Source organism: [Zimmermannella] faecalis ATCC 13722, from assembly GCF_000381765.1.
Classification (GTDB): domain Bacteria; phylum Actinomycetota; class Actinomycetes; order Actinomycetales; family Microbacteriaceae; genus Gulosibacter; species Gulosibacter faecalis.
In genome coordinates this window covers 1-114574 of record NZ_KB907076.1, presented here as the reverse complement: position 1 = coordinate 114574, position 114574 = coordinate 1, and the positions used below count along the sequence as shown (strand labels likewise).

Sequence of the window (114574 nt, the reverse complement as noted above, 5' to 3'; positions counted from 1 at the left end):
AGAAGTGCAGCTCGAACTCGGTGACGCCGACCCAGCTCAGCTGCGTGAGCAGCGCCTCGAGCGTCTCGATCGGGTAATGCTTACGGGCGATGTCGAGGTGCACCGCGAAGACCTCGGGCGCATCCGAACTGCTGGACCCCACGCCGAACGCGTAGGCCCCGTTTGGCAGCGAACCCCCGCCCACGAGCTGCTGCAGCAGCGGTCGGGTGGCGCGGAACACCCCGGCCGCGTCGGTGCCAGACACGATGACGCCGTCGGGCGTGGTCTCGAGCACCGCCGCGTCGCCGAGCGTCAGCACGATGTCGTCGGGGCCGGCCTCCTCGACCGCGAGGTTGGAATCCACGAGGTTATCGACGCCGAGGAGCGCCGGCGGCTCACTCGTGAGGCCGAGGGCCGCGAGCTCCTCGGCGAGGCGCGCGGCCTCGCGGTCGAGCGAGGGGTCGGTGAACAGGATGCGCGTGGCCGGGCTGGGCGCCCAGGCCGGCCCGTCGCCGGGCGAGTGCGACGTCGGCGGCGGGAGCATCGTGAGGGCCGCGTCGGCCTGCGCGGGTGCGGCCGATGAACCCGGCGATGATGGCGTGGGGGAGGCGGCCGCCGCGAGCGGTCCCGCTGCCACGAGGCCCGCGACGACCGCGAGCACGATGCCGAGGCGCGATCGACGCCGCCGATTCCCCGTACGGCGCGCGCTGACGAACCTGCGCATACCGGCCACCTCCCCGAGACGATTCGACCGTATCCGACCGTCCCGAACGCCGCTGGAGCTGAGGCAACGCGCGGCGCGCCGAGGCTAGCGTCGGCTGCGCCGCAGCGCCGCGAGCCCGCAGGTCGCGGCGACGAGCGCTGCGACGAGCACGCAGAGCGCCATCGGCAGCGCGGTGCCCTCGCCCCAGAGTCCGACGAGGGGCGAGGCGACCGCGCCGAGGGCAAACTGCCCGGTGCCGAGCAGTGCCGAGCCCGCGCCGCGCGCCGCCGGGCCCGTGCGCGTGAAGGCGAGCGCGCTCGAGTTCGCGCTCGTGAAACCCGTGCCGGCCGTCGTCGCGAACGCGCACAGGATGAACGTGGGGATGCTCAGCGCGCCGGTCGCCGCGAGCACCGCGAACCCGACGCCGCCCGCGACGAGCAGCGCGAGGCCGACCACGAGCATCCGGCCCGCCCCGACCCGCGGCGCGATTCGCGCGTTCGCGAGGTTCGCGAGAATGAGCGCCGAGGCGCCGGCCGCGAACGAGAGCGAGTACTCGAGCTGCGACATGCCGAGCAGGTGCTGGCCGACAAACGGCGACGCCGAGATGTACGCCATCATGCCGGCGAACCCGAAGCCGAACGCGAGCGCAAATCCGCCGAAGACGGGATCGCGCAGCAGGGTCGCGAAGCTGCGGAACGGCGCGAGCAGGTGCCCCGTCGGCCTGGCGGTGGGCGGATGCGACTCGGCCACGAACGTGAGGGCGAGGGCGAGCATCGTGACCGAGATCACGGCGAGCGCCGCGAGCACGCCGCGCCAGCCGAACCAGGTTGCGAGCGCGCCGCCGATCGGGGGAGCGATGAGCGGGCCGAGAGCGGTCACCATCGCGATCATGCTGAGCGCGCGTACCGCGGTGTTGCCGAGAGAGAGGTCGGTCGCAATCGCCCGGGCGATGACGACGCTCGCCGAGCCGGCGAAGCCCTGCACGACGCGCAGCGCGATGAACAGCTCGATGTTCGGCGTGAACACCATCGCGACCGACGACGCGGCGAACACCGCGAGGCCAACGAGCAGCACGGGCCGTCGCCCGAGCCGGTCAGAGAGCGGGCCATTGACGAGTTGGCCGGCCGACATGCCGAAGAGGAACGCCGTGAGCGTGAGCTGCACGGGAGCGGGGCCAGTGCCGAGGGCGGTCGCGATCTCGGTGAACGACGCGAGGTACATGTCGGTCGCGAACGGGCCGACCGCGGCGATGAACCCGAGCACCGTGAGGAGCAGCGGCGTGAGGCGTCTCTCGTGCGGCACGGGCGGCTCCTTGGCGTGAACGAACTGACAGCGGGTGGCGCCTCGATCGCTCGAGGCACCACCCGCAATTCCTAGCAGACGCATCCACCGCGGCGGGAGGTCGTCTCGGTAGGGTGACCGCGTGACTTCACCGGCGAATGGACTGCCCGCGAGCGACGACTGGCGCTCGCGGGCAATCTCGCTCGCCCCGTGGCCGCTGCTGCTCGGCGTCGTGTTCATCGTGTCAACGATGGGCTGGCTGCCGTTCTGGGGACACTCGATTCGCGTCACCACGATGCTCGTGATGTTCACGCTCGTCGGCCTCGGGCTGTGCGGGCGCGGCATTCGACAGATGGTGCACGCCCACCGCTTCGGGCGCGACGCGGAAACGCCGACGGCGCCCGGCCTCGCGAGTGGCGAGGCGGGCGCCGACGGGCTGCGGCCGCGCGGCACCGTCTGGTGGTGGCGTCGGGCGCCGCGCGTGGAGTTGTCGTGGTGGATGGGCGGGCTGCTCATCGTCGTCGGCCTTGGCCTTTGGGTGTTCGGCGAGGCGAACGGGCAGCAGGCGATGGCGTTCTTCGGCACGGCGGGCATGGTCGCGTCGGGGTACTCCGCGGCGTACTCGGCTGCGCGCTACTCGCGGCTGTGCTTCGACCACCGCATCCCCTTTCCCGCACTGTTCTAGCCCGCGTTGTTCTAGCCCGCGCTGTTCTAGGCCGTTGCTTAGCGGCGACGGCCGCGGTGCGGGCGCTCGCCGAAGCCGTAGGACATTTCGTTGCGGCGGCACTCGTGGTGGTAGCGCTCGCCGTGACCGAAGCCGCGCGGGTCGCCGTGGGGACGGCCGTGCGGGCCGCGACCGCGGCCGCGGCGCTCGAATCCACGGCGCAGACGCTCGAACTTTTCGGGCTCCTGCTCGGCCATGCGGTCAATCCACTCTTCGAAGCGCTCGTCGCCCATCCGCTTGCGGGCGCGCTCGCTCCAGCGGTCGAACTCGTCGTTCGGCGCCTCGTCTTCTTCGGGCTGCTGCGACTCGAGCTGTTCGATGACGCGGTCGAGCAGGGCGCCGAGCTGGTCGCGCTCGTCGTCGCTCAGCGTCGAGAACGCATCGGGCCGCTGCGGGGTGAACTGTTCGGTGTTGCGGCCCGCCTCGGTAAGGCGAATCAGCATGACGCGCTTGTCGTCGGGGGAGGGCTCGCGGGTGACGAACTCGGCCCGCTCGAGCTTCGCGAGCGCCTCGTTGAGTGAGGCGACGCGCATCCCGAGGATGAACGCGAGGTCTTTCGTCGGCACGCCGTCTTGCAGCTTCAGGGTCGCGAGGATGCGGCCCTGGCCGCGGGTCGGGTCGGCCGCCGGGCCGTGCGGGCCGGGGTGACCGGGGAATCCGGGGCCACCGGGGTGGCCGCCGCGCGGACGCATGAGTCGGGCGGCGGTGCGGAACTTGCGATACAGGTCGTTGCTTTCCATGGGGTTCTCCTTCTTCGGAATAAGCTACTGGTACCTGTTGGATCGGTACCTGTTGAAAAAGATACAGGCACCTGCTGCAAATTGCAACAGGTGCCTGTAGAAGAGTTTCTTGTGCGAACTACGCGGCGTCGCCCGCCGAGATCGTCGCGGCCTCTTCGGCCGCCGACTCGTGCGGCCGGCCGATCGTGCGTAGGCGCGGCGCTGAGCACGCGAGCACGACGATCGCCACCACGAGCGAGGCGGCGCCGAGCCAGTACGGGGCCTGGGCGCCGAGCGCGCTCGCGATCGGGCCCGAAACGGCCGGCGCGATCGCGCCGCCGAGGAACCGGATGCCCGAATAGGTCGACGAGGCAACCTGGCGAGGCAGGTCGGTCGCCTCCATGACCGTCTCGGTGAGGGCGGTGTTCACGACGCCGAGGAACGCGCCCGACACGACGATGCAGATGATCAGCGTCGTGAGGTTGTTCACCGCCACGGCCATGACGGCGAGCGTGCCGGTGAGCAGTACGAGCATCGCGTAGAGCGTGTTCACGAGCCCGAAGGTGCGCGTGAGCAGCGGCGCGACGACCACCGACGTGATCGCGAGCAACAGACCCCAGCCGAAGAACACGAGACCGAGTTCGTGCGCGCCAAACTCGAGCCCGAGCTTCGCCGCGGCCGCCTCGAGCGGGTACGGCGTGTACGCGAGGATCGTGAAGAACCCAAAGTTATAGAACAGCGCCGTGATGCCGAGCGCACGCAGGGTCGGGTGCTTCAGCGCCTCGAAGCTCGCCGTGACGTGCACCGGCTTCGGCTTCTCGGTGGGCGTGCGCAGCAGCGTGAGGATCGCGACGAGGCCGATCGCCATGAGCGCCGCCGTGCCGAAGAACGGGTCGCGCCACGACCACTCGCCGAGCAGGCCGCCGAGCAGTGGGCCGAGTGCCATGCCGACGCCGAGTGCCGCCTCGTAGAGCATGATCGCGCTCCCGCTCCCGCCCGAGGCGGCCCCGACGATTGCGGCGAGCGCGGTCGAGATGAACAGTGCGTTGCCGAGCCCCCACCCGCCGCGGAAACCGATGATCGCATCCACCGAGCCCGAGGCCCCCGCGAGCGCCGCGAACACGACGATGAGCACGAGGCCGATCACGAGGGTGCGCTTCGTGCCGAGACGGCTCGCGACCCAGCTCGTGAAGAACATCGCGACGGCGGTGATGAGCAGGTAGCTCGTGAACAGCAGCATCGTCTGCGACGCCGACGCGTCGAGCTCGTGGCTGATGGCGGGGAGGATCGGGTCGACGAGCCCGATGCCCATGAACGAGACAGTGCAGGCGAAGGCGATCGCCCAGACGGCGAGGGGTTGCTTCAAGATCGAGTTCTTGGGCGTATCGGTGGAGTGCATCATGCTTTCTGGGTCGGTGGCGTCCTTGCGTCGAGTGGCCGGATGGGTCGTGTCGGCGTGCGGGCTGGTGGTCGGTTGGTCGGTTGGTCGGTTGGTCGGTGGTCGGTTTCGCGCTCGCGGCGGATGCGCGGCTATGAATCGCGCGCGTCGGGCGCGGTGAGGCGCTCGAGGAGCACGCTCGCGCGCAGGAGTGTTTCGCGCTCCTCGGCGTCGAGCTGTTCGAGCTTCGGGAGTACGGCCTCGGCGGCGCGACGTCGGAAGTCGGCGAGCTCCGCCTCGCCCGCGTCGGTGAGGCGCACGAGGCTCGCGCGCGCATCCGTCTCGTCAGGCTCGCGGGCGACGAGCCCCTCTGCTTCGAGCCGGTTCACGGCCGAGGTCATCGAGGGCTGCGTGAGCCGCTCGAGGTGGGCGAGGTCACCGACGCGCGTGGGGCCGAGTAGCTGCAGGTTCGAGAGCACGCGCAAGCTGACCGACGAGCGGGTGACGCCCGCGCGGCGCCGGGCTGCTGAGGCGAAGCGGCTGCCGTAGACGATGAGTCGCGCCGCGATCGCGCTGAGGTCGGGTTCTTGAGTCACGCACCGAGTATATAGAGCATCTATATAGAACGCCAATGTACTGAGGCGCGCCGGGCGCGCGGTGCCGCTACTTCAGCCGGTTGCGGCGAATCGTGCGCCAGACCATCGCGCCGAACGCGACCGCGACGATGATGCCGCCGATCCACCAGACGACGGGCGGTGTCGAGTCGGCGCTCGCGGCGGCCGCGAGGAGCGCATCCGTGATCGAGGTCATGCCTCTATTGTCTCACCGCGCGTTCGTGTTACGCGGGGCGTCGCCGCCGCTCGACGCGCCACTCGCCGGGCGCGACAATAGATTGCGACGCTGCACACCGCAGCGCACCACGACCGCGAAGGGGAGCCGCACATGTGCCGATTGCTCGCCTACGCCGCACCCGTTGAGACATCGGTCTCGGAGGTGATCGGCGAGGCTAACGCCGAGGCCTTCCAGCAGATGACGAGCGTGCACAACGACGGTTGGGGCACCGCCTGGCTCGCGATGGGCCCGGGCGAGGATGCCCCCGAGGTCGAATCGGCGCGGGTTTCGACGCCGGGGCAGTCCGACCCCATGCTCACGGCGGCGCTCACGAGCGTTCCCTCGTACGCGCGGCTCGTGCACCTTCGCCTCGCGACCGACCGCCTCAAGCGCACGAAGGTGAACACGCACCCCTTCGTCGCCGAGGGCATCGCGTTCGCGCACAACGGCTCGATCATTCCGGTCGAGCGGTTCGAGCAGCTGCTCAGTGAGGACGAACTGCGCTCGGTCGAGGGCACGACCGACTCCGAGCTCTACTTCGCCTACGTGCGCAAGCAGATTCACGCGTGCGACGGCGACGTGCAGCGCGGCGTCGTGCAGGCGCTGCAGCGGCTGCGGCAGACGTTTCCCGAGGCGAGCCTCAACGCGGTCGTGCTCACCGACCAGCACCTGTTCGTGATTCACGCGAACTCGACGGCGCACGTCACCGACGCCGACTTCCGCTCGTACGGCATCGACCCGAGCCTGCTGCCCGACGACCACGACGAGAACTACTACAAGCTCGCGATGCTGCAGAAGCCCGACGGCACCACCGTGTTCTCGTCGACCGGCATCAACCTCGCTGGCTGGAGCCGGGTGCCCGACGACACGATCACGAGCATCGACCTCGAGACCCTCGAGCTGTCGCAGCGCAAGATCTTCGGCATCCGCGAGACGGCCTCGCGCCGTGGGCACGCCGCCCTCAACGACGCGACGATCGACGAGCTCGCGAGCCGGCGGCAGCTGCGCGCCGCGGCCGGCATCTAGCGGGTCGCACCAGGGCCTGCGGGCCGCCCGCCACGTAGACTGGCGGGCGTGACTGTGAACCCCGAACTCGTCGGCCGGCGCTTCGCGCTCGCCGAGCCCTACCTCGTGGGGCGCGAGCACGTGCGCGCGTTTGCCGCCGCCGTGTTCGCGACCAACCCCATCCATGTCGACGTCGCGAAGGCGCGCGAGGCGGGCTACGCCGACGTCGTCGCGCCGACGACCTACCCGGCCGTGCTGCAAGACCGCGGGCTGCAGCTGCTGCTCGCCGACCCGGCCGCCGACTTCGAGCTGAAGAACGTCGTGCACGCCGACGAGAGCTTCACGTACGTGCGCCCCATCGTCGCGGGCGACGAGCTCACCGCCGAACTCGAGGTGACGAACGTGCGCGCCGTGCGCGGCAACTCGATGCTGCAGGCGACCACGGTGATCACGGATGCCGAGGGCAGCGAGGTCGTGACGGCCTACGCAACGCTCGTCGTCGGCGGGCAGGAGGACGACCGATGACGACGATCGAAACCGCCGCGAAGGGCGACCAGCTGCTCGAAACGACGCTGCACTTCACGCGCGACTCACTCGTGCGCTACGCCGGAGCCTCGGGCGACTTCAACCCCATCCACTACCGCGACGATGTCGCGACCGAGGTGGGCCTGCCCGGCGTGCTCGCGCACGGCATGCTCACGATGGGCGCCGCGATTCAGCCGGTGATCGAGCTGCTCGGCGACCCGGGGCGGGTCGTCGACTACCAGGTGCGCTTCACGCGCCCCGTGCTCGTCGATGCGGCCGAGGGCGCCGAGGTGCACCTCGTCGCGACCGTCGGCGAGCCCGCGGGCGACGACGGCATCGGCCGCATCGACCTCACCGTGAGCTTCGACGACCGCACCGTGCTCACGAAGGCGCAGGTGCGCGCGCGGTTCACCGCATGACGACGTTCGCCGAACTGACGACGACGCGGGTCTCGCAGGCCGAGGCCGAGCTCCTCGAGCCGGCGACCCGCGCCGAGCTCGTCGAGGCGTACCTCGACCTCGTTGAGACCGACGAGCCGTTCCTCATCATCGCGGGCGGCTCGAACACAATCGTGAGCGACGACGGGTTCGCGGGCCCCGTGCTGCGCGTTTCGACCCTCGGCGTCGAAGAGCGCGAGGACGGCAACACCGTCTACGTCACCGCCGAGGCGGGGGAGTCGTGGAGCGGCCTCGTCGACGCGACCGTCAAGCGAGGCCTCAGCGGCATCGAGGCGCTCGCGGGCATTCCCGGCTCGGTCGGCGCGGCGCCCGTGCAGAACATTGGCGCCTACGGGCAGGAGCTCGCCGACGTGCTCGAGCGCATCGAGATTCTCGACGCCGACACCGGCGAGCAGCGCTGGGTGCCGGCGGCCGACCTCGGCCTCGGCTACCGCACGTCGGCGCTGAAGCGCGAGGAGCTTCGCGCCCTCGTGCTTCGCGTCGAGCTGCGGCTGCGGCGGGTTTCGGGCGACGACGGCGCGCCCGTCGAGTACGCGCAGCTCGCAAAGGCGCTCGACGTCGCGCTCGGCGACCGGGTGCCGGTCGCGCAGCAGCGCGCCGCAGTGCTCGCGCTTCGGGCGTCGAAGGGCATGGTGCTCGACGCCGACGACGTCGACACCCGCTCGAGCGGCTCGTTCTTCATCAACCCCGTCGTGCGCCGCGAGTTTGCGGGCATCCACCTCCCGTCGTCGGCCCCGCGCTTTGATGCCGGCGTCGACGAGGCGGGGAACGAGCTCGTGAAGCTGTCGGCCGCGTGGCTCATCGACCACGCGGGCGTGAAGCGCGGCTTTGCGCTGCCGGGCAGCGGCGCCGCGATCTCGTCGAAGCACACGCTCGCGATTACGAACCACGACGGCGCGAGCGCCGAGCAGATCGCCGAGCTCGCCCGCTACGTGCGGGCTCGCGTGCTCGCCGAGTTCGGCGTCCAACTCATTCCCGAGCCGAACCTGATCGGCCTCGAGCTGTAGTGCATTCCAGTCGCGCGTGCGCAACACTCGAGGGGTATCGACGAGACGGAGACCCACGTGACTGAGCAGCGGCCGCGATTCAGCCCGCCCGAGCCGAAGTACGGGCTCGAGGCGGCGGATGCGCGCCCCGAGCCCGAGCCGGCCGCTCGCCAGGGCGTGTGGTCGCCCCTCACGATCGCCCTCAGCGCGATCTCAGCCGTCGTCGTCATCGGTCTGGTCGTGACGCTCGGCCTCCTCTGGGGCCGCACGACCGAGCCGCTCGCGGGCGAGGCCGCCGCCCCGTACGGCACGCAGGGCACGAGCGGCACGGGCCCGACCGACACCCCGAAGGCGACGCCGACGCCGTACGTCGTGCAGCCCGGAGACACCGTGTCGATCGATCAGGACGCCGTGTTCGAAGACGGCTTCACCCTCACCGAGCCGAAGATCGGCGACTGGGTCGAGAGCGAGATCATCAATCGCCCCGACCAGCTCACGCTCATGTCGCCCGGCTACGACTCGCAGCTGCAGGTGTGGCAGACGTCGGTGTTCGACTCGAGCCAGACCGACAATGACCTCACCCTCGCGCAGCTCAACCGCATCAACGACGAGTGCGCGTACGGCGTGAGCGGTGTCGGGGAGCCCGAATCGTTCTGGCTCGAGGGTGAAGACGGCACGAAGCTCGAGCTCCTCGGCGTGCGCGCCACCAACTGCGAGGGCGGCGAGATCTGGATGCTCCAGCGCGTCATGCCGCTCAGCGGCTTCCGCATCCACATCGTGCTCTGGTCGATCGACCCCATCGACGACAACGACGAGCTGCTCGACAAGCTCGACGAGATCTCGTTCACGACGCCGTAGCGCGCGCATCCCCGCCCGCGTAGCCACCCCGCGCGTATCCGCGCCATGGGTTGTCAAAAAGGCACCATTCACACGAGGTGAACGGTGCCTTTTCGCCAACCCATGCGGGCTGCGCCGGGCGGCTACTTCGTACCGAAGAGCTGCTGGATGCGCTGCACGCCCTCGACGAGCGCGTCGTCGCCGAGCGCGTAGCTGAAGCGCAGGTAGCCCGAGGGGCCGAAGGCCTCGCCGGGAACCGCGGCAACCTCGGCCTTGTCGAGCAGGAAGTCGGCGAGGTCGAGCGAGGTCTCGAGGCGAACGCCGTCGTACTCCTTACCGAGCACGCCCGTGACGTCGGCGTAGACGTAGAACGCACCCTGCGGCGTCGGCACCTCGAAGCCGGTGATCTTCGAGAGCTCGTCGACCATGAGCTTGCGGCGGCGGTCGAACGCGACGCGGAACTCCTCGATCGGCTCGCTCGGGCCAGTGAGGGCGGCGAGCGCGGCGCGCTGCGCGATGTTGTTCACGTTGCTCGTGAGGTGCGACTGCAGGTTCGCGGCGCCCTTGATGACGTCTTCGGGGCCGACCATCCAGCCGACGCGCCAGCCGGTCATCGCGAACGACTTCGCGACGCCGTTGACGAGCACGGTCTGCTCGGCGAGCGCCGGCACGGCCTCGACGATCGAGGTGGCCTTCACGCCGTCGTAGACGAGGTTCTGGTAAATCTCGTCGGCGATGACCCACACGCCGTGCTCGAGCGCCCAGTCGCCGATCGCGCGGGTCTCCTCGGGCGAGTAGACGGCGCCGGTCGGGTTCGAGGGCGACACGAACAGCATCGCCTTCGTGTTCGGGGTGCGGGCGGCCTCGAGCTGCTCGACCGTTACCTTGTAGCCCTGGTCGGCGCCCGCGAACACCTCCACGGTGCTGCCGCCGGCGAACTTGATGACCTCGGGGTAGGTGGTCCAGGCCGGGGTCGGGAGGATCACCTCGTCACCGTCGCCGACGATCGCCTGGAGCGCCTCGAACACGGCCTGCTTGCCGCCGTTCGTGACGAGCACCTGGCTCGCGGGCACGGTGAGGCCCGAGTCGCGCGCCGTCTTCTCGACGATCGCGTCGCGCAGGTCGGGCAGGCCGACGTTCGCGGTGTACTTGTGGTTCTTCGGGTCTTTCACGGCCTCGACGGCGGCGTCGACGACGTGCTGAGGCGTCGCGAAGTCGGGCTCGCCGGCGGCGTAAGAAATGACGGGCCGTCCCTCTGCTTTGAGGGCCTTGGCCTTGTTGTCGACCTTCAGCGTGGCCGAAGGTGCGATGGCGGATACGCGGGAAGAGAGGCGCGATGCAGTCATGGCTCACAGCCTAGATCGTTCCGCCCTAAATTATCGAGATTCATTTTCTGCTGCCGGGTGCGTGTTGCGACGCGCAGGGGAGACGCGGATACGCGGTGGAGGCGGCGCCGGATTTGCCGTAGACTGCTTGGGTTGCCTCGCGCAGTTCGTGCGGCGTGACGTAGGGCGGTAGCTCAATTGGCAGAGCAGCGGTCTCCAAAACCGCAGGTTGCAGGTTCGATTCCTGTCCGCCCTGCAAGGTCGGGTCGTGCGATCGCACGGCCCGTTCTTCGTATCCGGGCAAGTTCCGCGAACCTGGGCCGCATCGACAAGGATGCCGGGGTGGCGTAGGCTAGGCGGGTTGCCAAAAGGCATACTGCAGTGCGCCCAAAAACCGGGCAATGCGCCGCACTTCCGACCTTCGAAAGGGATCCGCGTGGCCACAGGCACGTCTGACGACGAGCGTGACGACGACCTCACGAACGAAACCGAACCCACCGGTGACGAGGTCGACGCTGCGGACGAGACGGCCGCCGAGGTCGACGCCGAAGAGCTGGACGTCGACGAGGCTGACGATTCGGAGGCCGAGGATTCGGACGACGATGACTCGGACGCCGATGACGAGCCGGCCGCTGATGACTCGGAGGCCGAAGACGCCGACGACAAGCCGGCCGCCGCGGCTACCTCGAAGCGCAGCAAGCGCGACCCGAAGCCCGCTAAGGGGTCTGGGCCTGCCAAGGGTTCTGGGTCGGCCAAGGGCTCGGCGGTAAGCAAGTCGGCGAAGGGCGCCACCGAGACGTCCTCGACGAAGTCGGGCAAGGCTGCGAAGGCCGACAAGAAGAAGTCGGGCAAGGACGGCGAGCGCCGTGGCCTCGGCAAGTTCTTCCACGAGGTGCTCATTGAGCTGAAGAAGGTCGTCACCCCGACCCGCCAGGAACTCTGGCGCTACGTCGGCGTCGTGCTCGCCTTCCTCGTGATCATGATGCTCCTCGTCATGCTGTTCGACTGGCTCTTCGGCTTCGCGTCGTCGTGGGTGTTCGGCAACGGCCAGGAGCTGATCCCCTCCGAGTGGTTCCAGGGCGGCGACCCGTCGCAGACCGCGGTGCCGACCGAGTCGGGCGTGCCCGCCGAAACGCCCGCGGCAACCCCGTAGACCCAAAGTCGCGGCGCACCCCGGCCCGCGCATCCATTGCACACCGATTGCACAGACCGAGCGGCCCCGCGGCCGCACCTCGATGAAGTGAGTTGAAACACCGTGGCTGACGAAACCCAGCTCCCCGAGCAGAACGAGACCGAGCTCGAGCCCACCACCGGCGCCGAGCAAGCCGACCTTGAGTCGGCAGAGACCGAGCAGGTTGACGCTGAGTCGGTAGAGACCGAGCAGGCCGAGGCCTCGGCCGACGAGACAGTGACCGACGAGGCTCCCGCCGCCGACGCCCCGGCCGACGCCGAAGAGGCCGAAGAAGAAATCGACCCGTACGCCGAGTTCAAGCTCGAGCTGCGCATGAAGCCCGGCAAGTGGTACGTCATCCACACGTACGCCGGCTTCGAGCGCAAGGTGCGCGACAACCTCACGCAGCGCGTCGAAAACAAGCGCCGCAGCGAGTCGTCGGAGGGTGCCGACGACATCTACGAGGTGCAGGTGCCGATGGAAGACGTCGTCGAGACGAAGAACGGCCAGCGCAAGATGGTCACCCGCGTGCGCATCCCCGGCTACGTGCTCGTGCGCATGCACCTCACCGAAGACAGCTGGTCGCTCGTGCGCCAGACGCCGGGCGTCACCGGCTTCGTCGGCAACGCTCACGACCCCGTGCCGCTGCGCTTCAAGGAGGTCTTCGAGATGCTGAAGAGCATCGTCGAGGTTCCCGACGCGAAGGATGCGAAGGGCGAGTCGAAGAAGTCGGGCGGCGCGGGCTCGCAGCCGAAGATCGAGGTCGAGTTCGAGAACGGCGAGACCATCACGATCAAGGAGGGCTCGTTCGAGGGCCTCACCGGCACGATCAGCGAGATCAACGCGGTCGCCGGCAAGCTCACCGTGCTCGTGTCGCTGTTCGGTCGCGAGACCCCGGTCGAGCTCAACTTCGACCAGGTCACGAAGCTCTAACACCCCACAACGCGAGCGCGGCGCCGGCACCTGTTGCTGGCGCCGCGCTCGCCTGAGTGCGCCCTGGTCAGGGCGTGCGATTTCGAGTAAACTTGCGGGGTTGCGCTCGTCGCAACCGTTACCGGGCGCCGGAAAGGCCGGCGCTGCGGGAGAGGGATGCTCGCAACATCCTCTCGACAGAAAGGAAACCACATGGCCCCCAAGAAGAAGGTCTCGGGTCTGATCAAGCTTCAGATCCAGGCTGGTGCCGCTAACCCCGCCCCGCCCGTTGGCCCGGCGCTCGGTCAGCACGGCGTCAACATCATGGAGTTCTGCAAGGCGTACAACGCGGCGACCGAGCAGCAGCGCGGCAACGTTGTGCCCGTTGAGATCACCGTGTACGAGGACCGCTCGTTCACCTTCGTGCTGAAGACCCCGCCCGCCGCGGAGCTCATCAAGAAGGCTGCCGGTGTGAAGAAGGGTTCGGGTGTGCCCCACACGAACAAGGTCGGCAAGATGACGATGGACCAGGCTCGCGAGATCGCCGAAACCAAGAAGGCTGACCTCAACGCGAACGACATCGAGGCCGGCGCGAAGATCATCGCCGGTACCGCCCGTTCCATGGGCATCGAGGTCACGGGCAACTAGCCCCCTCAGTCGACCCCGCCACTGCGAACGGGGACGGCACTCAGCCGCCGAGTGCGGCCGTACACACTTCCGCGGGAGAGCCAGCCAGCTCGTTCGACCGCACACTCTCAAAGGAGCACAACATGGCAAAGAAGTCCAAGGCGTTCCGCGCCGCGGCAGAGAAGATCGAGGCGGGCAAGGTCTACAGCCTTGGCGAGGCCGCCCAGCTCGCGAAGGACACCGCTTCGGCGAAGTTCGACAGCACGGTTGAGGTCGCGATGCGCCTCGCCGTCGACCCCCGCAAGGCTGACCAGATGGTGCGCGGCACCGTCTCGCTGCCCCACGGCACCGGTAAGACCGCGCGCGTCATCGTGTTCGCGCAGGGCCCGGCCGCCGAGGCCGCGATCGCCGCTGGCGCCGACGAGGTTGGCGCCGACGAGCTCATCGCGAAGGTCGCCGATGGCTGGACCGACTTCGACTCGGCCGTCGCCACCCCCGACATGATGGGCAAGGTCGGTCGCCTCGGTAAGGTGCTTGGTCCCCGTGGCCTCATGCCGAACCCGAAGACCGGCACCGTGACCCCCGACGCCGCGAAGGCCGTCACCGAGATCAAGGGCGGCAAGATCGAGTTCCGCGTCGACAAGCACTCGAACCTGCACTTCATCGCGGGTAAGGCGTCGTTCGACGCCGACAAGATCACCGACAACCTCCAGGCCGCGATCGACGAGGTCGTGCGCCTCAAGCCGGCTTCGGCGAAGGGCCGCTACGTGCAGAAGGCCGTCGTCACGACGACCTTCGGCCCGTCGATCCCCCTCGACGTTTCGGCGTTCTAACCCCGAGAACGCGCCGCGAGGCGCGAACGCGAGACCGCGTATCCCAAGCTTGGTAGTAACCAGCTTGGGATACGCGGTCTCGCGTTTCCGCGCGGCTGGCGCCCGACGCTCAGCAGCCTGTGAAGATGCGGGACTAGCGTCGGAGGCATGGAAGCTATTTACACCGCACTTGCCCACGCCTCCGGTGGCGGCCGCGACGGCGAAGTCCGTTCCGAAGACGACCGCATCAACCTCCCCACCCGCCCGCCAAAGGAAATGGGCGGCAGCGGTGAGGGCACGAACCCCGAGCAGTTGTTCGCCGCGGGCTACTCGGCCTGCTTCCTCGGCGCGTTCCACGCCGCCGGCAAGCAGCTCGGCAAGGACACGAGCGACGCCGGCGTCTCGACGTCAGTGAGCATCGGCAAGCGCGAGCCCACCGGGTTCCAGCTTGCCGTGACCCACGACATCCACGCGCCGAACCTCACGAAGGACGAGGCGGCCGAGGTGGCCCGCGTCGCGCACGAAGACATCTGCCCGTACTCGCACGCGACGCGCGGCAACGTCGAGGTGCAGCTCAACGTCGTCGAGTAGTCGACGCAGCAGCACAGCGCAGATCGCCGCATCGCCCGCTCGGGTGGTGCGGCGATGCTCGTTTGCGCACCAATGCACCCGAATTACTGAAGCGGCGGTCGGTAATGGGTTAGGCTCCCACAAGTGAACAATGACGTTCACGCGAGGCCGAGGCCCCGCATCCTCATGACAATGGAGCCGTGACATGTCGACACCGACATCCGCAGACATCGACGTTCTGCCACAGACCAGCCCGGGCGAACGCCGACGCGTACTCGCCGCGACGATCGTCGGCACCACCGTGGAGTGGTACGACTTCTTCATCTACGCGTTCGCCGCCTCACTGATCTTCAACACCCAGTTCTTCGGGCCCATGGGCGAGGCGCTCGGGCCCGCGGGCCCGACGCTCATCTCGATGGCGTCGATCGGCCTGTCGTTCCTGTTCCGCCCCCTCGGCGCGTTCCTCGCCGGCCACTTCGGCGACAAGTACGGCCGCAAGCCCGTGCTCATCGCGACCCTCATTCTCATGGGTACCGCGACCGCGCTCATCGGTGTGCTGCCGACCGGCGACCTCGCCGCGATCAGTGCGATCGGCCTGCTGCTGCTCCGCGTACTGCAGGGTATTTCGGCCGGTGGCGAGTGGGGCGGCGCCGCCCTGATGGCGGTTGAGACCGCCGCCGAGGGCAACCGCAACCGCGCGGGCGCGTGGCCGCAGCTCGGCGTGCCGTTCGGCATGCTGCTCGCGACCGGCATGCTCACGGTGCTGCAGATGACGCTCGGCCAGGAGGGCTTCGTCAACGGCGGTTGGCGTATCGCGTTCCTGTTCTCGGTCGTGCTGATTCTCGTCGGCTACATCGTTCGCCGCGCGGTCGAAGAGTCGCCCGTGTTCCGCCAGATCTCGAAGCTCGCGAAGAGCCAGTCGGCCCCCATCGCGGTCGTGTTCCGCAAGTACTGGGTGATCGTCATCTTCGCCGCCCTCGTGTTCGCGGGCGACAACGCGGTCGGCTACATGCTCGTCGGTGGCATCGTGCAGAAGTACGCCGCAACCCCGCTCGAGGCGGGCGGCATGGTCGGCATGGATGGTGGCCAGGTGAGCCTGTTCCTCAACCTCGCGGCGATCTCGTGGGCGATCTGGACCTACGTCGGCGCCTGGATCGCCGACAAGTACGGGGCGAAACCCGTGTTCATCGTCGGCTACATCCTCATGATCTTCGCGTCGGCGGCGCTGTTCCCGCTCGTCGTCATGGGCGGCGAGAACCCGATCTTCTTCGTGCTCGGCACGTGCCTGCTCGGTGTTCCGCTCGGATTCTGCTACGGCCCGCTCAGCGCCTGGTACGCGGAGGTGTTCCCCGCATCCGTTCGCTTCTCGGGCGTCTCGATCACGTACGCGATCGGCGCGATCGTCGGTGGTGCGTTCGCCCCGCTCATCGTGCAGGCGACCTTCGAGGCGAACCAGGGCCAGTGGCACTGGGCTGCGGTCTACCTCGCGGGCATGTCGGTCGTCGGCCTCGTCGGCTCGATTCTGCTCAAGGGCCGCCACGGCATCCCGCTCGGCCACGACATGGAGCACTCGGGCCAGTGGGAGACCTGGAAGACGGGCGACCCGATTCCCGAGGGCGTGCGCACGCAGCACTAGCTGGCTCTGCTTGCCTGACCCGGCGTTCGCCTCGCGCGCATCCTGCGACGAACCAACAGGGCGGCCCCACACCGAATTCGGTGCGGGGCCGCCCTCGTGCTGGCGCGGTCGCTACTCGGCCGTGAGATCGAACACGATCTTGCCGCGCGTGTGGCCCTCCTCGAGCTTGCGGTGCGCGGCCTGCGCCTCGGCGAGCGGATACGTCGCGTCGAGGTGCGTCTGCAGGTCGCCCTGGTCGAACAGCTGCGCGATCGTCGCGAGGATGCGCCCCTCGGGTGACAGTTTGAGGGTGGATGCGGTGAGGTCGCGGCCTTCGGCGGCCACCTCGTCATGCATCGTCGGCCACGAGCCGGTCGGCACGTTGATGATCGTGCCGCCGTCGCGCAGCACCTTCAGCGAGCGCGTGCCCGTGTTGTCGTGCACGTTGCCGATGAGGTCGATGACGACGTCGACGGGCTCCTCGATCGAGTCCTCGAACCGCTCGGTGGTGTAGTCAATGACCTGCGTCGCGCCGAGATCGGTGAGCCACTCGTGGTTGCGCGCCGACCCGGTCGTGATTACCTCGGCCCCGTAGAACGCCGCGAGCTGCACCGCGAAGTGGCCGACGCCGCCCGCGCCGCCGTGTACGAGCATCCGCTGCCCCGTGTGCACCCGCGCGGCCTCGACCACCGCGGCCCAGGCCGTGAGCGAGGCGAGCGGCACGCCGCCGGCCTCGAGCATCGTGAGCGACTTCGGCTTGTGCGCGAGCGACATGAACGGCACCGACACGTAGTCGCCGTGCGCGCCCTGGTAGCGCGGCGTGAGCAGCATGCCGTATACCTCATCGCCCGGCTGGAACGGCGCGAGCTCGTACGAGGCGCGCTCGACGACGCCGGCGAACTCGCCGCCCGGAACCCAGGGCATCCGGTCGATCGCGCCCGCCATGCCTTTGCCCGAGCGGGTCTTCGCGTCGATCGGGTTGAGCCCCGCCGCGTGCACCCGCACGAGCGTGTCGCTGTTCAGGGCCTTCGGCATCGGCACCTCGCCGACCTCGAGCACCTCGGGGCCACCGAATTCGTTCACCACTACTGCGCGCATCAGATCAGTCATGCGCCAAGCTTCGCACGCGCGGCGGAACGGCCGCCGAGACGTCACCCGACGCGTCAGGTTTGCGGACTAGGGTCTTGAGGTATCCGCTGCGAAAGGAGCCGCCATGCCCGCCGTTGTTTCGCTGACGCCCGCCCCCGTAATCGATCGCACCTACTTCGTCGAGAGCTTCGACACCGGCAAGGTGAACCGCGCCACCGAGATTCAAGAGTTTCTCTCGGGCAAGGGAATCAACGTGTCGCGCACGCTGCGCGTCGCGGGTGTGCCGACGTCGGCGGTGCTGCCGGTGGGGCGCGAAGACGAGCACTTGCTGTTCCGCACGCCTTACCCGCAGGTGCTGCGCATCCTGCCCGTGCCGGGGCGGATGCGCGTGAACACGGCGATTCTCGAGCCCTCGGGCGAGACGACGAACGTGAACCAGAAGGCCGTGCCGCTGCAGGAGCGCGACTGGGAGGCCGTCGTCGACATGACGCTGCAGGAGGTGCGCTCGCTGCACGCCGACTGGCTCGTTGTGTCGGGCTCGGTGCCGAAGCTCGTCGAGACCGACGAGAAGATCGACCTCACGCGGCTGTTCACCGAGGCGCGGCGCCTCGGCACCCGCATCGCCGTCGACACCTCGGGCTCGTCGCTCGAAACGTGGGCGCTCTCGGGGCTCGTCGACTGCATTAAGCCGAACGCCGATGAGATGGCGACGCTCGTGAAGCGACACCTCGCGACGGTCGGCGACGTGCTCGACGCGACCCGCGAGGTGATCGAGCGCGCGAACCTCGAGGTCGTGCTCGTCTCGATGGGTGGCGACGGTGCGATGGTCGTCACCGCCGATGACGCGTGGTGGGGGCTCGCGAAGGCGCCGCAGGTCGTGAACACGACGGGTGCGGGCGACGCCTCGCTCGCCGGGTTCGTGGGCCACTCGATTCAGGGGCCCGGCCAGCGCGGCGGGCAGGCGAACTTCGGCGAGCTGCCGCAGCTCGCGATTAAGCGCGGCCTCGCGCGCGCCGTCGAGTACGGGGCCATGGCCGTGTCGGTGCCGACGACGATCATCGACTCGCTCGACGGCATGCCGACCGCCGAGATCACGCGGCCCGACCCCGACCGTCCGCTCTCGGAGCCCACGAAGTTCTTCGAGACGCCGTCGGCGTAGGTGGGTCTGGGCTCGCTTTGCGGGCCCCTTGGTCGGCGGATCTGGGCTAGTTCGACCAACTAGCCCGGATTCTGGGGGTTCGACGCAGCCCGCTGCCCCCGACCCCCGAATCGTGGGCTAATTCGTCCAACTCGCCCGCGCATCCGGTGGGTCTGCGTCAGACGGCGGGGCATGGCGCGGATGCGGTCGGCGCGGATGCGGCGGGGCAGCCCGGCCGTGTCGCCGGTCGGTGGCAGGATAGGCGCATGGTTGTTTTTCGTCCCGCTCCCGTCGAGGTCACCTCGGCAGCTCGGGTCGACGACTACTCTCCGCTCGCCCTCGCCGCGACCGACGCGGTGCCGGTCGTGCCGGCCGATGCCGCGACGATCACCCCGCGTGCGCCGTTCGCGGTGCCGCTGACGACTCCGGCGGGGCTGCCGGTGCTGCCGGCGAACGGCACCGTGTGGCGGGCCGGGCTGCTCGACGAACTGCGCAACCCGAAGCCGAAGGGCGCGCTCGCCGAGCGGGTCGTGTGTGCCGATTCCGATCGCGACGAGTGGCTGCGCCAACGCAAGGGGGGCATCACCGCGACCGATGCCGCGCGGCTGGCGACCCCCGCATCCGTTCGCGCCGTCGTGAACGACAAGCTCTACGGCGGCAGCTTCACGGGCAACGCGTACACCGAGTACGGCAAGCAGCGTGAGCCCGAGATTCAGAAGTGGGTGCTCGGCGAGCACGGCATCGGCTCGTGCGGGCTGCTTATTCGTGCTGCCGAGAACCCGCGGCACCTCGCGACGCCCGACGGGCTTGCACAGCGCGACGATGAGGTGCTGCTCGCCGAGATTAAGACGACGAACAAGTCGTGGGCCCGGATTCCGCGCAACTACCTGCGGCAGGTGTACTGGCAGCAGTACGTTGTTGGCGCCGAGCGCACGCTGTTTGTGTGGGAACAGCACCGCAACTTCGTGGTGCAGGATGCGGAGCCGCGGGCCGTCTGGATCGAGCGCGACGACGCCGAGATCGAGCGCCTCGTCGGCCTCGCGAACGAGGTGCTCGAGCGCCTCGCCCTCGCCTAACTCCTATCAGTTCGGTGGTCGAATGTTGCTGTTCTGAGCGCTCAGAACAGCAACATTCGACCACCGAACTGGGGTGGATGAGGGGGATGGGCTAGGGGAGCTGCACCGGCGGGGTGAGGCCGAGCAGTCCCTGCATCGCGCCGATCGGCTCGAGCCACACCTTGCCCGCGAGCGATTTTGCCGGGTCGAGCAGCAGGCCGGCCTTCATGCCGATGAACGTCACGGTGAGGTGAGCGCGCAGCACGGCGTCGGGGTCGGGCACGCTGCCGTCGTCGGGGTCGATGCCCGAGGGGATGTCGACCGCGATCACGAGCGGGTCGGGGCGAAGTTTGGCGAGCGCGCCCTTCACTGCGACGACGACCGAACGCACGGGCTCGCGCAGCGCCGGGTCGCCGCCTGCGGCGCGGCCGCCCTTCGCGATGCCGAGGATTCCGTCGACGACCACGTCGGCGCCGGGGATGCGCGCCGCGACCGAGGCGGGGTCGGCGTCGGCGATGATCTCGGCGCCGGCATTCCGCGCGGCCTCCTCAGCCTCGGAATGCAACGAGCCCGCGACCGCGATTACCTCGGCCCGCACTCCGGCGGCCACGAGATACGAGGCGGCGTAGGCGGCGTCACCGCCGTTGTCACCCGAGCCGGCGAGCAGCACGACCCGGGCGGTGGATGCGTCGGGCAGCACGCTCACGATGTGGTCGCTGAGCGCCTGGGCCGCGCGCTGCATGAGGGCGACGCCGCGTTCGAGCAGGGGACCTTCTGCCTGGCGGATCTGCGCCGCCGAATAACCAACCTTCACCCGCCTATCCTCTCCCGCTTCCCACAGTTGAGTGGCCCCAAAGTGCTGTTTTCAGCGCGCAAAACAGCAACTTCAGACCACTCAACTGGGAGAAGAAGGGGATGCGCGCAGCTGGGAGGGCGGCGTGCCGAAGCGGGCCTTGAAGGCGCGGCTGAAGTGGGCCGAGCTCGCGAAGCCCCACGCGTGCGCGAGCTGCGTGAACGAGACGTCGGTCGGGCCCCTCGTGAGGTCGCGGTGGGCGCCGTCGAGGCGGCGGTTCCACACGCGGGTCATGAGCGTCTCGCCGTCGTCGGCGAACGCACGGTGGATGCTGCTCGGCGACAGGTGCAGCGCCCGCGAGATCGAGGCGACGCTGAGGGTCTGGTCACGCAAATGCTCCTCGAGATGCGCCTCGATCAGTCGGCGTCGCGACGACCCGCCGTCGCGGTCGAGCGGCGTAAGCGCGGCGAGCAGCAGATGTTCGAGCCCCTGCGCCATCGACGCGGTGACCGCCGGGTCGAGGTCGTCGTCGAGATCGCGCAGCGACGCGAGCGCCGAAAGGAACACCCGACCGGCCCCGCCCTCAACCGTGCGGGCCGTGACCGACTCGGGCGCGCGTATCCGCTCGAACAGGGCGCGCGGAAACTGCACGACGACCTGCTCGAAATCGCGAGCAGGGCCGAGCTGCCCCGTCAGATCGAGCTGATACGGCCGCTGCGTGTCGTAGGCGGCGAGCGCGCCGCGCGTGATCTCGGCGCGGCGGCCGTCCTGCGTGACGACGCACCGGCCGCGCGTCTGCACGCCGACGAGCACGCCGTCGTCGCGCCGGGACGAGGCCACTTCGCTGCGGCCGCGGGTGACGAGCTGTGGCGTCGCCCGCACGGTCGACACCTGCAGGCCGCCGAGGGTGCGCACGTCGATTTCGCCCTCGATGGTGTCGCCGGCGGCGCCCGCCGCGCAGCCGAGGTCGACGAAGGTTTCTGAGACAGCCTGATTCCAGAACGCGAGGCGTTCGCGCCGCGGCACCGTTGCCGTCGTGAGTTTCTTGGCCATGCCCGATTCTACGATCGCCCGGCCCCACGCCCGCTGTGCGGTGCGGCACGGATACGCGGGGTGCGACATCGGGGCAAGCCGCCTGACGCGGTGGGGCAAGCATCGCCGCGGCCGCGACCGTAGCGTCGGCCGCACGAGCCCGAAGCAGGCAGGAGTGCGTTGTGCAAAGGAGTGCGACATGACCCAGCAATCATTCAAGGTGGCGGCCGTGCAGGCGGCGCCGGTGTTCCTCGACCTCGAGGCGACGATCGACAAGGCGATCGAGTACATCGCGGATGCGGCAGCCGCGGGCGCGTCGCTCGTCGCGTTCCCGGAGGTGTGGTTCCCGGGGTATCCCTGGTACGCGTGGCTCGACGTGCCGGCGGTGTGGATGCAGAAGTACGCGCAGCGCTACTTCGAGAACTCGCTCGAGTACGGCACGCCGCAGGCCGACCGGCTCTCGCAGGCGGCGCGCGACCACAACATCATGGTGTCGGCGGGCATCAGCGAGCGCAGCGGCGGCAGTCTCTACATCTCGCAGTGGCTGATCGGTGCCGACGGCCGCACCCTTACCCAGCGCCGCAAGCTGAAGCCGACCCACGTCGAGCGGGTGATCTATGGCGAGGGCGACGGTTCCGACCTCGTCGTCGCCGAGACCGAGCTCGGCCGCGTCGGCGGGCTGTGCTGCTGGGAACACTTCCAACCCCTGTCGAAGTACGCGATGTACGCGCAACACGAGCAGGTGCACATCGGCGCGTGGCCGAGCTTCTCGCTGTACGAGGGCGGCGCCTATGCGCTCGGGCCCGAGGTGAATACCTCCGCCTCGCGCACCTACGCGGTCGAGGGGCAGGTGTTTGTCATCGCCCCGTGCGCGACGGTGTCGCAGGTGATGGTCGACGAGATGTGCGAAACCGAGATGCAGCGCGCGCTGCTCAAGGTGGGCGGAGGCTACGCCCGCATCTACGGACCCGACGGGCAGCAGCTCCACGAGAGCCTCGCGCCCGATGTGGAAGGCCTCGTCTACGCCGACCTCGACCTCGGCGCGATCGCGGTCGCGAAGGTCGCGGGCGACCCGGTCGGCCACTACTCGCGCCCCGACGCGACGCGACTCGTCGTGAACCGAACCCCGCGTATCCCCATGACCGACTCGCAGGCACCCCGCTCGCGCGGCACGGTCGACTCGTTCGCCGATGCCCTCGACGAAGAAGCGGCGCTCGCCGAATAGCGGGCGGATGCGTCGGGCCGCGCGAGCTGTCGGGCCGCGCGAGCGGGCCCGTCGATTCGGCCAGTGATGCGGGTTTCTGGGAGCGCTGCGGTCACGCGCGCATCGCTCCCAGAAACCCGCATCACTTCGCGGCGAACGCGAGAGACGCTATTGCGCGCGCGCCTCGCGTGCCGCTACACTTGACGAAGCCTTAGACCGCTGGTGCTTGGCGTGTGCCCATTGAGTGCAACTCACGGGCCGGAGCCAGACGAAGGATCCGAATGGACCACCCGCGCAGGTGAACGAGTACTGCTCCGCGTGCAATCTTGCCGCGTGTTCCGCGCTCCGACATCTGCGTCGGAGCGTTTTTTCGTGTGTTTCGTGCCGGCGGTGGGATCCCGACATCCGTCGAGGTCTCGCGTACAGACGAGAGGAGAACCATGGCGACCAAGGACGCAACCGTCGCCGAGCTCGTGGAGCGATTCCAGGGCTCGAGCGCCGTCGTGCTGACTGAGTACCGCGGTCTCACCGTTGCGCAGCTCAAGGATCTGCGCCGTTCGCTCGGTGAGAACGCAAACTACGCCGTGGCAAAGAACACGCTCGCCAAGATTGCGGCCAACAAGGCCGGTATCGAGGGGCTCGACGACTACTTCACCGGTCCGACCGCTATTGCGTTCGTGACGGGCGAGGTCGTTGACGCCGCGAAGGCACTGCGCAACTTTGCCAAGGACAACCCTCTCCTGGTGATTAAGGGCGGCTACTTCGACGGTAAGCCGCTCAGCCCGGAAGAGGTCAACAAGCTCGCCGACCTCGAGTCCCGCGAAACGCTGCTCGGCAAGCTTGCCGGCGCGTTCAAGGCCTCGCTGTTCGGTGCCGCGTACATGTTCACCGCGCCCGCGTCGAAGGCGGTTCGTACCGTCGACGCACTGCGCGCAAAGCAGGAAGAGACCGCGGAATAGTCCATCCCGGACATCGCGGCAAGATCACAACTAAGGAGAAACCCCATGGCTAAGCTCACCGCTGAAGAGCTCATCGAGCAGTTCAAGGAGCTCACCCTCATCGAGCTCAGCGACTTCGTCAAGCTCTTCGAGGAGACCTTCGACGTCACCGCTGCTGCCCCCGTCGCCGTTGCCGCCGCTGGCGCCCCGGCTGCCGGTGGCGACGCCCCCGCCGAGGAGGAGAAGTCGGAGTTCGACGTCATCCTCGAGGCTGCTGGCGACAAGAAGATCCAGGTCATCAAGGAGGTGCGTGGTCTTACCTCGCTCGGCCTTGGCGACGCGAAGGCGCTCGTCGACGGCGCTCCGAAGCCCGTCCTCGAGGGCGCGAGCAAGGAAGACGCCGAGAAGGCCAAGGAGGCCCTCGAGGCCGCCGGCGCCACCGTCACCCTCAAGTAGTTTCGCGCTGCGTCAGCAGCTCGAAGTGCTTCGCTGACTTCGTGTCAGCAGCCCGACGCGGGCCGAGATTCGTCTCGGCCCGCGTTGGTCGTTTCCGCGCGGTGTGGTTCGCGGGGCAGGGGCGGATGTGCTGGCCAGCAGGGGCGGATGCGCGGCAGCGGACGGGCGGGATGCATGCATATACATCAAGCAAGGTCATCCCGTAGGTGCAGATGGTGACTTTTCTGTTACAAAACCGTTGCATCTGAGTGCTCCCTGTGAAAGTGTGGACGACGTGCAGGGTTGGGGAATCCTGAGAATCTGCGCAACGACACCGCTTATTCAACGAGAAGAGACAACGATGACTGCTTTCACCAAGCGCATTGCTGCCACTGCCGCTGCCGCCGCGCTCACCGCGGGTGGCGTGTTCGCGATCGCGACGCCGGCATTCGCCGCAACCACCACGCCGACCGAGTCGGCTCCCGCCGAGACCACTCCGGCCGAGACCACGGCCGCTGCGGCCTTCGTCGACCCCACCGAGGGTGCGAACCTCGAGTCGGGCATCAAGACCCTCCCGTGGACCGTCGCCGGCCTCACGCCTGGCGCCGCCTACACGGTGCAGATGACCTCGCCCGAGTTTGACGGCGATGTGCCCCCGACCGGCGGCAACGAGTACGTCGTCGAAGAAGACGGCACCGCTGCTGGCGAGATCGAGTGGAGCGACTTCAGCGCATTCGCTGACGGCGACTACACCCTGACGGTCACCGAGGGCGACAACGTCGTGACCGTGAACTTCACGGTTGGCGCTCCCGAAGAGACCGAGACCCCGGAGCCGACCAAGCCCACGGAGAGCCCGGAGCCGACCGAGACGCCTGAGCCCACCGAGACCACGGCTCCGACCGAGACGGCGACCCAGTCGCCCACCCCGAGCGAGACCGAAGAGGTCGAGGCTCCCGCGCTCGTCACCGAGCAGGAGACCTACACCGAGAGCGAGACCCGCGGTGGTGTCGTTTACGGCGGCGCGAACTGGATCCCCGGCCAGGACATCCTGATCACGATCACCGACGCCTCGGGCGCGACCGTGCAGCTCTCGCCCGTCGGCGATCCCGAGCTCGACGTCGTGGTTGACGAGGACGGCCGCTTTGCCAGCTCGGTTGAGTACCAGACCTACGAAGACACCAACGGCAACGGTGAGCGCGACCCGGGCGAGCCCATCGTCGACAGCGGCACCCTCCCCGTCGGTGACTACACCATCACCGCCGTGCAGGGTGACGTGAGCGCGACCGTGACGTTCACCGTCGTGGCCGACGCCTCGGAGAGCATCCCCGCCACCGACGACAACAACGATGACGCTGGCAACGACAACGGCAACAAGGGCAACGACGACGCCCTCGCCGTGACCGGTGCTGACGACGCTGCGCTGCTCGGCTCGCTCGCGGGCGGCCTTGTGCTCGTCGCCGCTGGCGCCACGATGATGGTTGTTCGCCGCCGCCAGGCCTAAGTCCTGACGATGGCGCGACCGCCGGAATATCCGGTGTCGTAGCTTGAGAGTGCGGGCCGGGGGAGTGATCCCTCGGCCCGCATTTTCGTACCTGGAAGCGGTATACCTGCGGACGACCCCGGAGCTCCTTCGGCGGGTGGATATTTGCATGACAGCGCACAGATCACTGTGCAAACCGCCAACTCCGACTAACATCTCAATTAGATAACTTTGCACAACCGAGAATTCGGGAATGGAACAGCATGAACGCCTCGAAGCGCAGGATGCCCGCAGTCGCCGTCACGGCGACCGGCGCGGCGCTCGGCCTGTTCCTATCTGGTGCGCTGCTGTGCGGCCCGGCCTTCGCGACCGTCGACGGTGAGCCGCTCTCGAACGTGGAGCCGTCGATTAGCGAATCCGGCGACGCGGAGCTTGGCGCCGCGGGACCCTGGGTTGGCACGGGCGAGTCTGGCGACGACGCGCAGCTCATCTCCGTGACCGACGACTCGAACAGCGACCTCTCGAACGACCTGCAGAGCTCGACGAACCAGAGCTCGACGACCCCGCCGCAGGGCAACACGCCGACGCCCGAGCCCACGCCCACGGGTGAGCCTGAGCCGACGCCGACCGAGACGCCCGAGCCCACGCCCACCGATGAGCCGGAACCGACTCCGACCGAGGATCCCTCGCCGACGCCCGACCCAGAACCGACCGAAACGCAGCAGCCGGCGCCCGACCCCGACCAGGGGAACGACGACGGCGCCGTGCGCGAGGAGCCGGGCAACGAACTGCCCCTGCCGCAGGAGCCGGATATGCCGACCTCGGCACCCGACGCCAGTGGCGACCAGCCAGGCGAGCAGGTCGTGCCAGTTGAGCCCGGAAAGCGCGATCAGGCGAACGGTAGTGACTCGTCGCAGCCACGTCCCTCGCTCAAGCCGAGCGCGACGCCGCGCCCGACCACCGCATCCGACGATGCTGCGGGGAGTGGTGACGTCTCGTACGCGACCCAGACCGATGAGGTCGCCGCCGACGATCTCGCCGACACTGGCAACCCTGTGAACTTCGTGGTTGTGGGTGCGATCGCCGCAGTGCTGCTTGCCCTCGGCGGCGTGCTGCTTCGGCGTCGCAGCGCCTGATCCCGGTCGCCGCGCAGTCGCGCGAGTCTGTATGATTGACCGATGTGCCTGGCTCGCCCGGCACAGCTGGAGGATTCGCCTAGTGGCCTATGGCGCACGCTTGGAAAGCGTGTTGGGTGCAAGCCCTCGCGGGTTCGAATCCCGCATCCTCCGCTCCGCTATTTCGCGAACTGACGGCAATTTGCAGCATTTCCGCTGGAAATGCTGCAAATTGCCGTCAGTTCGCGGGGGTGGGTGGAGGCGGAGTGCCTACGACTGCGTGACGTCGAGGCTGAACTCGAGCTGGCCATCCGCCTCGACCTCGACGAACCCGAGGCTCGGCGCCTCGACGTCGTAGTCGGCGAAGGTCAGGGGCACGGTGCCGACGATCTGTGCGGTGTCGCCGCTCACGACGACCTCGAGGGTGGCCGTCACCTCTTGCGAGACGCCGTGCATTGTCAGCGTGCCCGTGACCTCAACCGAAACGGTCTCACCGCTCGTCACGTCGTCGGGCAGCTCGGCCGCCTCGGCGAGTTCGAAGGATGCGGTGGGGTACGTGCTCGCCTCCATCGCGTCGTTCGCGAAGTAGTCGTCGCGGTTCGAGTTGTCGGTCGCGATCGACGTGACGTCGACCTCGATGGTGCCCGCCGAGAGGGTCGTGCCGTCGATCGTGAACGACCCCGACACCTCCTCGGTGCGGCCGACGACGGTGACGTCTTCGCCCTGCAGCACCTCGTCGACGCGGTAGCCTGCGTAGCCGCTGTCGACGGTCCACTCTCCTGCGACGTCGTCGGAGCCGGTGCCGGCCTCGGCGGTCTCGGAGATCGATGGCGCCGCGACATCGCTGCTGCCGCCGAACACGGCGCGGTAGATGGTTGGCGCGAGCAGGGCACCGGCGACGGCGATCACCGCGAGGGCGCTCACCACCCAGATGGTGATCTTCGTGCCGCGGCCGATGGGCTTGCGTGTGGCGTCAGCCATGGGGGAACTCCTTCGATGCGGCTCGTGGCCGCAGGGTTGGGGTGGGCTCTTCCCGCTCGAAGGTAGGTGGCTGCCGTCGTGTGCGCCTATGGGAATTCTATGAGCTTCCTATGCGGGCTCGCCCATCGCCGCGGGCCCGTCGTTCACGACGACGAACTTCAGGAATGGCTCGTGAATCGTCCACCGCGTGAGCGTGTTCTTGCGGAACGTGTAGAGATCGCCCGCCGCAAGCTCGAGCGTCTCTCCGGTGTCGAGCAGCTCGATTGTCGCCGAGCCGCGAATGACGTAGCCCGACTCATCGCCGAGCGGAATGTCGTACAGCGGCGACACGGCTGGCTCGACGCGCCAGAACGCGACGACGAGCAGGTTGCCGTTGTAGCTCGTGTCGCGCACGATGCTGATCTCGCCGAACGTCGACGTGCCGGGCTCGCCCTTCGCCTTCGGGTAGTCGAAGCTGACGAACTCGAGGCTGTCAGGGTTCGCGATCGCGGGGAGATACGCGGTGGTGGTGTCGGCCATGGGGTGCTCCTTTGCTGCATGAATCTGTGCAACGATCTGCGCTGATCGTGGCCGGGCGGCGGATGTGCGACCCGGTTGGCAAGCGAGCCTAGGGACGCCTTTGCCGCCGGAATCCGCGATCCGCGCCCGGCAAATCGACGATTCGCGCACTGCGCATCCGCCGTCGTGCGGGGCGAGGCATACTCGGTGCACCGGATACGACGCGCGAGGATGCGCGCGACGACGGCAATGGCGCTGGGCAAGGAGGCTGGGCGATGACCGCAACCCTGGTCGCCGACATCGAGCGGTGGCGCGAAACGATCGCCGAGACCTTCGTCGAGTTCGAGATCGACTCGGCCGGCGACGAGTTTCACGGCGGCGTCGACCGTGTCGAGCTTGGCCGCGGGGTCGCGGTGACGCAGGGCGCCACCGATCGGTCGCACGTCGTGCGCACGCCGGCGCTCGCGCGCGATGGCCGCGACGACGTGCTGTTCCTCATGCAGCGTACGGGGTGCTGCACGGTCGCATCGGGCGGCGGCCGGGGCACACTCACGCCCGGCGGCGCGACGCTGCACCGCGCCGACGTGCCCTATTCGCTCACGTTCACCGAGGCGTCGACGGCGCTCGTGCTCGTGCTCCCTCGCCCCGTGCTGGCGGCCGATCGCATCCTTCCCGAACCGTCGACGGGGCCGATCGCCGCGAACAGCCCTGCGCTGCGGATGCTCACGACGCTCGCCGACGAGGCGAGCCGACAGGGTGCGGCGCTCGACTCCGGGGTGCGGGAGGAGCTCGGCCAGAACGCGGTCGAGCTGCTGCGCTCGGCGACCCGGCCCGTCGAGCGCGAGGTCGCGCAGACGAGCGGCCACACGATCTTCCTTGCGGTTCGCCGCGCCATGCTGCTGCACGCCCGCGACCCCGACTTCACGATCGCCGACGCCGCGGCACTCGCCCACGTCTCGCTGCGATACGCCCAGAAGCTGTTCGAGCGCGAGGGCGTGCGCATGTCGACATTCCTGCGCACGCGGCGCCTGCAGGAGGCGGCCGCGCTACTCGAGTCGGGCACGCAGGCGCGCTCAGTCGAGGCGGTCGCGCACCTCGCCGGGTTCGCCGACGTGAACACCTTCATTCGCGCGTTTGCCCGCGAGTACGGCACGACGCCCGCGAAGTGGCGCCGGGAGCGGCAGGGCTAGTTTTGCCCACTGCAACCGCCTACACGTGATCGTCGCACACGGCGCCGCGGTCAGCGAATCCGTGGGGCTCGAGCTGGAACGTGCAGTGTTCGATGCGCACCTCGAAGTGCTCGCGCACGCAGTCCTGCAGGTCGCGCAGTACGGTCGCCGAGTGCGCCGAGTCGAGGCAGCGGTCGTGCACCTCGAGGTGGGCCGTGAGCACGGGCAGCCCCGTGCCGATCGTCGTGACGTGGAGGTCGTGCACGCGCACGACGTGCGGGTTGCCTTGCAGGTGGTCGCGCAGCGCGTCGAGGTCGAGGCCCGCCGGCACGGCCTCCATGAGGACGCGCACGCTGCGGCGCAGAATCACGACGGCGCGGGGCACGATGAGCGCGGCGATGAGGAGACCCGCGAGCGTGTCGATCGGCGTCCATCCGGTCGTGCGAATAACGATTGCGCTGATGATCACCGCGACCGACCCGAGCGCGTCATTGACGACCTCGAGGAACGCGGCGCGCAGGTTGAGGTTCGCGTTGCGCGAACCGAGCAGCACCGCGATCGAGGCGATGTTGCCCGCGAGTCCGATGATGCCGAACACGAGCAGGCTGTCGCCGGGCACCTCGGGCGGGGCGAAGAATCGGGCGACACCCGTGATGATCGCGTAGACACCGACCGCGAGCAGCACGAGCGCCTGGGCCGCGGCGGCGAGCACCTCGGCGCGGCGCAGCCCCCACGTGTGGGTCGTGGTGGCGGGCCGGCCCATGAGCTGCGCGGCGATGAGCGCGAGCAGCAGGCCGGCGGCGTCGGTGAGCATGTGCGCCGTGTCGACGAGCAGCGCGAGCGAGTTCGTGAGAATCGCGCCGACGAGCTGCGCGAGCAGAATCGTCGCGGTGATGCCGAATGCAATGCGCAGGCGGGTGCGACCGGATGCGGTGCTCGCGTCGGCGGCTGACGCGTGATCGTGCGCGTGGTCGTGCATCCTTCACCTCCCGGTCGAGCTCGTTATATAAGCGTACGTGCATATGTCGGTTTTGGGAATGGCGAAACCGACCCCTGCGGGCCCGTAGGCTGTCGTGGTGAATTCTGTCGTCATCGCCGTGGCCGTCATGCTCGTGCTTTCCCTCGCCCGCGTGCATGTTGTGCTTGCCCTCTTTCTTGGCGCCGTGGTCGGCGGCCTCGTCGGCGGGCTCGGCCTCGACGGCACAATGCTCGCGTTCCAAGACGGCCTCGGCGCGGGCGCGAAGATTGCGCTGAGCTACGCCCTGCTCGGCGCCTTCGCGATGGCGGTTGCGAACTCCGGCCTGCCGCGCCTACTCGCCGACGCGCTCATCCGCCGCCTCGACGGTGAGGGTGCGAACGCCTCGACCCGCACCGTCACGATCACGAAGTACGCGATGCTCGCGGGCGTGCTGTGCATGTCGATCATGAGCCAGAACCTGATTCCGGTGCACATCGCGTTCATCCCGCTGCTCGTGCCGCCCCTGCTCGGGGTCATGAACAGCCTGCGCCTCGACCGCCGCCTCGTCGCGTGCGTGCTCACGTTCGGCCTCGTGACGACCTACATGTACCTGCCGTTCGGCTTCGGCAAGATCTTCCTCGAAGACATCCTGCTCGGCAACATCGAGCAGGCTGGGCTCGACACCTCGGGTATCAACGTCATGGATGCGATGGGCATCCCCGCGCTCGGCATGGTCGCGGGCCTCGTCATTGCCGTGTGCTTCAGCTACCGCCGCCCGCGCGAGTATGCCGACCTGCCGATTCTCGGCGCGAACGTCGAGCAGGAGGAGCACCCGTCGCGGTACCGCGTCGCGGTGTCGATCGTCGCGATCGTCGCTTGCTTCGCGACGCAGCTCACGATGACGGCGCTCGGCTCGCAGGCCGACGCGCTGCTCGTCGGCTCGCTGCTCGGGCTCGCGGTGTTCCTGCTCACGGGCGCCGTGAAGTGGCGCGAGGCCGACGACGTGTTCACGCAGGGCATGCGCATGATGGCGCTCATTGGCTTCATCATGATCACGGCGCAGGGGTTCGCCGCGGTCATGGATGCGACGGGCGACGTCGCACCGATGGTCGAGGTCGTGCAGCAGGCGTTCGGCGACAACCGCGCGGTGGCGGCGTTCGCGATGCTGCTCGTCGGGCTCATCGTGACGATGGGCATTGGATCGTCGTTCTCGACGCTCCCGATCATCACGACGATCTATGTGCCGCTCTGCCTCGCGCTCGGGTTCTCGCCGCTCGCGACCGTGTCGATCATCGGCACGGCCGGCGCGCTCGGCGATGCCGGTTCGCCCGCGTCAGACTCGACGCTCGGGCCGACAGCGGGGCTGAACGCCGACGGGCAGCACGATCACATTCGCGACTCGGTGATCCCGACGTTCCTGCACTACAACCTGCCGCTGCTCGCGTCGGGTTGGATCGGCGCGATGGTGCTGTAGCGGGGATGCCACGCGGGCAATCTTGCTCACGGCGAAATTATGCAAACGCACGCGCTTAAGCGACTACTGTCGGTAATACACGGCGCGAACCGCGCGCAGCAGCCCGTTGTCCAGCGGAGCCGCGCCCGAGTACAGGGAGTGTGGAGTTATGCAGTCATGGCGGTTCTACGGTACGAACAAGCCGCTTGAGCTCGAGGAAGTCGACGAGCCGAAGGCCGGCCCGGGCGAAGTGGTTGTCGACGTGCGTGCGGCGGGCGTCTGCCACTCCGATGTGAGCGCGCTCGACGACGCCAGCTGGCAGCCGCTCTTTCCCCGACTTCCGATGACGCTTGGGCACGAGAACGCCGGCGTCATCAGCGAGGTTGGCGAGGGGATGGAGCACTGGAAGGTCGGCGACCGTGTCGGTCTTGCGCCGGTGATGCCCGATGGCGACGCGATTGGCTATGGCCAGTGGGATGGCGGCTTCGGCCCGAAGATTCGCGCCACCGACGCGAACCTCGTGAAGCTGCCCGACGAGGTCTCGTTCGAGCTCGGCGCGATGGCGACCGATGCGGGGCTGACGTCGTACCACGCGATGGTGACGCGCGGTGGCGCAGCGAAGGGCAAGCGCGTTGGCGTGATCGGCCTCGGCGGGCTCGGCTACATCGGGGCCCGCGTCGCGGTGCTCCTCGGTGCCGAGGTCTATGGCGCCGACGTCAGCGAGGGCGCACGCGGTCTCGCCGACGAGATCGGGCTCGCGGGAGTCGCGGAGTCGATCACCGAATTCGCCGACAAGAACCTCGACGTCATCGTCGACTACGCCGGCTTCGGCACCACCACGGCGGAGGCACTCGACACCCTCGCCGAGCACGGCACGTTCGTGCAGGTCGGGATGGGCCGGAACACCTCGACGATCAACACGTACTCGATCATCCTCAAGCAGCTCAATGTCTACGGGTCGAAGTCGGGCACGAAGGAAGACCTTGAGGCCCTATACGAACTGATGAAGTCGGGGCAGCTGAATCCACCGGTGAACCGCATCACCCCGGCGGAGATTCCGGATGCGCTCGAGCAGCTTCGAGCGGGCGGCGTGGTTGGCCGCTTTGTCGCGTCGTACGACGCGTAGGGAAGCGCACGAAGGGAGGGGCGACGCTGGCGCGTTGCCCCTTCGCGCGTTCCGGCCAACGGAAACGAAAAGACCCCCCGCGCACCCGCCAGAGCCTGGTTACCCTTGCTTCGTTTCCGACCTGGGGGAGTTGGCCTGGGTGGCGCCACGCGGGGAGCCACTCCCAAGTTTACCTGACGCACGCGGCCCCGGTCGAACCGGCGGCGCAAACTTCCGGGCCCCACAAACTTCCGGGCCGCGCGTCGGAGGGCCTCGCTACCATGACACCGTGACCGCGAGCATCTACATCACGTCGTCCGAAGGCTTCTCGGGTAAGCAGGCCGTTGCGCTCGGCCTGCTCGAGACGCTCACGCAGCGTAGCGGCCGGGTGGGGCTCTTCCGCCCAGTCAGTGAGAGTGCCGAGCACGACGACATTCTCGAGCAGTTGCTCAACCGGCTCGACCCGAACCTCGGCCTCACGCCAGAGCTCTGCGTTGGCGTCACGTACGACGAGGTGCACGCCGACTCGGCGAGCGCGCTCGCGACGATCCTCCAGCGCTACGACGCGGTCGCGAGCCGCTGCGACGTCGTCGTCGTACTCGGAAGCGACTTCACCGACGTCGGCAACCCGGCCGAGCTCGACTTCAACGCGCGGGTCGCGGCGAACCTTGGCGCGCCCATCCTGCTCGTGCTCACCGGCCTCAACCCCGCCGACCGCAGCGCGCGCACCCCGGCCGAGCTCGCGCAGGTGGCGGCGAGCACGCTGCCGGTGCTGCGCGACGAGCACGCGCAGCTGCTCGCGGTGGTCGTGAACCGCGTCGGCGACGCCCGCCTCGACGAGGTGCGCGACCTCGTCGGGGCGGCGGTGGCGGATGCGCGCCCCGAGTCGCCGGGCGGCGTGCCGGTGTGGTGCCTGCCCGAGAACAAGCTGCTCAACGCCCCGAGCGTCGCCGAGCTGCGCGACGTGCTCGGTGCCGAGCTCTACTCGGGCGACGAGACGCTCCTCAACCGCGAGGTGCTCGGCATCACGGTGTCGGGCATGTCGATGGAGCACGTGCTCGAGCGCACGTTTGAGTCGGGCGTCGTCGTGGTCGCCTCCGACCGCACCGAGACGATCGTCGCGCTGCTGCTCGCGCAGCAGGCGAAGACGATGCCGTCACTTGCGGCGCTCGTCGTGAACGGGCCGTTCGAGTTCTCGCCCATCGTGGAGTCGCTCATTCGCGGCGTCGACCTGCCGCTGCCGATGCTGCGCACGCAGTTCGGCACGTACGAGACGGCGCAGCGGCTCGTGAACACGCGCGGCCGGTTCCTCGCGTCGATGGAGCGCAAGGTCGACGCCGCGCTCGCCGACTTCGCCGAATACATCGACGCTGAGGCGCTGCTCGCGCTGCTCGACGTGCCCGAACCGACCGTCGTGACGCCGCTGATGTTCGAGCACACGCTGCTCGCGCGCGCCCGCGGCGACCGCCAGCACATCGTGCTGCCCGAGGGCAACGACGACCGCATTCTGCAGGCCGCGTCGACGCTCCTCACGCGCGAGGTCGCCGACCTGACGATCCTCGGCGACGAGGCGGCGATTCAGCAGCGGGCGTCGGCACTCGGCCTCGACCTCTCGGCGGCGCGCATCCTCTCGCCCCAGAACCCCGAGCTGCTCGACCGCTTCGCCGAGGAGTACGCCCGGCTGCGGGCGCACAAGGGCGTCACGATTCTCGAGGCGCGCGACCGCGTGCAAGACGTCTCGTACTTCGGCACGATGATGGTGCACCTCGGCCTAGCCGACGGCATGGTGTCGGGCGCCGCCCACACGACGGCGCACACGATCAAGCCGTCGTTCGAGATCGTGAAGACGAAGCCGAGCGTGTCGATCGTGTCGAGCGTGTTCCTCATGTCGCTCGCCGACCGGGTACTCGTTTACGGCGACTGCGCGGTGAACCCCGACCCGACTGCCGAGCAGCTCGCCGACATCGCGATCTCGTCGGCCGAGACGGCGCGGCAGTTCAACATCGAGCCACGTGTCGCGATGCTCAGCTACTCGACCGGCGACTCGGGCGCGGGCGCCGACGTCGACAAGGTGCGCGAGGCGACCCGACTCGTGCGCGAGCGCGCCCCAGAGCTCCTCGTCGAAGGGCCGCTGCAGTACGACGCGGCGACCGACATGGCGGTCGCGTCAAAGAAGCTGCCCGGCAGCGAGGTCGCCGGCCGCGCGACCGTGTTCATCTTCCCCGACCTCAACACCGGCAATAACACGTACAAGGCGGTGCAGCGCTCCGCCGGAGCGCTCGCGATCGGCCCGGTGCTGCAGGGGCTCAACAAACCCATCAACGACCTCTCGCGCGGCGCGCTCGTGAGTGACATCGTGAACACGGTGGCGATCACGGCGATTCAGGCGCAGGGCGCAACCGACTAACGGCGCCGACGCCGCAACGCAAAGGACGACTATGACCATCGTGCTCGTGGTGAACTCCGGTTCGTCATCGCTCAAGTACCAGCTCATCGACATGGCGACCGAGTCGACGCTCGCGTCGGGCCTCATCGAGCGCATCGGCGAGTCCACAGGAAGCGTGCGGCACGACCGGGCGGATGCCCGCGAGGAGCGCGAGCAGACGGTCGCGAACCACGACGATGCGTTCGCCGCGATGCTCGAAAACTTTGCGACGTTCGGTCCGACGCTCGAGTCGACGCCGCCCGCGGCGGTCGGCCACCGCGTCGTGCAGGGCGCGCGCCGTTTCTTCGACGCGACCGTCATCGACGACGACGTTGAGCGGAACATCGAGGAACTCAGCCCCCTCGCGCCGCTCCACAACCCGGCGAACCTCGCGGGCATCCGGGGCGCGCGGCGCGTGTTCCCCAACATCCCGCACGTCGCGGTGTTCGACACGGCGTTCCACACGACGATGAGCGACGCCGCGAGCACCTACGCGCTCAACCGCGAGGTCGCCGAGGCGAACCGCGTGCGCAAGTACGGCGCGCACGGCACGAGCCACAAGTTCGTGAGCGAGGCCGCCGCCGAGTTCCTCGGGCGCCCCTACGACGAGCTGCGCACCGTCGTGCTCCACATCGGCAACGGCGCCTCGGCCTGCGCGGTCGACGGCGGCCGCTCGATCGACACGTCGATGGGCATGACGCCGCTCGAGGGTCTCGTGATGGGCACCCGCACGGGCGACATCGACCCGGCCGTGCTGTTCCACCTGCACCGCAAGGCCGGGTACACGGTCGACGAGCTCGACGACCTGCTCAATCGCAAGTCGGGGCTGTACGGGCTCACGGGCACGAATGACGTACGCGACGTTACGCAGCGCGCGGCGGCGGGGGATGCTCGGGCGCAGCTCGCGCTCGACGTCTACGTGCACCGGCTGCGGCACTACCTCGGCTCGTACCTCGTGCAGCTCGGCGGCGGCGATGCGATCGTATTTACGGCCGGGGTCGGCGAAAACTCGGTCGAGGTGCGTCGCCGCACGCTCGAGGGGCTCGAGTGGCTCGGCGTTGAGATCGATGCCGAGCGCAACCAGCTGCCGAACGACGGAATCCGCGTGATCTCGACCGACGCATCCCGCGTCACCGTGCTCGTCGTGCCGACGAACGAGGAGATTGAGATCGCCCGGCAGACCCTCGCGACAACGGGCGCCAGCGCCGCCGAGTAGGGGCTGCTCGCGCGAGGCGCGGTTCCTGTGGATGCGCGGGCCCGGGTGTCGGGGCTGCCTCTACGATGGAGGGCATGGTTGCAGCCCTGTATCGCCGCTATCGGCCCGAGACGTTCGCCGAGATGATCGGGCAGCAGCAGGTGACCGACCCGCTCTCGACGGCGATCCGCTCGGGGCGCATCAACCACGCCTACCTCTTCTCTGGCCCGCGCGGCTGCGGCAAGACCTCGTCGGCGCGCATCCTCGCCCGCTGCCTCAACTGTGCGAAGGGACCGACGCCCGAGCCGTGTGGCGAGTGCGAGTCGTGCCTCGAGCTCGGCCGCGACGGCGGGGGCTCGCTCGACGTGCACGAGATCGACGCCGCGAGCCACGGTGGTGTCGACGACGCGCGCGACCTGCGGGAGCGCGCCGTCATGGCGCCGAGCCGCGACCGCTACCGCATCTTCATCATCGACGAGGCGCACATGGTGACGGCGCAGGGCTTCAACGCGCTGCTCAAGGTCGTCGAAGAGCCGCCGGAGCACGTGCTGTTCATCTTTGCGACGACCGAGCCCGAGAAGGTCATCGGCACGATCCGGTCGCGCACGCACCACTACCCGTTCCGGCTCATTCCGCCGGCGCCGATGCTCGAATACCTCGAGCGCATCTGCGACGCCGAGCAGATCTCGGCCGAGGCCGGCGTGCTGCCGCTCGTCGTGCGGGCCGGCGGCGGCTCGGCGCGTGACACGATGTCGCTGCTCGACCAGCTCATCGCCGGCACCGAGGGCGCGACGATGCCGTACCAGCTCGCGACGCAGCTGCTCGGCTTCACGGCGCAGGAGCTGCTCGACGAGACGATCGCGGCGTTTGCCGACGCCGACTCGGCGGCCGCGTACCGGTCGGTCGACGCGGTGATTCAGTCGGGCCAAGACCCGCGCCGGTTCGTCGAAGACCTCCTTGAGCGCGTGCGCGACCTCATCGTCGTGAAGGCGGTTGGGCAGGGTGCCGACTCGGTGTTGCGGGGCACGACCCCGGCCGAGCTCGAGCGGATGCGCGTGGCCGCGCAGCGCTTCCATCCGCGCGCGCTGACCGGCATGGCCGATGCCGTGAACGCGACGCTGAGCGAGATGACCGGCGTCACGGCGCCGCGCGTGCAGCTCGAACTCATGACGGCGCGGATTCTCGTGGCGCAGCGGGCCGCGTTTGCCGACGGTGGTGGCGAAGCGACCCCGGCGGCTGGCGGCCAGGATGCGCCCGCGCAGCAACAGGCGCCGGCGCAGCAGCAGACCGCGCCCGCACCCGCGCGCGAGCAGGCGCCGCAGGCCTCGCAGGAACCTGCCCCCGCCCCGACGCGGGCCGGCCAGCAGCCTGCGCCGAGACCCGAGCAGCAACGTGCCGCCGAGCCGGAGCAGCCCGCCGCACCAAAGCCGTCGGCGGCCGAGGCAGCGAAGGCGGCGTGGGCGACGCCGGGCGTTGCCGCGCAGCCGGAGCCTGCCAAGCCTGAAGTCAAACAGGCCGAGCCGCAGCAGCAGCCTGAGCCTCAGCAGCCAGAACCTCAACAGCCAAAGGCACAACAGCCAGAAACTCAGCGCCCGGCGCAGCAGCCGACGCCGCAGGAGCCCGAGCCGACCGACGTCTCGGCCCTCGACTTCGGGCAGGTGCGGGACGCCTGGCCGAGCGTGCTCGAGGCCGTGAACCGCCTCGGCGGGCGCTCGGTGTGGTCGGTGGTCCGCTCGCTCGAACCGATCGGGTTCTCGAACGGGATGCTCGACCTCTTCTTCCCGAACCGCGGCGTCTTCGACCAGCTGCGACAGGCGCCCGAGGGGCAGACCTCGCCGAGCGACCACCTGAAGTCGGCGCTGCGCGAGGTGTTCGGCGGCGACATGAAGATCGCGCCGAAGATCGGCCGCACGGCACCGCGCGAACAGCAGGCGCCCGCGCAGGAAGCGCCGCCCGCCGACCCCGACGCCGACCGCCACCGAGGTCGTCCAAGCGTCGGCAATCCGAACCAAGCGCGCACAAGGGCAGGCGCCGCAACCGGTGCCCCGACCTGGAACGTCGCGCCGATCCCCGGCGAGCCGCGGGTCGCCGACGACGGGCCCGGTTCGGCGTGGGACGAGTTCGCGGAGGGCCCCGCGCCTGCGCCCGAGGCCGCACCCGCGCCCGCGCCGTCACCCGAGGAGATCGCGGCGAACGAGCAGGCCGTGCGCGAGCGCGAGACCGAGCCGGTCGAGATGCCCGAGGTGACGATCCACGTCGAAACGGCCGACGCAGACCTGCACAACCCGATTGATGCGCAGGGGTCGGTCGACGCGCCTGCCCCCGCTGGCGAGCCGCAGCCGGCCGCTGACGCGGGCACCGCATCCGCCCCGCCCGCGCCAAGCTGGAACGTCGTCGCCGTGCCGGGGTCGGAGCCCGAACCGGAGCCCGAGCCCGCCACCACGCCCGAACCCGAGCCCGAAGTGTCGAACGCACCGCGCCACCCCGCCCTCGAGGCGGGGCAGGAGCGCTACGGTGAGTCGGTGATTCGTGAGCGACTCGGGGCGCGATTCATCGGCGAGGAGCTCCGCGTGATCGCGGCGCCCGCCGGCCCCATCGATGAGGCGCCAGACGATTTCGAGGCGCCGCCAGAGGAGTACTAGGCCATGTACGAGGGAATCGTTCAAGACCTCATCGACGAACTCGGGCGCCTGCCCGGCGTCGGGCCGAAGTCGGCGCAGCGCATCGCGTTCCACATCGTGCAGACGCAGACGTTCGACGTCTCGAAGCTCGCGAAGATTCTGCTCGAGGTGCGCGACAAGGTGAAGTTCTGCAAGTACTGCGGCAACGTCGCCGAGCAGGATGTCTGCCACATTTGCGGCGACGCGACGCGCGACCGCACGCTCATCTGCGTCGTAGAGGAGCCGAAGGACGTCGCCGCGATCGAGCGCACGAACGAGTACGAGGGGCTCTACCACGTGCTCGGCGGCGCGATCTCGCCGATCGACGGCATTGGGCCCGATCAGCTGAACATTCGCGGCCTCATGCCCCGCCTCGAAACCGGCGAGGTCGTCGAGGTGATTATCGCGACCGACCCGAACCTCGAGGGCGACGCAACCGCCTCGTACCTGTCGCGGCTGCTCAAGTCGGTTGGCCTGCGGGTGTCGCGCCTCGCGTCGGGCCTGCCGGTCGGCGGCGACCTCGAGTACGCCGATGAGATCACGCTCGGCCGCGCCTTCGCCGGTCGCCGGGTCATTTCGTAGCGTCACGACAGCGGCGCCGCCGCCCTGTGAGCGGCTAGGCTGAACGACGGTGCGCAGCAACGCGCAGAAGGGATTGCCAGTGAGCCTTATCGTGCAGAAGTATGGCGGGTCGTCGGTTGCCGATGCCGAGAGCATCCGCCGCGTCGCGAAGCGCATCGTCGACACGAAGCGTGCCGGGAACGAGGTCGTCGTGACGGTCTCGGCCATGGGCGACACGACCGACGACCTCATCGAGCTCGCGCACGAGATCTCGCCGATTCCCGACCCGCGCGAGTTCGACATGCTCGTCACGACCGGTGAGCGCATCTCGATGGCGCTGCTCGCGATGGCGATCAAGTCGATGGGCTACGACGCCCGCTCGTACACCGGCAGCCAGGCCGGCATGATCACCGACTCGAAGCACGGCGACGCGCGCATCGTCGACGTCACGCCGGTGCGCGTGCGCGAGGCGCTCGACGAGGGCGCGATCGCGATCGTCGCCGGGTTCCAGGGCTTCAACCGCGACACCCGCGACATCACGACGCTCGGCCGCGGCGGCTCCGACACGACCGCCGTCGCGCTCGCGGCGGCGCTCACCGCCGATCGCTGCGAGATCTACAGCGACGTCGACGGCATCTACACGGCCGACCCCCGCGTCGTGCCGAAGGCGCACAAGCTCGCGGCAATCTCGAGCGAAGAGATGCTCGAACTCGCTGGCAGCGGCGCGAAGGTGCTGCACATCCGCGCCGTCGAGTATGCCCGCCGCCAGGGCGTCACGCTCATCGCCCGCTCGTCGTTCTCGAGCGACCCGGGCACCATCATCTACAACCCCGACAACGCAAAGGAATTCGCTGTGGAAGAAGCCTCGATCGCCGGCGTCTCGCACGACCTGAGCCAGGCGAAGATCACCGTGGTCGGCGTGCCAGACGTGCCCGGTTCGGCCGCCGCGATCTTCAACATCGTCGCGCAGCAGGGCGCGAACATCGACATGATCGTGCAGAACGTGCAGACGCAGAACGACGGCGTCACCGACATCTCGTTCACGCTGCCGAAGACCTCGGCCGAGCAGGTGCTGCGCGCCCTCGAGGCCGCGCACGAGCAGCTCGGCTACGAGTCGCTGCGCTTTGACGACCAGATCGGCAAGGTCTCGCTGGTGGGGTCGGGCATGCGCACGAACATCGGCGTCTCGGCCCGCCTCTTCGAGGCCCTCAACGAGGCCGGCATCAACATCGACATGATCTCGACCTCCGAGATCCGCATCTCGATCATCACGAACGCCGACGTCGTGCCCGAGGCCGCGCGTGTGATTCACACGGCCTTCGGCCTCGACGGCGACTCCGAGGCCGTCGTCTACGCCGGCACCGGCCGCTAGCGCATCCCCACCCCCAGTTCAGTGGTCGAATGTTGCTGTTCTCAGGCCGGCCTCAGAACAGCAACATTCGACCACTGAACTGCGGGGCTAGTGCGGGCTAAGCTGATGGGCATGGTCAAAAAGATGCATGTTGCCGTTGTCGGTGCCACCGGTCAGGTGGGTGGCGTGATGCGCCGCCTGCTCAGCGAGCGGAAGTTCCCGATCGCGTCGATTCGCCTCTTCGCGTCAGCGCGCTCCGCCGGCACGCAGCTCGAGTACGAGGGCGAGCAGATCACGGTCGAAGACGTCGCGACCGCCGACCTCACCGGCATCGACATCGCCCTCTTCTCGGCGGGCGGCAGCACCTCGAAGGCGCAGGCCGAGCGCTTCGCCGCCGCCGGCGCCGTGGTCATCGACAACTCGTCGGCCTGGCGCCTCGATCCCGAGGTTCCCCTCGTCGTCTCCGAGGTCAACCCCGACGACATCGCGAACCGCCCGAAGGGCATCATCGCGAACCCGAACTGCACGACGATGGCCGCCATGCCCGTCATGCGCGCGCTCCACGCCGCCGCGGGCCTCGAACGCATGATCGTCACGACCTTCCAGGCCGTTTCGGGCTCGGGCCTCGCGGGCGCCCGCGAGCTCTCGGGCCAGGCGGTCGCCGCGGTGAACCAGGGTGAGGATGCGCTCCTCGGCCTCGTGCACGACGGCAAGTCGGTCGACCTCCCGCAGCCCGAGAAGTACGTGCATCCCATCGCCTTCAACGTCGTCGCGCAGGCCGGCGACTTCGTCGACGACGGCACGGGCGAGACCGACGAGGAGCAGAAGCTCCGCAACGAGTCGCGCAAGATCCTTCACCTGCCCGACCTTCGCGTCGCCGGCACCTGCGTGCGCGTGCCCGTGTTCACCGGCCACTCACTCTCGATCAACGCCGAGTTCGAGCGCGAGATCACGCCCGAGCGTGCCCGCGAGGTGCTCGCCGACGCCCCGGGCGTCGAGCTGCGCGACGTGCCGAGCCCCCTCGAGGCCGCCGGCGTCGACCCGAGCCTCGTCGGGCGTATCCGCGCCGACCAGTCGGCACCCGAGGGCCGCGGCCTCGCGCTGTTCCTCTCGAACGACAACCTGCGCAAGGGCGCCGCGCTCAACGCGATTCAGATCGCCGAGCTCGTCGCGGCCGAGCTCTCGGCCTAGGCGAAATCCGACCCGAACAGCGGGAGTAAGGTAGCACCGTGACGAATCCGAAGATCTACGACGCTGTCCTTGTTGGCGGCGGTGTCATGTCGGCCACGCTGGCGACGCTGCTCCACGAACTCGAACCCGACTGGTCGATCAAGATCATCGAGCGACTCGATGATGTTGCTCAGGAGTCCTCGGGCCCCTGGAACAACGCGGGAACCGGCCACTCGGCGCTGTGCGAGCTGAACTACACGCCCGAGAAGAACGGCAAGCTCGACATCTCGAAGGCGCTCACGATCAACGAGCAGTTCCAGGTGTCGCGACAGCTCTGGTCGACGCTCGTGCGTCGTGGGGAACTGCCCGAGCCGAAGAACTTCATCAACCCCGTGCCGCACATGACGTTCGTGACCGGCGCCGACAACGTCGAGTTCCTTCGTCGCCGCTGGAACACGCTGAAGGAGCAGCCGCTCTTCTCGACGATGCAGTTCTCGGAAGACCCGGCGCAGATCTTCGAGTGGGCCCCGGCCCTCATGGTCGGCCGCGGCAAGGACGAGAAGGTCGCCGCGACCTACGTCGAGCAGGGCACCGACGTCGACTTCGGCGCTCTCACCCGCAACCTCGTGCAGAACGCGATCAACAACGGCGCCGTCGTGCGCCTCGGCACCGAGGTCGTCGACCTGCGCCAGCGCCCCGACGGCGTGTGGCAGGTCGCGACGAAGGTGCGCAGCGGCGCCGAGAAGGGCCGCAAGAACGTCACGCACGCGCGCTTCGTGTTCGTCGGCGCCGGCGGCGGTGCGCTGCCGCTGCTGCAGAAGTCGGGCATCCCCGAGATCAAGGCGTACGGCGGGTTCCCCATCTCGGGCGAATTCTTCCGCACCGACAACCCCGAGGTCGTCGCGAAGCACCAGGCGAAGGTCTACGCGATGCCGCCCGTCGGCGCCCCGCCAATGTCGGTGCCGCACCTCGACACCCGCGTCGTGAACGGCAAGGCCTCGCTCATGTTCGGCCCGTACGCGGGCTTCAACACGCGCTACCTCAAGCAGGGTTCGCTGCTCGACATGTTCAAGTCGCTGCGCTTCGACAACCTGCCCACCTACGTCGGCATCGGCCTCACCAACTTCGACCTCGTGAGCTACCTCGTCGGTCAGCTCGCCGCGTCGCCCGACAAGAAGTTTGAAGACCTCGCGAACTTCTTCCCCGAGGCGAAGCGCGAAGACTGGCGCCTCATCACGGCGGGCCAGCGCGTGCAGGCGATGAAGAAAGACCCGAGCGGCAAGGGCTACCAGCTCGTTATGGGCACCGACGTCGTGACGAAGGCCGATGGTACCCTCGCGGGCCTGCTCGGCGCCTCGCCCGGCGCATCCATTGCCCCGTCGGCCATGCTCGACCTGCTCAAGCGCTGCTTCCCCGAGCAGTGGCCGGCGTGGACCGAGAAGGTCACCTCGCTCGTGCCGCACTACGGCGTGAAGCTCAACGACGACGCCGAGCTCGCCGAGCGCGTGCAGAACGAGACCGCCGAGGTGCTCGGCATCGCCTCCGTCTCGTAACTCGGTTTCGAAGCTCCAGGTGAAGGCACCATTCGTCGTCGGCATCGCCGGCGGATCCGGAAGCGGCAAGACCGCGCTCGCGCGCTCGCTCGCCGAACGATTCGCCGACGATGCCGCCGTGCTTTTCCACGACAACTACTACCGGCGGCAGGATGCGCTCACCTTCGAGGAGCGCTGTGCGGTGAACTACGACTCCCCAGAGGCGTTCGACAACGCGCTGCTCGTTGAGCACCTCGACACGCTGCTCACCGGCGGCGCGATCGAGTGCCCCGTGTACGACTTCGCGTCGCACAACCGCTCCGACGAGACGATCACGGTGCCGAGTCGGCCGATCATCTTCGTCGAGGGCGTGCTCGTGCTCGCCGACGAGGCGCTGCGCAGCCGCTTCGACCTCAAGCTCTACGTCGATACCGATGCCGACGTGCGCATCCTGCGCCGCCTGAAGCGCGACGTGCTCGAGCGCGGCCGCACGCTCGAGTCGGTCGAGCAGCAGTACCTCGCGACGGTGAAGCCGATGCACGAGCGGTACGTCGAGTCGTCGAAGCTCTGGGCCGATGTGATCGTGCCCGAGGGCGGCCGCAACTCGGTCGCGCTCGAGACGATCGCGGGTGGGCTCGTCGCGAACCTGCGGGGCCTCGCGCACCTGCAGCAGCCGATGGGGGAGCGATAGCCCGTGGCGAAGCTGTACTTTCGCTACGGCGCCATGAACTCCGGCAAGTCGACCGCCCTGCTGCAGACCGCCTTCAACTACGAGGAGCGGGGGCAGGATGCTGTGCTGCTGAAGCCTCGCATCGACACGAAGGGTGCCGACTCGGTCTCGTCGCGCCTCGGCATGGACCGCCGCGTCGACATTCTGCTCGACGCCGACGAGTCGCCCCGTGAGGCACTCGCGAGCCTCATTGCGGAGCGTGGGCCGGTCGCGTGTCTGCTCGTCGACGAGGCGCAGTTTCTCAGCCCGTGGCAGATCGACGAGCTGTTCCGCATCGCCGTGCTCGACGGGATTCCCGTGCTCAGCTACGGCATTCGCACCGACTTTCAGACGGTCGCGTTTCCAGGCGCGCGTCGCCTGCTCGAGATCGCGCACTCGGTCGAGGAGCTGAAGACGATCTGCCGCTGCGGTCGCAAGGCCGTGTTCAATGCGCGACTCGTCGACGGCAAGTTCATCTTTGCCGGCGACCAGGTCGCGATCGACGGCGACGTCGTCACGTACGAGTCACTGTGCGGCCAGTGCTACCTCGAGGAGTCGGGCGGCCGGCTCGGCAGCGACGTCGCCCGCTGAGCGTCGCCTGAGCGCTCTCTGAGCGCTGGCCCATTGACGGCGGTGATGCCCAGGAGGGTGCCCGTACGCTAGTGGGCACGAATCAACGGCGATTCGAGCGTTCCGAAGGGCAACACCATGACGACCAACAACGACGTGCGGCTCGCACGCATGCAGCGACTCGACACCGACCGCGACCGCAGCCTCACCGTGACGAAGCTCGCGTACGCGTCGGCGCCCGAGATTTTCGACGTACTGCGCAACCCGACGCTGCACACCGACTTCGATCCGAAGCAGATGATCGTGAGCGTCGACCCGTCGTCGGCCGACCCGATCACGGCGGTGGGCGACACGTTCACGATGAACATGTTTGCCGAGGCGCGCGGCGGCGACTACCGCATGGTGAACCTCGTCACCGAGTACGAGTCGAACCGCGCGATCGCGTGGAAGCCCGCGATGGAGGGCTACCCGGCGATCGGGTTCCGCTGGACGTGGCGGCTTGAGCCGCGCGACGCCGACTCGACGTTCGTCTCGCTCACGTACGACTGGCTCGACGTGACGCACGAGGGGTTCCTGCGCAAGAACACGTTCCCTGTCTTCCAGCCCGAGAGCTTTGACGCCTCGGTGGATGCGCTCGTCGAGTTTGTCGAAGACGACTGGGGCGACGAGAGCGGCGAGATCTCGACGACCCCGATCCCGACCGTGCCCCGGCCATAGGGCTGCTGGTGGGCCGTTAGCGGGGCAGAGTGAGGATCTCGGCGCCGGCGTCGGTAATCGCCACCGTGTGCTCGCTGTGGGCCGTGAGGCAGCCCGTGGCGCTCCGGAGCGTCCAGCCGTCGGCGTCCGTCACGAGCTCCGCCGTGTCGAGCATCGCCCACGGCTCGATCGCGAGCAGCAGGCCGGGGCGCAGCCGGTAGCCGCGGCCCGCGCGGCCGTCGTTCGCGATGTGCGGGTCTTGGTGCATCGTCGAGCCGACCCCGTGCCCACCGAACTGCAGGTTGACCGGATACCCGCTGCCGCGCAGCACCTCGCCGATCGCGCTCGAGATGTCGCCGATACGTGCCTTCGGCCCCGCGGCCGCGATGCCCGCTGCGAGCGCCCGCTCGGTCGCGTCGATGAGCGCCGCACCCTCGGGAGTCTCGGTGCCGACGAAGAAGCTGATTGCCGCGTCGGCGACCACGCCGCGCAGCGACACCGCGAGGTCGAGCGTCACGAGGTCGCCGTCGCGCAGCGCGTAGTCGAAGGGCTTCCCATGCAGCACGCCGTCGTTCACCGACGTGCAGATGTAGTGCCCGAACGGCCCCTCACCGAACGACGGCTCGTAGTCGACATAGCACGACTCGGCACCCGCCCTCGTCATGAGGTCGCGGGCGAGCGCGTCGATCTCGAGCAGGTTCGTACCCACCGAGGCGAGCTGCTTCCCGGCCTGAAGAATCTCGGCGACCAGGGCGCCCGTGTCGCGGGCGCGGGCGATCTCGGAGGGGGAGAGGACTTCGATCATGGGTGGGTCCTTTGAGGTGGGTGGGAAAGGCGGGCACCCCGCCTGGCATCGCGACGTAGTGCAAAACACCCCCGCCTTCGGCGGGGGTGTTTTGCACTACGTCGGGATGACAGGATTTGAACCTGCGACCTCCTCGTCCCGAACGAGGCGCGCTACCAAGCTGCGCCACATCCCGATGTGCCGAACAGGTCGGCAACTCGACAATACTACCCCACGGCGGGGCGGAGTCCAATCGGCGGTGGCTACTTCGCGACGAGGGTCACGAGCGACGCCTCGGGCGGGCAGAACGTGCGGAACGGTGCGTAGATCGACGTGCCGAGCCCGCGCGAGACATGCAGGGGCACGTTGCGCCCGTCGGCCGTCCAGCTCGAGAGTCCGCCCGCCTGCTCGGTCGGCAGGTCGCAGTTCGAGATGAGCGCCCGGCCACCGGGCAGGCACACCTGGCCGCCGTGCGTGTGGCCCGCGAAGAGCGCCTCGACCCCCGCATCCGCCACGAAGCGGTCGAGGATGCGCTGGTACGGCGCGTGCACGAGCCCGATCGTGAAGTCCCACTCGCCACCGCGGCGGGTGAGCCGCTCCTGGTCGGCGAGCGCCGCATCCGGCCGGTCGACGTTGATGTGCGGGTCGTCGACGCCGATCATCCGCAGCCGCAGGTCGCCGACGCGCACGATCGCCGCCGTGTTCGTGAGGTCGACCCAGCCGAGGTCGTCGAAGAGCAAAGCCCGCAGGCCCGCCTCGTCGAGGTCGCGGGGGCGCTCCACCTGCTTGCGGTCGCGTCGGAAGTACGTGAACGGGTTCTTCAGCACGGGGCCGTAGTAGTCGTTCGAGCCGAACACACTCACCGCAGGAATGCCGCGGAACGGTTCGAGCATCTCGGCGACGCCCGGCAGGCCGTCGCGGTGCCCGAGGTTGTCGCCCGTTGCGACGATGAGGTCGGGCTGCAGCTTCGCGAGGCCGCGCACGAAGCGTTGCTTCTTGCGCTGACCCGGCGCGTAGTGAAAGTCGGCGAGGTGCAGGATGCGCAGCGGCGCAGACCCGGCCGGCAGCAGGGGCAGCTCGTAGCGGCGCAGCGTGAACCGGCGGCGCTCGATGCCAACCGCCCAGGTAACGAAACCGAGGCCGCCGGCGACAAGCGCGGCGGCCCCGATTCCAAGGGTACGAATCCCGCGCATATTACTCCGCGGTGATCTTTACGGTGTCATCGGGCCCGACGACCTCGCCGGCCGATGGCGTCGTGCTCTTCACGGTGCCGTCTTCGGGGCCCGACCACTGGAACGAGTTCCCCTGGTCGCCGAGGCCGGCCTCAGAGAGCGCCTGCGTCGCCTCGTCCTTGTCCATGCCCGTGATGTCGGGCATGGGGATGCCGTCGCTATCGTCGCCACCATCCCCGCTCGACGGGCTGATGGTCACGGTCGAGCCCGCTGGCACGCGGGTGCCGGGCGACGGGTTCGACTTCGCGATGTTGCCCGAGTCCTCTTCGGAGCTCACGGACGAGCCCACTGACACCTCGAAGCCCGCCGATTCGAGCGCCGAGGTTGCGGCGTCGATCGACATGCCGACGACGTCGGGCACCGTGACGTTCTCCTTCTTCACCGTGTCGCCGGTCGGCGCCGGGAACGTCTCGGCGCCGTACTCGGAGATGCCGAGGTTGAGGATCGGCTGCGCGATCTGGTGTCGGGTCCAGCCGTAGCCGAGGGTTCGGAGGTTGGCCCAGCGGCCCTCGTACATCTGCGTGTTGCCGACCCAGACAGCGAGCGAGAAGCCGGTCGTGGCCGCGACCATCCAGGTCTGCGCCGCACCGTCACCGTTGCCGACGGTGCCACCGGTCGTACCGGTCTTACCGATGATCTCGCTCGTGAGGCCCGGGTTCGAGGCGGTACCCGAACCGGCCGACATCACGGTCTTCATGGCGAGTGCCATGGCGTGCGCGACCTCGGGGTCGATCGCCTGCGTGCAGTCGCTCGACGGCGGCTCGAGCTCGGTGCCGTCGCGCAGTGAGAGGGCCTTGATCGGGGTGGGGCTGCAGGTCTCGCCGTCGTTTGCGATGGCGGCGAACGCCGTTGCGAGCGAAATCGGTGCGACGTAGTTACCACCACTGCCGATGATGTCAGAGGGGCGCGTCTCGAGCGGTGTGCCATTCGCGTTGTGCACGCCGAGCGCTTCCGCAATGTCGGCGGTCGTGCACTGGTCGAGCTTCTCGGCCATCGCGAGGAACCCGGTGTTAATCGAGTCCTGTGTCGCCTTGATCGCGTTGATCGAGCCGAACTTGGCACCCGCGTCGTTGCCAGGGGCATACGAGGCGTTGCCGCCGACGCGGTCACACGATTGATAGAACTGGTCGAACGTACGGTCGGCCGCCGAGAACTGTTCGTAGAGCGAGTGGCCAGATTGCAACCAGTTCGCGAGCGTAAACACCTTGTACGTCGACGCGGGTTGGAAGCCAGACGAGCCGCCATAGTTGTAGTCGGTGTTGTAATTCACCGCGGTGGCGCCGGGATTATCGGCGGCCGCCTCGGTCACGTCGTACTCGGTGTTCTGTTGCATCGCGAGCACGTAGCCGGTGCCGGGCTGCACCGCGACGGCCGTGCCACCGAAGTTCACGCCCTCGATCGAGGCGGGCAGGTTCGTGTTCACGACGTCGGTCACCTGCTGCTGCAGGTCAAGGTCGACCGTCGTGTCGATCTGGTAGCCCTTGGTCTTGTAGTTGAAGAGTCGTTCCTCGTAGGTCGCGCCGAAGACCGGGTCGTTGAGAATGACCTTCTCGACGTAGTCGCAGAAGTACTCGGTGTCGTACTTCGCGTTCATGCACCCCTGCTCGCTCGGGGTGATGTTCGGCGTGATCTCCTCGGCCTTCGCCTCGTCGTACTCCGCCTGCGTAATCGCGCCCTCGTCGAGCATCCGGCCGAGCACGTAGTTGCGGCGGTTCGTCGAAGCCTCGAGGTTGTCGGGGTTGTCGATACGGAACGCGTTCGGGTTCTGCACGGTACCGACGAGCGTCGCCGACTCCGAGAGCGTGAGGTCCTTGGCGGGCTTGCCGAAGTAGTACTGAGCGGCCGCCTCGATGCCGTAGATCTGGCCGCCGAACAGGGCGATGTTCAGGTAGCCCTGAAGGATCTCCTCCTTCGAGAACTGCTGCTCGACACCGATCGCGAGCCGCATCTCCTGCAGCTTGCGGCCCATCGAGATCTCGGTCGCATCCTTGTAGGCCGCCGCCTGCTCTTCCGGGTCGAGAATCGCCTCGGCCGCCTGCACGCGCTGGTTCCGCACGTACTGCATCGTGATCGTCGAGGCGCCACCGCCGTCGTCGCCGATGATGCCGACGAGCAGTGCGCGGGTCGCCGAGATAACGTCGACGCCGCCGTGCTCGTAGAAGCGCGGGTCTTCGGTCGAGACCGCCGCCAGCGGCACGTATTCGGAGATGTCGTCGAGCGACACCTCGACGCGGTTCTGCGAGTAGACCTCGGCGAACTTCGTGCGCTCGCCGTTCAGGTCGCCGTAGAGCTCGGTCTTCTGCTGCAGCGGCTGAATCTCAAGGTAGTCGGGCAGCGACTCGAACAGGGTGATCGACGAGTTCGCAGCCACGCCAGCAACGGCAATGAGCGGGGTCACGAGAGCCGCGACCAGCACGCCCGCAATACCGCTCATCCCGAGAAGGCCGAGAATCGTCGCAACGGCGTTGCGTTTCGGCGCAGTGGAGGAGTTGTTAGGCATGCTGACTAGGGTAGTTGGAAACGGGGTATTCCGGGCAGCGCGTCCAGAAACTGAACGCCGTTTTCCGCCGCTGACGAGGGAGATTTCGCATGACCAACTGGGAGTACTTCATCACTCCGCTGCCGCTGCACACGCCCGGCGCAATCCTCAATAACTGGGGCAAGCAGGGGTGGGAACTCGTGCAGATCGTCATGAACGAGCAGGGCGGCGCCGTCGCCTACATGAAGCGCCCCCTCGCCGACGCGGCGAGCGAGTAGGTAGAGCCGGAATAAGGGAATGACCATGAGCAAAGTCGAATCCGCCCTGCGCGAGCTCGGTCTCGAGCTGCCCGCTGTCGCCGCACCCGCCGGTGACTACGTGCCGGCCCTCACCGACCGCGGCACCGTCTACACGTCGGGCCAGCTGCCGTTCGTCGACGGCGCGCTCGCGACGACCGGCCGCGTCGGCGACGGCGTCGACGTCGACACCGCGAAGGAACTCGCGCAGACGGCCGCGCTCAACGCGCTCGCCGCGATCAAGCAACAGCTCGGCGACCTCGACCGCGTCACTCGGGTGCTGCGCGTGACCGTGTTCGTAAACTCGGCCGCCGACTTCACGCAGCAGCCGCAGGTCGCCAACGGCGCCTCCGAACTGCTCGGCAAGGCGTTCGGCGAGCGCGGCCGACACACGCGCTCGGCCGTGGGCGTCGCCGCGCTTCCGCTCGGCTCGCCCGTCGAACTCGAGCTCACGGTGGCCTACGAATAAGTAGGCCACCGCGGCGCGAGCCGTCGCTAGTCTTCGGCGCCGGCCGCGACGTTCTCGGCGATTGAGGCCATGACGCCCGCGTCGGTGAGCGTCGTCGTGTCGCCGACGGTACGGCCCTCGGCGACGTCCTTGAGCAGGCGGCGCATGATCTTGCCCGAGCGCGTCTTCGGCAGTTCGTCGACGACGAACACGGCGCGGGGCCGCGCGATCGCGCCGATGTGGTCGGCGACGAACTTTCGCAGCTCGGCCGGCACATCCGCCTTCGCGATCGCGTCGGCCTGCGAGCGCTTCAGCACCGTGAAGGCGACGGGCGCCTGGCCCTTCACCTCGTCGGCCGCGCCGACGACCGCGGCCTCGGCCACGAACGGATGCTCGACGAGGGTCGATTCGATCTCGGTGGTCGAGAGGCGGTGGCCCGAAACGTTGAGCACGTCGTCGACTCGGCCGAGCAGCCAGAGGTCGCCGTCGAGGTCGACGCCGGCGCCGTCGCCCGCGAAGTAGCGGCCGGGGAACTGCGACCAGTAGGTCTCTTGGAACCGCTCGTCGTCGCCCCAGATGCCGCGGGCCATCGACGGCCACGGCTCGGTGATCGTGAGCAGGCCGAGCTCGCCCGGGTCGACGCGGTTGCCCTGCTCGTCGATCACCTCGACGACGACGCCCGGAACCGGCTTCTGTGCCGCTCCCGCTTTGAGAGCATCCTGCGTCGGGATCGGCGCGATCATGTGCGCGCCGGTCTCGGTCTGCCACCACGTGTCGACGATCGGGGTCGTGCCGCCGCCGATGACCTCACGGAACCACTCCCACGCCTCGGGGTTGATGGGCTCGCCGACCGAGCCGAGCAGGCGCAGCGACGAGAGGTCGTGGCGCTGCGGGATCTCGCGGCCCGTCTTCATGAACCCGCGGATCGCGGTGGGGGCCGTGTAGAAGATCGTCACCCTGTACTGCTCGATGATCTCGAACCAGCGGTCGAGCGTCGGGTAGTCGTTCGTGCCCTCGTACATGACCTGGGTCGCGCCGGCGAGCAGCGGCCCATAGATCAGGTAGCTGTGGCCGGTGACCCAGCCGACGTCGGCGCTGAGCCAGTAGAGGTCGTCGTCGCGAATGTCGAACATTGTCTTAAACGTGTACTGCACCTGCGTGAGGTAGCCGCCGGTCGCGTGCCAGAGCCCCTTCGGTCGGCCGGTCGTGCCCGAGGTGTAGAGGATGAACAGGGGGTGCTCGGCCTCGAAGGCTTCGGCCTCGTGCGTGGTTGGCTGGCCCTCGATCGCCTCGTGCCACCAGAGGTCGCGGCCCTCCTGCATCTCGACCTCGAACTCGGGACGCTTCACGACGAGCACGTGCTCGACCGTGTGGCCCGGCGCCTTGAGCGCCTCGTCGACGGTGGGCTTGAGGGGGAACACGTTGCCCTTGCGGTTCGAGCCGTTCGCGGTGATGACGAGCTTCGCGTCGGCGTCGTCGGCGCGCTGCCGAATCGCGTCGGCCGAGAAGCCCGCGAAGATCACCGAGTGGATCGCGCCGATGCGCGTGCAGGCGAGCATCGCGACCACGGTTTCGGGAATCATCGGCAGGTAGATCGCGACGACGTCGCCCTTGCCGATGCCGAGCGAGGTGAGCATGTTCGCGGCCTGCTGCACGTCGCGGTGGAGGTCGGCGTAGGTGATCGTGCGCTTGTCGCCCGCCTCGCCCTCGAAGTAGATCGCGACGCGGTCGCCGTTGCCCGCCTCGACGTGCCGGTCGAGCGCGTTCACCGACGCGTTGAGCGTGCCGTCTTGGAACCAGCGGGCGCGCGGCGCGTCACTCCAGTCGAGCACCTCGGTGAAGGGCGTCTCCCACTGCAGCTCGCGGGCGCGGTCGGCCCAGAACCCGAGCCGGTCGGCCTCGGCCTGCTCGCGCAGATCGGTTGGAACGTTCGTGCCGGCGACGAACTCGGCGCTCGGCGGGAAGGTCTCGATCGGGTTGACGAGCTTCTCAACTTTGTCATCGTTCGCGGGAGCAGCAACCATGGGAACCTCACTTCGTTGTGACTTTCGCTTTCGTGCGAAGTCTATGCCGCGGCTGTTGCGAACGGGTTGCGGGGTCTTGACGCGAATACTCAGCCGTCGTTCGGGAACGGGCGCGGGTTGCGCCTCGCGCGGCGGCTGTGGATACGCGGAATTCCACAGGCGCGCGGGCCCGGCGAGCGCTCGCCGCGCGCGTCGTCGACGCTGGTCACATGCCGAGCAACCGCATCCATGACCCCGCCGATTCGTTCGCATCCGACGCGTTCGCCGCCGACTCGTTTGGTGCCGAGCCAGAACCGTTTGTTGTGCAGCGCGCCGCGGACCGGCCCGCGCAGGTGAGTCTCGTCGAGCGCCCGGGGCGCGCCGACGACGGCCGGCCGCGGCGCGAGCTCACGCGCGGGCAGGCCGAGGCGTTCGGGCCACTCGCCGGGTACGTCGCCGACGGCGAGGTGACCGACCTGTTCGTGAACGGCATGTCGGGGCTCTGGGTCGACCGGGGCGACGGCGCCGCGCTCGACCGGTCGTGGAGGGCACCCGGCGAGCGCGCCCTGCGCGAGCTCGCGACCCGCATCATCGCGGCCGGCGGCCGCCACCTCGACGAGGCCTCGCCCTGCGTCGACGTGCGCATCGGCGCCGGCATTCGCGTGCACGCCGTGCTGCAACCCGTTTCGACCGTCGGCACGCTGCTGTCGATTCGGGCGCCGCGCGCGACGCGACTCAGCCTCGACGACCTCGTCGCCGCCGGGTTCTTCTACGACGGGGCCGAAGAGATCGTGCGGCACGCGCTCACGAACCGGGCGAACCTGCTCGTGACCGGCGCGGGCGGCTCGGGCAAGACGACCCTGCTCGGGGCGATGCTCGGCGAGGCACCGTCGCACGAGCGGCTCGTCGTGATCGAAGACGTCGCCGAGCTGCGCATCCGACACCCGCACGTCGTGCAGATGGAGGCTCGCCAGGCGAACGTCGAGGGTGCCGGCGAGGTGACGCTCGAACGGCTCGTGCGCGAGGCGCTGCGCATGCGGCCCGACCGGCTCGTGCTCGGCGAGTGCCGCGGCGCCGAGCTGCGCGAGCTGCTCGCGGCACTGAACACCGGCCACGACGGCGGCGCCGGTACCCTGCACGCGAACTCGCTCGGCGACGTGCCGGCTCGGCTCGAGGCCCTCGGTGCGCTCGCGGGCATGTCGCAGGAGGCGGTCGCGCGGCAGGCGGTGTCGGCGCTCGACCTCGTCATGCACATCGAACGCGATCGGGGCGTGCGGCAGCTCGTTGACATGGGCGAGTTCGGGCTCGACGACCGGGGCCGACTGCGCGTCACGAGTGTGCGCACCGGCAAGCGGCTGGAGCGGCAGGGTGGCTGAGCGGCGCCGCACCGGGCGGCAGCACGAGAGTGAGCAGACCGCCGCGGTCGTCGAGCGGCTCGCGACCCTGCTCGGCGGCGGCGTCGTGCCCGACGAGGCGTGGCGCCGGGTCGCGCAGGCCGAGGCACTCGAGGCCGAGGAGGCGCCCGGCTGTCGGAACCGTGAGTCGACGCTCGCTCGGCTTGCCCGTGCCGTCGCCGACGGCGCGCAGGCAGGCGAGGTGCTGCGCCCGCACCCCGACGCGACCTGGCGGGCGCTCGGGGTGACGTGGGCCCTCGCGATTCGCACGGGTGCGCCGCTCGCCGCGTCGCTTCGGCAGCTCGCCGACGGGTTTCGCGACCTCGGGCAGTCGGCCCGCGACGTCGAGGTCGCGCTCGCCGGGCCGACCTCGGCCTCGCGCATCGTGCTCGCCCTGCCGCTCGTCGGACTGCTGCTCGGCGCCGCCCTCGGATTCGACACGCTCGGCGTGCTCACCGGCAGCGCGCTCGGGTTCGGTTGCCTCGCCATCGGCAGCGCACTCATGCTCACGGGCTGGTGGTGGAACCGCCGGCTCATCGCGAAGGCGACGAAGCACCCGACGACGCCCGGGTTCGCGCTCGACCTCGTCGCGATGGTGATGCTCTCGGGGCGCGCCGCCGCACCCTCGATGCGCGCAGTGCGCGACGCGCTACGCGAGTGGCGACTCGACTCGAGCGGGTTCGAGCGCGCCGGGCACATCGTGCGGCTCGCTGCTGACGCTGGCGTCCCGGCCGGTGACCTGCTGCGCAGCGAGGCGACGCTCGAACGCTCGCGGGCGCGCGCCGACGCGGCCCAGTCGGCCGCCCGCCTCGGCGTGCAGCTCATGCTTCCGCTCGGGGCGTGCATTCTCCCGGCGTTCCTCGCCGTCGGTGTCGCGCCCCTCGTCATCGCGGTGCTGCAGCGCACCCTCGGCGGTGCCTGAGCCGCCGCCCCTGTAAGCCGTGCCGTGCATCCACCCCACCCGAGAGGAACGAACCCATGACCGACATCATCGAACCCCACCAGCCCCGCCGGTCACTCTGGCAGCGCCTCGTGCGGAACGAGTTGCTGCGCGACGAAGAGGGCGCTGCGACCGCCGAGTACGCGATCGTCATTATGGCCGCGGTCGCGCTGGCCGGCGTCCTCGTCGCCGTCGTGCAGTCCGACGCCGTGCGGCAGATCATCGAAGACCTCGTGATCAACGCGTTCGGGTAGGTGCGACCATGCGGATGTGGTGGCCGCGTTCGCGGCACCGGCAGCGGATGCGCGCCGACGAGCGCGGGTCGGTCGCGGTCGAGTTCGCGGTCACCATGCCCGCGGTCGTGCTCGTGCTCGCGCTCTGCATCGGGGCCGTGATCGGCTCGGCGGCCTTCGTGCAGGCGCAGGACTCCGCCGGCGAAGTGGCGCGACTCGCGGCCCGGGGCGACGACTACGGTGCCGCGCTCACCGGGCACGGCGACGGCGCGAGCGCCGAAGTCTGGGACGCGGGCGAGTTTCGCTGCGCGCGCGTCACCGTGCCCATTCAGCTGCTCGGCGCCCAGCTCGGCGTGAGCGCCGACGCGACCTCGTGCGCGTTGCGGGACGTCGACGGATGAGCCGGGCAGGGCGGGGCGTGCGCTCCGAGAGAGGGAGCGGCACCGTGCTCGCCGTCGCGATCATCGGCGCGACGGTCTCGCTCGCGGTCGCCCTCTGCCTCGTGCTCGGCGCCTTCGTCGCCCACACCCGCGCGTCGGTCGCGGCCGATGCCGCGGCGCTCGCGGCGGCCGACTCCGCGTCGGGGCGCATCCCCGGCGATGCCTGCGGCCGAGCGGCCGCCATCGCCGCCGAACACCGCGTCACCCTCACCGGCTGCGACGCCGGCCGCACCGAGACCTTCGTCACCGTCACGACCACGTTCGGCGCGTTCACGATCGGGGCCTCGTCGCGGGCCGGGCTGCCCAGCTCATTCCCGTGAGTGAAATCCATGTCGCAGGCTCGGGATAGATTGCAAGTGCATGAGAAATCACACTCATGCGGCCTCGCAGCCGGGCCACTGGGCTGCCTTCCGAGAAAGACACACACCACGATGACCGATGGCGCACCCGGCCCCAGCGACCGCGTTCCGTTATCCAACAACCAGATGCCGCCGCTGCCGCCCTTGCCGCACCAGCCCGCTTCGCCGCAGCTCAACCCCCAGTACGGTCAGCCCGCAGCGGGGCCCGCACTCGACGTGCGCACCAGCACGACTGCTCCGGCGCCGAGCGGCAAGGCGCCCAAGCGCAAGCAGCGTTCCCGCAAGTTGCCGCTCGGCGTGACGATTGGGGCATTGGTCGTCGTGGTCGCCGCCGCGGCGATCTTGCCGCCCGTGCTGAACCAGCAGCACCTGGCCGACTACCGCGAGCAGGTCACCAAGCTCGACCGCGCGATCGCCAACGCAGAATCACTGATCACTGACGTGCCCGAGGGGTACGAAGCGAGCCTCGTCGCCGACATTGAGACCGGCATCGACGACGCGGAGGCGCTGCTCGACAGGGGCGAGCCCCACGCGTTCTCATTCACGGTTTGGGAGCAGGCCGACGAACTCGCCGAGGCGCGAGAGGGCGTGCACGCGCTCTCCGGCGACCTGGGCGAGGCGCTGCAGGCGAAGGAGGACTTCGGCGACTACGTGACACACGCCGAGGACGTGCTCGCCGACGCGCAGGACCTCCTCGACGAGACATCGGGCCAGGTCGACGACGACGCGACGCGCACCCAACTCGCCGACGCGATCGACGACCTCGAATGGGAGCTGGGGCTCGAATCCGATCACGCAGATGCCGACGGCTACGAGGCCGCGTTGGCCAGCCTCGAAACGGTTGTCGGCGACGTCGAGAGCGCGTCGAGCAGCGTCGAATCCAGCAACGACGCTTGGGCCGCGGCCGAAGCTGAGAAGGCGAAGACCGACCCCGCCAACTACGCCGCGATCTCCGACCGCGACTGGCAACTGCTTTCCCGCGACGCCGACAGCCACTCGGGCGAGAAGTATGTGCTGTACGGCTACGTGACGCAGGCCGACATTGCCACGGGCTCCTACAGCATTCGCGCGGACACCTCGGGCGAACAGCTCGGTCGCTGGTACGACTACAACATCAACACGATCGTGTTCGCCGCCGACGACGAACTCCTGTCATCGGTGATCGCCGGTGACACCGTCAAGCTGTTGGTCGAAGTGCAGGGAACCGCGACGTACGACACGGCCATCGGCGGCTCGGCGACCGCGGTCACCGTGTTCGCCTACTCGGTCGAGGTCATCGGGTAGTCGACCGGGGCCCTCAGTCGCCGAGGGCCCAGTGCTCCGCCCACACGATACGCGTCGGCCACACCTCGAAGGCCGGGGGCGGCGACTCCGGCGACGAAATGAGCGTCGCGAGCGCCGCCCCCGACCGCCGCCCGAACTCGTGCGGCTGCGTATCCAGCGCCGAAATCTGCGGCGCGGCCACCTCGCTCAGCGGGTCGCCCGCGCACGAGGCGATCCACGGCACCGCAGAGTCCGAAAAGCCCAGCTGCAGGGCCGACGAGCACACGGCCGCGAGCCGCTGCCCGGCAAAAATCATCGCGTCGGGGGCGTCCGGGCGCTCGAGCTCGGTTCGCGCGAGCGCGACGATGTCCGTATCCGGGCCGTTCACCGGAAACCTGCGCACGTGCGCCGGAACGCCCAGCGTGTCGCACCACCGCGTGAACGCGGCCGTAATGCGATCGCGCCACGACGACGCCAACGAGAGGTCGGGCGCGACGAGCATCGGGCGGCGCGCGCCAGACGAGACCGCCGAGCGCAACAACTGCCCCATGACGTCGTCATAGTCGATCTCGATCGAGAGGTTCGGCTTCGGCCCGGGCACCGGCGCCCCGTCGGCCGCCACCACCGGAACCCCCGCCGCGACCAGCTCCCGCAGGCGCTCCGAATGCTCCTCACAGTCGATGAACACCGCGCCATCGGCCGTCAACACCCCGCCCGACCGCGGGCGATCGGCGGTCGTGAGCAACACATCCAACCCCGCCGCGTCGGCGGCGTCGACCACCCCGAACGCGAAGTCGACATAGAACGAGAGATGCCGGGCATTGCGCGGCAAATGCAGCTCGATCGCCTGCGTCGCGCCGAGCTTCAGGCTGCGTGCGGCCGAATTCTTGCGGTAGCCGCGGGCGGCCGCGTGGTCGAGCACCAACTGCCGCGTCGCGGGCGCCACCCGGCCCGTACCGTTGAGCGCGCTCGACACCGTGCCGACGCTCACCCCGAGCTCCCGCGCGAGCTGAGGAATCGTGACCCTGTCGACCGCCATGCCGTCGATCCTACGGCGATGCTTGCGTCACGGGCGCGCCGCGTGAAAAGATGTCGAAACGTTTCAGCATTGTCGCGGATGCGACAGTGACCAGCACGTCGGAACCCAACGGAGGGACGCCTGCATGACGACCGACATCACCCTGTTTCGCGCGCGAGCCGTGCGCTCCGCAGCCGAGGTGCTCGGCAACACCGTCGCGGTCGAGCGCGGGCGAATCGCCGCGGTCGGTGCCTGGGATGAGCTGCGCGCCGCGCATCCCGACGCCGAGGTGCGAGAGTTCCCCGACGCCACGATCACCGCGGGCCTGATTGACGGCCACGCGCACCCCATCTGGGGCCTCTCGATGGCGCGCGGGGTCGACCTGAGCGGCATCGAGACCCGGGCCGGGGTGATCCAGGCCCTGCGGCAGGGCGCGTCCGAACATCCCGAGGGGGAGTGGCTCTTCGGGTGGGGGCTCGCACCGAACGCGCTCGAGGGCCCGGTCGACAACACGGCCATCCACGAGGCGGTCGGCGCCGACCGGCCCGTCTACCTCATGCTGTTTGACGCGCACTCGGCGCTCCTTTCCGCCGCAGCCCTGCGCGAGGTCGGGGTGACGGCGCCCCACCGAACCGTCGACGGCGGGGGATTCACCGCGAACGCGAACGGCGAGCTGACGGGCCACGCCCTCGAGTTCGCCGCAATGCAGGAAATCGCCGACCGCGTGCCGCAGGAGCCGCTCGCGACCCGGGCCGACCGACTCCACGAGCTCTTCCACGACATGGCGGCCACCGGGCTGACCGCGCTCGTCGTCGCCGACGCACAGGGCGGCGACGCCGTGCCCGAGGTGCTCGACGAACTCGAGCGGCGCGGCGACCTGCCGCTCCGCCTGCGCATCTCGCCCTGGTGCACGCCCGACCTCACCGAGCAGCAGGTGCGTGAACTCGTCGCCGGCCTCGGCAAACGCGGCCGCCGCTGGCGGTTCGAGGGCGTCAAACTGTTCATCGACGGCACGATCGACAACGGCACCGCCTGGCTCCACGAACCCGACACCGAGGGCGAGGGCCGCGCCGGCTTCTGGCACGACCCGAACACGTACGCGGCGCGCATCCGGCTGCTGCACTCGCTCGGCGTGCCGACCCTGACGCACGCGATCGGTGACCGCGGCGTGCGCTTTGTCGCCGACACCCTCGCGGCGCTCCCGAAGACCGGCGTGCAGCACCGCATCGAGCACCTCGAGCTCGCCGACGACGAAACCATCGCGACGCTCGCGGCCAATGACATCGCGGTGTGCGTGCAGCCGACCCATTGCACCCTATTCGTGCATCCCGAGCAGCAAGACAGCTGGTCGCAGCGACTCGGCGAGCCGCGCAACCAGCACGGATTCCGCACCGGCGACTTCGCCGCGGCCGGCATCGTGCAGGCGCTCGCGAGCGACTGGCCGGTCGCGCCCTACGACCCGCGCATCACCTTCGCCGACGCGCAGCTCCGGCATCCGCACGACCACGACACACCGCCAATCGGGCCCGCGCAGGCGCTCACGCCCGAGCAGATCCTCGCGGGCTACACGAGCGCGGGCGGCGCCTCCATCGGCGAAACCGGCAGCAGCCTGCAGCCGGGGGAGCCCGCCGACTTCACCATCTGGGCCGCCGACCCGATCACCGCGTCACCGCACGACGTGGCCGACATCCCCATTCTCGCCACCACGCTCGACGGCGTCGTGGTGGCGCAGCCCGCAGCTTCGAAAGGCACCACGGCATGACCACGAACCAGCCCCAGCTCAAGCGAGCGATGGGTACCCCGACCCTGCTCATGTTCGGCATCGCCTACATGGTGCCGCTCACGATCTTCAGCACCTACGGCGTGGTCAGCGACATCACCGGCGGCCGCCTGCCGCTCGCCTACATCGTCACGACCATCGCGATGCTCTTCACGGCGCTGAGCTACGCGAGCATTGTGCGCCGCCTCCCGACCGCGGGCAGCGCATACGGATACGCGCGCCAGGCGTTCGGCCGCGGCGTGGGCTTCGTCACCGGCTGGGGCCTCATGGTCGACTACATGCTGCTGCCGATGCTGAACTACATGCTCGTCGGGCTCTACGTGAACAGCCAGTTCCCGGGCATCCCGGTGTGGCTCGTCATCGTGCTCGCGATCGTCCTCGTCACGGTGCTCAACGCCATCGGCATCGAGGTCGTGCGCAACATTAACGTGCTGCTCGTCGCGTTCCAGGTGCTGTTCCTCGTCTTCTTCGTCGTGCTCGCGGTCGGCAAGTTCACGCCCGAGGCCGATGCGGCGGCGCCCTTCGCGTTCGCACCCGACTTCTCGGCGGTGGTCGCGGGGTCGGCGATTCTCGCGCTGTCGTTCCTCGGCTTCGACGCCGTCTCGACGCTCGCCGAGGAGGCGAAGGACGCGCGCCGCACGGTGCCCCGCGCGGTGCTGCTCACCGTCGTGGTCGGCGGCGTCATGTTCGTCGTGGTCTCGCTCGTCGGCTACCTCGTGTGGCCCGATCACTCCACCTTCGAGAACCTCGACACCGCGCCGAACGAGCTGTTCGGAGTCGTAGGCGGCTCGGCCCTGCAGGCGTTCTTCCTCGCCGCGTACATCGTCGGCTGCGTCGCGAGCGCGCTGAGCTCGCAGGCCTCGACCTCGCGCGTGCTCTACTCGATGGGGCGTGACCGGATGCTCCCGCAGGCGCTGTTCGGCAAGGTCAACGCGCGCTTCCAGACCCCGAGCAACGCGATTCTCGTCGTCGCGGTCGTCTCGCTACTCGCGCTCGTGTTGCCCCTCGACACGGTGATCTCGGTCGTGAGTTTCGGCGCGCTCGCCGCCTTCTCGATGGTGAACCTCGCCGTGATCAAGTTCTTCCTCATCGACGCGAAGGAGCGCAGCGCCGGCGCGATCGTGCGGTACGGTGTGCTCCCGGTGATCGGCTTCGCGCTCACCATGTGGCTGTGGTTCTCGCTGAGTGCCGAGGCGCTCACGGTCGGCCTCGTCTGGGTGGCGATCGGTGTCATCTACCTCGCGGTGATCTCGAAGGGGTTCCGAAAGATCCCGGAATCGAGCATCGACACGAAGGCGATCATGCGCCTCGACGAGCGGGAGCGGGCCGAGCTGGAGCGTGACGCGAGCTAGGCCGTCGCGACCGCGTGATGCCGCCCGAGCGGCAGCATGAGCGGCCGGTTCGAGGTCGGGTCGATGATCACCTGGCTCTCGAGCCCGAACACCTCGCGCACCGTGTCGACCGTGAGCACCTCCTCGGCCGTGCCGCTCGAGTGCACGCCGCCGTTCGCGATCGCGACGAGCCGGTCGGCGTAACGCGCCGCGAGGTTGAGGTCGTGCAGCACCATCACGACCGTCGTGCCGCGGTCGCGATTCAGGTCGGTGAGCAGGTCGAGCACCTCGACCTGGTGGGCGACGTCGAGGAACGTTGTCGGCTCGTCGAGCAGCAGCAGGTCGGTCTGCTGCGCGAGCGCCATCGCGATCCACACGCGCTGGCGCTGCCCGCCCGACAGCTCGTCGATCGCCCGGTCGGCGAGCTCGAGCGTCTGGGTCGCCTCGAGCGCCGCGGCGACCGCCTCGTCGTCGTCGCGGGTCCACCGCGTGAACATCCGCTGGTGCGGGTTGCGGCCGCGGCTCACGAGGTCCGACACCGTGATGCCCTCGGGCGCGATCGGCGACTGCGGCAGCAAGCCGAGCGTGCGCGCGAGCTCCTTCGCGCCCATCCGGTGAATCTGCTTGCCGTCGAGCACCACTTCGCCCGACTGCGGCGCGAGCAGGCGCGACATCGACCGCAGCAGCGTCGACTTGCCGCACGCGTTCGCGCCCACGATCGCGGTCACCTGCCCGGGCGCGATCTCGAGGCTGAGCGAGTCGATGACGGTGCGCTCGCGGTAGCCGAGCGACAGTTCGCGGGCTGAGAGCTGGTGGGATGCGGTCACAGCGACCCTCCGGTGCGGTTCGAACGAATGATGAGGTACACGAGATACGGGGCGCCGAGCGCACCCGTGATGACGCCGACGGGGAAGCGCGTGTCGAACGCGAACTGCCCGACGAAGTCGGCGACGAGCACGAGCAGCGCGCCGATGAACGCCGCCGGCACGAGCGGTGAGCCGTGCGGCCCGACGATGCGCGCCGCGATCGGCCCCGACAGGAACGCGACGAACGCGATCGGCCCCGCCGCCGCGGTGGCGAAGGCGATGAGGCCGACGGCGCTAACGATGAGCAGGATGCGCGTGCGCTCCGTGCGCACGCCGAGGGCCGCCGCCGTGTCGTCGCCGAGCTGCAGAATCGACAGGTGCCGCGCGGTCGCGAGCAAGAGCGGGCCCGCGATGCAGAGCAAGATGATGACCGGCACGACCTCGCTCCAGCGCACGCCGTTGAGGCTGCCGGTGAGCCAGCGCATCGCCTCCTGCAGTTCCCACTGCGGTGCCTTCTTCAGCACGTACGACGTCACCGAGTCGAGCATCGCCGCGATGCCGATGCCGATGAGAATGAGCCGCGTGCGGTGCACGCTGCCGCGGAACGACAGCGCGTAGATGAGCAGCGCGACCGCGAGCCCGGTCGCGATCGCGAACACCGACACCTGCGCGCCACCGAGGCCGAGGATCACGATCGCGAAGGCCGCCGCGGCGCTCGCGCCCGAGCTGATGCCGATGATGTCGGGGCTCGCGAGGGGGTTGCGCAGCATCGTCTGGAACGTGACGCCGCCGAGGCCGAAGCAGAACCCGGCGACGAGTGCGAGCACGGCGCGGGGGAGCCGCAACCGGCCCACCGTGAACGACGCGCCTGGAACATCCTGCCCGAACACGACGCCGAGCACCTCGCCGGGCGAGTAGATCGTCTTGCCGAACATGAGCGTCGCGACGAACACGGCGACGATGACGATCGCGAGCGCGAGCAGAATCGCGCGGCGACGGCGGCCGCGGCGCAGGCGCAGACCGCGCACGAGGCGCGTCGAGTCGGATGCGCGGGGCTTCGTGGCGGTCGGGGTTGCAGTGCTGATCGTCATAGCTCGCGCACCTTCTGCCGACGAACGATGTAGATGAAGAACGGGGCTCCGACGAGCGCCGTGATGATGCCGACGTCGATCTCTTCGGGGCGGGCGATGATGCGGCCGACGATGTCGGAGACGGTGAGCAGCGCCGCGCCGGTGAGCGCCGAGAACGGGAGCAGCCAGCGGTGGTCGACGCCGACGAGCAGGCGGCAGAGGTGCGGAATCACGAGCCCAACGAAGGCGATGGGGCCGGCGACCGCGGTTGCCGCGCCGCAGAGCAGCACCGCGCCGAGCGAGGCGAGGGCGCGCACGTACGCAACCCGCTCGCCGAGGCCGGCGGCGAGCTCGTCGCCGAGCGCGAGTGAGTTGAGGGCGCGGGCGCAGCCGAAGCAGATGAGCGCGCCGACGGCGAGGAATGGCAGCACGGTCGTGATCGCCTCGATCGTCGCGCCGCCGACGCCGCCGATCTGCCAGGAGCGCACGCTGCCCGCGATGTCACCGCGGGGCAGCACGACGGCGCTGATGAACGACGCCGCGGCGGCGGAGGTCGCGGCGCCCGCGAGCGCGAGCTTCAGCGGGGTCGCGCCGTCGCGGCCGAGCGAACCGACGACGTAGACGAAGACGGCGGTGAGCGCGGCGCCGAGAATCGCGGTCCAGATGAAGCTCGAGAAGCTCCAGAGCCCGAACCAGGCGATGCCCGTGACGACCGCGAGCGAGGCGCCCATGTTGACCCCGAGGATGCCGGGGTCGGCGAGCGGGTTGCGGGTGACGCCCTGCATGACGGCGCCCGAGACGCCGAGCGCCGCGCCGAGTAGCAGCGCGAGCGCGGTGCGCCAGATGCGCTTCGTCACCGCGCCCTGGCCGAGCCCATCCTGGTTGCCAGCGAGGGCGCCCACGATCTCGTCCCAGCTCACGACGCGCGAGCCGATCGAGATCGACGCGAACGCGAGCCCCGCGACCACGACGAGCGCCATCGCGAGCCACACCAGGCGCGACCGAGTCGGGCGCCGCACAATGGCGACGCCCGACTCGGGTGCGGTGACGACCTGCGTCAATTCGCGGCGCCCACGGCGTCGGCGAGTTCGCCAACGTAGTCGTCGAGCACCCACGAGATCGACAGGGGCGTCGGGTTCGCGGCGGTGCCCATCGGGCCCGAGCCGTCGAGGAACACGATGGCGTCGTTCGCGACGGCCGGCATCTGCGAGAGCACCGGATCGGCCTTGAGCGTGTCGACGAGCTCCTGGTCACCGTACGTGACGATGAGCTCGACGTCGTCGAACATGTCGACCTGCTCCGCGCTCACGCTGCCAGAGAATTCGCCCGAGGCGGCGGCCTCTTCAACCGCGGCCGGGGTCGTGAGCCCGAGGTCGTCGAAGAACGCGGCGCGGGTGTCGTTCGCGGTGTAGAAGTTCACGGTGCTGAGGTCGGTCGTGTCGACGTGCGTCATGAACATCGTCGACGTGCCCTCGAGCTCGGGGTACTCGGCGACGCTGTCGGCGATCTGCTGCTCGAGGTCGGCGATGAGGGCGTCGCCCTCGGCGGTCATTCCCATGCCCATCGCGTTGTAGCGGATCACGTCGCGCCACGAGGTGGCCCAGGCGGCCTCGGGATACGCGACGACCGGCGCGATCTCGGTGAGGGTGTCGTAGTCCTCCTGCGTCAGGCCCGAGTAGGCCGCGAGAATCACGTCGGGCTCGGTGTTCGCGACGGCCTCGAAGTCGATGCCGTCGGTCTCGTCGAAGAGCACGGGCGTCTCGGCGCCGAGCTCCTCGAGGCGCTCCGATACCCAGGGGAGCAGGCCGTCGCCGTCGTCGTCGCCGAAGTTCGCGGCCGACATGCCGACCGGCACAACCCCGAGGGCGAGCGGCACCTCGTGGTTGGCCCAGTTCACGGTCGCGACGCGCTCGGGCGCCTCTTCGAGGGTCGTCGTGCCGAACGCGTGCTCGATCTCGAGGGGGAACTGGTCGGAGGCAGCGACGGCCCCCGTCGACGACGAGGCGGCGGGCCCCTCGGAATCGGTGATGGCGGCGCAGGCCGAGAGGCTGACCGCGAGGGCTCCGGCCACAATGGCCGAAAGAGCGCGACGAAGACGCATGGGGAGGGGCTCCAGATCTTTCAGGGGTTAAGTGAGGCTTACCTAAAAGAATTTAGAATGCCCGCTGAATCGACGCAATCGCGCGAAAGAGACGGCCTCTATCGTGAATTGGACACATCGCGCTCAGCGGAACGCCGAGGGCGACAGCCCCGTCGTGCGGCGGAACGCGGCCCCGAACGCGCTCGCCGAGGCGTAGCCGACCCGCTCGGCGACATCGTCGACCCGCAGCCCCGAGCCGATGAGCATGATCGCGCGCTGCATCCGCACCGCGGCCTGCCACTGCGAGAACCCGAGCCCCGTGTCGTCGGCGAACGCACGCGTGATCGTGCGGGTGCTGCGCCCGAGCGTCTCGGCCCATTCGGCAAGCGTGCGCGGATCGCCCGGGTCGGCCATGAGCGCACCGGCGATTGGCTGCAACCGCGCGTCGGTCGGCCGCTGCACGACGAGCGCGCCGGCCGCCGGCTTCAGCACGTCGATCACGAGGTCTTCGGTGAGCGCGCGCGACTCGTCGCCCAGTTCCCGGTCGTCGAGGCGGTCGAGCAGCAGCCGCAGCAGCGGGCTCACCTCGACGCCGACCGGCTCATCGGCGAGCGCCGGGGCGACCCGCACGTCGAACTGTGCTGTGCGATACCAGGTGCCCGCCGGAGCGAAGCCCGAGTGCAGCACGCCTGCGGGCATCCACACCCCGATCGACCGGCCGATCGTCCACACCCGCGCCCCGATCGTCACGGTCGAGGCGCCGCGCTCGTTCCACAGCAGCTCGTGCGTCGGGTGCGAGTGCGCCGGCCACTCGACGTCGCGCTCGACGTGCTCCATCATGCCGTGAATGACGTACGGCACCTCGACGCTCCCGGCCGCGTAGGCGGGCAGGATGCGCGTCTCAGTGTCGCGAAGTCGGGGCATATTTCCTTGCTAGTCGTGTGGTCGAACGCAGCGCGACCATAATAAAAGGGATAGGCGGAAACGCTCCGGCCTCATGGCCCGGGCTGTGTGCCCGCAAATCGCGTACAGGTTGGCTTGCGCTAGTGTGCGCATCGTGGCACGTTGTCCCCAGGCGTGCCGCCTCGCGGCGCAGCCGTACGTATCCACCCCCCGCTACAGAAAGCACATCGTGTCTCACAAGCTCGTTATCGTCGAGTCGCCCACCAAGGTCAAGAGCATCTCGAAGTACCTTGGCGACGACTACACGGTGATGGCCTCCGTCGGCCATATCCGCGACCTCATCGAGCCGAAAAACCTTCCGGCCGAGCAGAAGAAGGGTTCGCTCGGCAAGTTCTCGGTCGACGTCGAGAACGGCTTCGAGCCGTACTACGTCGTCAGCGACGCGAAGAAGAAGACGGTGACCGAGCTGAAGCGGGCCCTCAAGGACTCCGACGAACTCATTCTCGCAACCGATGAAGACCGCGAGGGTGAGGCGATTGCGTGGCACCTGCTCGAGGTGCTGAAGCCGAAGGTGCCGGTCAAGCGCATGGTGTTCCACGAGATCACGCAGGAGGCGATCGAGGCCGCGCGCGACAAGACGCGCGACATCGACGACCACCTCGTGGACGCGCAGGAGACCCGGCGCATCCTCGACCGCCTGTACGGCTATGAAATCTCGCCGGTGCTCTGGCGCAAGGTTGGCCCGGGCCTGAGCGCTGGCCGCGTGCAGTCGGCCGCGACCCGTCTCATCGTCGACCGTGAGCGTGAGCGTCTCGCGTTCGTCGCGGCTAACTACTGGGGCGTGCAGGCCGACCTCTCGGCGACCGGGCAGGCGTTCGGCGTGCGACTCACCCGCATCGACGGCGACCGCGTCGCGACCGGCCGCGACTTCGACGACCACGGCAAGCTGACCGGCGAGGCGACGATCCTCACCGAGCCCACCGCGACGGCACTCGCCGAAGCGCTCGCGGCCGGCGACATCGCCGTGACCGTCGCGAACATCGAGTCGAAGCCGTACACGCGCCGACCCGCCGCCCCGTTCACGACCTCGACGCTGCAGCAGGAGGCCTCCCGCAAGCTCGGGTTCTCGGCCCGCCAGACCATGTCGGTCGCGCAGTCGCTCTACGAAAACGGGCACATCACCTATATGCGTACCGACTCGTCGAACCTCTCGGCGCAGGCGCTCAGCGCCGCCCGCAGCCAGGCGCGCGAGCTCTACGGCGCCGAGACGGTGCCCGAGAAGCCCCGCTTCTACGGCTCGAAGCAGAAAAACGCGCAGGAGGCGCACGAGGCGATCCGCCCCGCCGGCAGCGAGTTCCAGCGCCCGCGCGACCTCACCGGCGTGAGCGACACCGAGCGCAAGCTCTACGACCTCATCTGGAAGCGCACGGTCGCGAGCCAGATGGCGGATGCGAAGGGCCAGACCCAGACGGTGACGTTCGCGGGTGCGGCGCACGAGCTGCCCGACGCGGCCGGAACGCTGACGAAGCTCACCACCGAGTACCAGGTGTCGGGCACCGTCATCACGTTCCGCGGGTTCCTCGCCGCCTACGAGGAGGGCCGCGACGAGCAGCGCAACTCGCAGGACTCGAGCGACGGCGCGGCGAAGCTGCCCGAGCTTTCGAAGGGCGAGTCGGTGAATGTCGACGGCGCCGAGGCGAAGTCGCACGAGACCACGCCGCCGCCGCGCTACACCGAGGCGAGCCTCGTGAAGGTGCTCGACGAGCTCGGCATCGGCCGCCCCTCGACCTACGCGTCGATCATCGCGACGATCCAAGACCGCGGCTACGTGAACCGTCGCGGCAACGCGCTCGTGCCGAGCTGGACCGCGTTCAGCGTCGTGCGCTTGCTCGAAGACCACTTCGGCGACCTCGTCGAGTACGACTTCACGGCGCAGATGGAATCCGACCTCGACGCGATCGCCTCGGGCGAGCAAGACCGCGTCGCCTGGCTCAACGGTTTCTACTTCGGCCACGACGAGCACCAGGGCCTGCGCGGCGTCGTCGACAACCTCGGCGAGATCGACGCGCGCGCGATCAACTCGACGAAGCTCTCCGACACCGCGACCCTGCGCATCGGCCGCTACGGCCCATACATCGAGGTTGAGCAGCCCGACGACGCCGACCCGCGCCGCATCAACGTGCCCGAAGACCTCGCACCCGACGAGCTCACCGCCGAGAAGGTGCAGGAGCTCATCGACGCCCCGGTCGCGGGCGACCGCGTGCTCGGCCAAGACCCCGAGTCGGGCCACGACATTGTCGTGAAGGATGGCCGCTTCGGCCCCTACGTGTCGGAGGTCATCCCCGAGCCCGAGCAGCCCGAGGGCGCGAAGCGCAAGAAGGCGGCCCCGAAGCCGCGCACCGCCTCGCTGTTCAAGTCGATGTCGCCCGACACGGTGACGTTCGAGCAGGCGCTGCAGCTGCTCAGCCTGCCGCGCGTCGTTGGCGTCGACGAGGAGAGCGGCACCGAGATCACCGCGCAGAACGGCCGCTACGGCGCCTACCTGAAGAAGGGCACCGACACCCGGTCGCTGCCCGACGAAGACTCGATCTTCTCGATCGATCTCGCGGGCGCGCAGGAGCTGTTCGCGCAGCCGAAGTACGCGAACCGGCAGTCGAAGACGGTCATTCTCGACTTCGCGGAGCCCGACCCGGTTTCGGGCAAGGTCGTGAAGGTGAAGGACGGCCGCTTCGGCCCCTACGTCACCGACGGCGAGACGAACGTCACGGTGCCGCGCGGGCAGGATGCCGCGACGATCACGTTCGCGCGCGCGGTCGAGATGATCGCCGAGAAGCGCGCGAAGGGCCCGGCGAAGAAGCGCACGTCGACCGCCAAGAAGCCGGCGGCGAAGAAGGCCACCGCGAAGAAGCCTGCGGCCAAGAAGCCTGCCGCGAAGAAGCCCGCGGCGAAGCGCACCACGACGAAGAAGCCCGCCGCGAGTTCCGAGGCGAGCGAGTAGTCGTGCCGCGGGGGCTGTTCATCACCTTCGAGGGCGGGGATGGCGCCGGCAAGTCGTCGCACGCGCGGCAGCTCGTCGAGTGGTTGCGCGCCGAGGGTCGCGAGGTCGTGCAGACCCGCGAGCCCGGCGGCACCGAGCTCGGTCAGCAGCTGCGGGACATCGTGCTGCACGGCCCCGACGACCTCTCCGACCGCGCCGAGGCGCTGATCTTTGCGGCCGACCGAGCCCACCACATCCGTTCGCTCGTGCGGCCCGCGCTCGAGCGGGGCGCGGTCGTCGTGCAAGACCGCTACTACGACTCGTCGGTCGTGTACCAGGGGTTCGGCCGTGGCCTCGGCGCCGACACGATCCGCGACCTCTCGCTCTGGGCGACCGAGGGGCTCGTTCCCGACCTCACGCTGCTGCTCGACCTGCCGCCCGAGGTGGCGAAGCAGCGGATGCGCGCGAGTCGCGCCGGGCTCGACCGGCTCGAGTCGCTCGGCGACGACTTTCACCGCACCGTGCGCGACGAGTTTCTGCAGCTCGCGGCCGCGGAGCCCGAGCGGTTCTGCGTCGTCGACGTCGACCGGCCCGAGCGCGTTGTGCGCGAAGACATTCGCGCCGAGGTGCGGGCCCGGCTCGAACGGCTCGCCGCATGAGCGTGTGGCACGAGGTCGTCGGGCAGCCGCGCGCGGTGGCGACGTTCCAGCGTGCGGTGCAGGGCGCCCGCCGCGGCAGCGAGGATGCGGCGGCCTTCACGAACTCGTGGCTCGTCACGGGCCCCGCGGGGTCGGGTCGCTCGACGATCGCGTACGCGTTCGCGGCGGCGCTGCTGTGCCCATACGACGGGTGCGGCGAGTGCCCGAGCTGCCGACAGGTGAGGGCGCGCAGTCACGCCGACCTCACCCCGGTCGCCACCGAGACCGTCTCGATCGACATCAAGACCGCGCGTGAGCTCGTCACCCGCGCGGCGACCTCGCCGTCGGGCTCCGACTACCGCGTCATCGTCGTCGAGGACGCCGACCGCATGGTCGAGCGCACGTCGAACACGCTGCTCAAGGCGATCGAGGAGCCGGTCGAGAGTACCGTCTGGGTGCTCTGCGCGCCGAGCGAGGCCGACCTGTTGCCGACCATCCGTTCCCGCGTGCGCGTCGTGCCGCTCACGACCCCCGCGGTCGATGACGTCGCGACGCTGCTCGAGCGCCGCCACGGCGTCGACCACGAGACCGCGGTGCGCGCCGCGACCGAGGCGCAGTCGCACGTCGGCATGGCCTCCCGGCTTGTCACCTCGCCGGAGGCGTGGCAGCGCCGCAGCGAGTCGCTCGACGGCGTGCTGCGCCTCGCGACGACGGGGGATGCCGTGCGCAAGGCGCAGCAGTGGCTCGACCTCGCGAAGTCTGACGGCGAGGCGCACTTCGCCGAGCGTGCCGAGCGCGAGAAGAACGAGACCTACCGCAGCCTTGGCCTCGAACCCGGCCAGACCATCCCGCGCAAGCTGCAGAGCATTTTCCGCGAGCTCGAGCGCGAACAAGACCGCCGCGCGAAGCGCGCGACGATCGACGGCGTCGACCGGATTCTCACCGACGTACAGTCACTCTGGCGCGATCTCCTCATGCTGCAGTTGGATGTTCCTGTGCCGCTCGTGAATGAATCTCAGCGCGGTGAACTCGAGGCGGTGCGGAATCGGCGACCGGCGTCATCGACGATCGCTAGCATTGAGGCGATCGCCCTCGTGCGTCGACGGCTCACAGCGAATGTGCCGCCGCAGCTTGCGCTCGAGGAATTGCTGATCGGCTACGCCGTCGGCTAGCGACCACCCGAGCGACTGCCGAGAGGATGCCGATGCGAGGACCAGCGAAGCAACGACGCACGAGACTGCTGCGCATGGGGGCAATCGCGGTGACCGCGTCGCTCGTGCTGAGCGGCTGCACCCTGATTCAGGAGTTGCAGGGCACCGATGAGGAGCTCGAGCAGGGCAATGGCGCCGAGGGCGGCGAGGGCTCGGGCGACATTCCCGACAGCGTCGCGCCCGGTGCCGAGGAGTTCTACGAGCAAGAGGTCGAGTGGGGCGAGTGCCCGCCCGAGTACGCCGCCGAAGACGAGACCGTCGAATGCGCGACCGTCATCGCGCCGCTGAACTGGGCCGACCCGACGCAGGATTCCGACTATCCGGTTGAGCTCGCGCTCGTGCGCCTGCCCGCGACCGGCGAGTCGCAGGGGTCGCTGTTCACGAACCCCGGCGGACCCGGCGGCAGCGGCGTCGACTTTGTCGCGCAGAGCGGCTCGTACATGTTCAGCGAAGACCTGCGCGAGAACTTCGACATCGTTGGCTGGGACCCCCGCGGCGTCGGCTACTCGAGCGCCGTCTACTGCTACGACGACGAGGGCATGGACGACTACCTCTACGGCGTGCCCGACGGGTACTCCGAGATGACCACCGCCGAGCTCCTCGACTACCAGAAGAAGCAGGCGATCGCGTTTGGTGACGCCTGCTACGAGAACACGGGTGAGCTGCTCGAGTACGTCGACACGATCTCGACCGTGCAAGACCTCGACCTGCTGCGCTACGTCATCGACGGCGCCCCGCTCAACTACTTCGGGTTCTCGTACGGCACCGACATCGGCGCGCAGTACATCGACATGTTCCCCGAGCAGGTCGGCCGCGTCGTGCTCGACGGCGCCACCGACCCGACGGTGCCGATGATGGATGTGGTGCTCGACCAGCAAGAGAAGTTCAGCGACTCGATCCTCGCGTACCTCGAAGACTGCCTCACCGGCGACCAGTGCCCGTTCGACAAGCGGGGAGGTGTTGATGGCGCGATCGAGGAGATCCAGGACGTCATGGACGACGCCGACACGAACCTGTCGAAGGGCCCCGACGGCCGCGTCGTGACCTCGGCCCTCATCTACCAGGCGATCGTCGCCGGGATGTACGACGAGTCGAGCTGGCAGTACGTCTCGAACGCGTTCGAGAGCTGGATGACCTCGCGCGACTCGACGATCTTCTTCGCGCTCGCCGACTCGTACAACGGTCGCCTCCCTGACGGCACGTACATGTCGAACCAGACCGAGGCCTTCACCGCGATCAACTGCCTCGATTACCCGGTCGAGACCGACAAGGCGAAGATTCGCGAGTACAACGAGAAGCTGCAGGAGGTCACGCTCTTCTCGGGCGAGGCCTCCGACGAAGAGCTCGAACTCGGCGACGTGACCTGCGAGAACTGGCCGTTCCAGTCGCGCCTCACCGAGCAGGCGCCCGTCGTCGGCGAGGGCGCGGCACCCGTGCTCGTCGTCGCCACCACGAACGACCCCGCGACGCCCCTGAAGTGGGCCGAAGCGGTGGCCGAGCAGCTCGAGTCGGCCTCACTCCTCGTGTACGAGGGCGAGGGCCACATCGCCTACGACGAGGGCGACGAGTGCGTCATCGGCACGGTCGATGACTACCTCATCACCGGCAACCTGCCCGAGGGCGACATCAACTGTTAGCCGGCTAGAACGCCTGCAGCATCGCGCTCTGCGACTCCTCAAGATGTTGGAGTTGCAGGGCGCGAGCTGCTTCGCCGTCGTGTCGAGCGATCGCGTCGAGAATTGACTCGTGTGCTTCGCGCTCGGTCGGTGACGAGATGTGGGCGCTGAGACCGGGCAGCACAAAGTGGAGCCGATTGATCTCGTCAACGAGCGGCCGCAACGTCGAGGCGGCGCGGTGATTGCCGCTCAGCGTCGCAACCTTCACATGGAACTCGGCGGCGAACTCGACCTGCTCGGCGAGGCTGATCCCGGGCTCGTGTTGCTTCGCGATGATCTCTGAGATCTCGGAGATCGCTTCTCGAGCCGGGGCAATTGCGGCGCGCGCCGCGAGCTCCGGCTCAAGGATGATCCGCATGTCCATGACCTCGCGGATATCGGTGAGGTTGAGCGGGCGCACAAGGTAGCCCTTGCGGGGGAGTACCTGGAGCCAGCCCTCGGTGGTGAGCAACCGGAAGGTCTCTCGCACCGGCGTCCGCGAGACCCCGAATTCCTCGGTGAACTGGTTCTCTGCGATCACTTCCCCGGGCGGGATTTGTGCTGTTCGGATTCGGTCTCGAATCGCGACGAGCAACGACTCGGTTCTCGACTGCATGGTCTCTCCGCGGCATCTCCGTCGACGTTCGGCAGTGGGCCGACGGTCAAACTAGGCTCACGCCCCCGTCTACGGCCAGAATTTGGCCGGTTACGTAGCTTAGATCGGTCAGCGCAAGAATCGCCTGCGCAGCATCTTCGACTTCGCCAAGTCGCCCGGCCGGTGCGGTGGTGACGATGCGTTCGCGGGCGGCGGTCCAGGAGTTCGTGAGCGGGGTATCGACGTAGCCCGGGGCAATGGCGTTGACTCGCACGTTTGGTCCGAGCGCAACGGCGAGCAGCTTGGTCATATGAATGACGCCGGCCTTCGAGATTGCATAGGGGATCGAGCTGCCGTCAACCGAGAGCCCGGCAATCGACGCGACGTTGATGACCTGCCCCTTGGTCTCGGCGAGTGCGTCGGCGCAGGCCCGAACGAGGTTCCACGGGCCCTTGAGGTTGGTGCGCATGACCGCGTCCCAGAATTCGTCGTCGACGGCCTGGAGATCCGGGTGGGGGATTGGTTTTGCGATGCCCGCGTTGTTGACGACGAGGTCGAGCCGCCCGAAGTTCTCCAGCGCACGACCACGAAGCCGCGCAGCAACCGTCGGGTCGCCAATGTCGCCGTCGACGTAGGCGGCGCGTTCACCGAGCTGGTCGACGATGTCGTCACCCTGCTGTTGCGTGCGATAGCCGTTGAACACGACGCCGTACCCCCGCTCGTGTAAGCGAAGGGCCGTGGCCCTGCCGATACCGCTGGTTGAGCCGGTAACGATGGCGCTCTTCATGGTGGGCTCCTAATTGGTTTCGTTCGTGTCGGATTCGGCTGCAGCTGCGGGGAGTGACGAGGTCACGAGCGCGGCAAATGCGGCGTCCGGATGCGCGGCGCTGGCCGCGAACCAGCTGGCCTCGATGCTCGGTAGCAGGGCGCTGCGTACGCCCGAGCGCGACACGAGCTCATGCACGTGGTGGAGGTCCTTCTCAAACTTCGTGAGCCCCGCACCGTCTGGCGTGAACGCGTCGGTCATGGAGTCGACGAGCTGCAACTCGAGGCGCCGGGAACTCGCCCAACCGCCCGTCAGCGCCTGGAGCGCGACATCGGCCGCAATGTTCGCGTGTCGCAGGAGCGCTGCCGCCTCCGCCGCCGCGACCGAGTGCGCGGCGACGAGAAACTGGTTGACGAGCTTGAGGGTTTCTCCCGCGCCGACCGAACCGGCGTGAACGACGCTCGCGCAGGTGTGCCGCAGCAGCGCCTCGATCTCGTCGAAGTCCTCTTCGGCGCATCCGACCATCGCCGAGAGCGTGCCCTGCTCGGCTCCCGCAGGGCCGCCCGAGACCGGCGCATCCGCGAACCGAATGCCGAGACGCGCGAGGCTGGCTGCCGTCTCGATGGCGAACTCGGGTGCGAGCGTGGCGTGCTCGATGATGAGACTGCCGGGTTCCAGAAGCGACGCGAGGCCGTCAGGCCCGAAGTAGACCTCCCGCACCGCTTGCTCGTCGAGCAGGCACGACACGACGACGTCGCTGCCACGCAGCCCGGAGCGGTCGGTGGTTGCCGCGAAGCCCTCGGCCTCGAGTCGCTGCCGTTTCGTGGGGTCCCTCACCCAAACCAGGGGTCCATATCCAGCATCGGTGAGGCGTCGAGCCAGAGGGAGTCCCATAACTCCGGCGCCGACCATGCCGATTCGTCGCGGCGTGGGCGCAGTCATTTCGGAGCTCCGTTCGACTCGAGGAACGTGAAGTCGCACCCCTCGTGTGGCTGCGAGACGTACTGCTGGAAGAGCCACCGGTACCCGCGCTCCGCGGGGGCGGGCGACGTCGCAGCCGGGCGGGAGTCGAATTCTTCGGTGGGTACGCGGTGCTCAATGGTTCCCGCGATGGCGTCGACGAAGACGGTGTCACCCGTATTGAGCCGCGACAGGGGTCCGCCGACAGCCGCCTCGGGGCTCACGTGGAGCACGACGGAACCCGTCGACGTGCCGCTCATGCGCGCATCCGAAATTCGGAGGAGGTCGGTGACGCCGCGACGCTGCAGTTGCTCGGGGATGGGGATGTGCCCCACCTCCGGCATACCGGGCGCGCCCCGCACGCCGAGACCGCGGAGCACCAAGATGCTGTTCTCGTCGGCATCGAGCGTCGGATCGTCGATCCGCGCGTGGAGGTCATCGAGCCCGTCAAACACGATCGCCCTGCCGAGAAACTGCGTCGGCATACCCGGGTTGAGCTTCATAACGCAGCCTTCGGGCGCGAGGTTGCCGCGCAGCATCCGAAGCCCGGCCTTCGCCGCGGGCTCGGTCGCGTCGTCGCGAATCGCGGGCCCAGACCTTGCGGGCCGCACGGCCAGCACTTCGCCCCACGTCGAACCGTCGGAGGTCGGCGTCGTCGGATGGATCCTCGTGCCGAGTCGACGCATGACCTCGACCACTCCGCCAGCACGGTCGAGCTCGTCAAGGAGGTGGTCGCCGGTGGGGCGCACGTTCGCGAGCAGCTCGGTCGTGTTGCTCCACTCCCGGAATCGCTCGAAGCCGATGCGGAGCCCGGCGCGGCCGGCGATGCTTTCGAGGTGAATCAGCGCGTTCGTCGACCCGCCGAGCGCGGCGATGACCCGGAACGCATTCTCGAGCGACTCGATCGTGATGCGCGCCGCCGGAAGCCGCTGCGCCTGCACGTGTTCCACGATCTGCTCGCCGGTGAGGCGAGCGATGTCCATCCGTGCCTTGCTCGCCGCCGACGGCAGCGAGGAGCCCGGGGGAGCGAAGCCGAGCACCTCAGCGATGACCGCCATCGTGGTCGCGGTGCCCATGACGTTGCAGGTCCCGACGCCGACGTTCGCGCTCGACTCGAGCTCGGCCCACGACGCGTCGTCGACATCGCCGATGCGGCGGGCCTCGCACACCGGCCAAACGTCATCGACCGTGAACTCGTCATTGTCCTTGTACTTCGATACCGGGCGGTGCCCCGCCGCGAGGATAAGCGCGGGGATGTTCGCGCTCACGGCGCCCATGATCTGGGCCGGGATCGTCTTGTCGCATCCTCCCAGCAGCACGACGCCGTCGAGCGGCGCCGCGTTGATCATCTCCTCGACGTCCATCGACAACAGGTTGCGCAGCACCATGCTGGTCGGGCGGGAGAAGGGCTCCGAGATCGAGATGGTTGGGAACTCGAGTGGCAAGCCCCCGGCCGCCGTGATGCCGGCCTTCACGTGCCTGGCCAGGCCCGAAAGGCCCTGATTGCACGGGTTGAGCTCGCTCGCGGTTGAGGCGATCCCGATCACCGGCGATCGGCGTACCTCCTCAGCGGTGTGTCCAGCACCCCGCAGAAATGCCCGGTGAAGAAGGCCGTCTTGGCCCTGCTCCTGAAAAAGTCGGCCACCGCGGCGATCGATTCCCTCTTGCGACATCAATCTCTCCTCGTTGAGTGCCTGATATCCATGTGATATACAAGCTATATCACAGCTCGAACCGCTACTGACAACGGAGTCACGTATGTCGAACGACACCCTTACGCACGCCACAGCCCCGACTGACCTTCGTCGCGAACGACGCAAGGTCGTTGCGGCCTCGATGATCGGCACCACCATCGAGTGGTACGACTTCTTCATCTACGCGAGTTCTGCCGCGCTCGTGTTCAACATGCTGTTCTTTGAGCCCGCGGGAGAAGAGCTCGGCCTGCTCATCTCGTTCGCCACGATCGGGCTGAGCTTTCTCTTCCGCCCTCTCGGCGCGATGATCTGCGGCCACCTCGGTGACCTCTTCGGCCGCAAGCGCATCCTCGTCGCGACGCTCGTCATGATGGGCATCGCGACCTTCCTCGTCGGGGTGCTGCCGACGTACCACGACATCGGAATCATGGCGCCGATCCTGCTTGCGACCCTGCGCATCCTCCAGGGGCTTTCCGCGGGTGGCGAGTGGGGCGGTGCCGCGCTCATGGCGGTCGAGTATGCGCCGACGGGCAAGCGGGGTGCCTTCGGTGTCGCGCCGCAGGTTGCGACCCCCATCGCCATGCTGCTCGCGAGCGGCGTCATCGCGCTGATGACCATCATCGCGCCGGGTGACGCGTACCTCGAGTGGGGTTGGCGTGTGCCCTTCATGCTGAGCGCACTGCTCGTGGTTGTCGGCCTCTTCGTGCGCCACTCGGTCGAGGAGAGTCCGGTCTTCCGTGAGATGGAGAAGAAGAGCCAGAAGGCCCGCGTTCCGCTGGCCACGCTGTTCCGTCGTCACACGCCGCTCGTGCTCATTGCGGCGCTTACGTTCGCGGGCAATAACGGTGCCGGCTACATGATCGCTGGCGGGTTCATTCAGAATCAGGCCGTTGCGCCGACGAACGGCAACATGAACCTCACCGCGGTACTCATTTCGATGGCAATCTCGTCGGTGTCGTGGGGCGTCTTTACCGTTGTCGGCGGCTTCCTCTCCGACCGAATCGGTCGCCGGGCCACGTATCTCATTGGTTGGACGGTGCTGCTCATCGCGATCTTCCCGATGCTCTGGTCGATCAGTAGTCAGAATGTCGTCACGCTCACCATCGGTGTCTCGTTCTTCGCCGCGGGGCTCGGCCTCAACTACGGGCCGCAGTCGGCCTACTTCGCCGAGCTGTTCCCCGCATCCGTGCGCTACTCGGGCGCCTCGATCTCGTACGCGCTCGGCGCGATTCTCGGCGGCGCGTTTGCCCCGCTGATCGCGACCGCGCTCGTGCAGGCGACCGGCAGCACGACTTCGGTCGGCATCTACCTGGTAGGCCTCGTGCTCGTCGCGACGATTGCCACGCTGCTGCTTCGTGAGCGTCGCGGTATCCCGCTGGGCTCGGCGCACGAGGAGGAGCAGTCGAAGCCGCCGTTCGTGTGGGCGAAGCGCTAGTTGCTGCCGAGTGGCGCGAGACACGAAACGTACGATAAGATTTCGTGTCGCCTGTCGCAGGCGGCAAGCCGCCTTAGCTCAGTCGGTAGAGCGATTCACTCGTAATGAATAGGTCACCAGTTCGATTCTGGTAGGCGGCTCCGAAACAGAAAACGCCCCGGTCACCCTCGCAAACCTGCGAGACGTGACCGGGGCTATTTCTTTCGCTAGCGGGTGGCCGGCTCGAGCTCCGCACGGGCCTCGGCGTCGGTGTCAGCCTCCGCCTCGATCGGCCCGTGGTCGTCGACGCCGAGCGACGCCTCATCGAACGGCAGCTCGCCCGAGAGCACGCGGCGCACGCGGTCGTGGTCGACCTGCTTGGTCCAGGTGCCGATGATGAGGGTCGCGATCGCGTTGCCGCTGAAGTTCGTGATCGCGCGGCCCTCCGACATGAAGCGGTCGATGCCGACGATGACGCTCACACCGCCGACGAGGTCGGGGCGGTATGCCTGCAGGCCCGCCGCGAGGGTCGCGATGCCCGCGCCCGTGACGCCCGCCGCGCCCTTCGACGCGATGATCATGAACACGAGCAGGCCGATCTGCTCGCCGATCGACATCGGCGTGCCCATGCCCGAGGCGATGAACAGCGACGCCATCGTGAGGTAGATCGCGGTGCCGTCGAGGTTGAACGAGTAGCCGGTGGGCACGGTGATGCCGACGACGGGCTTCGCGACGCCGAGGTGCTCCATCTTCGCGATGAGGCGCGGCAGTGCCGACTCCGACGAGCTCGTGCCGACGATGAGCAGGTACTCGCGTCCGAGGTAGCCGATGAGGCGGAACACGTTCACCCGCGTGACCGCGTAGAGCAGCGCCCCGAGCAGCACGACGACGAACAGGAAGCAGGTGATGTAGAACGCCACCATGAGCAGGCCGAGACTGAAGATCGCGCCAATCCCGGTCTTGCCGATCACCGCCGCGATCGCACCGAACGCGCCGATCGGCGCGAGCCAGAGAATCATGCCGAGGATGCGGAACACGAGCACCTGCAGGTGCTGGATCACCGCGAGCACGGGCCTGCCGCGCTTGCCGAGCCCCTGCAGCGCGAAGCCCGTGATGAGGGCGACGAACAGCACCTGCAGCACGCTCTCGCCGGTGAACGGCGCGAAGAAGGTGGTGGGGATGATGTCGAGCAGGAAGTCGGTCGTGCCCTTCGCCTCGCCCTCAACCTCGTACGTCGACGACGCCATGTTCAGCCCGTCGCCCGGGTGAATGATGTTGCCGACAACGAGCCCGATCGCGAGCGCGAACGTCGACATCGTGAGGAAGTAGGCGAGCGCGAGTCCGCCGATCTTGCCGACCGTCGCGGCCTTCGCGATCGAACCGACGCCAATCACGATCGTGCAGAAAATAATCGGCGCGATCATCATCTTGATAAGCGCGACGAACGCCGTGCCGAGCGGCTCAAGGCCGATCGCAAACTCGGGTGCGGCGAGGCCGACAATCGCGCCGAGCACGACCGCGCCGATCACCGACACGTACAACCAGGTGTGCTTATCCCAGCCTCGAATGCCGCGCGGTTTCGTGGCCGCACCGCGGGTGGTGTCTGAAAGAGCCATCATTGCCTCCGTCTGCAACGTCATTGTGTGCTGCGGGTGGGTTCCCCGCCGGGCTCCACTCTCACGCGGGGGATTGTTGCGGCAGGGCTTGTGGTCGTATTGTTCGACGGGATTGCCGGGCGAGAGGGGGTGCGGATGCGCAGGGCCGGTTCGGGCTGGAGCGTCGCGACGCTGACGTTCGCGATCGCCGTCGCGCTCGCGCTCTCATTCGCGGCCGTCACGTCGGTGTACCTCGTGGTCGACGCGCGGGCCGACGCCCGCCACGACGCGGTGACCGCGACGAGCGCGGTGTCGGCGACGCTTGCCGACTGGCCGGTCGTGCGCGAGGCCCTCGCGAGCGACGATGCGACGAGCATCCTGCAGCCCGTCGTCGACCGCGTCTCGAACGACACGCACGTCGACTTCGTGACGATCATGCGGCCCGACGGCACGCGCGTCACGCATCCGCTCGAGGGCAAGGTCGGCGAGGCCTACCTCGGCACGATTCCCACGGTTCCCGAGCCGCTGTCGGAGGAGTATGTCGGCTCACTCGGCGCCTCGGTGCGCACGATCGTGCCGGTGCTCGACGGCGATCGGGTGGTCGGCTGGGTTTCGAGCGGCATCACGATTCGCAGCATCGACGCGGGCCTCGGGCAGCGCCTCGCGGTCGTCGCGGGCGTCGCGGTCGGCATCCTCCTGATCGGGCTCGCGGGCGCGCTCTACGCTCGGCGGTGGATGCGCGAAATTGCGGGCGACCTGCCAGCCTCGACGCTGCGTGACGCCGTGTCGTCGAGCGAGTCGCTGCGCACCCTCACGTCGGCGATGCGGGCCCAGGCGCACGAGCATGGCAACCGCATCCACGCCGCCGTCGGGCTGCTCGAGCTCGGGCGCACCGACGACGCGATCGAGCTGCTCACCGAGACCTCGGCGCGGCAACAGTCGCTCGCCGACGTCGTCGCGCTTGGGAGCCGGTTCGACCCGGCGGTGCAGGCGCTGCTGCTCGGCAAGGCGGCGGATGCGGCCGAGCGCGGCATCGAGTGGTCGCTCGAGATCTCGCCCGAGGCGCCGCGCTCGCGGCTGCGGCCCGTGGACGCCGTCTCGGTGTGCGGCAACCTCATCGACAACGCGCTCGAGGCGGCCGCGGCGGGCCCGGAGTCGCGCTGGGTCGAGGTGTCGATCGAGGCGGGCGAGGGCAATCAGCTCGTCGTCGCCGTGGCCGACAGCGGGCCGGGGCTGCCGCCCGGCCTCGAGGAGCGGGTGTTCGAGGAGGGCGTCTCGACGAAGCCCGCGGGCGCCGCGGGCCGCGGAGTCGGCCTCGCCCTCGTGCGCTCGATCGTGACCGCCGCCGGCGGCAGCGTCGACGTGACTGCGAACCCGACCGTGTTTACCGTGACAATTCCCGGGCGCGACGAGGCGCCCGGCGACCAGGAGGACGGCCAATGATCGAAGTGCTGCTCGTCGACGACGAGCCGCTCACCCTCGAGGCGCACCGCGAGTACGTGGGCCGCGTGCCCGGCTTTCGCGTCGCCGCCGAGGCGAACGGCGCCCGGGCCGCGCTCGACCGGCTCGCGCCACCGCGCGACGGCGCCGAGAGCGGCCCCGGCATCGACCTCGTGCTGCTCGACATGACGATGCCCGACGGCACCGGCCTCGACGTGCTCCGCTACGCCCGGGCGATGCAGACGCCCGTCGACGTCATCGCGCTCACGAGCGTGCGCGACCCCGAGACCGTGCGCCGCGTCATCATGCTCGGGGCCGTGCAGTACCTCGTGAAGCCGTTCACCTTCGCGGCGCTGCGAGAACGGCTCGAGCAGTACCGCGACTTTCGGGAGCGGGCACTCGACGCCTCGGGGGCTGCGACGCAGTCCGAGATCGACGCGATGTTCGGCGCCCTGCGCCCCGCGCCGACGGGCGAGCTCCCGAAGGGGCTCTCGGCGCAGTCGCTCGACGCCGTGCTCGAGGTCATGCGCAGCCAGGGGAGCGTGACGGCGGCCGACGCGGCCGAGCGGGCCGGGATGTCGCGGGTCACGGCCCGCAGGTACCTCGAGTACCTCGCCGAGCAGGGCCGCATCGACCGCGCCGCGAAGTACGGCACGGGCGGGCGGCCGCAGTCGGAGTACCGCTGGCGGACTACTTGACGACGCGGAACGTCGCGGCGGCCGGGTCGACCGCGCCGCGCACGTAGCCCATGGGGGCGGCGGCGACGGCCTGCAGGTAGTCGACGATCTCTTCGGTGATCGTCTCGCCGGGCGTGAGGTTCGGCACGCCGGGAGGATACGCGGCGAGCGAGTCGCTCGAGACGCGCCCGACCGCATCCTTCGCGAGCACAACCTCGCTCGGCGCGAAGAACGCGTCGCGCAGCGAGAGCGCGCGGGGGCCCGGGTCGACGATGCGCGCCTGGATCGCGTCGCTCGGGTTCTCGGGCAGGGCGTCGAGGGCGCGCATCACGCGGTCGACGTCGAGGCGGCGGGCCGCGCCGAGCACGAACACGACGGCGCCGTCGGTCGCGAGCTCGGGCACGACGCGCTGCTCGTAGGCGAGGTGCTCGTACGTGTCGAAGCCGCCGATATTGCCGATGCGAGTGTCGAGCACCACCTTGAACGGGTCGATCGCGACGGTGTCGTCGGCCGCGAGCTGCTGCTCGCGCGCCTCGACGAACCGGCCCTGCTCGGCGATGCGAGTGCGCAGCTCCTCGGCCGACTCGAGGCCGCGGTTGAACGCCGTGCTCGCCTTCGTCGCGAGAAAGCGCCGGGTCTCGTCGAGCGCCGCCATGAGCAGCGCGCTCGACGACGTCGAGGTGACGACGCGGGTCACGCGGTCGACCGCCGAGCCGAGCGCCGCCGCGTGCGGCCCCTGACCGAGCAGCAGCATCGCCGACTGGGTGAGCGAACCCGCGAGCTTGTGGGTGCTCGAAATGACGAGGTCGGCGCCGAGGCGAATCGCGTTCATCGGGAGCTGCTCGTGGAACCCGAAGTGCGAGCCCCACGCCTCGTCGACGATGAGCGGCTTGCCCGCGTCGTGCGCGATGCGGGCGATCTCGGCGATGTCGGCGACCGCACCCGAGTAGCTCGGGCTCACGACGAACACGGCGGCGGCGTCCGGATGCTCGGCAAGCGCCTCCGACACCTGCTGCGGCGTGACGCCGCGCGCGAGGCTGAGGCGAAGATCCATCGAGGGGCGCAGGAACACGGGCTCGACGTTCGCGAGCATCATGCCGTCGATCGTCGACGAGTGGCAGCTGCGCTGCACGATGAGCTTGTCGCCGAGCGTGCCGAGGGCGAGCATCGCCACCTGGTTGCCGGCCGAGGCGCCGTTCGTGAGGAACCAGGCGCGGCTCGCGCCCCACGCATCCGCCGCGAGAGTCAGCGCGCGCTGCATCGTGTCGGGGGCGTCGCCGAGCGGAATCTGCGGGTCGGCGAGCGGGAACTCGGTCATGATCATCGGGAAGTCGAGGCTGACGGCCTTCTCGCCAAACACGCGAACGAGGTGTTCGGCGCCCTCGTGGTCGGCGCCGTGGCCGGGCACGAACAGGCGTTCCATCTGCAACGACGCGAGCACCTGCAGCTGCTCGGAGTAGGGGGCGGCGTATTGCGAGTCGTTGAGGCCAGACATACCCGTCATTCTCTCGCCGGGTGCGGGCGCGGTTGAACGGGGGAAGTTTCACGAACCCTCAATAGCCAATATGGTGAAACGATGTAGCAAGCCCTAGGGTGGGTGCATGCTCGACCTGCGCCAGTTCGCCGTGCTCGACGCGATCGCCCGCACCGGCTCCCTCGCCGCGGCCGCCCGCGACCTCCACTACGGGCAGCCAACGATCAGCCATCACCTGCGCGCCCTCGAGCAGCACCTCGGCACCGAGCTCGTCACCCGCAGCGCGACCGGGGCCGCGCTCACGCCCGCCGGCGAGCTCTTTCTCGACCACGCCCGCGCGGCCACGACGCGCCTCGCCGTCGCCGAGCGCGAGGTCGCCGAACTGCGCGACTTCGGCGGCACGGTGCTGCGCATCGGCACCTTCGAGTCGGCCGGCGCGCGGCTGCTGCCGCAGGTGCTCGCCGAACTCGGCGCCGGCCACACGGTGCAGGTCGAACTCGTCGAGGGCGAGCCCCTCGGCCTGCTCGAACAACTGCTCGACGGGTCACTCCACTGCGCGCTGCTCTACGACCTCGACGGCGACACCTCGGTTACCGACGCCGCGCTGCGCCAGCGCACGCTCGAGCGCGAGCCGTTCCGCATCATGCTCGGCGCCGAGCATCCGCTCGCGGGCAACGAGGTCATCGACCTCGCCGACCTCGCCGATGCCGACTGGATTCGCTCCCGCAGCGTGCTCGAGGCCTCCGAGCGCGCCCTGCTCGCCGCCGCGGGCGCCGCGGGTTTCGTGCCGAACACGCTGCTGCACAGCGAGGACTACTCGCTCGTGCACGCCTTCGTCGCGGCGAACGTCGGCGTCGCCCTCATCGTCGAATCGGCGGTCGACACCCGCTATCGCGTCGTCGCCCGCCCAACCGTGCAAGACCTCGGCGTGCGCCGCGTGCGCTTCGTCGCCACCGCAACCCCGAGCCCGGGGCAGGCCGGCGTGCTCGCGCACCTCGAAGACCTCCTGATCGGGGCGGCTGGCGTGGAGTGAACAACAGGCGTGCGAGAAGGTGGCAGTATTGCGATCAACGCACGATCCGAGGGAGGTTCGCATGACGACGCAGCCGGTGGGCCCGAGCATCGGGGCCCCGTTCTCTGAGGCCGAGTTCGAGGCGCGCCGCGACCGCGTTCGCGAGCGGATGCGCGCCGGCGGCTTCGACGGACTGCTCGTCGCCGACCCGGCGAACCTCTACTACCTCACCGGCTACAACGCGTGGTCGTTCTACACCCCGCAGGTGCTCTGGCTGCCGCTCGAGGGCGAACCGCTGCTCATCATGCGCGAAATGGACGCGAACGGCGCCCACCGCACGGCCACCTCGTTCCCCGCGTCGAGCATCCTCGGCTACCCCGAAACGCTCATCCACCGCCCCGATGCGCACCCGGGCGACTGGATCGCCGCCGCCCTGCTCGAGCGTGCCGGCGCCGAGCCGCGCCGCGTCGGCTACGAGGGCGAGGCGCACTTCTTCACGGTGCGCACGTTCCGGGCGCTGCAGGAGCACCTGCCCGGGTGGCAGCTCGACGACAGCCAGGATCTCGTCGGCTGGGTGCGGCTCGTGAAGTCGCCCGCCGAGATCGAGCTCATGCGCGCCGCCGGCCGCATCGCCTCTTCCGCCATGCAGGCGGGCCTCGACGCCCTCGCGCCGGGCCGCCCGCAGCACGAGATCGCGGCGGCGATTCAGGCGGCGCAGGCGCGCGGCACGGCGGATGCGGCGGGCGACTACCCGGCGATCGTGCCCCTCATGATGGTGGGCGCGGCCGCCGACACCCCGCACCTCACCTGGAGCGACGCGCCGCTGCCCGATGAGACCGGCATCTCGCTCGAACTCACCGGCGCACACCGCCGCTACCACGCGCCCCTCGCCCGCACCGCATATCTCGGCACCCCGAGCGACCGGCTGCGCCACCTCGCCGACGCGACCGTCGCCGCGCTCGACGCCGCGCTCGCAGCGGTGCGCCCCGGCGTCACCGCGCACGAGGTGAGCGAGGAGTTCACTCGCGTGCTTGGCGCCGCGGGCTACGAAAAGGCGTCGCGACTCGGCTACTCGATCGGCATCGGGTACCCGCCCGACTGGGGCGAGCGCACCGTGAGCCTGCGCCGCGGCGAGCCGACCGTGCTCGTCGAAAACATGACCTTCCACGTCATCGCCGGCATGTGGATGACCGGCTACGGCTTCGAGACGAGCGCGTCGATTCGCGTCACCGACAGCGGCCACGAGCTGTTCTGCGACGTGCCCCGCGGCCTCATCGTGAAGAACGGCGGTGCCGCATGACCGCGACCGAACTCACGCCCGACGAGCAGCGGGTGATCGATCGCCTCGACCCCGACGCGATCGCCGAGCTCACCGCCGAACTCGTGCGCGTTGGGGGCGAGAACCCCGGCGGTACCGAAGAGGCGACCGCGACGCGCCTCGCGTTCGCGCTGCGCGCCCTCGGCGCCGAGGTGTCGCTCGACCTCGTCGAGCCGGGCCGCCCGAACCTCATCGCCCGCATGGGCGACCACTCGCTCGGCGACGGCATCCTGTTCCTCGGCCACAGCGACGTCGTGCCCGCGGGGGAGGGGTGGACCCGCGACTCGTACGCCTGCCTGCGCGAGGGCGACGCGCTCTACGGCCGCGGCACGACCGACATGAAGGGCGGGCTCGCCGCCGTCGTCTCGGCGATGGCCGCCGTCAACGCCGAGCAGCCGCACCTGCCGATGACGCTCGTCGTCACGGTCGACGAGGAGCTCGGCGCGAAGGGCGTGCACCACTACGTCGCGAACGAGCCCGTCGGCACGTACCGCGCCTGCATCGTCGCCGAACCCACCAACCTCGTCACGATCACCGCGTGCCGCGGCGCCATGAACCTCCGCGTCGACATCGAGGGCGCGAGCGCCCACGCCGGCAAGCCCGACGAGGGGGCGAACGCGATCGTCGCCGCCACCGACGTCATCGCCGCGATCGAGGCCGACGACGCGCGCCTGCGCGACCGGCCGCATCCCGTGCTCGGCAGCGGCAACTGGTCGGTCGGCACCGTCGAGGGCGGGCACGGCACGTCGATCGTCGCCGACCGCTGCACCCTCACCGTCGACCGCCGGATTCTGCCCGAGGAAGACCCGTTTGCTATCCTCGACAACCTGCTGACGGATGCGCGCGAGCGGATTCGTGCCGGCGCCCGGGCGGGTGCCGAGCGGATTCGCGTGACCGGCGAAGTCGAGATGGTGATGCCGGGGTTCGAAACCGACCCCGAGTCTGACCTCGTCGCGCGAGTTGTCCGGGCGGTGAAAGACGCGGGTGGCGCCGGCGAGACCGGAGTGTGGACCGCCGCCTGCGAGGGCGGATTCGTGCACCGACACCACGGCATCGACGTCCTCGTATTCGGACCAGGCGACCTCACGACGCAGGCGCATCAGCCTGACGAGCACGTGCTCGTCTCCGACCTGCACCTCGCGGCCCGCGCCTACGCGCTGCTCGCGGTGCGTGCGGCCCTCGCGGGCACGCAGGGCATCATGCCGAAGAGCTAGGCCCAGAAGACCCCACCGACCCCCAACCCATCCATCAGCGAAACCGACCGACATGTTTCGAACACGAAAGGACTGCCGAACGAATTCGAGCGCGCTGGACGCGCGCATCCCGGCCCGCACCGACGACGGGCCACGCAGAGAGGAATCCCATGACTGCGACAACACCCCCGCATGACGAACTCCCTCCCATCACCAAAGAGATCGACCTGACGCCGATTCAGAAGAAGCTCGCGCGCAAGTCGGTCGCCGGTTCCGCCCTCGGTAATGCCATCGAGTGGTTCGACTATGGAATCTACGGCTACCTGGTCACCTACATCGCGGCGAACTTCTTCACCTTTGGTGATGACGCCGGCGCCTGGCCGACCATCTTCGCGTTCCTCACCTTCGCGCTGTCGTTCCTGGTGCGGCCCCTCGGCGGCATCATCCTCGGCCCGCTCGGCGACCGCGTCGGCCGCCAGAAGGTGCTCGTGCTCACGATCATCCTGATCTCGGGCGCGACCGCCGCGATCGGCTTCCTGCCGACCTTCGAGGCGGTCGGGTTCCTCGCGCCGATTCTGCTCGTGCTGCTGCGCATGGTGCAGGGCTTCTCGGCCGGTGGCGAGTACGCCGGCGCGGCCGTGTTCATGTCGGAGCACGCGCCCGACAACCGTCGCGGTGCGTACGGTTCGTTCCTCGAGTTCGGCACCCTGCTCGGCGCGAGCGCCGCGGCCGTGCTCTGCACGACCCTCACCGCGATCGTCGGTGAAGACGGCATGCACGACTTCTGGTGGCGCGTACCGTTCATGGTGACGCTGCTGCTCGGTGGCGTCGCGCTCTGGCTGCGGTCGAGCCTGCAGGAGTCGGAGACGTTCAAGCAGGACTCGAAGCACACCGACGAGAACGAGTCGGCCCTCAAGGCGCTCGGCAACCTGCTCACCCGCTACCCCAAGCAGGTGTTCAAGCTGTTCGGCTTCGTGATTCTCATCAACGTCGCGTTCTACATCGTGCTCACCTACATGCCGAGCTACATGTCGCAGACGCTCGAGCAAGACCCGGTGGCCTCGAACTGGACCCTCGTCGCGATTCAGCTCGTGATGATGGCCGTCATCGTGCCGTTCGGCGCGCTGAGCGACAGGATCGGGCGCAAGCCGCTGCTGATCGCGGCGAGCCTCGGGTTCATGGTGCTCTCGGTGCCCGCGGTCATGCTGCTGCAGATCGACGCAATCTGGTCGCACCTGCTCGGCCTCGGCATCCTCGGCATCTGCCTCGTCATGGTGATCTCGACGATCTCGTCGACCCTGCCGGCGCTGTTCCCGACAGCGGTGCGCTACTCGGGCTTCGCGATCGGCTACAACATCTCGACTGCTCTGTTCGGTGGCACCGCCGGTGCCGCGAACACCTGGCTCGTCGAGGTGACCGGCAGCAACCTCGTGCCTGGGTTCTACCTCGCGATCGCCGGCCTCATCGGCCTCATCTCGGTGCTCACGTTCAACGAGACCGCGGGCCGGTCGCTGCGCGGCAACGTGATCCCCGGTGACGACGACGAGAAGCGCATCGCTCGCGGCGAGAAGCTTGTCGGCAAGGTGAACACCCCGAGCTAACCGTGTTGCCGCGCGCCGCTAGGCTGGAAGGCCGGAACGGAGGGTGGCGCGCATGCACGCTGGCAAGCACACGGCGACGAGTCCGCGCACTGCGCGCGGGCTCGTCGCCGTTGTCATTGCGGTGGCGCTGCTTGTGGGCGTTGGGATGGGTGCGGGCGCCGCCCGCGTGGGCCTCGCGACCGGTGCGAGCGACGTCATGGTGGTCGCGTCGGAGGCCCCCGCCCCGCGCCCATCCGTCTCGCCGTCGGCCGCGCCACCGCGCACCTGCTCGATCGACGACTTCGTGACCGCCGACGACGCCCTCGACTTCCACGGCATCGTGCAGCGGGCCGACACCGGCGAGGTGCTGTTCGAGCGCCAACCAGAGGCCGCGACTCCGACCGCGTCGGTCATGAAACTCGTCACCGCCGTGACCGCGCTCACCGCGCTCGGGCCCGACACGCGCCTGCCGACCCGCGTGTATCCGGGCGATGTCGCCGGCAGCGTCGTCATCGTCGGCGGCGGCGACGTCACGCTGAAGTCGGGCGAGCAGAGCTACTACACCGATGCGACCGCCTCGGTCTCGCAGCTTGCCGACGCCGTCGAGGCCGCCGGCGGGGCGAGCCGAGTCGGCGTCGACGACAGTCTCTTCACGGGCGACACCTGGCAGCCGAGCTGGAACGACGCCGACCGGCTCGACGGCTCGACCGCGGCGGTCTCGGCGCTCATGGTCGACGCCGGCCGCTCCAACGCGACCGCCGAGTATTCGACGCGCACGCTGACGCCGACGCAGGACGCCGCCGACGCCTTCGCCGACGCGCTCGGCGCGACGGTCGACGACACGGTCGGCATCGAGCCCGGCAGCGAGCCCATCGCCGAGGTGTGGTCGCCGACCATCCGCGAACTCGTCGACACCATGCTGCTCGACAGCGATAACGTCATCGCCGAATCGCTCGCGCGGCTCGTCGCGATCGAGCAGGGCACCGGCAGCGACTTCGCCGCAATTGACGAGGCGCAGCGCGACGTGTTGGACGGCCTCGGGGTGAGCACCGCGGGCTTCGTCGGCGCCGACGGTTCGGGCCTCTCGCGCGACAACCGCGCGAGCGCCGAAACGATCGTCGACCTGCTTGACCTCATCGCCGCCGACACCGATGGGCTCGGCACGCTGCGCGAGTCGCTCCCCGAGAACATGGTGTCGGGAACGCTCGAGACCCGCATCCCCACCGTGCCCGACGGCGCGATCGAGGCGAAGACCGGCTTCACCGACCAGGTGTACGGCCTCGCCGGGTTCGTCACGCTGCCCGACGGTTCGGAGCTCACGTTCGCGATGTTCGTGACCGTCGACGACCCCGAGGCGGATACGCAGGTCACGTCGCGTGCGAACCGCGACGCGCTCGACGCCACGGCCGCCGCCGTGTACGAGTGCGGGCTCGATCTCGGCAACCGGTAGGTTTGAGGCATGACTCGCGCCTTGCTCATCGTTGACGTGCAGAACGACTTCACCGAGGGCGGTGCACTCGGATGCTCCGGCGGCGGCCAGGTCGCCCGCGACGTGACCGGCTACCTGCGCACGCACCGCGACGCGTATGACGTCGTCGTCGCCTCCCGCGACTGGCACGACGCCGACAACACCAACGGCGGGCACTTCGCCGAGACCCCCGACTTCGTCGACAGCTGGCCGGTGCACTGCGTCGCCGGCACGACCGGCGCCGAGTTTCACCCCGACCTCGACACCTCCCTGCTGAGCGACCAGGTCTTCAAGGGGCAGGGCAAGCCCGACTACTCCGCCTTCCAGGGCGTCGACGAGCAGGATCGTGTGCTCATCGACGTGCTCCGCGACGCCGACGTGCGCGACCTCGACATCGTCGGCATCGCGACCGACCACTGCGTGCGCGCATCCGCCCTTGAAGCCGTGAGCCTCGGCTTCAACGTGCGCGTCTTCAGCGACCTCTGCGCCGGCGTCGCCCCCGAGACCTCAGCCGCCGCCCTCGATGAACTCGAGGCCGCCGGCGCCGAAATCGAATACGTCGGTATCGCTTAGAGCTCCCGACCTCTTCCCTCCCTTCTCGCCAACTGACGGCAATTCGCAGGAAATCGGGCCGAAAGGGTGTGATTTGCCGTCAGCTGGCGGAGGTGGGTGCTGGGTTAAGCGCATTTCTCGGCGGCGAGTGGTGACTCGCGCCCGGTCGCCGCTCCGAGCATCCTGGCTCACCACTCTCGCTGACTGACGGAAATTCGCAAGAAATCGGCGCGAAAAGGCGTGAATTGCCGTCAGGCAGCGGGGTGGATGGGCGGGATGGGATGGGCCGGATGGGCGGGGCGGATGGGCGGATGCGCGGCCGCGGCTACGCGAGGAGCTGGTATTCGGCGAGGCGGCGGTAGAGCGGGGTCGTCTCGAGGAGCTCGGCGTGGGTGCCGCGTCCGACGACTCGGCCCGCCTCGAGCACGACGATCTCGTCGGCGTCGGCCACGGTCGAGAGCCGGTGCGCGATCATGATCATCGACCGCCCCTGCGCAACCGTGTCGAGCGCGTCGCGCATGAGCGCCTCATTCTCGCCGTCAAGCGCCGACGTCGACTCGTCGAGTAGCAGCACGGGCGGGGCCGCGAGCAGCGTGCGCGCGATCGCGAGCCGCTGCTGCTCACCGCCCGACAGACGCACGCCGGCCTCGCCGACCTGCGCATCCAGCCCGGCGGGGGAGCGGTCGACGACGCCGCCGAGGTTCACGCGGCGCAGCACCTCGACGCACTCGTCGTCGGCGGCACCGGGGTTGCCGAGCAGCAGGTTGTCGCGAATCGTGCCGGCGAGGGTCGGCGAGTTCTGCTGCACGTAGCCGAGCTGGCGGCGCAGGTCGCGGCGCTCGATCGAGCGCAGGTCGACCCCGCCGAGTGACACGACGCCCGAGTTGGGGTCGTAGAACCGCTCGATGAGCGCGAGCGACGTCGACTTGCCAGCGCCCGACGGCCCGACGAGGGCGACCTTGTGCCCGCGCGGCACCGTGAACGACACGTCGTCGAGCACGAGCGGCGACGCCACGGGCGCCGACTCGTCGATCTCGAGCAGCTTGTCGGCGTCGCGCTGTGCGGCCCGGCCACGGGCGGTCACGAAGCCGTCGAAGCGATCGGATGCGCTCGCGCGAGCACGCGCGGCCCGCACGACCCGCTCCGGGTAGCGGAACGACACGCGAGCGAACTCGACCGCTGGCGCCTCGGGCGCCGCGTCGACGTTTGCCGGCCCACGCAGGGTCACGACGGCACCGAACTCGCGGTCGCGCGCATCCTCATCGGGCAGGCCGATGATCTCCTCGATGCGGCCGAGCGCGCCGAGCGCCGACGCGACGGCCGAGATCGCGCCGAAGAACTGCGTGAGCGGCGCGATCATCAAGAACAGGAACATGATGAACGAGATGAGCGAGGCGATCGCGAGCTCGCCCGCCGCGACGCGCGCCCCGCCGACGCCGAGCACTAGCACGAGCGAGAGCTGCAGCGCGAGGAACGAAACCGGCACCATGATCGCCGAGATCGCCGCGATGTCGAGGCCGCGCTCGTAGGCGCCCTCGGCATCGGCGAGCACCCGCTGCTCTTCGCGCTCGGTCGCGTTCGACGCGCGCAGCGTGCGCATTGCCGAGATCACGCGCTCGGTTGACGAGCTCAGCTCGCCCACCTTCTCTTGCGCGGCGGCGGATGCGCGCATCACGCGGCTGCCGAGCAGCACGACCACGACGGCCGACACCGCGACGCACGCGAACGTGATGAGGAACAGCACCCAGTCGAGCAGCAGCATCGCGATGATCGCGCCGACGAACGTGAGTACGCCGCCGATCGCCTCGATGAGCCCCTGCGTGAGCACGGCCCGCAGCAGCGTCGTGTCGCTGCCGACGCGCGATACGAGGTCGCCGGTGCGGCGCGCATCGAATTCGGCGATCGGGAGCCGCAGGAGCTTACGGATCAGGTTGCGCCGCGCGCGCAGCACGATCGACTCGCCCGTGCGCTGCAGCAGGAAGTGTTGCAGGCCCGACATGAGCGCCGCGACGATGACGACCGCGACGAGGCACCAGGCGATCCAGCCTTCGAGGTTGCCCGCCTCGACCTGCCCGATCAGCAGCCCCATGAGCACGGGCTGCGCGAGCGAGAAGAGTGCGCCGATGAGCGAGATGCCGATGATGAGCGCGACCATCGGCTTGTCGGCGAACAGGTACGGCCACAGCTGGCCGAGCTTCGCGCGTGGGGCGCTACTCTCGGCGCCGGCGGCGAAGGGGGAGCGGCGCTTGCGCGGTGTTGACTCGTTCACGTGCGCCGCTTCTACGCGTCCTGTTCGTCCTCGGTCGCGCCGAGGTGCAGCAGGTGGCCCATGCGCTCGGCCTTCGTGCGCAGGTAGCCCTCGTTGATCTCGTTGCGGCCGACTTCGAGCGGCACCCGCTCGACGACCTCGATGCCGTGGGCGAGCAGCGCCTCCTGCTTCAGTGGATTGTTCGTGAGCAGTCGCACCTGCGTGATGCCGAGGTCGCGCAGAATCGCGGCCGCCGCGGAATAGTCGCGCGCATCCGCCGGCAGCCCGAGCTCGAGGTTTGCGTCGACCGTGTCGCGCCCCTCCTCCTGCAGCCGGTAGGCGCGAAGCTTGTTCACGAGCCCGATGCCGCGCCCTTCCTGCCCACGCAGGTAGAGCACGACGCCGCCGCGCTCGGCCACGACATCCATTGCCGCGTGCAGCTGCGGGCCGCACTCACACTTCAGCGAGCCGAACGCCTCGCCCGTGAGGCACTCCGAGTGGAGCCGCACGAGCGGCACACCGTCGGCGGCGGCGACGGTGGGATGCCCGATGAGCGCGAGGTGCTCGTCGCCCGTCACGGTGTCGGTGTACGCGCGCACCCCGAACAGGCCGTGTTCGGTCGGGATGTTCGTCTCGACCTCGAACCGAATCTCGTCACTCATCGCCGGGTCACCAGGCGCTCGGCGCCGCGGGCGCGGTAGCCGATGCCCCAGGCCGCAACGCGCCAGATCGCCTCGAGAATGATGTTGCTCGACATCTTCGACGCCCCGTGCACGCGCTCGACGAACGTGATCGGCACCTCGACGACGGGCAGGCCCTTGCGCTCGTACATCCACGCCATCTCGATCTGGAAGCAGTAGCCGGCCGCGCCGATGTTGCTGAGGTCGAAGCCGCGCAGCGTGCTCGCGCGGTAGCCGCGGAACCCGGCCGTGATGTCGTGGATGCGCGACTTCAGCCAGAGCCGGCAGTACATCGCCGCGCCGCGCGAGAGCAGCTGCCTTGAGAGCGGCCAGTTCTCGGTGGCGCCGCCCGGCACCCAGCGCGAACCGATTGCGAGCTCGGCGCCCGCGTCGAGCTGCGCGATGAGCTCGGGCAGCTTCGCGGCGGGGTGCGAACCGTCGGCGTCGAACTCGAACAGGTACTCGTAGCCGTGCTCCTGCCCCCACTCGAAGCCCTGGAGGTAGGCGGTCGCGAGGCCGAGCTTGCCGGTGCGGTGCAGCACGAACACGCGATCGTCGGTGGCGGCCATCCGGTCGGCGATTTCGCCGGTGCCGTCGGGCGAGCCGTCGTCGACGATGAGCAGGTCGATGCGCGGCGACGCGTTGAGCACCCGCTCGGCGATCAGCGTGATGTTCTCGCGCTCGTTGTAAGTGGGAATGACGACGAGTACGTCGCCGCCCGGGTCGGTGCGGGGAGCCATAAGAGTCGGGTGCGTCCTAACGTTGCCCGGCCTAGTAGCCGGTGGGGAATCCGATGCGCTCGTGCACGGCCGCGAGGGTCGCGGCGGCGCGCTCGCGGGCGCGCTCGGCACCGGCCGCGAGCAGGCGGGTGAGCTCGCCACGGTCGTCGAGCAGCTCGGCGGTGCGGGTACGGATAGGCGTAAACGTCGCGTCGACGACCTCGGCGAGGCCCTTCTTCAGGTCGCCGTAGCCGCGGCCGGCGTACTCGGCGGCGACGTCGTCGATTTCGCGGCCCGAGAGCACGGCGAAGATCGTGAGGAGGTTCGAGACGCCGGGCTTCGCGCTGACGTCGTAGCGAATCTCGCCGTCGGCGTCGGTGACGGCCCGCATGATCTTCTTCGTCGTGACCTTCGCCTCGTCGCGGATCGACAGGAGCCCCGCATCCGACGCGGCCGACTTCGACATCTTCGCGGTCGGGTCTTGCAGGTCGTACACCTTCGCCGTTGCGGGCGGGATGAACGCCTCGGGCATCGTGAAGGTCTCACCGAAGCGGGAGTTGAAGCGCTCGGCGAGGTCGCGGGTGAGCTCGATGTGCTGCTTCTGGTCGACGCCGACCGGCACCTGCTGCGTCTGGAAGAGCAGGATGTCGGCGGCCATGAGCACGGGGTACGTGAAGAGCCCAACCGTCGTCTTCTCGGTGCCGAAGCGCTGCGACTTGTCCTTGAACTGGGTCATGCGGCTCGCCTCGCCGAAGCCCGTGATGCAGCCGAGAATCCACGCGAGCTGCGCGTGCTCGGGCACGTCGGACTGCACGTAGAGCGTCGACCGTTCCGGGTCGATGCCGGCGGCGATGTACTGCGCGGCGGTCGACAGCGTGCGCTCGCGCAGCTGCTCGGGGTCGATGCCCGACGTGATCGCGTGCTGGTTCACGACGCAGAAAACGGCGTCGTAGTCCTCCTGCAGCTTCACCCAGTTCGTCAGCGCGCCAACATAGTTGCCGAGGTGCAGCGAATCAGCCGAGGGCTGCATCCCCGAGTAGAGCACGGGCTTCGAGCCTGCGGGTGAGGTCATGTGAGAAGGGTCCTTTCGAGCGAGTGCTCGAGCGAGCTAAATTTCGTAGTCGACGACGACGGGCGCGTGGTCTGACCATCTCTGATCGTAGGCCGCTGCGCGGTCGACCGCGTAATTCTGCACCGTCGCGGCAAGCTTCGGGGTCGCCGCGTGGTAGTCGATGCGCCAGCCCGTGTCGTTGTCGAAGGCCTGGCCTCGGTTCGACCACCACGTGTAGGGGCCGGGCACCTCGCCCGCGAACGTGCGGCCGACATCGACGTAGCCGAGGCCCGCGCCGACCGAGCCGTCGACGCCCGTCACCGACGCGGCGTGCTCGCCAAACATCCGGGAAAGGTAGCCGCGCTCGCGGGGGAGGAACCCCGACTTCTTCACGTTGCCCTTCCAATTCTTGATGTCGAGCTCGGTGTGGCCGATGTTGAAGTCACCCGTGACGACGACGAAGTCGCGCTCGGCCGCGAGCTCGCGCATCCGCTCGGCCTGCGCCTCAAGGAAGCCCCACTTCGCCTCCTGCTTCGGGGTGTCGGCCTCGCCCGAGTGCGTGTAACAGCTCACGACGGTGACGACGTGGTCGCCGTGCTGCACGTCAACCTCGAGCCAGCGGCCCGCCGAGTCGACGGTGTCGTCGCCGAGCTCGCGGCGGACGTCGCGCGGGGCGTTGCGGGTGAGCACAGCGACGCCGGCGCGACCCTTCTGGTTGCTCTCGTCGAGGGTCACGTGCCACTCGGAGTCGATGAGCGGCTGCGCCTGCTCGAGCGATGCGCGTACCTCCTGCATCGTGATGACGTCGGGCGTGCGCGCGGTCACCCACTCGCTCATGCCCTTGCGCACGGCGGCGCGGATTCCGTTCACGTTGACCGAGGCGATGCGAAGCGACATATCGGCAATCCTACCGAGGGGGCGTCTCAGCGCCGCACCCGCACCTGGTCTTCGTCGACGTCTTCGCGCTCGGCAGCGACCTTGATCGGGTCGTAGCCCATGCGCACGGCGCGGATCTCGTTCTCGAGCTCGACCTGGTCGTAGATCACCTGTTCGTAGGCGCGACGCGCCTTGCGGCGGCGCCAGCGGGGGAGCGCCTCCATCTCGGCCTCGAGCCGCAGGCGCTGGGTTGCGAGCCGGTCGCGGCGGGCGTTGAGCTCGGCCTCGTGCGTCACCCGTTCCGCCTCCTCGAGCGTGAGGAAACGCGGGGCCTGGCCCAGGTCATCCATCGTCACCTTCACCCACGCCGCCGTAATCAGCAGCACCATGCAGAGGAAGTTGAAGAAGATGAGCACACCGAGAATCGTCGCGAACGTCGCGATCAGCGGGTTCGAGCTCGCGCCGCCGAGCAGCGCGCTTCCGAGGTAGGTGAGGATGCCGATCGCGATGCCGCCGAGCAGCGAGCCCGACCAGAGGGTCTTCGCCGGAATCCGGATCTGCGACAGCACCCGCAGCATCCCCGCGACCGCCACCGTGTAGACGGCGAGGGTCACGACCATGCCGGCGAGGCGAATGAGGATGCCCGTGACAATGCCGAGGTCGAGGTGGAGCACGTCGCGCAGCAGCCAGGTCGCGGCACCGCTTCCGGCCGCGACGACACCGACGGCGAGGATCAGCATGAGCGCGCCGGCGATCATGAGGCCGAGGTCGGTGAGGCGGGTGATCGCCATGCTGCGCTCGGGCGCGGCGGGCAGGTCGAACATGCCGCGGATCGCGAGGCGCGAGCCGTTGAGGAAGTTCATGGCGGTCCACAGCGACGACAGCAGCGCGATGATACCGGCGATCGTGAACGAGCTGCCGGTCTCGAGGTTCATGAGGTCTTCGGCTTTGACGACGCCCTGCTCGTCGCCGACCGCGATGAGGCCGGGAACCATGTCGGCGAGCGAGTCGATGAGCTGGCCCATGAGCTCTTTGTTGCTGCCGAGCACGAGGCCGATCACCGAGAAGAACACGAGCAGTGCCGCGAACACCGAGAACAGCGCCGAGTAGGCCATGCCGCTCGCGAGCGTGCCGCCGCGCCGCTCCGACCAGTGCTTCAGCGCACGCATCGGGCGGGTGGCCTGGAGCCAGGTCATGAAATCCTTGAGGCGGTCGCCGAACGTGGCGTCGGGCTTCGCCTTCGGATACGGAGGGAAGATGGTTACCCGACCGAGCGACACTTCGTGCGCAGCGTCGGACCTGTGATTTACCGTCGACTTTGCTGGGGTCACACAGCCACCCTACGCGGCCGAATATTACGCTGAACAGATACGCCTGCCCGGGCGTTCGAATCGAACCGAAAGGTATGGACGATGGAGCTCCACGGTTTCGGAGTTGGTACGCGAATCGCGATCGGCAATGCCGTGCGGATGCCCGACCCACTTCCTATCCCCGACGACGTGCCGCTGAAGGGCGATGTCGCCGCTGAGCAGGAGCGCGCGAAGGCCGCGATCAAGCTCACGCAGGCGCAGATCGCCGCGCGGGCTGAGGAGGCCGAGGGCGCGCTCAAGGAGGTGCTCGACGCCCAGTCGATGATGGCTGCCGACCCGTCGATCGAGCAGCTCGTTTCCGACGCCATCGCCGGCGGCAAGACGGCCGATCGGGCCGTGTACGAGTCGTTCCAGCAGTTCGCCGAGACGCTGAAGGCGATGGGCGGCTACATGGCCGAGCGCGCGACTGACCTCGGCGACGTGTCGCAGCGCATCCGCGCCCAGCTCGCCGGCGTGCCCGCGCCCGAGGTGCCGCAGCGCGACGAGCCGTTCATCCTCGTCGCCGTCGACCTCGCCCCCGCCGACACCGGCAAGCTCGACCTCGACAAGGTGCAGGCGTTCGTCACCCGCGACGGCTCACCGAAGGCCCACACCGGCATCATCGCCGCCGAGAAGGGCCTGCCCGCGGTCGTCGCGGCCGCCGGTGCCGACGACATCCCCGAGGGCGCCCTGCTCGTCGTTGACGCGGGCACCGGACAGGTCATCGTCGGCCCGACGAAGTTCCAGCTCGACGAGGCCCGCGCGAAGCAGCGCGAGCAAGATGAGATCGCGGCCGCACCCATCGCCCCCGGCGCGCTCGCCGACGGCGACCCCGTGCAGCTGCTCGCGAACGTCGGCAAGCCCGCCGACTCGCAGCCCGCGGTCGACCTCGGCGCCGAGGGTGTCGGCCTGTTCCGCACCGAGTTCCTCTTTCTCGACCGCACCACCCCGCCCACGAAGGACGAGCAGGTCGAGGTGTACACGTCGCTCATGCGGCCGTTCGCCGGCAAGAAGGTCGTCGCCCGCGTGCTCGACGCCGGTGCCGACAAGCCGCTGAGCTTCCTGAACGACGCGGCCGAGGCGAACCCCGCGCTCGGCATGCGCGGTATCCGCATCCTGCGCGAGCGCGAGAACCTGCTGCGCGACCAGCTCGCCGCCCTCGCCGAGGCGGGCGAGCAGTCGGGCGCCGACCTCTGGGTCATGGCGCCGATGGTCGCCGACGCGGCCGACAGCGAGTACTTCACCGCCGTTGGCCGCGAGTACGGCCTTCGCGTCGTCGGTTCGATGATCGAGGTGCCCTCGGCCGCGCTGCTCGCAGAGCAGGTGCTGCGCACGAGCGACTTCGTGTCAATCGGCACGAACGACCTCACGCAGTACACGCTCGCCGCCGACCGCGTGCTCGGCACCGTCGCGAACTTCCAAGACCCGTGGCACCCCGCCGTGCTGCGCCTCATCGCCGAGACCGGCCGTGCCGGCGAGGCGACCGGCAAGCCCGTCGGCGTCTGCGGCGAGGCCGCGGCCGACCCGCGCCTCGCGGTCGTGCTCGTCGGTCTCGGCGTGAAGAGCCTCTCGATGGCGCCGCCCGCGCTCGCGGGGGTGCGGTACATCCTCCAGAAGTACACGCGCGAGCAGGCCCGCCAGACCGCCGCCCGCGTGCTCGAGGCCGCCTCAGCCGACGAGGCCCGCGACCTCTTCGACGCCTACGCCGCCGAGATCGGGGCGTAGCGAACGAACGCCTGGGGCACCTACGCGACGAACATCGCGACGGTGTCCCAGGCGAGTTTCGTTGCGAGAATCGCGATCGCGACGATGAAGATCTTGCGCACGAAGCCCGAGCCGCGCCGCACGGCCATGCGGGCGCCGACGATCGCGCCCGTGACGTTCGCGAGGCCCATGATGAGGCCGAGCACCCACACGACCTCGCCGTGGAGGCCATAGAGCACGATCGAGGCGATGTTCGTGACGACGTTCGCGAGCTTCGCGTTCACGCTCGCCTCGAGAAATCCGAAGCCGAGCATCGCCACGAGCAGAATCACGAAGAACGAGCCCGTGCCCGGCCCGAGGAGCCCGTCGTAGAACCCGACGAGCACGCCGATGAGCGCCGACCGCCAGCCGAGCGCCCGCGCGTGCTCGTGCTTCGGCGCGTGGCTCAGGCCGAGCTTCGGCTTCGAGAGGATGTACGCGCCGATGCCGAGCACGGCGACGAGCACGACCGGGGTGAGTACCTCGCGGGGGATGAACCGCGAACACCACGCGCCGCCCGTCGAACCGGCATACGCGCCGATGACGAGCGGGAGGAGCACCGCGACCTGCGTGCGCAGCTTCGTGAGGTAGACGAGGCTCGCGCTGAGGGTGCCCATGAAGCTCGCGAGCTTGTTCGTGCCGAGCACGTACGGCGTCGCCAGATTCTGCGGCAGTCCGATCACGAGCGCCGGCAGCTGCACGAGCCCGCCACCGCCGACGACGGCGTCGATCCAGCCCGCCCCGAGCGCCGCGACGACGAGGAACGCGAGGGCCGCCCATCCCACCGGCAGCCAGTGCGCGATCTCGACCCCTGCATCCACCCCGCAACCCTACCGCCGCAGTGCACCCGGAAAATGCGTGAGGGCGCGCATCCAATACGGATGCGCGCCCTCACGAGAGCCTGCGGTTACGGGCGGCCGCGCAGCACGGCCTGCTTCACCTCGGCGATCGCCTTCGTCACCTCGATGCCGCGGGGGCATGCCTCGGTGCAGTTGAAGGTGGTGCGGCAGCGCCACACGCCTTCCTTGTCGTTGAGGATGTCGAGGCGCGTGTCGGCGGCCTCGTCACGCGAGTCGAAGATGAAGCGGTGCGCGTTCACGATTGCGGCGGGGCCGAAGTACTGGCCGTCGGTCCAGAACACGGGGCACGAGGTCGTGCACGCGGCGCAGAGGATGCACTTCGTCGTGTCGTCGAACACGGCGCGGTCTTCGATCGACTGGATGCGCTCCTTCTCGGGCTTGTCGGAGGCCTGCAGGAAGGGCTGCACCTCCTTGAACGCCTCGAAGAACGGGTCCATGTCGACGATGAGGTCGCGCTCGAGCGGCAGGCCCTTGATCGCCTCGACGTACACGGGCTTCGTGATGTCGAGGTCCTTGATCAGGGTCTTGCAGGCGAGGCGGTTGCGACCGTTGATGCGCATCGCGTCAGAGCCGCACACGCCGTGCGCGCACGAACGGCGGAACGCGAGCGAGGTGTCCTGCTCCCACTTGATCTGGTGGAGGGCATCGAGGATGCGGTTGGTCGAGAACATGTCGACCGTGAACGACTGCCAGTACGGCTCGGAGTCGGTCTCGGAGCTGTAGCGCCGAACGACGATCTCAACCTTGAAGGGCTTCTCAGGCTCTTCGACCTGCGGCTCTTGTTCTGCGACCTGCGATTCATCAGCCATTGCGTTGATCTCCCTTCGGTTCCTAGTACTTGCGTTCCTGCGGCACGTAGTGCGTCATGCGCACCGGCTTCTGGCCCAGCGTGATGTGGTCGGCCGGGTCGGCCGACGTGCGGTCACCGGTCAGGTACGCCATCGTGTGGTGCATCCAGTTCTCGTCGTCGCGCTTCGGGTAGTCGTCACGCATGTGTCCGCCGCGCGATTCCTTGCGGTTGAGCGCGGTGTAGGTGACGACCTCGGCGAGGTCGAGCAGGAACCCGAGTTCGATCGCTTCGAGCAGCTCGGTGTTGTAGCGGTAGCCCTTGTCGTGCACGTGCACGTTCCGGTAGCGCTCGCGCAGCTCGTGCACGACGCGGGTCGCCTCGTTGAGCGTCTCTTCGGTGCGGAACACCTGGACGTTCGTGTCCATGGTCTCCTGCAGTTCCTTGCGGATCTCGGCGACCGACTCGGTGTGCTGCTCGGCGTCGGTCGAGCGCAGGTTGGCGACGAGCTGGCGCACGAACGCGTCGGGGTCGGCGGGCAGGTCGACGAAGTCGGCGGTCTTCGCGTACTTCACGGCCGAGCGGCCGGCGCGCTTACCGAACACGTTGATGTCGAGCAGCGAGTTCGTGCCGAGACGGTTCGAGCCGTGCACCGACACGCAGGCGCACTCGCCGGCGGCGTAGAGGCCGGGCACGATGTCCTCGTCGTCGTTCAAGAGCACTTCGGCGTCGTTGTTCGTCGGAATCCCGCCCATCGCGTAGTGCGCGGTGGGATACACGGGCACGGGCTCGGTGACAGGGTCGACGCCAAGGTAGGTGCGCGCGAACTCGGTGATGTCGGGGAGCTTCGTCTCGAGCACCTCGGCACCGAGGTGGGTGCAGTCGAGGTAGACGTAGTCCTTGTGCGGGCCGGCGCCGCGGCCCTCGAGCACTTCCTGCACCATCGACCGGGCGACGATGTCACGCGGCGCGAGGTCCTTAATGGTGGGCGCGTAGCGCTCCATGAAGCGCTCACCCGAGTCGTTGCGGAGGATCGCGCCCTCACCGCGGGCACCCTCGGTGAGGAGGATGCCGAGGCCGGCGAGGCCGGTCGGGTGGAACTGGAAGAACTCCATGTCTTCGAGTGGCAGGCCATTGCGCCAGATGATGCCGACGCCGTCACCCGTGAGGGTGTGCGCGTTCGAGGTGGTCTTGAAGACCTTGCCGAAGCCACCAGTGGCGAACACGAACGACTTGCCCTGGAACACGTGCAGGTCGCCGGTCTTCAGCTCGTACGCGATGACGGCGGCGGGACGCTTCACACCATCGACCTCGACGAACGAGACGTCGAGCGCGTAGTACTCGTTGAAGAAGCGGATGTTGTGCTTGACGCAGTTTTGGTAGAGCGTCTGCAGGATCATGTGGCCGGTGCGGTCAGCGGCGTAGCAGGCGCGGCGAACGGGCGCCTTGCCGTGCTCACGCGTGTGCCCACCGAAGCGGCGCTGGTCGATCTTGCCCTCGGGCGTGCGGTTGAAGGGGAGACCCATGTTCTCGAGGTCGAGCACGGCCTCGATGGCCTCCTTCGCGAGGATCTCGGCCGAGTCCTGGTCGACGAGGTAGTCGCCACCCTTGACGGTGTCGTAGGTGTGCCACTCCCAGTTGTCGTCCTCGACGTTCGCGAGGGCCGCGGCCATACCGCCCTGCGCCGCACCGGTGTGCGAGCGGGTGGGGTAGAGCTTCGTGACGACGTCGATGACGGCGCCCGTCCCGGCCTGCTCGGCGGCCTCGATCGCGGCACGCATGCCAGCGCCACCGGCGCCGACGATTACGACCTCGTTGCGGTGGAAGTGGACGGTGACCCCGTCGACGACCTTCGTGGTGTCCTTCAGCTGTTCAGCAGCCATGGTGTTTACAAAGTTCCTTTGTCTGTCTAGCCGGCGCACACCGACACGGAGTCGGCGCCGTGGATGCAGGGGTTCACGCCGAACGCGACGAGCACGATGATGCCGAGGATGATCTCGACCGCGCACGCGATCCAGAGCGTGGTGATGAGTGCCTTGCGGGGGCCGGGCTTGTAGACGTAGTCGTTGACGATGGTGCGCAGGCCGTTCGTGCCGTGGATCATCGCGAGCACGAGCATGAGGCCGTCCCAGATAAGCCAGAACGAGAACTGGAACTTCTCGGCCACCACGAACTGGTAGTCGATCTGGTGCACGCCGTCACCGGCGATGAGGTTCGAGTAGAGGTGCACGAACACGAGGATGACGAGCAGCACGCCCGAGACGCGCATGAACACCCATCCGGTGCGCTCGAGGTTGCCCGAGCCCTTCTTGCGTTCGGCGAGCGGGGTCCGTGGGTAGTCAATCGCTTCAATAGTCATTGCGTTGCTCCTAGTGACCGAAGACGTGCGAGAGGTGCATGATCGAGAACGGGATCATCACGACGAACCAGAGCACGATGATGCCCCAGAACATGCCGCGCTGGATGCGCGTGCCGCCGGGCAGGAAGTCGATGAGGATGATGCGCAGGCCGTTGAACGCGTGGTAGACGATCGCGCCCACGAGGCCGAGCTCGCCGAGGCCCATGATCGGGTTCTTGTAGGCGCCGATAACGGTGTTGTAGACCGAGGGGCTCACGAGCAGCAGCGCGCTGTCGAGCACGTGCACCAGGAGGAAGAAAAAGATCGCCACACCCGTAATGCGGTGAAGCACCCACGACCACATGCCCTCGTTTCCGCGGTAAAGGCGGCCGCCGAGGGCGCTCTTTTTCGGTGCGGTGGCAGTGGCGGGGGTGCCGGTCGAAGATGATGACACGGAACTACCCTTCTCTTGACTTGGCCGGTGGCGTAGCGCGCCCGGCGCGCGAACCGCCAACGATTTCGTCATACCTGACGACGCGCTGGCGACGGTTCACACGTAGCAAAAGATTACCCCTTTCGGAGCGATCTTTCAGCTAAGGCGGGTATTAGGCAAGCCTAACTAGAGGCTGATAAAGCCCGCCGTCGCCGCGGTTTTCGCGGCGATCGCCTCGTCGTAGTACGCGAGCAGGTCGTCGCAGATGCCCTCCCACGAGCGGCCGAGCACGCGGCGGCGGCCGGCCTCGCCCATCCGTGCCCGCAGGCCGGGGTCGGCGACGAGCCGCTCGACGTACGCGCGCATCGCGTCGTCGCCGCGCTCAGCGGCCGGATCAAAGAGGTAGCCGTCGTCACCGTGCGTCACGAGGTCGATCGGCCCGCCCGCGAGCGGCGCGACGACCGGCAGGCCCGCCGCGTGCGCCTCCTGCAGGGTCTGGCCGAAGGTCTCTTCGGTGCCGGTGTGCACAAAGAGGTCGAAGCTCGCGTAGGCGAGCGAGAGGTCGCGCCCCATGCGGCGGCCGAGATAGGTGACGGGCATGCCGTCGAGCGCGCCGCGCACCGAGGTCTCGCTCGGGCCCTCACCGACGATCGCGAGGTGCACGTTTCGAATTCCGCGCAGCGCGGCGAGCCGCTCGACCTGCTTCTCGGGCGCGAGCCGGCCGACGTAACCGACCACGACATCGTCGGGCCCGGCGAAGGATGCGCGCAGCTCGGCGGCCGCGTCGGTGCGGCGATGGTTCGGGTGAAAGGCCTCGAGGTCGACGCCGCGGCCCCACGGCCGCACGCGCTCGAAGCGATTGCGTTCGAGGTCGCGAATCGAGCTTGTCGATGGCGCGAGCGTGAGGTCGGCCTGCGAATGGATGCTGCGCAGCAGCAGCCACGTCACGTCGCGGATCGCGCCGAGGCGGTTGCGCTCGGTGTAGCCGGCGACGTCGGTCTGGAAGATCGCGACCGTGGGAATGCCGCGGCGGCGGGCCGTTGCGAGCGCGTTCCAGCCGAGCATAAAGGGGGAGGCGGCGTGCACGATGTCGGGGTCGAAGTCGCGCAGGAGCTGATCGACCTGGATGCTCGGTAGCCCCACGGGGAACTCGCGGAGGTTGACGGTCGCGACCTCGTGCACCGCGAATCCCGCGTACTCGCTCGGGGCGCCGGCCTTCGGGCAGATCACGATGGCTTCGTGGCCGCGGCGGCGAAGGTGCTCGAGCACCTTGCGAACGCTGTTCGTCACGCCGTTCAGCGTGGGCAGAAAGCTTTCGGTGACGATCGCAACTCGCATGATGCCCCGAAGCTATCGAGCGGGGGTAGCCGCGGGTTGAATTCGGGGCGAACTCGGCGGCCCGACTCGGTTACCGGTGCATGGCCGCAGGCTGCTTGCACGCCGCGGCCGCTACAGTCTTGCGCATGCCCATTAACCTCGACCACTTCTATGCGGTGATCCCGGCGGGAGGTGTGGGGTCGCGTCTGTGGCCGCTGAGCCGCGCCGACCGCCCGAAGTTCCTGCACGATGTCGCCGGAACCGGCACGACGCTGCTGCGCTCGACCTGGGAGCGGCTCGCGCCCCTCACCGGTGACGAGCGTATCTACGTCGTCACGGGGGAGTCGCACGGTGCCGAGGTGCGCGGCCAGCTGCCGGAGCTGCTCGAATCGAACGTGATTCTCGAGTCGGAGGGGCGCGACTCGAGTGCCGCCGTCGGCCTCGCCGCCGCGATCATCGAGCGCCGACACCCGGGCGCCGTGATCGGGTCGTTCGCCGCAGACCACCTCATCAGCGCCGACGCGCGGTTCCGCCGCTCGGTGACCGAGGCCGTGCGCGCCGCGAACGAGGGCCTCATTGTCACGATCGGCATTCAGCCGATCGAGCCCTCGACCGCGTTCGGCTACATCCGTGCCGGTGAGCCGCTCGAGATTCTCGGGGCGCCCTCGGCACGCCAGGTCGATGCCTTCGTCGAGAAGCCGAGCGCGCCGACCGCGCGCCGCTACGTCGCATCCGGCGAGTACCTCTGGAACGCGGGCATGTTTATCGCCCGGGCGAGCCGACTCCTCGCCGAGCTTGCCGAGAACGCGCCCGAGCTCGCGGCGGGCATCGCCGAAATCGCCGATGCGTGGGATACGCCGCAGCGCGACGAGGTGAAGGCGCGGGTCTGGCCCGAGCTCGAGAAGATCGCGATCGACTACACCGTCGCCGAGCCGGCCGCGAAGAAGGGCGGGCTCGCCGTCATCCCCGGCTTCTTCGGCTGGGATGACGTCGGCGACTTCGCCGCCGTCTCGCGCGTGCACGAGGCCGCGAGCGACTGCGACGAAGACCTGCGCATGATCGGCGACCCGGGCCGCGTCATCGCGCACGAGTCGACGGGCCTCGTCATCTCGGAAACCGACCGGGTGATCGCGATCGCGGGCATCCCCGACGTCGTCGTGGTCGACACGGCGGATGCGCTGCTCATTACGACCCGCAAGCGCGCGCAGCAGGTGAAGCAGGTCGTCGAGCGCATCAAGGAGTCGGAACACCCCGAGGTTCTGTAGCCGGGGCCCGGCTTGTAGGCGAGACACATGCCGAGGCGACGGTCGTAGCCAAATCGTTAGGGCGCGGCACACTACCGCGCCCGGCTGAAAGTAAATTCCACATAGACTCAACTCCAATGTGAACTTTCCGCACAGCTGCGGAGTGACCTGAGGAGAACCAATGGGTATGTCTCGCAAGAAGGTGTTCGGGGCGCTCAGCGTCGCGTCAATCAGCATGCTCGCGCTTGCCGCGTGTGGTGAGCCGCCGGCAGAGACCGGCGCAACGGGTGGCGCTGGTGGCGACAACAGCGACTTCCTCGCCTGCATGGTCTCGGACGAGGGTGGCTTTGACGACCGCTCGTTCAACCAGCTCGCGCACGACGGCCTCGTGCAGGCGGCTGAGGAGCTCGGCGTGGAGACAGCTGAGGCGCAGTCGAGCTCGCCCGACGACTTCCAGCCGAACCTCGACGCCATGGTGCAGAAGGGCTGCGACATCATCGTGCCCGTCGGCTTCATGCTCGCCGACGCGACGCAGGCCGCGGCCGACGCAAACCCCGACACGCACTTCGCGATCGTCGACGTCGACTACCTCGACGCCCCGAACCTGCTGCAGATGAACTACGACACGGCGCAGGCCGCGTTCCTCGCCGGATACGCGTCGGCCGGCCAGAGCGAGTCGGGCAAGGTTGCGACCTTCGGCGGTAGCCAGATTCCTTCGGTGACGATCTTCATGGACGGCTTCGCTGACGGTGTCGAGTACTACAACGAGCAGAAGGACGCCGACGTCGAGGTCATCGGCTGGGATGTCGACAGCCAGAACGGCGAGTTTGTCGGTAACTTCACCGACCAGACGAAGGCGAACCAGATCACCGAGGGCTTCCTCGCGCAGGGCGCCGACGTGATTCTGCCCGTTGGTGGCCCGCTCTACCAGGGCGCCGCTGAGGCGATCCGCGCCGACGGCGACAACGCGGTGCTGCTCGGTGTCGACAGCGACCTTCGCGCGGCCGAGCCCGACTACGCCGACATCATCTTCGTGTCGATCGAGAAGGGCCTCGACGTCACCGTGTTCGAGGCAATCGAGAGCGCCGTGAACGGTGAGTTCGAGGGTGGCGGCGTCTACACCGGCACGCTCGAGAACGGCGGCGTCGGCATCTCGGACTTCGGCGACTTCGAGTCGCAGCTGCCCGAGGGCATGACCGACGAGCTTGAGGAGATCAAGCAGGGCATCATCGACGGCTCGATCGAGGTCGAGTCGCCTTCGTCGCCCAAGGTTTCGGAGTAACCGACTGATTCGAGCCCGGCCCAGCAGCACGCTTGCTTGGCCGGGCTCGATTCACGTCATCCTCGAGGGCCGCTCACCGACCCCGGTAGGCTTCCCGCAGAACGTCCAAGTCCGGTTGGAGACCGACTCGTATGAAACTCGAACTCCGCGGCATCACGAAGCGCTTCGGCGCCTTCACCGCGAACGACAAGATCGACCTCACCGTTGAGGCCGGCGAAATCCACGCCCTGCTCGGCGAGAACGGCGCGGGAAAGTCCACGCTGATGAACGTGCTCTACGGGCTCTACCTTCCCGAAGAGGGCGAAATCCTCCTCGACGGCAAGGTGCAGAACTTCCAGGGCCCGGGCGACGCGATGCGCGCCGGCATCGGCATGGTGCACCAGCACTTCATGCTGATTCCCGTGTTCACGGTCGCCGAGAACCTGATTCTCGGCCACGAGCCGACGAAGGGCGCGGGCATCCTCGACCTCGCGGCGGCGCGCCAGCGCGTCACCGAGATTTCGGAGCGGTTCGGGTTCCACATCGACCCCGACTCGGTCGTCGAAGACCTGTCGGTGGGCCAGCAGCAGCGCGTCGAGATCATCAAGGCGCTGTCGCAGGAGGCGAAGGTGCTCGTGCTTGACGAGCCGACCGCCGTGCTCACGCCGCAGGAGACCGACGAGCTCATGCGCATCATGGATGAGCTGCGAAAAGAGGGCAAGTCGATCGTCTTCATCTCGCACAAGCTTCGCGAGGTGCGCCACGTGAGCGACCGCATCACGGTCATTCGCCGCGGCAAGGTCGTCGGCACCGCCGAACCGACCGCCTCGAACGAGGAGCTCGCGGCGCTCATGGTTGGCCACGACGTGTCGCTCACCGTGAAGAAGGATGCGCCGAAGCTCGGCAAGGCGTCGTTCGCTGTGCGCGACCTCACCGTGTTCGGGGAGAGTGGGCAGCGGTTCGTCGACAACCTCAGCTTCGAGATCAACGAGGGCGAGATCCTCGTGGTCGCGGGCGTGCAGGGCAACGGCCAGACCGAGCTCACCGAGGCGATCATCGGCCTGCAGCCGAAGACGGCCGGGTCGATCGAGCTCAACGGCAAGGAACTTCTCGGGCTCAGCGTGAAGCAGGCGCTCGACAGCGGTGTCGGGTTTGTGCCCGAAGACCGCACCGTCGACGGCATCGTCGGCGACTTCACGATCGCCGAGAACCTCGTGCTCGACATGTTCGACCGCGCCCCGTTCTCGCGCGGCATCGCCCTCGATCTCGCCGCGATTCACGAGAACGCCGAGACGAAGGTCGAGCAGTTCGACGTGCGCACCCCCTCGACCGAGACGGCCGTGGGCCGCCTCTCCGGCGGTAACCAGCAGAAGGTCGTGCTCGCGCGCGAGCTCGGGCGCAAGCTGAAGCTGTTCATCGCCTCGCAGCCCACCCGCGGCCTCGACGTCGGCTCGATCGAGTTCGTGCACGACCAGATTGTTGCGACGCGCGACGCGGGCATCCCCGTGCTCATCGTGTCGACCGAGCTCGACGAGGTCGTGCAGCTCGCCGACAAGATCATGGTGATGTACGACGGCCGCTCGATGGGTATCGTGCCGCCGACCACCTCGCGCGAAACCCTCGGACAGATGATGGCAGGTATCCCGCATGGCGAATGACGCGAAACTCACTCCCGACGTCGACCAGCCGCCCGTCGACAAGTTGCCCACCGACAAGATCCGCACGGGCTCGACGAACGCGCTCGCGGACGAGCCGTGGCGCGGCATTCTTCGCGACGTCTTCGGCGGCAGTATCGTGCGCTCGATCGTCGCGATCGTCATCGCGCTCTTCATCGGTCTGCTCATCGCGATCTTCACGAACCCCGACGTGCAGGGCACCCTCGGCTACGTGTTCGCGGCGCCGCAGGACTTCTTCCGCGCCGCCGGAAACCTCATCGGCGACGCAGTGCAGGCGCTCGTCGGCGGCTCGATCTACAACGAGAAGCGCGGCTTCCTGCCGCTGCTGACGACGCTGCAGTGGGCGACCCCGCTCATCGCCGCCGGTCTCGGCCTCGGCATCGGTTTCCGCGCCGGCCTCTTCAACATTGGTGGTCAGGGTCAGCTGCTCGTCGGCGCGTTCTTCGCCGCCTACGTCGGCTCGAACTGGCAGCTGCCGGTTGGCCTGCACCTGCTGCTCGCGATCATCGTCGCGGTCCTCGGCGCGAGCCTCTGGGCCGGCATCGTCGGTTGGCTGAAGGCACAGACCGGCGCGCACGAGGTGATCCTCACGATCATGTTCAACTGGATCGCGTTCTGGGGCATCACGTTCATGCTCAAGCAGCAGCCGTTCCAGGCCGAGAACGCGCCCGGCTACGCGAAGAGCAAGGCGATCGCCGAGAGCGCCCGCCTGCCCGAGCTCGGGTCGTTCGGCACCGGCATCATCCTCGTCATCATCGCGGCGATCGCGTACTGGTGGATCATGGAGCGCTCGACCATCGGCTTCCAGATTCGCGCGGTGGGCATCAACCCGAACGCGGCGAAGACCGCCGGCATCAACGTGAAGCTCGTGACGATGCTCACGATGGCGCTCTCGGGAGGGTTCATCGGTCTCGCGGCCGCGACCCAGACGCTTGAGGTGCACCCGACCGGCATCGAGCCGTCGGTGGATGCGGGCATCGGCTTCGACGCGATCACGGTCGCGCTGCTCGGTGGCAACAACCCCGTCGGCATCGTGTTCGCGGCGCTCCTGTTCGGCGCGCTCAAGGCCGGTGCGGTCTCGATGGAGGTGTCGGCCGGAATCCCGAAGGACATCATTCCCGTGATTCAGGGCCTCATCGTGCTGTTCGTCGCAGCGCCGCGGTTCCTCGGCTTCCTGCCGAAACCCACGGGTATTCGTCTCGCCGACCGGGTGTCGGCGCGCAAGCAGGCTTCGGAGGCGTAATCATGACGACCGATCAGACCACGCGGGCCGCACAGACGCCCGCCCCCGAGGGCGACGTGCTCGCGCCTCGCAAACTCAAGACGCCCATCCTGCTCGGCGCGTTCGCGCTCGTCTCGCTGTTCGCGTTCGTGTTCACGGTCGTCGGTGAGACGACCCGCATCGACGTGAGCAACCGCGGTGGCTCGATTCAGCTCGACCCCATTTCGGTGCCGACCATGCCCGCGAACCTCGTGCTCACGGTGCTCATGTTTGCGCTCGCCGGTTTCGCGCTGAAGCGCGCGCTCGACCGCAAACCGGTGCCGATGTGGATCACCGCAGTGTTCGCCGCGCTCTGGGTAGTCGCCCTCATCATCTGGGTCGGCGCGGGCGCCAACGTGCCGCTCGCCTGGCTGCTCACCGGTACCCTCGCGCTTTCGACTCCGATCGTGTTCGGTTCGATGGCGGGCCTCGTGTCGGAGCGTTCCGGCGTCGTGAACATCGCGATCGAGGGCCAGTTGCTCTCGGGCGCGTTCGCGTCGGCGCTCGTCTCGAGCCTCACCGGGAGCTGGGTCGCAGGCCTCATCGCCGCGATGGTCGCGGGCGTGCTCATCTCGTGCATCCTCGCCCTGTTCGCGATCACGTACTGGGTGGAGCAGGTCGTTGTCGGTGTCGTGATCAACATGATCGTGCTCGGCCTCACCGACTTCCTTTACTCGGGCCTCATGTCGAGCGACTCGGCGAAGTACAACAGCCCCGACCGCTACCCCGTGTGGTCGATTCCGGGCCTCAGCGAGATTCCCGTGCTCGGGCCGCTGCTGTTCTCGAACACGATCGTCGTGTACGGGCTGTTCCTGCTCGTGCCGCTCATGGTCGTGCTGCTGTTCAACTCGAAGTGGGGCATTCGCACCCGCGCCGTGGGTGAGCATCCGAAGGCTGCCGACACCGTCGGCATCAACGTCAACGCGACCCGCTGGCGCAACGTGCTGCTCTCGGGCGCGATCGCCGGCTTCGGTGGCTCGTACTACACGCTCGGGCTCGTCGGCGCGTTCGGCTCGGAAGTCACGAGTGGTCAGGGATACATCGCCCTCGCGGCGCTGATCTTCGGCCGCTGGCACCCCGTGTATGCGACGCTCGCCGCGATTCTGTTTGGCTTCGCGTCGAACTTCCGCACGCTCGCCTCGCAGGTCGGTGCCGACCTGCCGACCGAGTTGCTCGCCATGGTGCCGTACATCGTCACGGTGCTTGCCGTCGTCGGGTTCGTCGGCCAGTCGCGCGCGCCCGCCGCGAGCGGTAAGCCCTACATCAAGGCCGGGCGGTAGGCGTGAACGATCGGATGCGCGCCGTCGTCGACGTCGACTGGGAGACCCTGCGGGCTGCCGCGCTCGAGGCGCAGGCGCACGCGTATGTGCCGTACTCGGAGTTTCCGGTGGGCGCCGCCGCCCTCGTGGACGACGGGCGGATTGTCACCGGCTGCAACGTCGAGAACGCGAGCTACGGGGTGGGGCTGTGCGCCGAATGCGGCCTCGTCTCGGAGCTCGCCCGCACCGGCGGCGGCAAGCTCGTCGCCTTCACCTGCTGCGATGGCCGCGGCGAGCGGCTCATGCCGTGCGGCCGCTGCCGTCAGCTGCTCAACGAGTTTGCGGCGCCGGGGTGTCTGTTCGACACGATCGGTGGCATCACCGACATTGAGGGGATTTTGCCGATGGCCTTTGGGCCCCGCAATCTCACCGAGTATGCCGACCGCGACGACTAGTCGCGAAGAGAGGACGAACCATGGCCGAGCCCTTTGACGCCGTCGAGCTGATTCGCCGCAAGCGTGATCGCGGCGAGCTCACGACTGACGAGATTCGCTGGCTCGTCGCTCGCTACACCGACGGGTTTGTCAGTGATGAGCAGATGGCCGCGATGACGATGGCCATCTTCCTCAACGGCATGCAGCGGCGCGAGATTCTTGATCTCACCCGCGCCATGATCGACTCGGGGGAGCGGCTCGACTTTTCGTCGCTGTCGAAGCCCACGACCGACAAGCACTCGACGGGTGGCGTCGGCGACAAGATCACGCTGCCACTCATGCCGCTCGTCGCCTCGTTCGGCGCCGCCGTACCCCAGCTTTCGGGTCGCGGCCTCGGCCACACCGGCGGCACCCTCGACAAGCTCGAGTCGATCGCCGGGTGGCGGGCCGAGCTCACGAACGAGGAGCTGTTGCGGCAGCTCGAGGACGTCGGCGGTGTCGTCTGCGCGGCGAGCGCCGACCTCGCACCTGCCGATAAGAAGCTCTACGCGCTGCGCGACATCACCGGCACCGTCGAGGCGATTCCCCTTATCGCCTCGTCAATCATGTCGAAGAAGATCGCCGAGGGCACGGGAGCGCTCGTGCTCGACGTGAAGTTTGGCTCGGGCGCGTTCATGCGCGATCCCGAGCGCGCACGCGAACTCGCCGAGACCATGGTGCGACTCGGCAGCGATGCCGGCGTGAACGTTTCGGCCCTGCTCACCGACATGAACACGCCCCTCGGCCTCACGATCGGGAACGCGAACGAGGTGCGCGAGTCGGTCGAGGTGCTCGCCGGCGGCGGGCCAGCCGACGTCGTCGAGCTCACCGTCGCGCTCGCGACCGAGATGCTCGACCTCGCCGGGATCCGTGACGTCGACGTCGCCGCGCACCTGCGAGACGGCCAGGCGATGGATGTGTGGCGTCGCTTCATCGAGGCACAGGGCGGCGACCCCGACGCGACGCTGCCCGAACCGCGCGAGTCGCACGAGGTGCGGGCCGACCGTGACGGCGTCGTGACCCGACAGGATGCCTACGACTTCGGCCTCGCCGCCTGGCGCCTCGGCGCCGGACGCGCCCGCAAGGAAGACCCTGTCGTGCACGCCGCCGGAATCGACCTCGCCGTGAAGCCCGGCGATACCGTGCGCCGTGGCGACCTGCTGTACACCCTGCACACCGACGACGCGAGCCGCTTCGATCGCGCACTCGAGGCCCTCGATGGCGCCCTCGACCTCGGCGACGCGGCGCCCGAGCCGGCCCCGCTCATCGTCGACCGCATCCGTGACGCGCGGTAGGCGGCGCGACGCGGCGGCACCCCAGCTCCGCGACGCGCGCTACCACCCCAGCGCATCCTGACTACCGCTTCGGCTAGTGTGCCGGTGCGGTGTCGCCTGCGTGTGCGGGCGTGAATCTTGGGTGCGCTGGGGTGCTGGGGCACGTCCACCGGGTGTTGGCGGGTGGTGCCCTTAGAAGGGTGGTGGGTCGTGGACCTCGACAAACCTCGGCCCCGGTGGCTCCGGCACGGTGACCACGACCCGCCCGAGTGGCGTGATCCACTCGAGGACCCCGCCGCCGAGGTGGCGGACCTGCCAGGGTTGCTCGTGTTTCTGCGTGTGATGCGCGACGCACAGGTGTCCGCAGTTCTCGGGGCGCGTCTTCCCGCCGTGCTGCCACGCGGTCGTGTGATCCAGGTCGCACCGGTACGCGGGGCGGCGGCAGCCGGGGAACCGGCAGGTCACGTCGCGCGCCCGCAAATAGCGGCGGAGTGATGCGGGCGGCACATAGGTGTCGGCCGTGATGACGTGCCCGCTGATCGGGTGCGTCAAAATCCGCTCAAGCTCCCCGTCGGCGGCCCATTCGCGTGCCTCGCTAGCGCTCATGGGCTGGAGCCCGTTGAGCATGGCGACGCCTTCGCAGGTGTCGGATCCGCCCCCGCGTCGGAACGCGTCGCTGAAGGCCTGGTCGCGCAGTGCCATGACGGGTGTGACGATGCTGATGACCGCCTTCACCCGTGAGGCACCCGCGGCTGCACTGTCGAGGATGGTTTGCGCGGTCGCGGTGAGGAGCGTGTCCGTCAAAATATCGGCGCGGTGCTGGTCGAGGGTGCGAAGATCCGCCTCGAATCCGTCCTCTTTGCGGTGCTGCGTGGCT

Annotated in this window: 104 protein-coding genes, 4 tRNA genes, 1 other RNA gene and 1 pseudogene (1 of these 110 cut by a window edge); 66 read left to right on the top strand and 44 right to left on the bottom strand. The window is 68.8% G+C overall.

What is annotated here, in order from left to right:
* Together G328_RS0104925 and G328_RS0104920 are read right to left on the bottom strand one after the other, a co-directional pair.
* A protein-coding gene (locus G328_RS0104925) for a beta-N-acetylhexosaminidase (protein ID WP_019618236.1) crosses the window boundary here: on the bottom strand, positions 1 to 703 show its beginning. It extends 1130 nt beyond the left edge of the window; only the first 703 of its 1833 coding nucleotides appear in the window; its start codon is at positions 701 to 703; the stop codon falls past the left edge of the window.
* Positions 704 to 787: 84 nt separating this feature from the next.
* A complete protein-coding gene (locus G328_RS0104920; protein WP_019618235.1) occupies positions 788 to 1984 on the bottom strand; it encodes a multidrug effflux MFS transporter in 1197 nt (398 codons plus the stop codon).
* A 121-nt stretch (positions 1985 to 2105) separates the two neighbouring features.
* Between G328_RS0104920 and G328_RS0104915 the strand changes: the two genes are divergently transcribed.
* The gene (locus tag G328_RS0104915; protein WP_019618234.1) at positions 2106 to 2648 is read left to right on the top strand and encodes a hypothetical protein; all 543 of its coding nucleotides are present in this window, start codon (positions 2106 to 2108) and stop codon (positions 2646 to 2648) included.
* Positions 2649 to 2686: 38 nt separating this feature from the next.
* Here the strand turns inward: G328_RS0104915 and G328_RS15735 are convergent, their stop codons facing one another.
* From G328_RS15735 to G328_RS16455, 4 genes are all read right to left on the bottom strand, one after another.
* Positions 2687 to 3427 carry a MarR family winged helix-turn-helix transcriptional regulator gene (locus G328_RS15735; protein ID WP_019618233.1) on the bottom strand — a complete coding sequence of 247 codons (741 nt, stop codon included), beginning with the start codon at positions 3425 to 3427 and terminating at the stop codon, positions 2687 to 2689.
* Positions 3428 to 3545: 118 nt separating this feature from the next.
* Positions 3546 to 4808: an MFS transporter gene (locus tag G328_RS0104905; protein WP_019618232.1), complete on the bottom strand. Its 1263-nt coding sequence runs from the start codon at positions 4806 to 4808 to the stop codon at positions 3546 to 3548.
* Positions 4809 to 4936: 128 nt separating this feature from the next.
* A complete protein-coding gene (locus tag G328_RS0104900; RefSeq protein WP_019618231.1) occupies positions 4937 to 5380 on the bottom strand; it encodes a MarR family winged helix-turn-helix transcriptional regulator in 444 nt (147 codons plus the stop codon).
* Positions 5381 to 5447: 67 nt separating this feature from the next.
* Positions 5448 to 5594 (bottom strand): hypothetical protein, encoded by a 147-nt coding sequence (locus tag G328_RS16455; RefSeq protein WP_019618230.1) that lies wholly within the window; start codon positions 5592 to 5594, stop codon positions 5448 to 5450.
* Positions 5595 to 5726: 132 nt separating this feature from the next.
* On the opposite strand from G328_RS16455, the gene G328_RS0104890 reads away from it, so the two are divergent.
* From G328_RS0104890 to G328_RS0104870, 5 genes are read left to right on the top strand one after another with little or no spacing between them, the layout of a single operon-like run.
* On the top strand, positions 5727 to 6641 hold the full coding sequence (locus G328_RS0104890; RefSeq protein WP_019618229.1) for a class II glutamine amidotransferase: 915 nt from the start codon (positions 5727 to 5729) through the stop codon (positions 6639 to 6641).
* 48 nt (positions 6642 to 6689) lie between these two features.
* Positions 6690 to 7145, top strand: a complete 456-nt coding sequence (locus G328_RS0104885) for an FAS1-like dehydratase domain-containing protein (protein WP_019618228.1) — start codon at positions 6690 to 6692, stop codon at positions 7143 to 7145.
* On the top strand, positions 7142 to 7564 hold the full coding sequence (locus tag G328_RS0104880) for a MaoC/PaaZ C-terminal domain-containing protein (protein WP_019618227.1): 423 nt from the start codon (positions 7142 to 7144) through the stop codon (positions 7562 to 7564). The genes G328_RS0104885 and G328_RS0104880 overlap by 4 nt, the downstream gene beginning before the upstream one ends.
* Positions 7561 to 8610 (top strand): UDP-N-acetylmuramate dehydrogenase, encoded by a 1050-nt coding sequence (locus G328_RS0104875; RefSeq protein ID WP_019618226.1) that lies wholly within the window; start codon positions 7561 to 7563, stop codon positions 8608 to 8610. The genes G328_RS0104880 and G328_RS0104875 overlap by 4 nt, the downstream gene beginning before the upstream one ends.
* A 57-nt stretch (positions 8611 to 8667) precedes the next feature.
* Positions 8668 to 9447, top strand: coding sequence for a hypothetical protein (locus G328_RS0104870; protein ID WP_019618225.1), 780 nt, complete (start codon positions 8668 to 8670; stop codon positions 9445 to 9447).
* Positions 9448 to 9569: 122 nt separating this feature from the next.
* On the opposite strand, the gene G328_RS0104865 is transcribed toward G328_RS0104870, so the two are convergent.
* Positions 9570 to 10772, bottom strand: a complete 1203-nt coding sequence (locus tag G328_RS0104865) for a pyridoxal phosphate-dependent aminotransferase (protein ID WP_019618224.1) — start codon at positions 10770 to 10772, stop codon at positions 9570 to 9572.
* A 162-nt stretch (positions 10773 to 10934) separates the two neighbouring features.
* Between G328_RS0104865 and G328_RS0104860 the strand changes: the two genes are divergently transcribed.
* The 7 genes from G328_RS0104860 to G328_RS0104830 all read left to right on the top strand — a co-directional run bounded on the left by G328_RS0104860 (position 10935) and on the right by G328_RS0104830 (position 16479).
* Positions 10935 to 11007 (top strand) — tRNA-Trp (locus G328_RS0104860).
* Between the two features lie 180 nt (positions 11008 to 11187).
* Complete coding sequence (gene secE, locus G328_RS16140) at positions 11188 to 11904, top strand: preprotein translocase subunit SecE (protein WP_019618223.1); 717 nt, start codon at positions 11188 to 11190, stop codon at positions 11902 to 11904.
* A 102-nt stretch (positions 11905 to 12006) separates the two neighbouring features.
* Complete coding sequence (nusG, locus tag G328_RS0104850) at positions 12007 to 12855, top strand: transcription termination/antitermination protein NusG (RefSeq protein ID WP_019618222.1); 849 nt, start codon at positions 12007 to 12009, stop codon at positions 12853 to 12855.
* A 192-nt stretch (positions 12856 to 13047) separates the two neighbouring features.
* Entirely contained in the window at positions 13048 to 13482 is a 435-nt protein-coding gene (gene rplK / locus G328_RS0104845) for a 50S ribosomal protein L11 (protein WP_019618221.1), read from the top strand.
* 122 nt (positions 13483 to 13604) lie between these two features.
* Positions 13605 to 14294, top strand: a complete 690-nt coding sequence (gene rplA / locus G328_RS0104840; RefSeq protein WP_019618220.1) for a 50S ribosomal protein L1 — start codon at positions 13605 to 13607, stop codon at positions 14292 to 14294.
* A gap of 147 nt (positions 14295 to 14441) precedes the next feature.
* The gene (locus G328_RS0104835) at positions 14442 to 14864 is read left to right on the top strand and encodes an organic hydroperoxide resistance protein (protein ID WP_026339655.1); all 423 of its coding nucleotides are present in this window, start codon (positions 14442 to 14444) and stop codon (positions 14862 to 14864) included.
* A gap of 184 nt (positions 14865 to 15048) precedes the next feature.
* Positions 15049 to 16479, top strand: coding sequence for an MFS transporter (locus tag G328_RS0104830; protein WP_019618218.1), 1431 nt, complete (start codon positions 15049 to 15051; stop codon positions 16477 to 16479).
* Between the two features lie 111 nt (positions 16480 to 16590).
* On the opposite strand, the gene G328_RS0104825 is transcribed toward G328_RS0104830, so the two are convergent.
* Entirely contained in the window at positions 16591 to 17568 is a 978-nt protein-coding gene (locus G328_RS0104825) for an NADP-dependent oxidoreductase (RefSeq protein WP_026339654.1), read from the bottom strand.
* A gap of 103 nt (positions 17569 to 17671) precedes the next feature.
* Between G328_RS0104825 and G328_RS14270 the strand changes: the two genes are divergently transcribed.
* Together G328_RS14270 and G328_RS14265 are read left to right on the top strand one after the other, a co-directional pair.
* Positions 17672 to 18706, top strand: a complete 1035-nt coding sequence (locus tag G328_RS14270; protein ID WP_019618216.1) for a 1-phosphofructokinase family hexose kinase — start codon at positions 17672 to 17674, stop codon at positions 18704 to 18706.
* A gap of 245 nt (positions 18707 to 18951) precedes the next feature.
* Complete coding sequence (locus G328_RS14265; protein ID WP_019618215.1) at positions 18952 to 19761, top strand: YqaJ viral recombinase family protein; 810 nt, start codon at positions 18952 to 18954, stop codon at positions 19759 to 19761.
* A 91-nt stretch (positions 19762 to 19852) separates the two neighbouring features.
* Here G328_RS14265 and G328_RS0104810 read toward each other — a convergent pair whose 3' ends face one another.
* Both G328_RS0104810 and G328_RS16135 read right to left on the bottom strand, forming a co-directional pair.
* Complete coding sequence (locus tag G328_RS0104810; protein ID WP_019618214.1) at positions 19853 to 20554, bottom strand: NAD(P)H-hydrate epimerase; 702 nt, start codon at positions 20552 to 20554, stop codon at positions 19853 to 19855.
* A gap of 81 nt (positions 20555 to 20635) precedes the next feature.
* A complete protein-coding gene (locus G328_RS16135) occupies positions 20636 to 21586 on the bottom strand; it encodes an AraC-like ligand-binding domain-containing protein (RefSeq protein WP_019618213.1) in 951 nt (316 codons plus the stop codon).
* A 178-nt stretch (positions 21587 to 21764) separates the two neighbouring features.
* Here G328_RS16135 and G328_RS0104800 point away from each other — a divergent pair, with 178 nt between their 5' ends.
* The 6 genes from G328_RS0104800 to G328_RS0104775 all read left to right on the top strand — a co-directional run bounded on the left by G328_RS0104800 (position 21765) and on the right by G328_RS0104775 (position 26911).
* On the top strand, positions 21765 to 22790 hold the full coding sequence (locus G328_RS0104800; protein ID WP_019618212.1) for a carbon-nitrogen hydrolase family protein: 1026 nt from the start codon (positions 21765 to 21767) through the stop codon (positions 22788 to 22790).
* 419 nt (positions 22791 to 23209) lie between these two features.
* The gene (gene rplJ / locus G328_RS0104795; protein ID WP_019618211.1) at positions 23210 to 23728 is read left to right on the top strand and encodes a 50S ribosomal protein L10; all 519 of its coding nucleotides are present in this window, start codon (positions 23210 to 23212) and stop codon (positions 23726 to 23728) included.
* A 45-nt stretch (positions 23729 to 23773) separates the two neighbouring features.
* Positions 23774 to 24163, top strand: a complete 390-nt coding sequence (gene rplL, locus G328_RS0104790) for a 50S ribosomal protein L7/L12 (protein ID WP_019618210.1) — start codon at positions 23774 to 23776, stop codon at positions 24161 to 24163.
* 340 nt (positions 24164 to 24503) lie between these two features.
* Positions 24504 to 25643: a hypothetical protein gene (locus tag G328_RS0104785; RefSeq protein WP_026339653.1), complete on the top strand. Its 1140-nt coding sequence runs from the start codon at positions 24504 to 24506 to the stop codon at positions 25641 to 25643.
* Between the two features lie 242 nt (positions 25644 to 25885).
* A complete protein-coding gene (locus tag G328_RS16605; RefSeq protein WP_026339652.1) occupies positions 25886 to 26758 on the top strand; it encodes a hypothetical protein in 873 nt (290 codons plus the stop codon).
* Between the two features lie 68 nt (positions 26759 to 26826).
* Positions 26827 to 26911: transfer RNA gene (locus G328_RS0104775), tRNA-Ser, on the top strand.
* A gap of 96 nt (positions 26912 to 27007) precedes the next feature.
* Here the strand turns inward: G328_RS0104775 and G328_RS0104770 are convergent.
* Positions 27008 to 27718 carry a YceI family protein gene (locus G328_RS0104770; protein WP_019618209.1) on the bottom strand — a complete coding sequence of 237 codons (711 nt, stop codon included), beginning with the start codon at positions 27716 to 27718 and terminating at the stop codon, positions 27008 to 27010.
* A 108-nt stretch (positions 27719 to 27826) separates the two neighbouring features.
* Complete coding sequence (locus G328_RS0104765; protein ID WP_019618208.1) at positions 27827 to 28237, bottom strand: cupin domain-containing protein; 411 nt, start codon at positions 28235 to 28237, stop codon at positions 27827 to 27829.
* Positions 28238 to 28491: 254 nt separating this feature from the next.
* Between G328_RS0104765 and G328_RS0104760 the strand changes: the two genes are divergently transcribed.
* Positions 28492 to 29406, top strand: a complete 915-nt coding sequence (locus G328_RS0104760) for a helix-turn-helix domain-containing protein (protein WP_019618207.1) — start codon at positions 28492 to 28494, stop codon at positions 29404 to 29406.
* A 19-nt stretch (positions 29407 to 29425) separates the two neighbouring features.
* Here the strand turns inward: G328_RS0104760 and G328_RS0104755 are convergent, their stop codons facing one another.
* Complete coding sequence (locus G328_RS0104755; RefSeq protein WP_019618206.1) at positions 29426 to 30364, bottom strand: cation diffusion facilitator family transporter; 939 nt, start codon at positions 30362 to 30364, stop codon at positions 29426 to 29428.
* A 94-nt stretch (positions 30365 to 30458) separates the two neighbouring features.
* Between G328_RS0104755 and G328_RS0104750 the strand changes: the two genes are divergently transcribed.
* Entirely contained in the window at positions 30459 to 31817 is a 1359-nt protein-coding gene (locus G328_RS0104750; RefSeq protein ID WP_235619844.1) for a Na+/H+ antiporter family protein, read from the top strand.
* A 148-nt stretch (positions 31818 to 31965) separates the two neighbouring features.
* Positions 31966 to 32922 carry a zinc-binding dehydrogenase gene (locus G328_RS0104745; RefSeq protein ID WP_019618204.1) on the top strand — a complete coding sequence of 319 codons (957 nt, stop codon included), beginning with the start codon at positions 31966 to 31968 and terminating at the stop codon, positions 32920 to 32922.
* Between the two features lie 65 nt (positions 32923 to 32987).
* Here the strand turns inward: G328_RS0104745 and ffs are convergent.
* Positions 32988 to 33084: signal recognition particle sRNA small type (gene ffs, locus G328_RS16130), an RNA gene on the bottom strand.
* A gap of 106 nt (positions 33085 to 33190) precedes the next feature.
* Here ffs and pta point away from each other — a divergent pair.
* The 10 genes from pta (at position 33191) to G328_RS14250 (ending at position 45791) form a co-directional block, all read left to right on the top strand.
* Complete coding sequence (gene pta / locus G328_RS0104740) at positions 33191 to 35308, top strand: phosphate acetyltransferase (RefSeq protein WP_019618203.1); 2118 nt, start codon at positions 33191 to 33193, stop codon at positions 35306 to 35308.
* Between the two features lie 31 nt (positions 35309 to 35339).
* Positions 35340 to 36542, top strand: a complete 1203-nt coding sequence (locus G328_RS0104735; protein ID WP_019618202.1) for an acetate/propionate family kinase — start codon at positions 35340 to 35342, stop codon at positions 36540 to 36542.
* Positions 36543 to 36616: 74 nt separating this feature from the next.
* On the top strand, positions 36617 to 39163 hold the full coding sequence (locus tag G328_RS14255; protein WP_019618201.1) for a DNA polymerase III subunit gamma and tau: 2547 nt from the start codon (positions 36617 to 36619) through the stop codon (positions 39161 to 39163).
* Between the two features lie 3 nt (positions 39164 to 39166).
* Positions 39167 to 39763 carry a recombination mediator RecR gene (gene recR / locus G328_RS0104725; protein WP_019618200.1) on the top strand — a complete coding sequence of 199 codons (597 nt, stop codon included), beginning with the start codon at positions 39167 to 39169 and terminating at the stop codon, positions 39761 to 39763.
* 79 nt (positions 39764 to 39842) lie between these two features.
* Positions 39843 to 41114, top strand: a complete 1272-nt coding sequence (locus G328_RS0104720; protein ID WP_019618199.1) for an aspartate kinase — start codon at positions 39843 to 39845, stop codon at positions 41112 to 41114.
* A gap of 105 nt (positions 41115 to 41219) precedes the next feature.
* The gene (locus G328_RS0104715; RefSeq protein WP_019618198.1) at positions 41220 to 42284 is read left to right on the top strand and encodes an aspartate-semialdehyde dehydrogenase; all 1065 of its coding nucleotides are present in this window, start codon (positions 41220 to 41222) and stop codon (positions 42282 to 42284) included.
* 38 nt (positions 42285 to 42322) lie between these two features.
* Positions 42323 to 43816 carry a malate dehydrogenase (quinone) gene (mqo, locus tag G328_RS0104710; RefSeq protein ID WP_019618197.1) on the top strand — a complete coding sequence of 498 codons (1494 nt, stop codon included), beginning with the start codon at positions 42323 to 42325 and terminating at the stop codon, positions 43814 to 43816.
* 19 nt (positions 43817 to 43835) lie between these two features.
* On the top strand, positions 43836 to 44486 hold the full coding sequence (gene udk, locus G328_RS0104705; protein WP_019618196.1) for a uridine kinase: 651 nt from the start codon (positions 43836 to 43838) through the stop codon (positions 44484 to 44486).
* A 3-nt stretch (positions 44487 to 44489) separates the two neighbouring features.
* Positions 44490 to 45095, top strand: coding sequence for a thymidine kinase (locus G328_RS0104700; RefSeq protein WP_019618195.1), 606 nt, complete (start codon positions 44490 to 44492; stop codon positions 45093 to 45095).
* Between the two features lie 117 nt (positions 45096 to 45212).
* Positions 45213 to 45791: an SRPBCC family protein gene (locus G328_RS14250; RefSeq protein WP_019618194.1), complete on the top strand. Its 579-nt coding sequence runs from the start codon at positions 45213 to 45215 to the stop codon at positions 45789 to 45791.
* Positions 45792 to 45807: 16 nt separating this feature from the next.
* On the opposite strand, the gene map is transcribed toward G328_RS14250, so the two are convergent.
* The 4 genes from map to G328_RS14245 form a co-directional block, all read right to left on the bottom strand.
* Positions 45808 to 46575, bottom strand: a complete 768-nt coding sequence (gene map / locus G328_RS0104690; RefSeq protein ID WP_019618193.1) for a type I methionyl aminopeptidase — start codon at positions 46573 to 46575, stop codon at positions 45808 to 45810.
* Between the two features lie 101 nt (positions 46576 to 46676).
* Positions 46677 to 46750 (bottom strand) — tRNA-Pro (locus G328_RS0104685).
* A 67-nt stretch (positions 46751 to 46817) separates the two neighbouring features.
* Positions 46818 to 47747: a metallophosphoesterase gene (locus G328_RS0104680; protein ID WP_019618192.1), complete on the bottom strand. Its 930-nt coding sequence runs from the start codon at positions 47745 to 47747 to the stop codon at positions 46818 to 46820.
* 1 nt (position 47748) lies between these two features.
* Positions 47749 to 50286 carry a transglycosylase domain-containing protein gene (locus tag G328_RS14245; protein ID WP_083919553.1) on the bottom strand — a complete coding sequence of 846 codons (2538 nt, stop codon included), beginning with the start codon at positions 50284 to 50286 and terminating at the stop codon, positions 47749 to 47751.
* A gap of 89 nt (positions 50287 to 50375) precedes the next feature.
* Between G328_RS14245 and G328_RS16320 the strand changes: the two genes are divergently transcribed.
* Together G328_RS16320 and G328_RS0104665 are read left to right on the top strand one after the other, a co-directional pair.
* A complete protein-coding gene (locus G328_RS16320) occupies positions 50376 to 50543 on the top strand; it encodes a Sp36 family protein (RefSeq protein ID WP_019618190.1) in 168 nt (55 codons plus the stop codon).
* A gap of 25 nt (positions 50544 to 50568) precedes the next feature.
* Positions 50569 to 51030 (top strand): RidA family protein, encoded by a 462-nt coding sequence (locus G328_RS0104665; RefSeq protein ID WP_019618189.1) that lies wholly within the window; start codon positions 50569 to 50571, stop codon positions 51028 to 51030.
* Between the two features lie 26 nt (positions 51031 to 51056).
* On the opposite strand, the gene acs is transcribed toward G328_RS0104665, so the two are convergent.
* Entirely contained in the window at positions 51057 to 53033 is a 1977-nt protein-coding gene (gene acs, locus G328_RS0104660; RefSeq protein WP_019618188.1) for an acetate--CoA ligase, read from the bottom strand.
* 209 nt (positions 53034 to 53242) lie between these two features.
* On the opposite strand from acs, the gene G328_RS14240 reads away from it, so the two are divergent.
* Genes G328_RS14240 through G328_RS15730 form a run of 6 tightly spaced genes read left to right on the top strand, consistent with a single transcriptional unit; the run spans position 53243 to position 57662 of the window.
* A complete protein-coding gene (locus G328_RS14240) occupies positions 53243 to 54388 on the top strand; it encodes a TadA family conjugal transfer-associated ATPase (RefSeq protein WP_019618187.1) in 1146 nt (381 codons plus the stop codon).
* A complete protein-coding gene (locus G328_RS0104650; protein WP_019618186.1) occupies positions 54381 to 55328 on the top strand; it encodes a type II secretion system F family protein in 948 nt (315 codons plus the stop codon). Before G328_RS14240 ends, G328_RS0104650 begins: the two co-directional genes overlap by 8 nt.
* A gap of 56 nt (positions 55329 to 55384) precedes the next feature.
* Positions 55385 to 55600: a DUF4244 domain-containing protein gene (locus G328_RS14235; RefSeq protein WP_019618185.1), complete on the top strand. Its 216-nt coding sequence runs from the start codon at positions 55385 to 55387 to the stop codon at positions 55598 to 55600.
* 14 nt (positions 55601 to 55614) lie between these two features.
* Complete coding sequence (locus tag G328_RS14230; protein WP_154651519.1) at positions 55615 to 55980, top strand: TadE family type IV pilus minor pilin; 366 nt, start codon at positions 55615 to 55617, stop codon at positions 55978 to 55980.
* A gap of 17 nt (positions 55981 to 55997) precedes the next feature.
* On the top strand, positions 55998 to 56339 hold the full coding sequence (locus tag G328_RS0104635) for an Rv3654c family TadE-like protein (protein WP_235619843.1): 342 nt from the start codon (positions 55998 to 56000) through the stop codon (positions 56337 to 56339).
* 9 nt (positions 56340 to 56348) lie between these two features.
* Positions 56349 to 57662 (top strand): hypothetical protein, encoded by a 1314-nt coding sequence (locus G328_RS15730; RefSeq protein WP_154651518.1) that lies wholly within the window; start codon positions 56349 to 56351, stop codon positions 57660 to 57662.
* 13 nt (positions 57663 to 57675) lie between these two features.
* Here the strand turns inward: G328_RS15730 and G328_RS15725 are convergent, their stop codons facing one another.
* Positions 57676 to 58680, bottom strand: a complete 1005-nt coding sequence (locus G328_RS15725; protein ID WP_019618181.1) for a LacI family DNA-binding transcriptional regulator — start codon at positions 58678 to 58680, stop codon at positions 57676 to 57678.
* 124 nt (positions 58681 to 58804) lie between these two features.
* Between G328_RS15725 and G328_RS14215 the strand changes: the two genes are divergently transcribed.
* Together G328_RS14215 and G328_RS0104615 are read left to right on the top strand one after the other, a co-directional pair.
* A complete protein-coding gene (locus tag G328_RS14215; protein WP_019618180.1) occupies positions 58805 to 60421 on the top strand; it encodes an amidohydrolase in 1617 nt (538 codons plus the stop codon).
* Positions 60418 to 61791 carry an APC family permease gene (locus tag G328_RS0104615; RefSeq protein ID WP_019618179.1) on the top strand — a complete coding sequence of 458 codons (1374 nt, stop codon included), beginning with the start codon at positions 60418 to 60420 and terminating at the stop codon, positions 61789 to 61791. The genes G328_RS14215 and G328_RS0104615 overlap by 4 nt, the downstream gene beginning before the upstream one ends.
* On the opposite strand, the gene G328_RS0104610 is transcribed toward G328_RS0104615, so the two are convergent.
* From G328_RS0104610 to G328_RS0104590, 5 genes are all read right to left on the bottom strand, one after another.
* A complete protein-coding gene (locus G328_RS0104610) occupies positions 61788 to 62597 on the bottom strand; it encodes an ABC transporter ATP-binding protein (RefSeq protein WP_019618178.1) in 810 nt (269 codons plus the stop codon). The two genes, G328_RS0104615 and G328_RS0104610, sit on opposite strands and share 4 nt — an antisense overlap.
* Entirely contained in the window at positions 62594 to 63667 is a 1074-nt protein-coding gene (locus G328_RS0104605) for a FecCD family ABC transporter permease (protein WP_019618177.1), read from the bottom strand. The genes G328_RS0104610 and G328_RS0104605 overlap by 4 nt, the downstream gene beginning before the upstream one ends.
* Positions 63664 to 64707 carry a FecCD family ABC transporter permease gene (locus G328_RS0104600; RefSeq protein WP_019618176.1) on the bottom strand — a complete coding sequence of 348 codons (1044 nt, stop codon included), beginning with the start codon at positions 64705 to 64707 and terminating at the stop codon, positions 63664 to 63666. Before G328_RS0104600 ends, G328_RS0104605 begins: the two co-directional genes overlap by 4 nt.
* A complete protein-coding gene (locus tag G328_RS0104595; protein ID WP_019618175.1) occupies positions 64704 to 65747 on the bottom strand; it encodes an iron-siderophore ABC transporter substrate-binding protein in 1044 nt (347 codons plus the stop codon). The genes G328_RS0104600 and G328_RS0104595 overlap by 4 nt, the downstream gene beginning before the upstream one ends.
* A gap of 123 nt (positions 65748 to 65870) precedes the next feature.
* Complete coding sequence (locus G328_RS0104590) at positions 65871 to 66650, bottom strand: helix-turn-helix domain-containing protein (RefSeq protein WP_019618174.1); 780 nt, start codon at positions 66648 to 66650, stop codon at positions 65871 to 65873.
* Positions 66651 to 66858: 208 nt separating this feature from the next.
* Here G328_RS0104590 and topA point away from each other — a divergent pair, with 208 nt between their 5' ends.
* The 4 genes from topA to G328_RS14210 all read left to right on the top strand — a co-directional run bounded on the left by topA (position 66859) and on the right by G328_RS14210 (position 73092).
* On the top strand, positions 66859 to 69627 hold the full coding sequence (topA, locus tag G328_RS0104585) for a type I DNA topoisomerase (protein ID WP_019618173.1): 2769 nt from the start codon (positions 66859 to 66861) through the stop codon (positions 69625 to 69627).
* 2 nt (positions 69628 to 69629) lie between these two features.
* The gene (gene tmk, locus G328_RS0104580; protein WP_019618172.1) at positions 69630 to 70265 is read left to right on the top strand and encodes a dTMP kinase; all 636 of its coding nucleotides are present in this window, start codon (positions 69630 to 69632) and stop codon (positions 70263 to 70265) included.
* On the top strand, positions 70262 to 71416 hold the full coding sequence (locus tag G328_RS0104575; protein WP_019618171.1) for a DNA polymerase III subunit delta': 1155 nt from the start codon (positions 70262 to 70264) through the stop codon (positions 71414 to 71416). The genes tmk and G328_RS0104575 overlap by 4 nt, the downstream gene beginning before the upstream one ends.
* Positions 71417 to 71490: 74 nt before the next feature.
* Positions 71491 to 73092 (top strand): alpha/beta hydrolase, encoded by a 1602-nt coding sequence (locus tag G328_RS14210; RefSeq protein ID WP_019618170.1) that lies wholly within the window; start codon positions 71491 to 71493, stop codon positions 73090 to 73092.
* A 4-nt stretch (positions 73093 to 73096) separates the two neighbouring features.
* Here the strand turns inward: G328_RS14210 and G328_RS14205 are convergent, their stop codons facing one another.
* Genes G328_RS14205 through G328_RS0104550 form a run of 4 tightly spaced genes read right to left on the bottom strand, consistent with a single transcriptional unit; the run spans position 73097 to position 77104 of the window.
* On the bottom strand, positions 73097 to 73726 hold the full coding sequence (locus G328_RS14205; RefSeq protein WP_083919549.1) for a GntR family transcriptional regulator: 630 nt from the start codon (positions 73724 to 73726) through the stop codon (positions 73097 to 73099).
* Positions 73727 to 73772: 46 nt separating this feature from the next.
* Positions 73773 to 74492 (bottom strand): SDR family NAD(P)-dependent oxidoreductase, encoded by a 720-nt coding sequence (locus G328_RS0104560; RefSeq protein WP_019618168.1) that lies wholly within the window; start codon positions 74490 to 74492, stop codon positions 73773 to 73775.
* A 9-nt stretch (positions 74493 to 74501) separates the two neighbouring features.
* Complete coding sequence (locus G328_RS14200; RefSeq protein ID WP_275401665.1) at positions 74502 to 75383, bottom strand: NAD(P)-dependent oxidoreductase; 882 nt, start codon at positions 75381 to 75383, stop codon at positions 74502 to 74504.
* Positions 75384 to 75409: 26 nt separating this feature from the next.
* On the bottom strand, positions 75410 to 77104 hold the full coding sequence (locus G328_RS0104550) for a dihydroxy-acid dehydratase (protein WP_040904868.1): 1695 nt from the start codon (positions 77102 to 77104) through the stop codon (positions 75410 to 75412).
* A gap of 85 nt (positions 77105 to 77189) precedes the next feature.
* Between G328_RS0104550 and G328_RS0104545 the strand changes: the two genes are divergently transcribed.
* Both G328_RS0104545 and G328_RS0104540 read left to right on the top strand, forming a co-directional pair.
* The gene (locus G328_RS0104545) at positions 77190 to 78560 is read left to right on the top strand and encodes an MFS transporter (RefSeq protein ID WP_019618164.1); all 1371 of its coding nucleotides are present in this window, start codon (positions 77190 to 77192) and stop codon (positions 78558 to 78560) included.
* A 67-nt stretch (positions 78561 to 78627) separates the two neighbouring features.
* Positions 78628 to 78700 (top strand) — tRNA-Thr (locus tag G328_RS0104540).
* 66 nt (positions 78701 to 78766) lie between these two features.
* Here the strand turns inward: G328_RS0104540 and G328_RS14195 are convergent.
* A complete protein-coding gene (locus tag G328_RS14195) occupies positions 78767 to 80155 on the bottom strand; it encodes a cation:dicarboxylate symporter family transporter (protein ID WP_040904866.1) in 1389 nt (462 codons plus the stop codon).
* A 135-nt stretch (positions 80156 to 80290) separates the two neighbouring features.
* Between G328_RS14195 and G328_RS0104530 the strand changes: the two genes are divergently transcribed.
* Positions 80291 to 81577, top strand: a complete 1287-nt coding sequence (locus G328_RS0104530) for a sensor histidine kinase (protein WP_019618162.1) — start codon at positions 80291 to 80293, stop codon at positions 81575 to 81577.
* Positions 81574 to 82272 (top strand): response regulator, encoded by a 699-nt coding sequence (locus G328_RS0104525; RefSeq protein ID WP_019618161.1) that lies wholly within the window; start codon positions 81574 to 81576, stop codon positions 82270 to 82272. Before G328_RS0104530 ends, G328_RS0104525 begins: the two co-directional genes overlap by 4 nt.
* On the opposite strand, the gene G328_RS0104520 is transcribed toward G328_RS0104525, so the two are convergent.
* Positions 82265 to 83746 (bottom strand): aminotransferase class I/II-fold pyridoxal phosphate-dependent enzyme, encoded by a 1482-nt coding sequence (locus tag G328_RS0104520; protein WP_019618160.1) that lies wholly within the window; start codon positions 83744 to 83746, stop codon positions 82265 to 82267. The genes G328_RS0104525 and G328_RS0104520 overlap by 8 nt on opposite strands.
* A gap of 106 nt (positions 83747 to 83852) precedes the next feature.
* On the opposite strand from G328_RS0104520, the gene G328_RS0104515 reads away from it, so the two are divergent.
* The 6 genes from G328_RS0104515 (at position 83853) to G328_RS0104490 (ending at position 90869) form a co-directional block, all read left to right on the top strand.
* Entirely contained in the window at positions 83853 to 84758 is a 906-nt protein-coding gene (locus G328_RS0104515) for a LysR family transcriptional regulator (protein ID WP_019618159.1), read from the top strand.
* A gap of 61 nt (positions 84759 to 84819) precedes the next feature.
* Positions 84820 to 86037 carry a M24 family metallopeptidase gene (locus tag G328_RS0104510; protein WP_019618158.1) on the top strand — a complete coding sequence of 406 codons (1218 nt, stop codon included), beginning with the start codon at positions 84820 to 84822 and terminating at the stop codon, positions 86035 to 86037.
* Entirely contained in the window at positions 86034 to 87269 is a 1236-nt protein-coding gene (locus G328_RS0104505; protein ID WP_019618157.1) for a M20 family metallopeptidase, read from the top strand. The genes G328_RS0104510 and G328_RS0104505 overlap by 4 nt, the downstream gene beginning before the upstream one ends.
* 149 nt (positions 87270 to 87418) lie before the next feature.
* A complete protein-coding gene (locus G328_RS0104500) occupies positions 87419 to 88849 on the top strand; it encodes an MFS transporter (protein ID WP_019618156.1) in 1431 nt (476 codons plus the stop codon).
* Positions 88850 to 88901: 52 nt separating this feature from the next.
* A complete protein-coding gene (locus tag G328_RS0104495) occupies positions 88902 to 90278 on the top strand; it encodes a D-alanyl-D-alanine carboxypeptidase/D-alanyl-D-alanine-endopeptidase (RefSeq protein WP_019618155.1) in 1377 nt (458 codons plus the stop codon).
* Between the two features lie 9 nt (positions 90279 to 90287).
* The gene (locus tag G328_RS0104490; RefSeq protein WP_019618154.1) at positions 90288 to 90869 is read left to right on the top strand and encodes an isochorismatase family protein; all 582 of its coding nucleotides are present in this window, start codon (positions 90288 to 90290) and stop codon (positions 90867 to 90869) included.
* Between the two features lie 304 nt (positions 90870 to 91173).
* Here the strand turns inward: G328_RS0104490 and G328_RS0104485 are convergent, their stop codons facing one another.
* From G328_RS0104485 to G328_RS14180, 6 genes and pseudogenes are all read right to left on the bottom strand, one after another.
* A complete protein-coding gene (locus G328_RS0104485; protein WP_019618153.1) occupies positions 91174 to 93117 on the bottom strand; it encodes an ABC transporter ATP-binding protein in 1944 nt (647 codons plus the stop codon).
* Positions 93118 to 93128: 11 nt separating this feature from the next.
* Positions 93129 to 93773, bottom strand: a pseudogene (gene ribA / locus G328_RS14190) (GTP cyclohydrolase II); the annotation flags it as partial.
* Entirely contained in the window at positions 93755 to 94516 is a 762-nt protein-coding gene (locus tag G328_RS14185; protein WP_019618151.1) for a polyprenol monophosphomannose synthase, read from the bottom strand. The pseudogene ribA and the gene G328_RS14185, both read right to left, overlap by 19 nt.
* Positions 94517 to 94547: 31 nt before the next feature.
* Complete coding sequence (gene trpS / locus G328_RS0104475; protein WP_019618150.1) at positions 94548 to 95567, bottom strand: tryptophan--tRNA ligase; 1020 nt, start codon at positions 95565 to 95567, stop codon at positions 94548 to 94550.
* Between the two features lie 36 nt (positions 95568 to 95603).
* Complete coding sequence (locus tag G328_RS0104470) at positions 95604 to 96443, bottom strand: exodeoxyribonuclease III (protein ID WP_019618149.1); 840 nt, start codon at positions 96441 to 96443, stop codon at positions 95604 to 95606.
* A gap of 26 nt (positions 96444 to 96469) precedes the next feature.
* Positions 96470 to 97702 carry a YihY/virulence factor BrkB family protein gene (locus tag G328_RS14180; RefSeq protein WP_019618148.1) on the bottom strand — a complete coding sequence of 411 codons (1233 nt, stop codon included), beginning with the start codon at positions 97700 to 97702 and terminating at the stop codon, positions 96470 to 96472.
* Between the two features lie 132 nt (positions 97703 to 97834).
* On the opposite strand from G328_RS14180, the gene ptsP reads away from it, so the two are divergent.
* Positions 97835 to 99496, top strand: a complete 1662-nt coding sequence (gene ptsP, locus G328_RS0104460) for a phosphoenolpyruvate--protein phosphotransferase (RefSeq protein ID WP_019618147.1) — start codon at positions 97835 to 97837, stop codon at positions 99494 to 99496.
* Positions 99497 to 99516: 20 nt separating this feature from the next.
* Here ptsP and G328_RS0104455 read toward each other — a convergent pair whose 3' ends face one another.
* The 6 genes from G328_RS0104455 to G328_RS0104430 all read right to left on the bottom strand — a co-directional run bounded on the left by G328_RS0104455 (position 99517) and on the right by G328_RS0104430 (position 105270).
* Positions 99517 to 100335 carry a TSUP family transporter gene (locus G328_RS0104455; protein WP_019618146.1) on the bottom strand — a complete coding sequence of 273 codons (819 nt, stop codon included), beginning with the start codon at positions 100333 to 100335 and terminating at the stop codon, positions 99517 to 99519.
* An 86-nt stretch (positions 100336 to 100421) separates the two neighbouring features.
* Entirely contained in the window at positions 100422 to 101183 is a 762-nt protein-coding gene (locus G328_RS0104450; protein WP_019618145.1) for a succinate dehydrogenase iron-sulfur subunit, read from the bottom strand.
* Positions 101184 to 101205: 22 nt separating this feature from the next.
* Positions 101206 to 103044, bottom strand: a complete 1839-nt coding sequence (gene sdhA / locus G328_RS0104445) for a succinate dehydrogenase flavoprotein subunit (RefSeq protein ID WP_019618144.1) — start codon at positions 103042 to 103044, stop codon at positions 101206 to 101208.
* A 26-nt stretch (positions 103045 to 103070) separates the two neighbouring features.
* Positions 103071 to 103520, bottom strand: coding sequence for a succinate dehydrogenase hydrophobic membrane anchor subunit (locus G328_RS0104440; protein ID WP_019618143.1), 450 nt, complete (start codon positions 103518 to 103520; stop codon positions 103071 to 103073).
* 10 nt (positions 103521 to 103530) lie between these two features.
* Complete coding sequence (gene sdhC, locus G328_RS0104435) at positions 103531 to 103953, bottom strand: succinate dehydrogenase, cytochrome b556 subunit (RefSeq protein ID WP_275401664.1); 423 nt, start codon at positions 103951 to 103953, stop codon at positions 103531 to 103533.
* 165 nt (positions 103954 to 104118) lie between these two features.
* On the bottom strand, positions 104119 to 105270 hold the full coding sequence (locus G328_RS0104430; protein ID WP_019618141.1) for a glycosyltransferase family 4 protein: 1152 nt from the start codon (positions 105268 to 105270) through the stop codon (positions 104119 to 104121).
* 125 nt (positions 105271 to 105395) lie between these two features.
* On the opposite strand from G328_RS0104430, the gene G328_RS0104425 reads away from it, so the two are divergent.
* From G328_RS0104425 to G328_RS0104395, 7 genes are all read left to right on the top strand, one after another.
* Positions 105396 to 106514, top strand: coding sequence for a mannose-1-phosphate guanylyltransferase (locus G328_RS0104425; protein ID WP_019618140.1), 1119 nt, complete (start codon positions 105396 to 105398; stop codon positions 106512 to 106514).
* Between the two features lie 166 nt (positions 106515 to 106680).
* Positions 106681 to 107775 (top strand): BMP family lipoprotein, encoded by a 1095-nt coding sequence (locus tag G328_RS0104420; RefSeq protein WP_338063011.1) that lies wholly within the window; start codon positions 106681 to 106683, stop codon positions 107773 to 107775.
* A 131-nt stretch (positions 107776 to 107906) separates the two neighbouring features.
* Positions 107907 to 109412 carry an ABC transporter ATP-binding protein gene (locus G328_RS0104415; protein ID WP_019618138.1) on the top strand — a complete coding sequence of 502 codons (1506 nt, stop codon included), beginning with the start codon at positions 107907 to 107909 and terminating at the stop codon, positions 109410 to 109412.
* Positions 109402 to 110673 (top strand): ABC transporter permease, encoded by a 1272-nt coding sequence (locus tag G328_RS14175; RefSeq protein WP_019618137.1) that lies wholly within the window; start codon positions 109402 to 109404, stop codon positions 110671 to 110673. The genes G328_RS0104415 and G328_RS14175 overlap by 11 nt, the downstream gene beginning before the upstream one ends.
* A 2-nt stretch (positions 110674 to 110675) precedes the next feature.
* On the top strand, positions 110676 to 111971 hold the full coding sequence (locus G328_RS0104405; RefSeq protein WP_019618136.1) for an ABC transporter permease: 1296 nt from the start codon (positions 110676 to 110678) through the stop codon (positions 111969 to 111971).
* Positions 111972 to 111985: 14 nt separating this feature from the next.
* On the top strand, positions 111986 to 112405 hold the full coding sequence (locus G328_RS0104400) for a cytidine deaminase (RefSeq protein ID WP_019618135.1): 420 nt from the start codon (positions 111986 to 111988) through the stop codon (positions 112403 to 112405).
* Between the two features lie 20 nt (positions 112406 to 112425).
* On the top strand, positions 112426 to 113718 hold the full coding sequence (locus tag G328_RS0104395; RefSeq protein WP_019618134.1) for a thymidine phosphorylase: 1293 nt from the start codon (positions 112426 to 112428) through the stop codon (positions 113716 to 113718).
* Between the two features lie 171 nt (positions 113719 to 113889).
* Here G328_RS0104395 and G328_RS14170 read toward each other — a convergent pair.
* Positions 113890 to 114574, bottom strand: a 685-nt coding sequence (locus G328_RS14170) for an HNH endonuclease signature motif containing protein (RefSeq protein ID WP_019618133.1), incomplete at its 5' end; no start/stop codon positions are given.

Excerpts from the sequence above, each read along its gene's own strand:
- G328_RS0104500 (WP_019618156.1), top strand. The coding sequence starts at position 87,419 with ATGACTGCGACAACACCCCCGCATGACGAACTCCCTCCCATCACCAAA.
- G328_RS14195 (WP_040904866.1), bottom strand. The coding sequence starts at position 80,155 with ATGGCTCTTTCAGACACCACCCGCGGTGCGGCCACGAAACCGCGCGGC.
- G328_RS0104880 (WP_019618227.1), top strand. The coding sequence starts at position 7,142 with ATGACGACGATCGAAACCGCCGCGAAGGGCGACCAGCTGCTCGAAACG.
- G328_RS14175 (WP_019618137.1), top strand. The coding sequence starts at position 109,402 with ATGGCGAATGACGCGAAACTCACTCCCGACGTCGACCAGCCGCCCGTC.
- G328_RS0104765 (WP_019618208.1), bottom strand. The coding sequence starts at position 28,237 with ATGGCCGACACCACCACCGCGTATCTCCCCGCGATCGCGAACCCTGAC.
- G328_RS0104440 (WP_019618143.1), bottom strand. The coding sequence starts at position 103,520 with ATGACTATTGAAGCGATTGACTACCCACGGACCCCGCTCGCCGAACGC.
- G328_RS14205 (WP_083919549.1), bottom strand. The coding sequence starts at position 73,726 with ATGCAGTCGAGAACCGAGTCGTTGCTCGTCGCGATTCGAGACCGAATC.
- G328_RS15725 (WP_019618181.1), bottom strand. The coding sequence starts at position 58,680 with ATGGCGGTCGACAGGGTCACGATTCCTCAGCTCGCGCGGGAGCTCGGG.
- G328_RS14215 (WP_019618180.1), top strand. The coding sequence starts at position 58,805 with ATGACGACCGACATCACCCTGTTTCGCGCGCGAGCCGTGCGCTCCGCA.
- G328_RS0104415 (WP_019618138.1), top strand. The coding sequence starts at position 107,907 with ATGAAACTCGAACTCCGCGGCATCACGAAGCGCTTCGGCGCCTTCACC.
- rplL (WP_019618210.1), top strand. The coding sequence starts at position 23,774 with ATGGCTAAGCTCACCGCTGAAGAGCTCATCGAGCAGTTCAAGGAGCTC.
- ptsP (WP_019618147.1), top strand. The coding sequence starts at position 97,835 with ATGGAGCTCCACGGTTTCGGAGTTGGTACGCGAATCGCGATCGGCAAT.
- trpS (WP_019618150.1), bottom strand. The coding sequence starts at position 95,567 with ATGACCTCACCCGCAGGCTCGAAGCCCGTGCTCTACTCGGGGATGCAG.
- G328_RS0104825 (WP_026339654.1), bottom strand. The coding sequence starts at position 17,568 with ATGACTGATCTGATGCGCGCAGTAGTGGTGAACGAATTCGGTGGCCCC.
- G328_RS16605 (WP_026339652.1), top strand. The coding sequence starts at position 25,886 with ATGAACGCCTCGAAGCGCAGGATGCCCGCAGTCGCCGTCACGGCGACC.
- G328_RS0104470 (WP_019618149.1), bottom strand. The coding sequence starts at position 96,443 with ATGTCGCTTCGCATCGCCTCGGTCAACGTGAACGGAATCCGCGCCGCC.
- G328_RS0104395 (WP_019618134.1), top strand. The coding sequence starts at position 112,426 with ATGGCCGAGCCCTTTGACGCCGTCGAGCTGATTCGCCGCAAGCGTGAT.
- G328_RS0104755 (WP_019618206.1), bottom strand. The coding sequence starts at position 30,364 with ATGCACGACCACGCGCACGATCACGCGTCAGCCGCCGACGCGAGCACC.
- G328_RS15730 (WP_154651518.1), top strand. The coding sequence starts at position 56,349 with ATGTCGCAGGCTCGGGATAGATTGCAAGTGCATGAGAAATCACACTCA.
- G328_RS16135 (WP_019618213.1), bottom strand. The coding sequence starts at position 21,586 with ATGGCCAAGAAACTCACGACGGCAACGGTGCCGCGGCGCGAACGCCTC.
- G328_RS0104430 (WP_019618141.1), bottom strand. The coding sequence starts at position 105,270 with ATGCGAGTTGCGATCGTCACCGAAAGCTTTCTGCCCACGCTGAACGGC.
- G328_RS16455 (WP_019618230.1), bottom strand. The coding sequence starts at position 5,594 with ATGACCTCGATCACGGATGCGCTCCTCGCGGCCGCCGCGAGCGCCGAC.
- map (WP_019618193.1), bottom strand. The coding sequence starts at position 46,575 with ATGATCGAAGTCCTCTCCCCCTCCGAGATCGCCCGCGCCCGCGACACG.
- G328_RS0104420 (WP_338063011.1), top strand. The coding sequence starts at position 106,681 with ATGTCTCGCAAGAAGGTGTTCGGGGCGCTCAGCGTCGCGTCAATCAGC.
- G328_RS0104735 (WP_019618202.1), top strand. The coding sequence starts at position 35,340 with ATGACCATCGTGCTCGTGGTGAACTCCGGTTCGTCATCGCTCAAGTAC.
- G328_RS16320 (WP_019618190.1), top strand. The coding sequence starts at position 50,376 with ATGACCAACTGGGAGTACTTCATCACTCCGCTGCCGCTGCACACGCCC.
- G328_RS14245 (WP_083919553.1), bottom strand. The coding sequence starts at position 50,286 with ATGCCTAACAACTCCTCCACTGCGCCGAAACGCAACGCCGTTGCGACG.
- G328_RS0104505 (WP_019618157.1), top strand. The coding sequence starts at position 86,034 with ATGACCGCGACCGAACTCACGCCCGACGAGCAGCGGGTGATCGATCGC.
- G328_RS0104715 (WP_019618198.1), top strand. The coding sequence starts at position 41,220 with ATGGGCATGGTCAAAAAGATGCATGTTGCCGTTGTCGGTGCCACCGGT.
- G328_RS0104490 (WP_019618154.1), top strand. The coding sequence starts at position 90,288 with ATGACTCGCGCCTTGCTCATCGTTGACGTGCAGAACGACTTCACCGAG.
- G328_RS14200 (WP_275401665.1), bottom strand. The coding sequence starts at position 75,383 with ATGGTCGGCGCCGGAGTTATGGGACTCCCTCTGGCTCGACGCCTCACC.
- G328_RS0104550 (WP_040904868.1), bottom strand. The coding sequence starts at position 77,104 with ATGTCGCAAGAGGGAATCGATCGCCGCGGTGGCCGACTTTTTCAGGAG.
- G328_RS15735 (WP_019618233.1), bottom strand. The coding sequence starts at position 3,427 with ATGGAAAGCAACGACCTGTATCGCAAGTTCCGCACCGCCGCCCGACTC.
- G328_RS0104590 (WP_019618174.1), bottom strand. The coding sequence starts at position 66,650 with ATGCCCCGACTTCGCGACACTGAGACGCGCATCCTGCCCGCCTACGCG.
- G328_RS0104530 (WP_019618162.1), top strand. The coding sequence starts at position 80,291 with ATGCGCAGGGCCGGTTCGGGCTGGAGCGTCGCGACGCTGACGTTCGCG.
- G328_RS0104405 (WP_019618136.1), top strand. The coding sequence starts at position 110,676 with ATGACGACCGATCAGACCACGCGGGCCGCACAGACGCCCGCCCCCGAG.
- G328_RS0104400 (WP_019618135.1), top strand. The coding sequence starts at position 111,986 with ATGCGCGCCGTCGTCGACGTCGACTGGGAGACCCTGCGGGCTGCCGCG.
- G328_RS0104595 (WP_019618175.1), bottom strand. The coding sequence starts at position 65,747 with ATGCGTCTTCGTCGCGCTCTTTCGGCCATTGTGGCCGGAGCCCTCGCG.
- G328_RS14230 (WP_154651519.1), top strand. The coding sequence starts at position 55,615 with ATGTGGTGGCCGCGTTCGCGGCACCGGCAGCGGATGCGCGCCGACGAG.
- sdhA (WP_019618144.1), bottom strand. The coding sequence starts at position 103,044 with ATGGCTGCTGAACAGCTGAAGGACACCACGAAGGTCGTCGACGGGGTC.
- G328_RS0104545 (WP_019618164.1), top strand. The coding sequence starts at position 77,190 with ATGTCGAACGACACCCTTACGCACGCCACAGCCCCGACTGACCTTCGT.
- G328_RS14240 (WP_019618187.1), top strand. The coding sequence starts at position 53,243 with ATGCCGAGCAACCGCATCCATGACCCCGCCGATTCGTTCGCATCCGAC.
- G328_RS0104745 (WP_019618204.1), top strand. The coding sequence starts at position 31,966 with ATGCAGTCATGGCGGTTCTACGGTACGAACAAGCCGCTTGAGCTCGAG.
- G328_RS0104760 (WP_019618207.1), top strand. The coding sequence starts at position 28,492 with ATGACCGCAACCCTGGTCGCCGACATCGAGCGGTGGCGCGAAACGATC.
- rplA (WP_019618220.1), top strand. The coding sequence starts at position 13,605 with ATGGCAAAGAAGTCCAAGGCGTTCCGCGCCGCGGCAGAGAAGATCGAG.
- G328_RS0104890 (WP_019618229.1), top strand. The coding sequence starts at position 5,727 with ATGTGCCGATTGCTCGCCTACGCCGCACCCGTTGAGACATCGGTCTCG.
- G328_RS0104495 (WP_019618155.1), top strand. The coding sequence starts at position 88,902 with ATGCACGCTGGCAAGCACACGGCGACGAGTCCGCGCACTGCGCGCGGG.
- G328_RS0104615 (WP_019618179.1), top strand. The coding sequence starts at position 60,418 with ATGACCACGAACCAGCCCCAGCTCAAGCGAGCGATGGGTACCCCGACC.
- G328_RS0104875 (WP_019618226.1), top strand. The coding sequence starts at position 7,561 with ATGACGACGTTCGCCGAACTGACGACGACGCGGGTCTCGCAGGCCGAG.
- G328_RS0104560 (WP_019618168.1), bottom strand. The coding sequence starts at position 74,492 with ATGAAGAGCGCCATCGTTACCGGCTCAACCAGCGGTATCGGCAGGGCC.
- G328_RS0104575 (WP_019618171.1), top strand. The coding sequence starts at position 70,262 with ATGAGCGTGTGGCACGAGGTCGTCGGGCAGCCGCGCGCGGTGGCGACG.
- G328_RS0104905 (WP_019618232.1), bottom strand. The coding sequence starts at position 4,808 with ATGATGCACTCCACCGATACGCCCAAGAACTCGATCTTGAAGCAACCC.
- G328_RS14210 (WP_019618170.1), top strand. The coding sequence starts at position 71,491 with ATGGGGGCAATCGCGGTGACCGCGTCGCTCGTGCTGAGCGGCTGCACC.
- G328_RS0104525 (WP_019618161.1), top strand. The coding sequence starts at position 81,574 with ATGATCGAAGTGCTGCTCGTCGACGACGAGCCGCTCACCCTCGAGGCG.
- G328_RS14250 (WP_019618194.1), top strand. The coding sequence starts at position 45,213 with ATGACGACCAACAACGACGTGCGGCTCGCACGCATGCAGCGACTCGAC.
- G328_RS0104800 (WP_019618212.1), top strand. The coding sequence starts at position 21,765 with ATGACCCAGCAATCATTCAAGGTGGCGGCCGTGCAGGCGGCGCCGGTG.
- G328_RS14185 (WP_019618151.1), bottom strand. The coding sequence starts at position 94,516 with ATGGCTCCCCGCACCGACCCGGGCGGCGACGTACTCGTCGTCATTCCC.
- G328_RS0104510 (WP_019618158.1), top strand. The coding sequence starts at position 84,820 with ATGACGACGCAGCCGGTGGGCCCGAGCATCGGGGCCCCGTTCTCTGAG.
- G328_RS14235 (WP_019618185.1), top strand. The coding sequence starts at position 55,385 with ATGACCGACATCATCGAACCCCACCAGCCCCGCCGGTCACTCTGGCAG.
- G328_RS14265 (WP_019618215.1), top strand. The coding sequence starts at position 18,952 with ATGGTTGTTTTTCGTCCCGCTCCCGTCGAGGTCACCTCGGCAGCTCGG.
- G328_RS14270 (WP_019618216.1), top strand. The coding sequence starts at position 17,672 with ATGCCCGCCGTTGTTTCGCTGACGCCCGCCCCCGTAATCGATCGCACC.
- G328_RS0104425 (WP_019618140.1), top strand. The coding sequence starts at position 105,396 with ATGCCCATTAACCTCGACCACTTCTATGCGGTGATCCCGGCGGGAGGT.
- rplJ (WP_019618211.1), top strand. The coding sequence starts at position 23,210 with ATGGCGACCAAGGACGCAACCGTCGCCGAGCTCGTGGAGCGATTCCAG.
- G328_RS0104835 (WP_026339655.1), top strand. The coding sequence starts at position 14,442 with ATGGAAGCTATTTACACCGCACTTGCCCACGCCTCCGGTGGCGGCCGC.
- G328_RS0104520 (WP_019618160.1), bottom strand. The coding sequence starts at position 83,746 with ATGTCTGGCCTCAACGACTCGCAATACGCCGCCCCCTACTCCGAGCAG.
- G328_RS0104865 (WP_019618224.1), bottom strand. The coding sequence starts at position 10,772 with ATGACTGCATCGCGCCTCTCTTCCCGCGTATCCGCCATCGCACCTTCG.
- G328_RS0104605 (WP_019618177.1), bottom strand. The coding sequence starts at position 63,667 with ATGACGATCAGCACTGCAACCCCGACCGCCACGAAGCCCCGCGCATCC.
- recR (WP_019618200.1), top strand. The coding sequence starts at position 39,167 with ATGTACGAGGGAATCGTTCAAGACCTCATCGACGAACTCGGGCGCCTG.
- G328_RS0104785 (WP_026339653.1), top strand. The coding sequence starts at position 24,504 with ATGACTGCTTTCACCAAGCGCATTGCTGCCACTGCCGCTGCCGCCGCG.
- G328_RS0104680 (WP_019618192.1), bottom strand. The coding sequence starts at position 47,747 with ATGCGCGGGATTCGTACCCTTGGAATCGGGGCCGCCGCGCTTGTCGCC.
- G328_RS0104830 (WP_019618218.1), top strand. The coding sequence starts at position 15,049 with ATGTCGACACCGACATCCGCAGACATCGACGTTCTGCCACAGACCAGC.
- acs (WP_019618188.1), bottom strand. The coding sequence starts at position 53,033 with ATGGTTGCTGCTCCCGCGAACGATGACAAAGTTGAGAAGCTCGTCAAC.
- G328_RS0104770 (WP_019618209.1), bottom strand. The coding sequence starts at position 27,718 with ATGGCTGACGCCACACGCAAGCCCATCGGCCGCGGCACGAAGATCACC.
- G328_RS0104450 (WP_019618145.1), bottom strand. The coding sequence starts at position 101,183 with ATGGCTGATGAATCGCAGGTCGCAGAACAAGAGCCGCAGGTCGAAGAG.
- G328_RS0104665 (WP_019618189.1), top strand. The coding sequence starts at position 50,569 with ATGAGCAAAGTCGAATCCGCCCTGCGCGAGCTCGGTCTCGAGCTGCCC.
- rplK (WP_019618221.1), top strand. The coding sequence starts at position 13,048 with ATGGCCCCCAAGAAGAAGGTCTCGGGTCTGATCAAGCTTCAGATCCAG.
- G328_RS0104515 (WP_019618159.1), top strand. The coding sequence starts at position 83,853 with ATGCTCGACCTGCGCCAGTTCGCCGTGCTCGACGCGATCGCCCGCACC.
- G328_RS14255 (WP_019618201.1), top strand. The coding sequence starts at position 36,617 with ATGGTTGCAGCCCTGTATCGCCGCTATCGGCCCGAGACGTTCGCCGAG.